General features: G+C 63.8%; 89 protein-coding genes, 1 tRNA gene and 1 pseudogene (1 of these 91 running past the window's edge). 59 read left to right on the top strand and 32 right to left on the bottom strand.

Going from position 1 to position 102283, the window contains the following annotated elements:
• The coding region (locus VGN46_RS11880) for an LTA synthase family protein (protein ID WP_331643901.1) at nt 1–1209 on the bottom strand (1209 nt) is incomplete at its 3' end.
• Nucleotides 1210–1387: 178 nt separating this feature from the next.
• Between VGN46_RS11880 and glnE the strand changes: the two genes are divergently transcribed.
• The 4 genes from glnE to VGN46_RS11860 all read left to right on the top strand — a co-directional run bounded on the left by glnE (nt 1388) and on the right by VGN46_RS11860 (nt 7161).
• Nucleotides 1388–4276: a bifunctional [glutamate--ammonia ligase]-adenylyl-L-tyrosine phosphorylase/[glutamate--ammonia-ligase] adenylyltransferase gene (gene glnE, locus VGN46_RS11875; protein ID WP_331643899.1), complete on the top strand. Its 2889-nt coding sequence runs from the start codon at nt 1388–1390 to the stop codon at nt 4274–4276.
• Nucleotides 4277–4327: 51 nt separating this feature from the next.
• Nucleotides 4328–5257: a nucleoside hydrolase gene (locus VGN46_RS11870; protein ID WP_331643898.1), complete on the top strand. Its 930-nt coding sequence runs from the start codon at nt 4328–4330 to the stop codon at nt 5255–5257.
• Between the two features lie 117 nt (nt 5258–5374).
• Nucleotides 5375–5620 carry a type B 50S ribosomal protein L31 gene (locus tag VGN46_RS11865; protein ID WP_072323753.1) on the top strand — a complete coding sequence of 82 codons (246 nt, stop codon included), beginning with the start codon at nt 5375–5377 and terminating at the stop codon, nt 5618–5620.
• A gap of 245 nt (nt 5621–5865) precedes the next feature.
• A complete protein-coding gene (locus VGN46_RS11860) occupies nt 5866–7161 on the top strand; it encodes a citrate synthase (protein ID WP_331643896.1) in 1296 nt (431 codons plus the stop codon).
• 114 nt (nt 7162–7275) lie between these two features.
• On the opposite strand, the gene VGN46_RS11855 is transcribed toward VGN46_RS11860, so the two are convergent.
• A complete protein-coding gene (locus VGN46_RS11855) occupies nt 7276–7926 on the bottom strand; it encodes a hypothetical protein (protein WP_331643895.1) in 651 nt (216 codons plus the stop codon).
• A gap of 63 nt (nt 7927–7989) precedes the next feature.
• Nucleotides 7990–10566 (bottom strand): penicillin-binding protein 1A, encoded by a 2577-nt coding sequence (locus VGN46_RS11850; RefSeq protein ID WP_331643894.1) that lies wholly within the window; start codon nt 10564–10566, stop codon nt 7990–7992.
• Between the two features lie 235 nt (nt 10567–10801).
• On the opposite strand from VGN46_RS11850, the gene VGN46_RS11845 reads away from it, so the two are divergent.
• The 14 genes from VGN46_RS11845 to VGN46_RS11780 all read left to right on the top strand — a co-directional run bounded on the left by VGN46_RS11845 (nt 10802) and on the right by VGN46_RS11780 (nt 28025).
• The gene (locus tag VGN46_RS11845) at nt 10802–11860 is read left to right on the top strand and encodes a pilus assembly protein PilM (RefSeq protein ID WP_331643893.1); all 1059 of its coding nucleotides are present in this window, start codon (nt 10802–10804) and stop codon (nt 11858–11860) included.
• A complete protein-coding gene (locus VGN46_RS11840; protein WP_331643892.1) occupies nt 11860–12606 on the top strand; it encodes a PilN domain-containing protein in 747 nt (248 codons plus the stop codon). The genes VGN46_RS11845 and VGN46_RS11840 overlap by 1 nt, the downstream gene beginning before the upstream one ends.
• Nucleotides 12603–13253, top strand: a complete 651-nt coding sequence (locus tag VGN46_RS11835; RefSeq protein ID WP_331643891.1) for a type 4a pilus biogenesis protein PilO — start codon at nt 12603–12605, stop codon at nt 13251–13253. The genes VGN46_RS11840 and VGN46_RS11835 overlap by 4 nt, the downstream gene beginning before the upstream one ends.
• Nucleotides 13250–13771, top strand: coding sequence for a pilus assembly protein PilP (locus VGN46_RS11830; RefSeq protein WP_331643890.1), 522 nt, complete (start codon nt 13250–13252; stop codon nt 13769–13771). The genes VGN46_RS11835 and VGN46_RS11830 overlap by 4 nt, the downstream gene beginning before the upstream one ends.
• Nucleotides 13772–13790: 19 nt before the next feature.
• Nucleotides 13791–16022 carry a type IV pilus secretin PilQ gene (gene pilQ, locus VGN46_RS11825; RefSeq protein WP_331643889.1) on the top strand — a complete coding sequence of 744 codons (2232 nt, stop codon included), beginning with the start codon at nt 13791–13793 and terminating at the stop codon, nt 16020–16022.
• A 141-nt stretch (nt 16023–16163) separates the two neighbouring features.
• Nucleotides 16164–17159, top strand: coding sequence for a MoxR family ATPase (locus VGN46_RS11820; protein ID WP_331643888.1), 996 nt, complete (start codon nt 16164–16166; stop codon nt 17157–17159).
• Nucleotides 17156–18076, top strand: coding sequence for a DUF58 domain-containing protein (locus VGN46_RS11815; protein WP_331643887.1), 921 nt, complete (start codon nt 17156–17158; stop codon nt 18074–18076). The genes VGN46_RS11820 and VGN46_RS11815 overlap by 4 nt, the downstream gene beginning before the upstream one ends.
• A complete protein-coding gene (locus VGN46_RS11810; RefSeq protein WP_331643886.1) occupies nt 18076–18573 on the top strand; it encodes a DUF4381 domain-containing protein in 498 nt (165 codons plus the stop codon). Before VGN46_RS11815 ends, VGN46_RS11810 begins: the two co-directional genes overlap by 1 nt.
• Nucleotides 18560–19546, top strand: coding sequence for a VWA domain-containing protein (locus tag VGN46_RS11805; RefSeq protein ID WP_331643885.1), 987 nt, complete (start codon nt 18560–18562; stop codon nt 19544–19546). Before VGN46_RS11810 ends, VGN46_RS11805 begins: the two co-directional genes overlap by 14 nt.
• Nucleotides 19543–21429, top strand: a complete 1887-nt coding sequence (locus VGN46_RS11800; RefSeq protein ID WP_331643884.1) for a VWA domain-containing protein — start codon at nt 19543–19545, stop codon at nt 21427–21429. The genes VGN46_RS11805 and VGN46_RS11800 overlap by 4 nt, the downstream gene beginning before the upstream one ends.
• Before the next feature lie 2 nt (nt 21430–21431).
• Nucleotides 21432–23105, top strand: coding sequence for a BatD family protein (locus VGN46_RS11795; RefSeq protein WP_331643883.1), 1674 nt, complete (start codon nt 21432–21434; stop codon nt 23103–23105).
• 89 nt (nt 23106–23194) lie between these two features.
• Entirely contained in the window at nt 23195–23656 is a 462-nt protein-coding gene (locus tag VGN46_RS11790; RefSeq protein ID WP_331643882.1) for a MarR family transcriptional regulator, read from the top strand.
• A 117-nt stretch (nt 23657–23773) separates the two neighbouring features.
• On the top strand, nt 23774–24910 hold the full coding sequence (locus VGN46_RS11785; RefSeq protein ID WP_331643881.1) for an efflux RND transporter periplasmic adaptor subunit: 1137 nt from the start codon (nt 23774–23776) through the stop codon (nt 24908–24910).
• A gap of 13 nt (nt 24911–24923) precedes the next feature.
• Nucleotides 24924–28025 carry an efflux RND transporter permease subunit gene (locus tag VGN46_RS11780; RefSeq protein WP_331643880.1) on the top strand — a complete coding sequence of 1034 codons (3102 nt, stop codon included), beginning with the start codon at nt 24924–24926 and terminating at the stop codon, nt 28023–28025.
• A gap of 125 nt (nt 28026–28150) precedes the next feature.
• Here VGN46_RS11780 and VGN46_RS11775 read toward each other — a convergent pair whose 3' ends face one another.
• The 3 genes from VGN46_RS11775 to VGN46_RS11765 all read right to left on the bottom strand — a co-directional run bounded on the left by VGN46_RS11775 (nt 28151) and on the right by VGN46_RS11765 (nt 31766).
• Nucleotides 28151–29593, bottom strand: coding sequence for a M20/M25/M40 family metallo-hydrolase (locus tag VGN46_RS11775; RefSeq protein ID WP_331643879.1), 1443 nt, complete (start codon nt 29591–29593; stop codon nt 28151–28153).
• A 68-nt stretch (nt 29594–29661) separates the two neighbouring features.
• Nucleotides 29662–31056, bottom strand: a complete 1395-nt coding sequence (locus VGN46_RS11770) for an ATP-binding protein (RefSeq protein ID WP_331643878.1) — start codon at nt 31054–31056, stop codon at nt 29662–29664.
• Nucleotides 31053–31766 carry a response regulator gene (locus tag VGN46_RS11765; protein WP_331643877.1) on the bottom strand — a complete coding sequence of 238 codons (714 nt, stop codon included), beginning with the start codon at nt 31764–31766 and terminating at the stop codon, nt 31053–31055. Before VGN46_RS11765 ends, VGN46_RS11770 begins: the two co-directional genes overlap by 4 nt.
• 148 nt (nt 31767–31914) lie before the next feature.
• Here VGN46_RS11765 and VGN46_RS11760 point away from each other — a divergent pair, with 148 nt between their 5' ends.
• The 3 genes from VGN46_RS11760 to VGN46_RS11750 all read left to right on the top strand — a co-directional run bounded on the left by VGN46_RS11760 (nt 31915) and on the right by VGN46_RS11750 (nt 36410).
• Nucleotides 31915–32244, top strand: a complete 330-nt coding sequence (locus VGN46_RS11760; protein WP_331643876.1) for a hypothetical protein — start codon at nt 31915–31917, stop codon at nt 32242–32244.
• Nucleotides 32245–32255: 11 nt separating this feature from the next.
• On the top strand, nt 32256–33266 hold the full coding sequence (locus VGN46_RS11755; RefSeq protein ID WP_331643875.1) for a helix-turn-helix domain-containing protein: 1011 nt from the start codon (nt 32256–32258) through the stop codon (nt 33264–33266).
• A gap of 135 nt (nt 33267–33401) precedes the next feature.
• The gene (locus tag VGN46_RS11750) at nt 33402–36410 is read left to right on the top strand and encodes a TonB-dependent receptor (protein WP_331643873.1); all 3009 of its coding nucleotides are present in this window, start codon (nt 33402–33404) and stop codon (nt 36408–36410) included.
• A 200-nt stretch (nt 36411–36610) separates the two neighbouring features.
• On the opposite strand, the gene mscL is transcribed toward VGN46_RS11750, so the two are convergent.
• Complete coding sequence (gene mscL, locus VGN46_RS11745; RefSeq protein ID WP_331643871.1) at nt 36611–37012, bottom strand: large-conductance mechanosensitive channel protein MscL; 402 nt, start codon at nt 37010–37012, stop codon at nt 36611–36613.
• 70 nt (nt 37013–37082) lie between these two features.
• Nucleotides 37083–37769, bottom strand: a complete 687-nt coding sequence (locus VGN46_RS11740) for a fumarylacetoacetate hydrolase family protein (RefSeq protein WP_331643870.1) — start codon at nt 37767–37769, stop codon at nt 37083–37085.
• A 133-nt stretch (nt 37770–37902) separates the two neighbouring features.
• Between VGN46_RS11740 and VGN46_RS11735 the strand changes: the two genes are divergently transcribed.
• Genes VGN46_RS11735 through VGN46_RS11720 form a run of 4 tightly spaced genes read left to right on the top strand, consistent with a single transcriptional unit; the run spans nt 37903 to nt 42371 of the window.
• Nucleotides 37903–39150, top strand: coding sequence for an efflux RND transporter periplasmic adaptor subunit (locus tag VGN46_RS11735; RefSeq protein ID WP_331643869.1), 1248 nt, complete (start codon nt 37903–37905; stop codon nt 39148–39150).
• Nucleotides 39151–39173: 23 nt separating this feature from the next.
• Nucleotides 39174–39860 carry an ABC transporter ATP-binding protein gene (locus VGN46_RS11730; RefSeq protein ID WP_331643867.1) on the top strand — a complete coding sequence of 229 codons (687 nt, stop codon included), beginning with the start codon at nt 39174–39176 and terminating at the stop codon, nt 39858–39860.
• 12 nt (nt 39861–39872) lie between these two features.
• Nucleotides 39873–41039 (top strand): ABC transporter permease, encoded by a 1167-nt coding sequence (locus tag VGN46_RS11725; RefSeq protein WP_331643866.1) that lies wholly within the window; start codon nt 39873–39875, stop codon nt 41037–41039.
• Nucleotides 41040–41048: 9 nt separating this feature from the next.
• A complete protein-coding gene (locus VGN46_RS11720) occupies nt 41049–42371 on the top strand; it encodes an ABC transporter permease (RefSeq protein WP_331643865.1) in 1323 nt (440 codons plus the stop codon).
• A gap of 18 nt (nt 42372–42389) precedes the next feature.
• Here VGN46_RS11720 and VGN46_RS11715 read toward each other — a convergent pair whose 3' ends face one another.
• The 4 genes from VGN46_RS11715 to VGN46_RS11700 form a co-directional block, all read right to left on the bottom strand.
• Nucleotides 42390–42656 carry a hypothetical protein gene (locus VGN46_RS11715; protein WP_331643864.1) on the bottom strand — a complete coding sequence of 89 codons (267 nt, stop codon included), beginning with the start codon at nt 42654–42656 and terminating at the stop codon, nt 42390–42392.
• Between the two features lie 118 nt (nt 42657–42774).
• A complete protein-coding gene (gene yedA / locus VGN46_RS11710) occupies nt 42775–43680 on the bottom strand; it encodes a drug/metabolite exporter YedA (protein WP_331643863.1) in 906 nt (301 codons plus the stop codon).
• A gap of 97 nt (nt 43681–43777) precedes the next feature.
• Nucleotides 43778–44653 (bottom strand): methylated-DNA--[protein]-cysteine S-methyltransferase, encoded by an 876-nt coding sequence (locus tag VGN46_RS11705; RefSeq protein ID WP_331643862.1) that lies wholly within the window; start codon nt 44651–44653, stop codon nt 43778–43780.
• Between the two features lie 129 nt (nt 44654–44782).
• Nucleotides 44783–45082, bottom strand: coding sequence for a hypothetical protein (locus VGN46_RS11700; RefSeq protein WP_331643861.1), 300 nt, complete (start codon nt 45080–45082; stop codon nt 44783–44785).
• A gap of 80 nt (nt 45083–45162) precedes the next feature.
• Between VGN46_RS11700 and VGN46_RS11695 the strand changes: the two genes are divergently transcribed.
• On the top strand, nt 45163–45504 hold the full coding sequence (locus VGN46_RS11695; RefSeq protein ID WP_331643860.1) for a Rieske (2Fe-2S) protein: 342 nt from the start codon (nt 45163–45165) through the stop codon (nt 45502–45504).
• Nucleotides 45505–45584: 80 nt separating this feature from the next.
• On the opposite strand, the gene VGN46_RS11690 is transcribed toward VGN46_RS11695, so the two are convergent.
• The 6 genes from VGN46_RS11690 to VGN46_RS11665 form a co-directional block, all read right to left on the bottom strand.
• Nucleotides 45585–47402: an SLC13 family permease gene (locus tag VGN46_RS11690; RefSeq protein ID WP_331643906.1), complete on the bottom strand. Its 1818-nt coding sequence runs from the start codon at nt 47400–47402 to the stop codon at nt 45585–45587.
• A gap of 219 nt (nt 47403–47621) precedes the next feature.
• The gene (gene poxB, locus VGN46_RS11685; RefSeq protein WP_331643905.1) at nt 47622–49340 is read right to left on the bottom strand and encodes a ubiquinone-dependent pyruvate dehydrogenase; all 1719 of its coding nucleotides are present in this window, start codon (nt 49338–49340) and stop codon (nt 47622–47624) included.
• Between the two features lie 74 nt (nt 49341–49414).
• Nucleotides 49415–50125, bottom strand: coding sequence for a tRNA (guanosine(46)-N7)-methyltransferase TrmB (trmB, locus tag VGN46_RS11680; RefSeq protein WP_331643859.1), 711 nt, complete (start codon nt 50123–50125; stop codon nt 49415–49417).
• Between the two features lie 2 nt (nt 50126–50127).
• A complete protein-coding gene (locus tag VGN46_RS11675; RefSeq protein WP_331643858.1) occupies nt 50128–50928 on the bottom strand; it encodes a thiazole synthase in 801 nt (266 codons plus the stop codon).
• A gap of 28 nt (nt 50929–50956) precedes the next feature.
• Nucleotides 50957–51157: a sulfur carrier protein ThiS gene (gene thiS, locus VGN46_RS11670; protein ID WP_331643857.1), complete on the bottom strand. Its 201-nt coding sequence runs from the start codon at nt 51155–51157 to the stop codon at nt 50957–50959.
• 47 nt (nt 51158–51204) lie between these two features.
• The gene (locus VGN46_RS11665; RefSeq protein WP_331643856.1) at nt 51205–51933 is read right to left on the bottom strand and encodes a hypothetical protein; all 729 of its coding nucleotides are present in this window, start codon (nt 51931–51933) and stop codon (nt 51205–51207) included.
• Nucleotides 51934–52069: 136 nt separating this feature from the next.
• On the opposite strand from VGN46_RS11665, the gene VGN46_RS11660 reads away from it, so the two are divergent.
• The 4 genes and pseudogenes from VGN46_RS11660 to VGN46_RS11650 all read left to right on the top strand — a co-directional run bounded on the left by VGN46_RS11660 (nt 52070) and on the right by VGN46_RS11650 (nt 54215).
• A tRNA-Gly gene (locus tag VGN46_RS11660) sits at nt 52070–52143 on the top strand.
• Nucleotides 52144–52154: 11 nt separating this feature from the next.
• A pseudogene (locus tag VGN46_RS20355) lies at nt 52155–52427 on the top strand (DUF6538 domain-containing protein); the annotation flags it as partial.
• Nucleotides 52428–52448: 21 nt separating this feature from the next.
• Complete coding sequence (locus tag VGN46_RS11655) at nt 52449–53699, top strand: site-specific integrase (RefSeq protein WP_331643855.1); 1251 nt, start codon at nt 52449–52451, stop codon at nt 53697–53699.
• A gap of 12 nt (nt 53700–53711) precedes the next feature.
• On the top strand, nt 53712–54215 hold the full coding sequence (locus tag VGN46_RS11650; RefSeq protein WP_331643854.1) for a hypothetical protein: 504 nt from the start codon (nt 53712–53714) through the stop codon (nt 54213–54215).
• Here VGN46_RS11650 and VGN46_RS11645 read toward each other — a convergent pair.
• Nucleotides 54199–54354 (bottom strand): hypothetical protein, encoded by a 156-nt coding sequence (locus VGN46_RS11645; RefSeq protein WP_331643853.1) that lies wholly within the window; start codon nt 54352–54354, stop codon nt 54199–54201. The genes VGN46_RS11650 and VGN46_RS11645 overlap by 17 nt on opposite strands.
• A 245-nt stretch (nt 54355–54599) precedes the next feature.
• Here VGN46_RS11645 and VGN46_RS11640 point away from each other — a divergent pair, with 245 nt between their 5' ends.
• The 6 genes from VGN46_RS11640 (at nt 54600) to VGN46_RS11615 (ending at nt 60556) form a co-directional block, all read left to right on the top strand.
• Nucleotides 54600–55088 (top strand): hypothetical protein, encoded by a 489-nt coding sequence (locus VGN46_RS11640; protein ID WP_331643852.1) that lies wholly within the window; start codon nt 54600–54602, stop codon nt 55086–55088.
• Between the two features lie 155 nt (nt 55089–55243).
• Nucleotides 55244–55891, top strand: coding sequence for a hypothetical protein (locus VGN46_RS11635; protein WP_331643851.1), 648 nt, complete (start codon nt 55244–55246; stop codon nt 55889–55891).
• 148 nt (nt 55892–56039) lie between these two features.
• Nucleotides 56040–57833 (top strand): MobA/MobL family protein, encoded by a 1794-nt coding sequence (locus VGN46_RS11630; RefSeq protein ID WP_331643850.1) that lies wholly within the window; start codon nt 56040–56042, stop codon nt 57831–57833.
• Nucleotides 57834–57942: 109 nt separating this feature from the next.
• The gene (locus VGN46_RS11625; protein WP_331643849.1) at nt 57943–59196 is read left to right on the top strand and encodes an SIR2 family protein; all 1254 of its coding nucleotides are present in this window, start codon (nt 57943–57945) and stop codon (nt 59194–59196) included.
• Nucleotides 59193–60272 carry an ATP-binding protein gene (locus VGN46_RS11620; protein ID WP_331643848.1) on the top strand — a complete coding sequence of 360 codons (1080 nt, stop codon included), beginning with the start codon at nt 59193–59195 and terminating at the stop codon, nt 60270–60272. Before VGN46_RS11625 ends, VGN46_RS11620 begins: the two co-directional genes overlap by 4 nt.
• Before the next feature lie 53 nt (nt 60273–60325).
• Nucleotides 60326–60556 carry a DUF6119 family protein gene (locus VGN46_RS11615; RefSeq protein ID WP_331643847.1) on the top strand — a complete coding sequence of 77 codons (231 nt, stop codon included), beginning with the start codon at nt 60326–60328 and terminating at the stop codon, nt 60554–60556.
• A 16-nt stretch (nt 60557–60572) separates the two neighbouring features.
• Here VGN46_RS11615 and VGN46_RS11610 read toward each other — a convergent pair whose 3' ends face one another.
• Nucleotides 60573–61109: a hypothetical protein gene (locus tag VGN46_RS11610; protein ID WP_331643846.1), complete on the bottom strand. Its 537-nt coding sequence runs from the start codon at nt 61107–61109 to the stop codon at nt 60573–60575.
• A gap of 80 nt (nt 61110–61189) precedes the next feature.
• The gene (bamE, locus tag VGN46_RS11605) at nt 61190–61537 is read right to left on the bottom strand and encodes an outer membrane protein assembly factor BamE domain-containing protein (protein ID WP_331643845.1); all 348 of its coding nucleotides are present in this window, start codon (nt 61535–61537) and stop codon (nt 61190–61192) included.
• 166 nt (nt 61538–61703) lie between these two features.
• Here bamE and VGN46_RS11600 point away from each other — a divergent pair, with 166 nt between their 5' ends.
• The 9 genes from VGN46_RS11600 to VGN46_RS11565 all read left to right on the top strand — a co-directional run bounded on the left by VGN46_RS11600 (nt 61704) and on the right by VGN46_RS11565 (nt 69369).
• Nucleotides 61704–62045, top strand: a complete 342-nt coding sequence (locus tag VGN46_RS11600; RefSeq protein ID WP_331643844.1) for a helix-turn-helix transcriptional regulator — start codon at nt 61704–61706, stop codon at nt 62043–62045.
• A complete protein-coding gene (locus VGN46_RS11595) occupies nt 62042–63073 on the top strand; it encodes a DUF2971 domain-containing protein (RefSeq protein ID WP_331643843.1) in 1032 nt (343 codons plus the stop codon). The genes VGN46_RS11600 and VGN46_RS11595 overlap by 4 nt, the downstream gene beginning before the upstream one ends.
• Before the next feature lie 190 nt (nt 63074–63263).
• Nucleotides 63264–63998, top strand: coding sequence for a hypothetical protein (locus tag VGN46_RS11590; protein WP_331643842.1), 735 nt, complete (start codon nt 63264–63266; stop codon nt 63996–63998).
• Nucleotides 63988–64524: a hypothetical protein gene (locus tag VGN46_RS11585; protein ID WP_331643841.1), complete on the top strand. Its 537-nt coding sequence runs from the start codon at nt 63988–63990 to the stop codon at nt 64522–64524. Before VGN46_RS11590 ends, VGN46_RS11585 begins: the two co-directional genes overlap by 11 nt.
• Nucleotides 64525–65154: 630 nt before the next feature.
• The gene (locus VGN46_RS11580; protein ID WP_331643840.1) at nt 65155–66264 is read left to right on the top strand and encodes a hypothetical protein; all 1110 of its coding nucleotides are present in this window, start codon (nt 65155–65157) and stop codon (nt 66262–66264) included.
• 130 nt (nt 66265–66394) lie between these two features.
• Nucleotides 66395–67051: a hypothetical protein gene (locus VGN46_RS11575; RefSeq protein ID WP_331643839.1), complete on the top strand. Its 657-nt coding sequence runs from the start codon at nt 66395–66397 to the stop codon at nt 67049–67051.
• Nucleotides 67052–67102: 51 nt separating this feature from the next.
• On the top strand, nt 67103–67564 hold the full coding sequence (locus tag VGN46_RS11570) for a YccF domain-containing protein (RefSeq protein WP_331643837.1): 462 nt from the start codon (nt 67103–67105) through the stop codon (nt 67562–67564).
• Between the two features lie 198 nt (nt 67565–67762).
• Nucleotides 67763–68089 (top strand): helix-turn-helix domain-containing protein, encoded by a 327-nt coding sequence (locus VGN46_RS20350; protein WP_414675252.1) that lies wholly within the window; start codon nt 67763–67765, stop codon nt 68087–68089.
• A complete protein-coding gene (locus VGN46_RS11565; RefSeq protein ID WP_331643836.1) occupies nt 68089–69369 on the top strand; it encodes a HipA domain-containing protein in 1281 nt (426 codons plus the stop codon). Before VGN46_RS20350 ends, VGN46_RS11565 begins: the two co-directional genes overlap by 1 nt.
• 125 nt (nt 69370–69494) lie before the next feature.
• On the opposite strand, the gene VGN46_RS11560 is transcribed toward VGN46_RS11565, so the two are convergent.
• Nucleotides 69495–71285, bottom strand: coding sequence for a peptide-N4-asparagine amidase (locus VGN46_RS11560; RefSeq protein WP_331643834.1), 1791 nt, complete (start codon nt 71283–71285; stop codon nt 69495–69497).
• A 212-nt stretch (nt 71286–71497) separates the two neighbouring features.
• Between VGN46_RS11560 and VGN46_RS11555 the strand changes: the two genes are divergently transcribed.
• The 6 genes from VGN46_RS11555 (at nt 71498) to VGN46_RS11530 (ending at nt 77094) form a co-directional block, all read left to right on the top strand.
• Nucleotides 71498–72559 (top strand): hypothetical protein, encoded by a 1062-nt coding sequence (locus tag VGN46_RS11555; protein ID WP_331643904.1) that lies wholly within the window; start codon nt 71498–71500, stop codon nt 72557–72559.
• A 125-nt stretch (nt 72560–72684) separates the two neighbouring features.
• A complete protein-coding gene (locus VGN46_RS11550; RefSeq protein WP_331643833.1) occupies nt 72685–73050 on the top strand; it encodes a BlaI/MecI/CopY family transcriptional regulator in 366 nt (121 codons plus the stop codon).
• Nucleotides 73047–74153 carry a M56 family metallopeptidase gene (locus VGN46_RS11545; RefSeq protein WP_331643832.1) on the top strand — a complete coding sequence of 369 codons (1107 nt, stop codon included), beginning with the start codon at nt 73047–73049 and terminating at the stop codon, nt 74151–74153. The genes VGN46_RS11550 and VGN46_RS11545 overlap by 4 nt, the downstream gene beginning before the upstream one ends.
• Nucleotides 74154–74226: 73 nt before the next feature.
• Nucleotides 74227–74991, top strand: coding sequence for a TlpA disulfide reductase family protein (locus tag VGN46_RS11540; protein WP_331643831.1), 765 nt, complete (start codon nt 74227–74229; stop codon nt 74989–74991).
• Between the two features lie 58 nt (nt 74992–75049).
• On the top strand, nt 75050–75742 hold the full coding sequence (locus tag VGN46_RS11535; RefSeq protein WP_331643830.1) for an alpha/beta hydrolase: 693 nt from the start codon (nt 75050–75052) through the stop codon (nt 75740–75742).
• A gap of 182 nt (nt 75743–75924) precedes the next feature.
• Nucleotides 75925–77094, top strand: coding sequence for a lactonase family protein (locus tag VGN46_RS11530; RefSeq protein WP_331643829.1), 1170 nt, complete (start codon nt 75925–75927; stop codon nt 77092–77094).
• A gap of 358 nt (nt 77095–77452) precedes the next feature.
• Here VGN46_RS11530 and VGN46_RS11525 read toward each other — a convergent pair whose 3' ends face one another.
• Nucleotides 77453–77719, bottom strand: coding sequence for a hypothetical protein (locus VGN46_RS11525; RefSeq protein ID WP_331643828.1), 267 nt, complete (start codon nt 77717–77719; stop codon nt 77453–77455).
• A 529-nt stretch (nt 77720–78248) separates the two neighbouring features.
• Between VGN46_RS11525 and alkB the strand changes: the two genes are divergently transcribed.
• Entirely contained in the window at nt 78249–78935 is a 687-nt protein-coding gene (alkB, locus tag VGN46_RS11520) for a DNA oxidative demethylase AlkB (RefSeq protein ID WP_331643827.1), read from the top strand.
• 64 nt (nt 78936–78999) lie between these two features.
• On the opposite strand, the gene VGN46_RS11515 is transcribed toward alkB, so the two are convergent.
• The 3 genes from VGN46_RS11515 to VGN46_RS11505 all read right to left on the bottom strand — a co-directional run bounded on the left by VGN46_RS11515 (nt 79000) and on the right by VGN46_RS11505 (nt 83932).
• Nucleotides 79000–82254, bottom strand: a complete 3255-nt coding sequence (locus tag VGN46_RS11515) for a protease pro-enzyme activation domain-containing protein (RefSeq protein ID WP_331643826.1) — start codon at nt 82252–82254, stop codon at nt 79000–79002.
• Between the two features lie 192 nt (nt 82255–82446).
• Nucleotides 82447–83163, bottom strand: a complete 717-nt coding sequence (locus VGN46_RS11510; RefSeq protein ID WP_331643825.1) for a response regulator transcription factor — start codon at nt 83161–83163, stop codon at nt 82447–82449.
• Between the two features lie 172 nt (nt 83164–83335).
• Complete coding sequence (locus tag VGN46_RS11505) at nt 83336–83932, bottom strand: TetR/AcrR family transcriptional regulator (protein ID WP_331643824.1); 597 nt, start codon at nt 83930–83932, stop codon at nt 83336–83338.
• Between the two features lie 159 nt (nt 83933–84091).
• Here VGN46_RS11505 and VGN46_RS11500 point away from each other — a divergent pair, with 159 nt between their 5' ends.
• From VGN46_RS11500 to VGN46_RS11470, 7 genes are all read left to right on the top strand, one after another.
• The gene (locus tag VGN46_RS11500) at nt 84092–85522 is read left to right on the top strand and encodes an alpha/beta fold hydrolase (protein WP_331643823.1); all 1431 of its coding nucleotides are present in this window, start codon (nt 84092–84094) and stop codon (nt 85520–85522) included.
• Entirely contained in the window at nt 85519–86289 is a 771-nt protein-coding gene (locus tag VGN46_RS11495) for an SDR family oxidoreductase (protein WP_331643822.1), read from the top strand. The genes VGN46_RS11500 and VGN46_RS11495 overlap by 4 nt, the downstream gene beginning before the upstream one ends.
• A gap of 201 nt (nt 86290–86490) precedes the next feature.
• Entirely contained in the window at nt 86491–87633 is a 1143-nt protein-coding gene (locus VGN46_RS11490) for a hypothetical protein (protein ID WP_331643821.1), read from the top strand.
• Nucleotides 87630–88835: an efflux RND transporter periplasmic adaptor subunit gene (locus tag VGN46_RS11485; RefSeq protein ID WP_331643820.1), complete on the top strand. Its 1206-nt coding sequence runs from the start codon at nt 87630–87632 to the stop codon at nt 88833–88835. The genes VGN46_RS11490 and VGN46_RS11485 overlap by 4 nt, the downstream gene beginning before the upstream one ends.
• Nucleotides 88832–91939, top strand: coding sequence for an efflux RND transporter permease subunit (locus tag VGN46_RS11480; RefSeq protein ID WP_331643819.1), 3108 nt, complete (start codon nt 88832–88834; stop codon nt 91937–91939). The genes VGN46_RS11485 and VGN46_RS11480 overlap by 4 nt, the downstream gene beginning before the upstream one ends.
• Nucleotides 91936–95052 carry an efflux RND transporter permease subunit gene (locus tag VGN46_RS11475; RefSeq protein ID WP_331643818.1) on the top strand — a complete coding sequence of 1039 codons (3117 nt, stop codon included), beginning with the start codon at nt 91936–91938 and terminating at the stop codon, nt 95050–95052. The genes VGN46_RS11480 and VGN46_RS11475 overlap by 4 nt, the downstream gene beginning before the upstream one ends.
• Nucleotides 95049–96425: an efflux transporter outer membrane subunit gene (locus VGN46_RS11470; RefSeq protein WP_331643817.1), complete on the top strand. Its 1377-nt coding sequence runs from the start codon at nt 95049–95051 to the stop codon at nt 96423–96425. Before VGN46_RS11475 ends, VGN46_RS11470 begins: the two co-directional genes overlap by 4 nt.
• Here VGN46_RS11470 and VGN46_RS11465 read toward each other — a convergent pair.
• The 6 genes in view from VGN46_RS11465 to VGN46_RS11440 are tightly spaced (at most 28 nt apart) and all read right to left on the bottom strand, a layout consistent with a single transcriptional unit that may run on beyond the window.
• Nucleotides 96422–97261 carry a hypothetical protein gene (locus VGN46_RS11465; protein ID WP_331643816.1) on the bottom strand — a complete coding sequence of 280 codons (840 nt, stop codon included), beginning with the start codon at nt 97259–97261 and terminating at the stop codon, nt 96422–96424. The genes VGN46_RS11470 and VGN46_RS11465 overlap by 4 nt on opposite strands.
• Nucleotides 97258–98595, bottom strand: coding sequence for a lipopolysaccharide biosynthesis protein (locus tag VGN46_RS11460; RefSeq protein ID WP_331643815.1), 1338 nt, complete (start codon nt 98593–98595; stop codon nt 97258–97260). The genes VGN46_RS11465 and VGN46_RS11460 overlap by 4 nt, the downstream gene beginning before the upstream one ends.
• A 28-nt stretch (nt 98596–98623) precedes the next feature.
• Entirely contained in the window at nt 98624–99808 is a 1185-nt protein-coding gene (gene spt, locus VGN46_RS11455) for a serine palmitoyltransferase (protein WP_331643814.1), read from the bottom strand.
• Nucleotides 99805–100059, bottom strand: a complete 255-nt coding sequence (locus VGN46_RS11450) for an acyl carrier protein (RefSeq protein WP_331643813.1) — start codon at nt 100057–100059, stop codon at nt 99805–99807. Before VGN46_RS11450 ends, spt begins: the two co-directional genes overlap by 4 nt.
• Entirely contained in the window at nt 100056–101036 is a 981-nt protein-coding gene (locus VGN46_RS11445) for an NAD-dependent epimerase/dehydratase family protein (protein ID WP_331643812.1), read from the bottom strand. The genes VGN46_RS11450 and VGN46_RS11445 overlap by 4 nt, the downstream gene beginning before the upstream one ends.
• Nucleotides 101033–102283, bottom strand: partial view of a fatty acyl-AMP ligase gene (locus VGN46_RS11440; RefSeq protein ID WP_331643810.1) — the 3' portion only. It continues 513 nt past the right edge of the window; only the last 1251 of its 1764 coding nucleotides appear in the window; its start codon lies off the right edge, out of view — the gene reads right to left on this strand; its stop codon occupies nt 101033–101035. Before VGN46_RS11440 ends, VGN46_RS11445 begins: the two co-directional genes overlap by 4 nt.

Raw genomic sequence — 102283 nt, 5'->3', positions numbered from 1 at the left:
CAGCTGCGCCATGATCTGGTCGGTCATCGCGCTATCCGGCATTAGTTCGCCGTGCTTCCGCGCGTCGGCGGGGAACGCCGTCTGCGAAACGAAGCGGTCGAAGCCGAGCGACTTGAACGCCGACGTGCGGTTCCAGAAGCCCGGATCGTTGCCATGCACCGCGATGGTCTCGTAGCCGTGTGAGCGCAGCGCGCGGACCATGCCGGGCATGACGCCGCTATGCATCTCCAGGTACGGGAACTGCATGGTGGGGAAATAGCGCAGCGACAGGCCCGTCAGCACTTCGAACTCGGTGCGGATGGTGCCGCCGCCGTAGGTCGGCACGTGCAACTGACCGGAGCTGGCGTGCTGCGCAAGGCGGTGCAGGTTGGGGGCGAAATTTTCGTCCTGCAAGCCATTGATCACGGAGGGGTCGAAGAACGACTCGCTCTGCACCACGACGATATCGGGAGTCTGTCGCTGATTGGTCGCCGCATTCGCCATGTGCTGGCGCAACGAACTGTCGCTGGCGGCGATGAACTGGCCCGCCTCGGCCGGATCGGCCTTGGTCTTCTTGCCTGCATTCTGCAACCGGAACTGCACGAGTGTCGTGACCACGCCGTTATCGCGGGCGTTATCGGAGGCAGACCACGGCTGGATGCTCAGCGCGCCGTTGTTGTACATGTGCGACCACGCGGGAAGGCCAGCGAACAGGGTGCCGACCAGGGCGATCAGCGACACGCCGCTCAGCAGCCGGAGGCCGTGCGTGCGCCGGGCGAACAGCGGCGGTTCGTACTTCGCGAGGGCCACGACCAGGGCGATGGCGGCGGCGATCGCGAGGTAAGGCCAGGGGCTGGCGGGTAGATAGCCACCGAGGAGATGGAGGCCGCCATTCTTGAGCTGCCCGACCATGCGGAAGTCGGCGGGCAGCAGTGGCGACCCCAGGTTTTGCATCTTGATGGCGCTGATCGAGAGCACCAGGCCCTGGGCGACGAAGGCCAGAGCGAAGGAGAGCACCGCCCGGCGTGTCAGCACGAGCAGCAAGGTGGCACACAGCAGGCCGGGCAACGCGTTTGCGAACAGATGCAGCGGCTGCGTGGCCCAGGCGGACGACGCGACACCGGGGTTGCCGTCGAGGAAGCCCGTGTAGAACACGAACACCAGCGCCAGGCTTACCGGAAGAATGACCCGGTCCAGGGTGGCTCGCCAACCTGTTGAATTACCTTTCATAAAATCCCTCGTGTCACGCCCCTGTCGCAGGGGAACCCAAACTGTAACGAAGCGGACATGAACCGGTTGTCAGGCGATAAGCGGCTTTTCTCTACGATTTTTCGTATGTTTGCGGCGGAAAAGTGTGCAAATGGCGCCACAGCGCCCTTACCGCCAAGTCAGGCACAATGACTGCCTCATGAATGAAACTTCAGCTGCTCCGCGCGAAAGCGCCGAACTCCGTGCCCTGATCGACCAGCGTTATGCGGACGTGATGGCGGCGTGCCGTGCCGCACGCATCCCGCTGCACGATGATGCCGGCGTGGCCGAGCGCGTCCGCCGCACGCTGCTCGCCTCTGATTTCGCCTACGACATCCTGCGCAGGCAGCCCGAGCTCCTGGCGCCCGCGGGGCTCGAGAAGCTGCGGGCCAACACCGATGCCTCGACGCGCGGCGCGACGCTGGAATTGCCTGCGGATGAAGACCGCTGCCTGGCCGTCCTTCGCCGTTTCCGGCACGCCGAAGCCGTGCGGCTGGTGTTTCGCGACGTCAACGGGCTCGATGACATCGATGAGACGCTCGCGTCGACCAGCGCGTTGTATGAAACCTTGCTCGCTGTCGGCTTGCGCTGGTCGGAAAATGCGATGCATGCGCGCTACGGCATGCCGCGCGATCCGGGCGGCAAGGAGCAGCGCATGGTCGTCCTTGGCTTTGGCAAGCTCGGGGGTAATGAGCTGAATTTTTCGTCTGACATCGACCTTGTGCTCGCTTACGCGTCCGGCGGCGAAACCGATGGCACGCGCCCGCTCGACAACGGCGAGTATTTCGTGCGCGAAGGGCGGCAGCTCGTGCGCCTGCTCGCCGAGCCCACGGTGGACGGTATCTGTGCGCGCGTCGACCTGCGCCTGCGTCCGTTCGGAAACGCAGGGCGCCTCGCCCTGCCGTTCTCCGCGATGGAACAGTACTACCAGCGCGAGGGTCGCGATTGGGAGCGCTATGCCTGGATCAAGGCGCGCCCTGTTGCGGGCGACCGCACCGCCGGTCGCGAACTGCAGGACATGCTGCGTCCTTTCGTTTACCGGCGATACCTCGATTACACGGCGTTTGCCGGCCTGCGTGAAATGAAGGCGCTGATCGATGCCGAGGTCGCGCGCAAGGATCTTGCCGGCAACCTCAAGCTCGGTCCGGGTGGCATTCGCGAGATCGAGTTCATTGTGCAGCTTACCCAGATGATCCGTGGTGGCCGCGACCCGGCGCTGCGCGTGCGCGGCCTGCTGCCGGCGCTGCGCGCCTGCGAGTCACGTGGATACATACCGAAATCGCGCGCGAAACTACTGCGCGATGCGTACATTTTCCTGCGCCGGCTCGAGAACCGCGTGCAGATGCTGCGCGATGCGCAGACCCACGATATTCCCGATGACGATATCTCGCGGGAACGCCTCGCGCTCGGCCTGGACTACATCTCTTGGGATGCCCTTGCTGTAGAGCTTGCGAAGCACCGCACGGCGGTGTCGGCAGAGTTCGCGGCGGTGCTCGTGCCGCAGGCTGGGCAGACCGCCACCGCGCCGGCGGCTGACGTTGAGCTATGGCAGGCGGCTCGCGATGAGTCGCTCACGGCCGCAATGATGGAGGCCTCCGGTTTCGTCCCGGGCGCCGATGCGGCCGATGAGCTTGGAAAGCTGCCACGCGCAGGCTCGGTTCGCTCCATGTCGGCTCGCTCCGCCGAGCGCCTGGAGCGCCTGATGCCGCAGCTGATTGGCGCCGCGCGGGCCAGCGCTTCGCCGGTGCCGAGCCTGTTGCGCATGGTGCGCCTGGTGCAGGCCGTGGCGCGCCGCTCGTCCTACCTCGCCCTGCTGGACGAGCAACCCAGCGCGCGCCGCCGCGTTGCCGGTGTCTTCGCGGAGAGCGCGTTCCTCGCCGAACGCGTCATCGCACAACCGTTGTTGCTCGATGACGTGCTCGATCCGCGCATCGACCAGATTCCCCTGAAGCGCGCGGATATCTCCGCCGAGATCGTCCGCTCGCTTGGTACGCTGGATGAGCGTGATGCGGAACGCGAACTCGAACGCATCAACGAATTCCGCTCGAGCATCGCCTTCCGGCTTGGCCTTGCCTTCAGCGATGGGCGAGCCGATGCACCTGCGACCGCGCGCCGTCTCGCGGGGCTGGCCGAAGCGGTGATCGGCGCCGTGCTCGCGCTGGCAGCGCGCGAGATGACGGCGCAGCATGGGCGCCTGCCAGGCGATGGCCTTGGCTTCGCCGTGCTCGGATACGGTAGCCTCGGTGGCGAGGAACTGGGCTTCGCTTCCGATCTCGACCTGGTCTTCGTGTATGACGGCAAACGCGCCAACGCGACGAGTGATGGCCCGCGTCCTGTCGATGGCACGCGCTGGTACCAGCGTCTTGCCCAGCGTGTCATGCACTGGCTAGGCGCGCAGACTCATGCCGGGAGCCTGTACGACGTCGATACCCGGCTGAGGCCGGACGGATCGAAGGGCCTGCTGGTCGCCAGCGTTGACGCGTTCGAGGCCTACCAGCGTGACCGTGCATGGACTTGGGAGCACCAGGCGCTCCAGCGTGCCCGCTTCGTCGCCGGCGATGCCGCGGTGGGCGCCATGCTCGACGCGGTGCGCAGGGAGATCCTCGGCGCTCCGCGCGACACGGCGCGCGTGTTCGCCGAGGTCGGGTCCATGCGCTCGCGCTGGCGCGCGGAACGCGACCGATCCGATGCGGTGCATATCGACCTCAAGCAGGGCAGGGGTGCCCTGATCGATATCGAATTCGTGCTGCAGGGCCTGGTGCTCGCGCATGCCGTCGACCTGCCCGGCCTGTTGGAAACGACAGCGAACAGCGTGTTGATCGATGAAATGCGTGCGTCGGGGCTGTTTTCGCAAGCCCAGGCCGACACATTGCACGTGGCGCACGCCGATCTGTTGCAGATGGGCCTGACCTGCACACTCGACCTGCGTCCTCGCGTGGCGGCGCGCACGCCCGAGCTCGAGCAGCTATGCGCGGCGGTCCAGCGGGTTATCGGCGAACTGGGCTTCGATTTCGGGGAAAGCGCCGCGGCAGAAGCCAAGGCTGTCTGAAGCGCCGCGGCAGCGCTATGCTGTCCGGCCGTCAATGGATGCAACCGCAAGATGACACGACTGCCGCTCCTGATTGACACCGACCCCGGTGTCGACGACGCGCTCGCCATCCTCATGGCCCATGCGCATACCGATGTTGCTGCCCTGACCGTCGCCGCCGGCAACGTGGGTCTGAAGCACACGGTGCGAAATGCGCGGACCCTGGTTGACCTGGTTGGTGCCACGACGCCGGTCTTCGCCGGTTGCCCGTCGCCGCTGGTGCGGGCACCGGAAGAAGACGCGGCATTCGTGCATGGCGAGGACGGTTTTGGCGACGTGGGTTTCCCGGAGCCGAAGCACGCGGCTGAGAGCGAGCACGCCGCGCTGGCCCTTATCCGCCTCACCCGTGAGCGCCCGGGTGAGCTGACGCTGGTGGCCCTCGGCCCCCTGACCAACCTTGCGCTGGCCGTGCGCCTCGATCCAAGCTTCCCGCAGCGCGTGAAGCGCCTGGTGGTCATGGGTGGCGCCGTCACCGGCCATGGCAACACGGGCAAGGTCCCGGCCGAATTCAACATCGGTTTCGATCCCGAGGCGGCCCACGTGGTCTTCGAAGCGTTCGAAATGTTCGATCTGGTCGACTGGGAAGCCACGGTGCGCCACGCGTTCCCTGATGACGTCTACGAGGGCTGGGTCGCGAAGGGCGACAAGCGCGCCGCCTTCTTCCACGATGTATTCGGTACGGCTCGCAAGTTCAATGCGGAGCACGAGCGCACCGGCTTTATCGCGGCCGACGCCCTGGCCATGGCCGTGGCGCTGGATCCGGCGATGGTCACCCGGGCGGAGACGCGGCACGTGGCGATCGAGCTGGATGGCCGGCTGACCCGTGGCGCCACGGTGGTGGATTGGCATAAGCGGCTGGGTGGCAAGGCCAATGCGCGGATCGTGCTTGAAGTGGACCAGCGGCGGTTCAATGAGCTGATTGCCGGGGCGCTTGGGGCCTGAGGTCGCGGGGATCGCGCGCAAGCGCGCTCCTACAAGGGCCTTTGGGGCTGGTTGCGGAGTGACCAGCCCCGGGCTACAATGCCGCTCTTTTCACCCCGCCATTCAAGAATCAAGACCATGAAAGAGAACATCCATCCGAAGTACCAGCCGGTGGTTTTCCAGGACCTGTCGTCCGATTTCGCGTTCCTGACGCGTTCGACCATGTCCTCGAAGGAAACCGTGAAGTGGGAAGACGGTAACGAATACCCGGTCATCAAGCTGGATATCTCCAGCCACTCGCACCCGTTCTACACGGGTAAGCAGAAGACCCTCGACGTGGGTGGCCGCGTCGACAAGTTCCGCCAGCGCTACGGCAAGAAGTAAGCCGGCGCTTTCCGCGCGCCGCCTGCGGGGTGGCGTTTCGCGAGGATAGACGGACACGGGGCGAGCCCACAGCTTGCCCCGTGTCTTTTTGCGTGCGTGGTTTTCATGGCTTTCGAACGGACGTTCGAGCGGGCGATGTGCGATAATGGGGAACTTCGGCCGCGTAGCGCGGCCGGTATGGTGGCTTCCCCAGGCCACTGTTTCCAACCCCCTAAGCGCCACCCAAAGTTAAAGAGGAGCTCGCCGTGTCCGACGCCAAAACCGTCAAATTGGTCGATGAATCCAACAAGCCCGTGAGTGAACTGCCGGTCATTGGCGGCACCCTGGGCGCCGAGTGCGTCGACATCGGCACCTTGTACAAGGACACCGGCTACTTCACGTATGACCCGGGTTACGGCAGCACCGCCAGCACCAAGAGCGCCATCACCTACATCGATGGCGACAAGGGTGTCCTGCTGTACCGCGGCTACCCGATCGAGCAGCTGGCTGAGAAGTCCACCTTCCTCGAAACCTCGTACCTGCTGCTCAACGGCGAGCTGCCGACCAAGCCGCAGTTCGAGAAGTTCTCCAGCGAAATCACGCATCACTCGATGATGCACGAGAACCTTAAGGACTTCCTGAAGGGCTTCCACCACAACGCGCACCCCATGGCGATGCTCGCCGCCTCGGTCGCCTCGCTCTCGGCGTTCTACCACGACGATCTCAACGTCGAGAACCCGGAAGACCGCAAACTGGCCGCCATCCGCCTCATCGCGAAGATGCCGACCATCGCTTCGGCCATCTATCGCCACTCCATCGGCTGGCCGAACCGCTACCCGCGCAACAATCTTGAATACGTCACCCGCTTCCTGCACACCATGTTCGAAGTGCCGAGCGAGTCGTACCATGTGAACCCTGTCGTCGCCCGGGCACTCGACCTGCTGTTCATCCTGCACGCTGACCACGAGCAGAACGCGTCGACCTCCACGGTCCGCCTGGTCGGTTCCACCGGTGCCAACCCGTACGCGTCCGTTGCCGCCGGCATCACCGCGCTCTGGGGTCCGGCTCATGGCGGCGCGAACGAAGCGGTGTTGCTGCAGCTCGAAGAGATCGGTACGGCCGACAAGGTCGAGACCGCCGTCAAGCGTGCGAAGGACAAGAACGATTCGTTCCGTCTCATGGGCTTCGGCCACCGCGTGTACAAGAACTTCGACCCGCGCGCCAAGATCATCCGCGAGGCGTGCCACAACGTGCTCAACGAGCTGGGCGTGAACGATCCCCTCCTCGAAGTCGCGATGAAGCTGGAAGAAGCCGCACTGAAGGACGACTACTTCGTCGAGCGCAAGCTCTATCCGAACGTCGACTTCTACTCGGGCATCATCTACAAGGCCCTGGGCATCCCGACCGAGATGTTCACCGTCATGTTCGCGATCGCCCGTACCTCCGGCTGGATCTCGCACTGGATCGAGCAGCACGAAACCCCGGGGTCGCGCATCGGCCGTCCGCGCCAGATCTACACCGGGGCCGACGTTCGCGATTACGTCCCCGGCGACAAGCGCTAAGAAAAAAAGCCCGCGAAAGCGGGCTTTTTTTGGTTCTTTGTAGGAGCGCGCTTGCGCGCGATGGGTGCCCGCCGCAAGACCCGTCGCGCGCAAGCGCGCTCCTACAGGGGCTTTCTAGCTGTTGAAGGCAGCGATGTCTTCTTCGGCCAGTAGTTCCTGGACCATCGCGCGCGTCGCGCGTCGCATCGGCCGTTCGTCGACTCGGTCGAGTGGGGCCTGGCGCAACGCATCCAGTGGAAGCACCGTGATATCGAACGGAATACCATCCGCGCCGAACAGCAGCACGGTGTGTTCACTCTGTTCGTTCCCCGGCCAGCGCAGGCGACGGGTCTGGGTTTCTAGCGGGATGCCTTGTTCCTGCAGGAATAGCCCCGGTGCTTCAGGATCATCGCTGTAGACATGCAGGCATACAGCGGAGTGTTCATCGGCCGTGCCTTCCAGCACCGCACCGACCAACCTCGAATCAAAACTGCGTAGGAAGCGCATGGCCTCGATCGCGGCCTCGCGGCGTGCGCGCAGCAAGTGTGGCTGCGTGTCGCCGTGGAAGATGCGCTGGTGTTCACGCAGCGCCTCTTCGATTTCCTGGTTGCGGGGCAGGGCCTGCGTGTCGACGATGCCAAGCCGCTCGGCGGCTTTCACTTTCGCGTGGTGGAAGTCACGAATCCCATGCTCGCTCATCAGGCGCGCCGCCTCCTGGGCGACAAGGACGCGGTTACGCTGCGTCCGGTCCTGGGCATGGATCCTGTGGTGTTCGCCTCGTGCCATGACTCACCCCCGTATGGTGATAAGAGTTGCCAATGGACGCACGGCGTACTGCCGTGCCGCGCGTCAGAAGATGTCGTAGGCGTGGTCCTGCTGTTCCTCCTGTTGTTTCTGCTGTGCCTGTTCGCGGAGGCGGTCGACATCCTCCACCTTCATGATCTCGTTCATGCCGCCGGGTGAGGGCAGGCCTGATGCCGGGTCGATCTGTACGGTGGCGATACCCGGCGGCATGGCCAGGGTATGTGATGGCTTGTCCTTCAGCACGGCGCCCATGTAGTCCATCCAGATGGGCAGCGCCGCCTTGGCGCCAAACTCGCCGCGGCCGAGCGAACTGAAGTCGTCGAAGCCGACCCACACGGCCGTCGATACATCACCGTTGAAGCCCACGAACCAGGCATCGCGGTGGTCATTGGTCGAGCCGGTCTTGCCAGCGAGGTCGTCGCGGCCAAGGGCGCGTGCCGCCGAGCCGGTACCGCGCTTGATCACGTCTTGCATCAGCGAGGTGACGAGGTAGTCGTTGCGTACGTCGATGACATGCGGTGCGAGCTTGGGTGCCTGCGACGTGTTGTCGTGCGCATCCGCCGGGAGTACGGCATCCCCTGTGGCTGCGATGCCCGCGCTTGCCGAAGAAGCCGGCTTCGCCGGGATCGCGGCGGTGCTGGGCTGGTTCGGCACACCGGGTGGCGTCGGGTTGAGCAGGCGCTCCTGGCAATCCGCGCAGGCGCGTTCCGGGTTGGCGACGTAAACGGGGTTGCCGTCGCGGTCGTCGATGCGCGAGATGAAGTACGGCGTGATCAGGTAGCCGCCGTTGGCGAACACGGCATAGCCGCGCGCCATGCTCATGGGTGATACCGACGCGGTGCCCAGGGCGAGCGACAGGTTCTGCGGCAGCGCATCGGGCGTGAAGCCGAAGCGCGTCATGTATTCACGCGCGTAGCGAACGCCGATCGCATCGAGCAGGCGTACCGATACCAGGTTCTTCGACTGGACCAACGCTTCGCGCAGGCGCATCGGGCCGCTGAACTTGTTGTCGTCATTCGCCGGGGTCCAGACGCCATCGGGGCGGCTCGGATCCGGGAAGGCGACGGGCGCGTCGTTGACGATGGATGCCGGTGTGAAGCCGCGCTCGAACGCCGATGAATACAAGTAAGGCTTGAAGCTGGAGCCGGGCTGGCGCGCGGCCATGACGGCGCGGTTGAACTTGGAGCGCGCGAAGCTGAAGCCGCCCACCAGGGCGCGTACCGCGCCATCTTCCGGATCGACCGAGACCAGTGCGGCCTGCACCGCCGGGATCTGGGTAAGACGCCAGGGGCCCTTGTTCGACTCTGGCTTGCCCTCGGTCGTGGTCGCGGCGGTATCCGAGGCTTTCGCATCCTCGGAGATATCGTCCTTTTCACTACGGATCATGCGGATGACGTCGCCGCGCTTGAGCACCGCGTCCACGCGCGTGGGCGTGGCACCGGCGTGGCCCTCGTTGACGTAGGGGCGGGCCCACGCGATGGACTCAAGGCTGAGCGTCGCCGATTCCTTCGCGTTGAGGTACACCGTGGCCTCCTTGGCACCGGTCGCCGTGACGATGGCGGGCATCATGCCCGCGACCGGCGTGTAGCCGGCGAGAACGCGATCGAAATCTTCGGGGCCCGCGCCCGCCGGCAGTTCCTCATGGCCCTCGGGGCCACGGTAGCCATGGCGGCGGTCGTAAGCAGAGAGGCGGCCGCGCAGCGCATCGTTCGCGGCGGCCTGGCTCTCGCTCGGCACCGTGGTATGGACGACATAGCCTTCAGTGAGAGCATCGTTGCCCAGCTTCTCGAGGGTCTGCTGACGCACCATTTCGGCCAGGTACGGCGCATCCACTTCGATCTGCTGTTCATGCGGGAAGGCGTCGTTCGGCTCCTTCACTGCCTCGTCGTGCTCCGCCTGCGTGATGAAGCGATTGGCAAGCATCTGGCCCAGCACCCAGTCACGTCGCGCGATCATGCGCTTTGGGTTATTCAGCGGGTTAACCACCGATGGCAGCTGGAACGTCGAGGCGATAGTGGCGCACTGGGCCACGGTGAGCTGGTCAAGGGTCTTGCCGTAGTAATACGAGGCGGCGGCTGCGACACCGTACGAACGGTGGCCCAGGAACATCTTGTTGAGGTAAAGCTCCAGGATCTGGTCCTTGGTCAGCTCATTCTCCATCCTCAGAGCGATGAACATTTCCGTCAGTTTGCGCGAATACAGCTTCTCCGGACTGAGGAAGAAGTTGCGGGCGACCTGCTGCGTAATGGTTGAACCGCCCGGTCCCTTGTCGCCGCCGGAGACAATGACGTGGATACCGGCGCGGGCGATACCGTGCCAGTCGATGCCGGGGTGGCTATAGAAATCGCCATCCTCTGCCGATAAGACAGCATTCTTGAGGCGTGCGGGCACGTCGGCGATGCGCACCGGCATGCGTCGGGTCTCGCCGAACGACGCGATCAGCTTGTCGTCGGCGCTCATGACGCGTAGGGGAACCTGCATATGGTAGTCGCGCAGGACCGCCACCGAAGGCAGGCGGGGGGCCAATAGCCAGTAGGCGACGCCAATGGCGCCCGCGACGAACAGGATGCCGGCCAGGGCAAGGTACAGCGCGTAACGCAGCAGACGCTTGAGGATTCGCATGAAGGGGAGGGGTCACCGCCATCTAGGTCGAGGCGGAGTATAGAGCCTACCCATCCCCGGGGAGGGGTAGGCGGGGTTCGACCCGGTCTGAAGGGGTGGCGCTAACCCAGCGTCAGGATTTGTGAAATAGTGCCGATAAGGGCCCGGATAGGCCGTTGCTTATCCGTTAAGTTTTAGATCTAATGCCTTCGCGCCGAAGACCAAATTCCGACAAGGCGCGGGGAAGGGGGACACAGTGGGGCTCTTTACACCCAAGGCGGCGCCGTTGATCGGTGTCGACATCAGTTCGACCGCAGTAAAGCTGCTGCAGCTCAGCGAGGCAGGTGGGCGCTATCGCGTCGAACACTATGCCGTGGAGCCGTTGCCGCCCAATGCCGTCGTCGAAAAGAACATCGTCGAGGTCGAGGCGGTTGGCGAAGCTATACGCCGCGCCCTGGCCCGTTCCGGAGCCAAGGTAAAGCACGCCGCCGCGGCAGTCGCAGGGTCGGCGGTTATTACCCGGATCATACCCATGTCGGCCGACCTCTCCGAGGACGATCTCGAGGGTCAGATCCAGGTCGAGGCCAACCAGTACATTCCCTACCCGATCGAGGAAGTTAGTCTCGATTTCGAGGTGATGGGCGCTGTTCGCGATAACCCGGAGATGAATAACATCCTCCTGGCCGCCTCGCGCACGGAAAATGTCGATATGCGCATTGCCGCACTTGACCTGGGTGGCCTGACGGCCCGGGTCATCGACGTCGAAGCGTTCGCCATGGAAAACGCCTTCGCCATGGTCGCGGACCAGTTGGCGGTCTCCCGCGATGCCCTCGTGGCCGTGGTCGATATCGGCGCTACCATGACGACCCTCGCGGTGTTGAAGAACCAGCGGACGATCTATTCCCGCGAACAGGTCTTCGGCGGCAAGCAGCTCACCGACGAGATCATGCGTCGCTACGGCCTCTCCTACGAGGAAGCCGGTCGGGCCAAGCGCAAGGGTGGCCTGCCCGAGTCCTACGAAATGGAAGCCCTGGAGCCGTTCAAGGAGTCGCTGGTCCAGCAGGTCAGCCGTCTCCTCCAGTTCTTCTTCGCCGGCAGCGAATACAGCCGCGTCGACCAGGTCGTATTGGCCGGTGGTTGTGCGTCGATCGAAGGCATCACCGAGATCCTCGAGCAGCAGTTGGGCGTGCCCTGTGTGGTCGCCAACCCGCTGGCCCGCATGTCCCTGTCCAGCAAGGTCCAGGCCCAGACCCTCGCCCAGGATGCCCCCGCGCTGATGATCGCCGTCGGCCTGGCCATGCGGAGCTTCGACTGATGGCACGGATTAACCTACTTCCCTGGCGTGCCGAGCGCCGCAAGCAACGTGAGCGCGAGTTCTACATGCAGCTCGGCGTCGCATTTGCGGCAGCCCTGGTGGTGCTGATTGGCTGGTCGTACTGGATGGGTGCGCGCATCGATAACCAGAACGATCGCAATACCTACCTACAAGGCGAGATCAAGCAGCTCGATGACCGCATCGCCAAGATCAAGGATCTGGAAAAGGTTCGCGCCGGCCTGCTCCAGCGCAAGCAGATCATTGAACAGCTGCAGGCGAATCGTTCGCAGATGGTCCACCTGTTCGACGAACTGGTGAAGACCATCCCGGCCAGCGCGCGCCTGGGCTCGATGAAGCAGTCGGGTGATTCCATGTCGCTCGATGGTGTGGCCCAGTCGAACTCCAGCGTGGCCGAGTACATGCGCAACATCGAAGTGTCGCCCTGGATGGGTCACGCCGATCTGCGCAAGACCGAGAACACGCATGACGATTCGCGCATGCCGTATTCGTTCGGCCTCGACGTCAAGCTGAATACGCCCAGCGCCGATGCGCCTGTATCGTCTTCGACGGTGGCGACGCCGCCTGCCACCGCAGGCGCTGCGCCTGCCGTACCGGCACCGCTCGCCCATGCCGCGAACGCCGTGACGGGTGCGCCCGCCGCGACGGCGCAGCCAGGTGCCGCTCCCGCCCCGGCCGCCGCGGCACCGGCGACTGCCGCAGCCGCCCCGGCAGGAGCCAAGCCATGAGTTTCCTTGACGATCTGCGCAACCTCGATCGTAACAACGTCGGTGGCTGGCCAAAGACGGTAAAGATGTTCTTTACCGGCCTGGTGTTCGTCGTCGTCGCGGGTGCGGGTTGGTACTTCGAAATCAGTTCGCAGCAGGATGAGCTGGCTAATGCCGAGTCGAAGGAAGAGTCGCTGAAGGGCGAGTTCTCCCAGAAGCAGGCCAAGTCTGCCAATCTCGAAGCGCTGGAGCAGCAACTATCCGAGATGCAGGATATGTTGCGCCAGCTACTCCGCCAGCTGCCCAGCAAGACGGAAATGCCCGAGCTGCTGATCGATATCTCGCAGACAGCGCTTGCCGCCGGCCTGGAATCCGATCTGTTCCAGCCTGGCCCGGAAACACCGAAAGACTTCTACGCCGAGAAGCCGATCACGCTGCGCATGGTCGGTACGTACCACCAGTTCGGTACGTTCATCAGCGGCGTGGCATCGCTGCCCCGCGTCGTGATCCTGACACTTCACGACGTTTCTCTGAAGCCAAAGGAGGGCGCGAAGGGCGCCAATTCCGGGCAGCTTGTACTGCAGGGAACCGTCAAGACCTACCGCTACCTCGAAGATGACGAGACTGCGGCCCAGCAGAACTCCAAGACCGCAGGGGGTGCCAAGTGACCAGCGCCCGTCATCTCCGCCTCGCGGCGGCCAGCCTCGCGCTTGTCGCGCTGGCCGGCTGCACCAAAGGCCAGTCCGACCTGCGTGAGTGGGTCGACGCCGAGAAGCACAAGAAGGGCGAACCGATCCCGCCGTTGCCGGTGATTCGCACCTTCGAAACGTTCGCTTACCAGGACCAGACCGCCCGCGATCCATTCAGCCCGAGCACGGCGGAAATGGAGAGCTCGGCATCCAACGGCCCACGCCCGGACGAGAATCGCCCGAAGGAACCGCTGGAAATGTTCTCCCTGGATACGTTGAAGATGGTTGGCACGGTAGGTGCTGGATCAAGCCTGGAGGCGCTCGTGAAGGATCCAGGCGGGGTGATCCATCGGGTCCATCGCAATGAGTACATGGGGCAGTCGTACGGCCGCGTCACGGCCGTGGGGGAAGACCGCATCGATCTGGTCGAACTGGTGTCGAATGGCACCGGCGGCTGGATGGAGCGTCCGGCAAGCATCGCGGTCGGCGACAAATAAGAACTCGGGGATGAAGCACATGACGACCAATTCCACTCATCTGCCGGGTAGCGCGCGCCATCGCACGCGACGCTGGACCCTTGCGGTCGCGCTCATCGCGGCCTGCGGGTTCGCCGGTACCGCGGCGGCCGAAACGGCGCTCAAGAACGTCACCTATGACGCCCAGCCTGGCGGCCGCGTCGAGCTGACGCTCGCCTTCTCGGGCCATGCGCCGGAGCCGAAGGTCTTTACGACCACGAACCCCCCGCGCATCGCGATCGACCTGCCGGACACCACCAACGCGTTCTCGACGCGCCACCTGGATGTCGGCAAGGGTTCGACCTCCGGTGTCTCCGTGGTCTCGGCGGGTGCGCGCACCCGCGTCACCGTGGAGCTCTTCCGGGATTCGGCCTACAAGACTCGGGTCGAAGGTAACAACCTGATCGTCACCGTGAACAACGGTCCGACTGGCGCCACCACCACCACGGCGATCGCTTCCGACCCGACCAAGGCACTGCCGTCCTCGGCAGGCACGCCGCTGTCGAACATCGACTTCCGCCGCGGTGACAACGGCCAGGGCCGGGTCATCGTCACGCTTGGTAGCGAAGGCGCTACGCCGGAAATGCGTCGTGAAGCTGACCGCGTCATTGTCAGCTTTACCGGTGCCACCTTGCCCACCAAGCTCGCACAGCGCCTCGATGTCCTCGACTTCGCCACCCCGGTGCAGTCGATCCAGTCATCGTCCGTGCCGGGTGGCACGCGCATGGAAATCCGCACCAAGGGTGAGACCGATGTGTCGGCTTACCAGAGCGGGACCGAATACGTGGTCGAGGTCGCCCCGAAGAAGGCGGCCGTGCTGACGGGCAAGGCAGCGAAGGGTCAGGAACCGACCTATTCGGGTTCGCGCCTCACCTTCAACTTCCAGGACATCCCGGTGCGTTCGGCGCTGCAGCTCATCGCTGACGAAGCCAAGCTCAACCTCGTGGCCTCCGATAGCGTGGGTGGCAGCGTCACCCTCCGCCTTGTGAACACGCCCTGGGACCAGGCGCTCGACGTGATCCTGCGCGCCAAGGGCCTGGATAAGCGTCGCAGCGGCAACGTGATCTGGATCGCTCCTCAGCAGGAGCTGGCGACCTACGAGCAGAGCCTCGCGGATGCACGCCAGAAGGCTGAAGACAATGCGGAACTGGTCGCCGACTACGTCCCGATCAGCTACGGCAAGGCGGAAGACATTGCCAAGCTGCTGACCTCGGGCGCCATGACCAGTACCGGTGGCGGCGGCAACACCGGTGGCGGTTCGCGTGGCTTCCTTTCCACGCGCGGCAGTGTTTCGTTCGATGACCGTACCAACACCCTGCTGATCAACGATACGCCGGACAAGATCCGTGACCTGCGTGAACTGATCGGCACGCTCGATCGCCCCGTCCAGCAGGTGCTGATCGAGTCGCGCATCGTCGTGGCCACCGATACCTTCACCCGCGATCTCGGCGTGCGCTGGGGTGTGCAGGCGAACCGGACCAATCCGAGCGGCCAGGTGATTAGCACCACGCCCGACCTGACCAGCGGCTCCGCGCCGAACCAGGGTACGGCAGGCCTGGCCACGCAGATCTGGAACGCCAACCATTCGACGTCGACGACGCCGACGACGATCACCTACCCGGGTGGTTATAACGTCAACCTGCCGGTGTCCAACCCGGCTGGCAGCCTCGGCCTCGCGATCCTCGGCTCGAACTACCTGGTCGACCTGGAACTCTCGGCCGCCCAGACCGAAGGTCGCAGCGAAGTGATCTCCAGCCCGCGCGTCATCACGGCCAACCAGCAGGAAGCCGTGATCAAGCAGGGTACCGAGATCGGCTACGTCACCTACCAGGCCTCGGGCTCGGGCGGCGGCGCGCAGAACGCCACGGTCCAGTTCAAGGATGCCGTGCTCGAACTCCGCGTGACGCCGACGATTACCGCTGACAGCCGCGTCTACCTGAAGATCAACGTGAAGAAGGACGCCCTCGCCGGCAACACGCCGTCGCCGGGTGGTGGCTTCGTCCCCTCGATCGATACCCGCGAGATCAACACCTCGGTGCTGGTGGATAACGGGCAGACGGTGGTCCTGGGTGGCATCTATGAGATCACCAAGGCCAACACCACCAAGAAGGTGCCGGGCCTCGGCGATATCCCCGGTATCGGTGTCCTATTCCGCAATACCTCGCGGCAGAACGACAAGGCCGAACTGCTGATCTTCGTGACGCCGCGCATCCTGAGCAACACCTTGCAGTAACAGGAAAAAGCGCGACATAAACGGTACCCAGGGGCGGTCCTTTCAGGGCCGCCCTTTTTTTGTCCCCAACTTCCGGCCCTAAACTTTAGGGCGTCGCTGTGGTCTCATCGGGCCTGTCGTCCGCTTTTACGAGCCACCGCCATGCCCGAGACCTTGCCCGCCGCCACGACGCCCTTGCAGGAGGCCTTCGTCCGCCTGCGGGGTGAGCTCACCCGCGGCATCATTGGCCAGCCCCACCTGGTGGAATGCCTGTTGATCGCCCTGCTGGCTGACGGCCACCTGCTGGTGGAGGGCGCCCCGGGCCTCGCCAAGACGACGGCGATCAAGGCCCTGGCGACCCGCGTGGAAGCGGACTTCCACCGCGTACAGTTCACCCCTGACCTGCTCCCGGCCGACCTGACCGGCACCGATATCTTCCGGCCGCAGACCGGCACCTTTGAATTCGAACGTGGCCCGCTGTTCCACAACATCGTGCTAGCCGATGAAATCAACCGCGCACCGGCCAAGGTGCAGTCGGCACTGCTCGAAGCCATGGCGGAGCGGCAGATTACGATCGGCCGGCGCACCTGGCCGTTGCCCGACCTCTTCATGGTCATGGCCACCCAGAACCCGATCGAGCAGGAAGGCACGTTCGCGCTGCCCGAGGCCCAGCTCGATCGGTTCCTCATGCATGTGACCATCGGCTACCCCGATGCGGACGCCGAACTGGCCATCCTCCGCCTTGCCCGTGAGCAGGCGCGCGAATCGATGCACCCGGCACCGCCCCCGGCGCATGTGTTGCGTCCCGCCGATGTCTTCGCCGCACGTGATGCTGTGCTCGCCGTGCATGTCGCGGCACCGCTGGAGCTCTACATCACCCAACTCGTGGTCGCGACGCGCGAGGCGGGTCGCTACGGCCCGGAACTGGCCCGTTGGATCGCGTGGGGGGCGAGCCCGCGCGCCACGATCGCGCTCGATCGTTGCGCGCGTGCCCGGGCGTGGCTGGCTGGCCGTGACTACGCACTGCCGGAAGATGTCCACGCCATCGCGCACGAAGTGCTCCGCCACCGCGTCCTGCCCAGCTATGAGGCGGAAGCCGAAGGCGTGCGCTCGGATACGATCATCGACCGCCTGCTGGATCTCGTGCCGCTGCCGTGAGTGCCGTTCCCCACGTCGTGGATGCCCGCGTAAACGTCGCGTTGCCCGAACTGCTCGCGCTGCGCTCGCGGGTCATGCGCGCGCCGCCCCCACCCGTGGTATCGCGCGCACCGCGTAGCGGCCAGCGACCGGGGCGCTTGCACGGCCGTGGCATGGATTACGCCGAATCGCGTGTATACCAGGCCGGCGATGATGTGCGCCGCATGGATTGGCGCCTGACGGCGCGCAGCGGCGTCGCCCATACCAAACTCTTCCAGGAGGAGCGCGAAGGCCGCTTGCTGGTGTTATTGGACACAAACGCCAGCATGCGCTTCGGTACGCGCACGCGCTTCAAATCCGTACAGGCTGCACGGGTTGCCGCCATGGCTGCCTGGTACGCCATGCGCGGCGGCGATCGTGTCGGTGTGCTTGCCTTTGGCGGCCAGCGTCACCTGCTGCGCCCCCAGGGTGGCCCGCGCGGCGCGCTGGCCGTGTGCGGTGCGCTGGCGACCTGGGATGCCATGTCACCGGGTAGCGATGAAAGCCTCTCCGCGGCACTTCAGCGCGCTGGCCGGCTCATGCACGGCGCATCACGCGTGTTGCTGGTCAGCGATGGATTCGCCGTCGACGATGCGGCGCACGGCCGCATGCTCGGGCTCGTCGGCAAAGCCGAAGTGCGGATCGTGACGGTCGCCGACCCGCTGGAAATGGCGGAGCCGCCGCCGGGGCGTTATCCGTTCTCACACCAGGGCGTCCATTACGACATCGCGCTGCATGGCGAGCGCCAGCGCGTGGAGTTTGCCCGCGCGCTCGGCGATGGGCGGCACCGCCTCGCTGCGCTCGCGAGCCAGTTGGGCCTTCGCCATCGCATGTTGGATACGTCAGCGGATCCACTGGATGCCGTCGTCGATCTGCTCGGTCCATCGAGGGGACGCTGATGCCGCAACCAGGACCCGAACTGCGCGATATTCATGTGCCCCACGTGTCGTGGTGGCCGCTCGCCCCCGGCTGGTGGATCCTGGCCGCCCTGCTCGTCGCGGGGTTGATCGTGCTGCTGTGGTCGTGGCGCCGGCGGGTGCACCGTCGCCGCTACATCGATGGTGTGCTTGCCGGACTGCGGCTGGCACGCACCCGGCATGCCGATGATGGTGATAACGCGGCGTTTGCCGCGAGTGCGCATGAGCTATTGCGCCGTGTGGCGCGGACGCGGGATCCCGGCAGCGTCACGCTTTCCGCGCGGGCCTGGCGCGATGCGCTGGCAGCCATGGCGCCGAAGCGCGATGTATCGCGCCTGGTGGTGCTCGGCGAAGTAATGTATCGCCCGCGGGCTCCGCTGGATGTCGATGCTGTCGCGATGGATGTCGATGGATGGGTCCGTGACGTGCTTTCACGACCCGCCGCGCGCGGCACGGGGAGGGCGCATGTCGCTCCCTGAATTCGCATGGCCCTGGTTGTTTCTCGCGCTACCGCTGCCGTGGGTGATGCGCCGTTTGCTGCCCCCGCTGCGTCCCGCCCAGGCGTTGAACCTGCCACAGCCCGGCATCACGCTGATGCCGGCTTCGGCCAATCGTGCGTCGTTCGCCGCCTCCGCGCTGATGGTGCTCGCCTGGATCTGCCTGGTCACCGCCGCTGCGCGGCCCCAGCACCTGGGACCGCCCGAGCCGCAGAAACGCAGCGGGCGCGCCACGATGCTCGCCGTCGATCTGTCCGGGAGCATGTCGCTCGATGACATGCAGCTCGCGGGCCGCCAGGTCACGCGTTTCGCCGCGGTCGAGGCGATCGCCGGCGACTTCATCGACCGGCGTGCAGGTGACGAGCTCGGCCTTGTCCTGTTCGGGTCGCAGGCTTACCTCGTCACGCCGCTCACGTACGACCTGGATGCCGTGCGTTCGCAGCTTCACGACGCTGTCGTCGGTTTACCCGGTCGCGAGACAGCCATTGGTGATGCCGTCGCCGTTGCGGTCAAGCGACTCGCGGATCTGCCGCAACAGGCGCGCGTGCTCGTCTTGCTGACCGATGGCGTGAACAATGCCGGTTCCATCGCGCCGCGCGAAGCGGCGCGGGCGGCGAAGGCGGCGGGTGTTCGCGTCTACACCATCGGCATTGGCGCCACGGCCATGCGCGTGCCGGATTTCTTCGGCTCGCGCATTGAGAACCCATCCGCCGACCTGGATGTCGGCATGCTCACCGATATCGCGAACCAGACCGGCGGTCGGTTCTTCCGGGCCACCGATACCGATGAGCTGGCCAAGGCCTATCGACAGATCGATGAGCTTGAGCCCGTGCCGCAGCAAGGCGCATCGCTCCGCCCGCGTGACGAATGGTTCCGCTGGCCGCTGCTCGCCGGCCTCATGCTGCTCATCATCGCGCTGGTGCCGCGGTGGCTGCCGACCAGGGCGTCCGCATGAATGCGATGACGGCACATTTCCATTTCCTGCAGCCGCATTGGCTCTGGCTGTTGCTCATCGTACCCCTGCTGGCGTGGGCCATGCTGCGTCGATCGCCCGAGGTACGCGTGCTGTCGCGGCTCGCCGATCCGGCGCTCTTGCCTTACCTGCTCGATGGCACGCCGCGGGCATCGCGCTTGCCGGCATGGGCCGTTACTTCCGCGGCGACGCTTGCCATCCTGGCGCTTGCCGGCCCGTCGTGGGACCACGCCACCGAACAACTCTTCAGCGAGCGCGCCGCGCAAGTCGTGGTGGTGTCGATGTCTCCACACATGCTGGCGCGCGATGTCGTGCCCGACCGGCTTAGCCGCGCGCGCTACAAGGTGCGCGAGCTTTACGCGGCCAACAGCGATGGCCTGAACGCGCTGGTGGCCTACACCGGTGAGTCGTTCACGGTGGCGCCGTTGACGACCGACGCGCACAGCGTCGATGACCTGCTGGCCGCACTTTCGCCGGATACGATGCCCGTCGGAGGCGATGACGCCGGCAAGGCGATCGACCAGGCCGTGCAGCTCATCCGCCACGCCGATGTCCGCGGCGGTTCGATCGTCGTGGTCACTGATCGTGCGGATGCCAGCGCCCAGGCCGCCGCACGCCGCGCGGTGGCCGCGGGGGATCGTGTATCCGTCCTCGGCATCGGGACGCCACGCGGTGGCCCCATTACCACCGACGACGGTGGGTTCCTGAAGGATGAGCAGGGCAGCATTGTCATGGCGCCGCGCAATGATGCGGCACTGCGCGCACTTGCCGCCGCCGGCTCCGGTGCGTATGCCGTTGCCGCCGATGATCGTTCCGATATCACCGCGATGGCGGCGGCGCTGCACGACGCGGGCAAGGCGCGTGCGGAAGACGGTACCGGCACGGCGCGCTGGGAAGATCGTGGCCCATGGTTGCTCTTGCCGCTATTACCTCTGGTGGCACTCGGCTTCCGCAGGGGCTGGCTCCTGGTGTTGGCGCTTGCGTTGCTTCCCGTCGCACCCTCGCACGCGGCGTCGGCGACGGATGTGTTTCGCACGCGCGATCAGCAGGCCGCCGATGCGCTCGCCAGCGGCGATGCGAAGAAAGCCCAGGCTCTCGCGAAGAGTGCTGGCCTGCGCGGCGCGGCGGCGTATCGCGCCGGAGATTACGGCGCCGCCGAAGCGGCCCTGCGTTCGTCGACCGACAGCGATGGCCAGTACAACCTCGGCAATGCGCTCGCCAAACAGCAGCAGTACGACGAGGCCATCGCGGCTTACGATCGCGCACTGAAGGCAAACCCGGCAAACGCCGACGCGGCCGCGAACCGCAAAGCCGTGGAAGACTTCGTCAAGCAACAGCAGAAGCAGAAAAAGGACGACGACGGCGCAAAGGGCAAGAAGGATGGCCAGCCCGACAAGAAGCCTGGCGACCAGGGTAAGGATCAGCAAGGGCAACAGGGCCAGCAGGATGACGCGTCGAAGGGCCAGCAAGGCGGCCAGTCGGCGGGTGGCAAGGATCAGAACGAGCAGCAAGGTGCGCCAGGCCAGGCGGGCGAGGGTGAAGGCAAGGACCAGGGTAAGGATGCGGGTAAGGCGCAGCCACCCCAGGGTGATGCCAACGCCAAATCAGCCGCGGAGCGGGCGCAGGTCGAACAGGCTCAGCAGGCGCTGAAGCAGAAGATGGACGCGGCACTCGCTAACCCGTCGAAGGGCGACAAGGATGATCAGCATGATCTGGGGCAGTTGTCCGAATCGGAGGCATCCTCGAAGCTGCCCGCCGATGTTCGCCGCCAGCTGATGCGCGTGCCCGATGACCCGGGCGGCTTGCTGCGCCGGAAGTTCATGCTCGAATACCAGCGCCGCCATGGCGCTGAGCCGGAGGAATGATGATGCGCCATGCATGGCTGGCCTTTGCCTTGTTACTGGTCGTGGCAGTTGCGCACGCGCAGGCTGCCGCGCCCGTGGCATCGCTCGACCGCACACGCGTAGGCAGTGGCGAAACGGTGACGCTTAACATCGAGGTGGGCGACGGCAGTCTCGGTAACCCCGATCTCTCGCCGCTGGCCGCGGATTTCATCGTGTTGGGTACCTCCACCAACCATTCGCTAAGCATCATCAATGGCAAGCGCGAGGCGCACACGATCCTCGGCGTGGCGCTCCGTCCGAAACACGAAGGGCAGATCGTCGTCCCGGCGCTCACCATCGGTGGCCAGACGACGCAGCCCGTGACGCTCACGGTGGAGGCAGCCGGCAGCGCGCCCGCCAATGCCGCGAACCGGCCTGTCGTTCTTGAAGGCAAGGTCGATCCGGCACAGGGTTACGTCGGCCAGCAGTTCGACTACACGTTGCGCCTTTACTTCGCGGTGAACCTCGCTGACGGACAGCTCGGTGACCCCTCGGCGGAGGGCGCTGAAATCCGCCGGATCGGGTCGGATGCGAATTACCAGTCGGTCCGTGGCGGCCGTCGCTTCAACGTGGTGGAACGGCACTACGCGATCATCCCGCAGCACCCCGGCACGCTGGAGATCAAACCGCCAGGTTTCCAGGGCACGGCAGTCGATCCGACCGACGTCAACTCCTTCTTCGGTGCGGGCGAGCCGGTGAACGCGGTCGCACAGCCCGAACACGTGGAAGTGCGTGCACGGCCAGCTGCCGCTCCGGAGGGGGCGTGGTTGCCCGCCCGCAGCCTCACCCTTTCGCTCACGGGCTTCCCTGCCGATGGCAAGGCCCGTGTCGGCCAGCCGATCACCCTGGGTATGCGCCTCGATGCCGTTGGTTTGCCGTTCGAGGCATTGCCCGCCTTGTCCCTGCCGAAACTCGATGGCGCCGACGTCTACCCTGACAAGGCCGTGACGGGTAGCAGCACCAACGGACCATGGATCACGGGACGCCGCCAGCAGGGCTTCGCGGTGGTGCCGACACGCGCCGGTACGTTACATATCCCCGAGACCACGCTGCACTGGTGGAACGTCGCGACCGATAAGGCGGAAACGGCAACCATTCCCGCGCGCGACATCGCCGTCTCCGCTGGCGGTTCCGCGACGGTGACGCCGCCGATTCCGGCGGCGGCCCAGTCCGTGCCAAACGCCGCACCGACGGCTGTGCCGGCATCGACGTCGGGCGGCACGCCCTGGCGTTCCATCGCCGCCGGCGTCGCCCTGCTCTGGGTGTTGACCCTGGTCGGGTGGGTCGTCTGGGCGAGGCGGCGTCGTCGGCCGATCGCCGAGGTGCCGAACGAAGCGCCGCAGGCGCGCCTACGCCCGGGCCCGGCCCGTGAGGAATTTCTCAGGGCCGTCGCCAGCGGCGACCTCGCGCTCACCGAGCATCGCTTACTTGGATGGGCGCGCATCCTGCGCCCGGGTGTCCGTAGCCTGGGCGATCTCGCCGCGGCGCTACGGCCTGGTGACCAGCGGGATCTCCTTGTGGCGCTTCAGCGTGCACGCTTTGGCCAGGGCGGCATCGACATGGCTGGCCTGGGTGCCGCGTTCGACAAGGGGTTCGACTGGGCGGCGCCGGAGCGGCCTGTTGATGGTGGGGGGCTGCCGCCGCTTTATCCTCGGTAGGGGGTTGCGCGTTTCTCGCTTGTGACGGGTAGGCACAGGTGGATACGATGCGCTTACCGCCGCAAATACAGCCGACCAGCTACCCATTCATGGCCGATCAGCCCAAAGTCGAAGATATCTCGTTCGGGTACCTCCTCAACGACGTCACCCTGCTTTTCCGGAAGCATTTTGACCGTCGCGCGGTGAAATTCGGGCTGACCCGCGCCCAATGGCGTGCCCTGAAGTGGCTCCACCGCCGCCCCGGCATGCGCCAGAATGAATTGGCTGAGCAACTGGACATGGAGCCGATCGCCGTAGGTCGCGTCATCGACCGCCTTCAGGCTGCCGGCTTCGTCGAGCGCCGCCCGGATCCCAAGGATCGTCGGGCCTGGCGCCTGCACGATACGGAGCAGGCCCGTAGTGTCATCGATGACATGGAAGATATTTCACGTGGCCTGCGTCGCGACTCGACCCAGGGGATCGCCGTGGATGACCTGGAGAAGGCGCTGGCCGTGCTGGAACGGATCAAGGAAAACCTCCAGGCACTGGATGAGCCGTCCGAGGAGAGCTGAGCGGCTGTCAACGTCGCTCCCTGTGCTGCGTTAGCTACATGGATGTCTCGACTAAACCTATGTCCGCGCACTCCCCGGCGCGGCGACCGAACCTAACGGTTTCGGCCGGAGCCCCCCATGCAACGATCCCCAGGGAAGAAACTTCTCCTCATCGCCGGATTGATCGCGCTCGCCGCCATAGCTGTGGGCGTGATGCGCCACGGTGCAGATGGCAAGGATGCACAGCAGCCGGGCAAGGGTCATTCACCCGCTGGCACGCCCGTGACAACCGCTGTCGCGACCCGTGGCGAGATCGATCTTTCACTTAAGGTCATCGGCCGCGCCGAGGCGTACTCCACGGTGAACATCCGTTCGCGTGTGAACGGCCAGCTGGAGAAACTCGCCTTCACACCGGGTGCGCACGTGAAGAAAGGCGACCTGCTGGCGCAGGTGGATCCGCGCCCGCTGAAGGCCGCGCTGGATCAGGCACAGGGCAAGGTCGCGAGTGATCAGGCCCAACTGGTCAAGGCCGAAGCCGATCTGTCCCGCTACCAGAACATGCTAGGCAAGGGCTTCGTCAGCCGCGCCGATTTCGATCTCTATAAAGCCAATCTGGGTGTCGCGCGCGCCGCGCTGGAGAGCGATCGCGCCGCGGCCCGCGCCGCGCAGGTCCAGCTCGATTTCACGACGATCAGCGCGCCGTTCGATGGGATCACGGGCGCACCGCTTGCTTACCCGGGCGCCACGCTCACGGCCGACACCACCGATATCGTGGTATTGAACGAAGTGGACCCGATCCGCGTGGCCTTCTCGATCCCGGAAGATAGCCTCTCGGCCGTACGAGCCAGCCAGCGACTCGGCTCGCTTCCTGTCGAAGCGAAGATTCCTGGCGATACCGGTGGCCCGCTCAAGGGTGAACTGGAATTCGTGGATAACGCGGTGGATGCCACCACGGGTACCATCGTGCTCAAGGGCCGGTTCGCCAACGCCGATGGTCGCCTGACCGCGGGGCAGTTCGCCGAAGTCACCCTGCCTACCACGCGCCTGACCGATGCGGTGAGCATCCCGGTGATCGCACTGCAGAGCTCCACCGCGGGTACGTTCGTGTTCGTGGTCAAGGCCGATCACACCGTTGAACAACGCAGCGTCACCACCGGTGCCGGTACCGCGGCGCGCGTGGTGATCGACAAGGGTCTCGCCCAGGGCGAGCGCGTGGTGACTGAAGGCCAGATGCTCCTGGTGGACGGCGCACTCGTACGCATCGACAAGGGTTGAGGAGGTCTGCGGCGTGAACCTGCCTGAACTGTGTATCCGCCGCCCGGTGATGACCACGCTGCTGATGGCGGCGCTGGTGATCTTCGGTATCGCGGCCTACCCGAAGCTCGCGGTCAACGAGTTACCCAACGTCGATTTCCCGACCATCAACATCAGCGCGAACTTGCCCGGCGCGTCACCGGAAACCATGGCTTCGTCGGTGGCGACGCCACTGGAAGCGCAGCTGTCGACGATCGCCGGCATTGATTCGCTCACGTCATCCAGTTCACTGGGGTCGACGACGATCACGATCACGTTTGCGCTCGATCGCAGCATCGATGGCGCGGCGCAGGATGTCCAGGCGGCGATCTCCGCCGCCCAGCGCCAGCTGCCTCAGGACATGCCGACGCCACCCACGTATCGCAAGGTGAACCCGGCTGACGCGCCCATCCTGTTCCTCACCATGCAATCGTCCACGTTGCCACTTTCCACCGTGGATGATTACGCCGAGACGGAACTAGCCCAACGCCTGTCGATGGTCGAGGGCGTCGCCCAGGTCAATGTCTACGGTTCGCAGAAATACGCCGTACGTATCGCCGTGAATCCGGATCGGCTCGCCGCCACCGGTATCGGTGTCGACCAGATGGCCAGCGCGATTGCCGCCGCCAACGTCAACAAAGCCACGGGTTCGCTCAACGGCAGTCGCCAGTTGCTTTCCATCCGCTCGGATGGCCAGTTGATGCGTGCCGCCGATTACAACCAGGTGGTGCTCGCTTACCGCAACGGCGCGCCGATTCGCCTTTCCGATATCGCCACGCCGCGCGATAGCGTGCAGGATGACCAGAAGGCCAGCTGGTTCAACGGCAAACGCTCGATCACCCTGGCGATCCAGCGCCAGCCGGGCGCCAATACCGTTGAAACAGTAGACCGCATCTTTGCGCTGCTCCCGGGCTTCGAGGCCACGCTGCCGCCCTCGGTCAAGTTGAACGTGCTGTACGACCGCTCGGTGTCGATCCGCGATTCCGTACACGATGTGCAGTTCACCCTGGTCCTCGCCGGCATCCTCGTGGTGCTGGTGATTTACCTGTTCCTGGGGAATGCCTCGGCGACGCTCATCCCCGCCGTGGCGCTGCCGATCTCGGTGCTGGGTACGTTCGGCGCGATGTTCGCGCTGGGATATAGCCTGGATAACTTATCCCTGCTGGCGCTTACCCTCGCCGTGGGTTTCGTCGTCGACGATGCGATCGTCATGCTCGAAAACATCATGCGCCACATCGAAATGGGCGAGAAGCCATTCGATGCCGCTGTGAAGGGTGCTGGCGAAATCGGCTTCACCATCTTCTCGATGACGTTGTCGCTGGTGGCCGTATTTATCCCCGTGATGTTCATGGGTGGCATCGTCGGTCGCCTGTTCCATGAATTCGCGGTCGTGATCAGCGTCTCGATCCTTATCTCGGGCTTCGTCTCGATCACGCTGACGCCGATGCTGTGCAGCCGTTTCGTCAAGGCGCATGCGCATGACAAGCGCAGCCGCATCGTGGTCTGGTTCGATGCCGGCTTCAGCGCCGTCACCAACGGTTATACGCGCACACTGGCATGGTGCATGCGCCATCCGCGCGTGGTCGTGGGTGTGTTTGTGCTGAGTCTCGCCGCGACGGGTCTGCTGTTTGCCGTGGTGCCGAAGGATTTCATCCCCGCTGGCGATAGCGGGCAGTTGCGCGTGACCACGGAAGGCCCGACCGATATCTCGTTTGCCGCGATGTCGGCGCGCCAGCAGGCGCTGGCGGAGATCGCGGGGAAGGATCCAAACATCAGTGGTTACATGTCGAGCGTGGGCGCCGGTGGCGCGCGCGCGACGATCAACTCGGGCTCGATCCTGCTTACCTTGCACCCTGCGGCCAAGCGCGGGCGCACGACGCCGGACGAAATCATCCAGGAGCTGCGGCACAAGTTTGCCCAGGTGCCGGGTATCCGCACCTACATCCAGAACCCGCCCGCCATCCAGGTGGGCGGCCGCCAGTCGAAGGCGCAGTACCAGTACACGGTGCAATCCACCGACCTGCAGGCGCTCTATGCGTGGTCGGGCAAACTGGTCAGTGCATTCCAGCAGTTACCGGGTTTCCAGGACGTCACCACGGACCTGGACCTCAACAGCCCATCCATGGTGGTGCAGGTCAACCGTGACAAACTGGCGCCCATGGGTCTCACCATGGACCAGGTGCAGACCGCGCTTGGTACAGCGTTCGGCGAGAACCAGATTTCCACGATCTACGGCTCGGCCACCCAGTACTGGGTGATCCTGCAGGTGGACCGCAGTATGCAGGATGATCCTGCGGTGCTATCCAAACTGTACGTCACCTCGGATACCGGCAAGCTCATACCGTTGAACACGGTCGCTCGTTTCGAGCGCAAACCGCAGGTGCTCACGGTGAACCACCAGGGCCAGCTGCCGGCGGTGACCGTCTCGTTCAACCTCGCACCGGGCGTGTCGTTGAGCGATGCGGTGGCGAGTATCGATCGCGCGACCACCGAGCTGAAGTTGCCTGCCACGCTGAGCGGTAGCGTGCAGGGCACGGCGCAGGCATTCCAGGATTCGATCAAGGGCATGGGCCTGCTGTTGCTGTTGGCCGTCTTCGTGATCTACCTGGTGCTTGGCATCCTGTACGAGAGCTTCATCCATCCGCTCACGATTCTTTCCGGCCTCCCGGCCGCGGCGGTGGGCGCGCTGCTGACGCTGGTGATCTTCCAGGCGTCGCTGGATCTGTTTGCGTTCGTCGGCATCGTGATGCTCGTGGGCATCGTGAAGAAGAACGCGATCATGATGATCGACTTCGCGCTGGAGCGACAGCGTGATGCGGGGATGACGCCGTTCGATGCGATCTACGAAGCGTGCCGCGTGCGTTTCCGTCCGATCATGATGACCACGATGGCGGCGTTCGCTGGTACCTTGCCGATCGCGCTCGGTATCGGTGCAGGCGCAGAAACCCGTCGTCCGCTGGGCCTGGCCGTTGTCGGTGGCCTGGTGGTATCGCAGATCCTGACGCTCTACCTCACACCGGTGATCTACCTGTACATGAGCCGCCTGCAGGAGCGCGTCGCGCCGAAGCAGATCGGCGAGCCCGTCGCACACCACTAAGGCCACAGCGCACTAAATCTCTGTAGGAGCGCGCTTGCGCGCGATGGGTGCTCGCGGCAGGTCCTATCGCGCGCAAGCGCGCTCCTACAAAAGCCGTGCGCGGCGGGTGCCGCGCACGTAGGCGTTTAGTCGTGCGCGCCGTCTTTCGCGAATGCGCCCGGGGCGGAGCCGAAATTGCCATCGGCCTGCGCTGCCAGGTAGGCAAACGTCGCGTACACCGCTACGTTCTGCGCCAGTGCCTTCGGGTCGATCTTGTCGAGCGTGTCGTTGGCGTTGTGGTGGTAATCGAAGTAGTCGGTACCATCCTGAGTCAGCGACAGCGCAGCCATGCCCTTCGCGTGCATCTGCGAGAGGTCGGAGCCGCCGCCGCCAGGCTTGGTTGGATCGTAGGCGACACCGATCGGCTCGATCACCTTGGCGATCTGCTCGATCGCACCACGCGCTTCCGGCTTCACCGATGCGGTCATGCGCCAGATGCGGCCTGCACCGAAGTCCGACTCCGTACCGAGCTGGAACTTCGCCACATCCTTCGCATGCGCTTCGGCATACGCACGGCCGCCCCACAGGCCCATCTCTTCGTTGGCGAAGGCGATGACACGGATCGTGCGATCCGGGCGCTGCGGCATATCCTTGATCAGCTTCGCGGCAGCTGCCGCGATGGCGACGCCCGCACCGTCATCGATCGCGCCGGTGCCAAGATCCCACGAATCCAGGTGTCCGCCGATGGCGATAACTTCGTTCGGCCGGGTGCGGCCGGTGACTTCGGCGATGACGTTGGCGCCCTCATAGGTCCCCTTGAAGCCGACATCGAGGTCGAGCTTCAGCGTGACCGGCTTGCCTTCCTTCAGCACGCGCTCCAACTGGTCGGCGTCGGGTAGCGAGAGCGCCGCGGCCGGAATGGCGTCCTTCGGGTCAGTGAAACCCGTGACACCCGTGTGCGGCGTGCGGCTGTGCGGGTCGGTGCCGGCGGAACGGAGCAGGTAGGCCGCGGCGCCCATCTGCGCGGCAAGCACCGCGCCGCGCGTACGTGTCGCCGAACCCATGCCGTAGTCGTGGCCGTCCTTCTGCTGGGTCATGTGCGTGCTGACGTAGACGATCTTGCCCTTCACGGTGGCCGGATCGGCCGCCTTCAGCGCATCCAGGGTATCGAAAGCCACCACTTCACCGGTGAGGCCACCCGCCGGCGTACCCGCCGAGTAACCGAGCGCGGTCACGTAGAGCGGTTGGGGGAACGGGGCCACGATCGCGGCGTGCTCGCTACGGCGCTCCCACAGCGGGTAGCTCACTTTCTCGGTGTAGACCTTGTCGAAACCCATGGCCTTGAACTTCGCGATGGTCCACTCGACGCCACGCTTATCGGCCGCGCTGCCAGCCAGGCGCGGGCCCACTTCGGTGGTGAGGGCGGAGACGAACTCGTAGCCGGTGTTGTCGGCCATGGCCTTGTCGCGTAATGCGGTGGCCGCGGCGACAGCCTTGGCCGGGATGGTCGTCGCCTTGTCGGCGGCATGGGCCGAGCAGGCAAGCGCAATGCACGCGGCAAGCGCGTGGAAACGGAAAGCAGGACGCATGGGTGACCCCTGGGGACGGAAACCCCGATTATGGACCCGGCACCCCGTGTGGGCGCCTAGGTAGGAAGTCATGCATGCCGTCGGGCAGGCAGGATCACCGACGCGCGCAGGCCACCCTCGCGGCGGTTGCGGATATCCACGGAGCCCCCGTGCTCAGAGACGATGGCACGCACGCTGGCCAGCCCGAGGCCAATGCCGCCGGTATCGCGGTTACGCGACGCTTCCAGGCGGAAGAACGGCTCGAAGACCTGGCGCTGCATGGCCTCGGGGATGCCAGGGCCATCATCGTCGATCTCCAGTACGCAGTTGTCCCCCTGGAAACGCAGGCGCATGCGCACGCGGTCGCCGTACTTCAGGCCGTTGTCCACCAGGTTCTCGATCGCGCGGCGCAATCCCACCGGGTCGCCATCCACGGTGACCGCCTGGCCGGCCTGGAGTGCGACATCGTGGCCGATGTCGACCAGGTCGTCGGCCACACTTTCCGCAAGCAGGCGGAAATCGAGTGGCTGGCGGTTCAGGCCGAAGGAGCGGTCACGGATGAAGTCGAGCGCCGCGGAGATCATCGTCTTCATCTCGCGGATATCCGCATCGACCTTGTCGCCTAGCGGATCAGGCAAACCATCGAGGCGGAATGACAGGCGCGTGAGTGGCGTGCGCAAGTCGTGCGCGATCGCCGCGATCATCTGCGTGCGCTCCTGCATCATGCGATTCATGCGCGCCTGCATGGCATTGAACGCATCCACGGCCTGACGCATTTCCGTGGGGCCCTCGGAAGGTACCGGCGGTGCGCCGGTATCGCCACCCAGCCGGTGCGCCGCCTCGGCGAAGCGCCGAATAGGCGCGGAAAGGGCGCGGGCAAACAGCGCCGCGAGCGGCAACATGATGAGCACGCCAAGGCCTAGCATCCATAGCAGGCGCGCTACCACGGTATCGGCGAAGGGCGTCGGCGGAACCGTCACCACGCGCCACGATCCGTCATCCAGTTGCAGGCCTACCACCGAGGGGCCTGCAATGGCGCGCATGAAGGAAGGCATCGGCCCGAGACCGTTCTGCGTGGCGAAGACGCGCAGGTGGTCGCGTGGGACCGCCAACGCCACGGCAAGACGGTCCGTGAGGTGTGCGGACGCACCCCTGTCGTACTCGTCGATGGCCTCGGGTGGCGCCTTCTGGGTCGTCACATCGAGGTCGGTGAAACGCGGCGGACCGTAAGCACCCGGCATGCCGCCATCGCGTGGCGGCATGTCCGGCTCGCCGTGCATCCTGCCGCCGTCGAAGAGCCCGCGATCCACGGGCTGCAGGTCGGGTCGCAGGGCGTTGATGAGGTCGAAGAATCCCGCGGACGGCACCGGCTGGGGTGGGCGCAGGGTGAACACCAGGAAGCCGATAGCGGGGGTGATCAGCAGTGCACACGCCATCATCAGGAAGGTGCGCGCGAAGATAGACAGGCGGGGAGGGCGGATCATGGGCGGCTCACCTTGGGTACCAGCATGTATCCCTCGTTGCGCACGGTACGGATCATCTCCATGGCGGCGCGGTCGTTGAGCTTGCGGCGCAGGCGGCTGATCTGTGTATCGATCGCGCGGTCGTAGACTTCGGTGCGGCCGCCGTGCACCAGGTCAAGCAACTGGTCGCGGGTAAGGATGCGTTGCGGGTGGTCGACAAAGGCGCGCAATAGGGCGAACTCCCCATCGGAAAGGTTGATGAAGATGCCCGTCGGGTCGCGTAGGTCGCGCCGCGTGACATCGAAGCGCCAACCCGCGAAGAGGTAAGGGCGCGCATCATCGGACACGGTCGGCTCGCTTGAGTTCACACGGCGAAGCACGGCGCGCACGCGTGCCAGCAGTTCGCGGGGGTTGCATGGCTTCGCCAGATAGTCGTCCGCGCCCACCTCAAGGCCGATGATGCGGTCCATGTCGCCGCCCAGCGCACTGAGGATGATCACCGGCGGCCCTTTCTCGGCTGCCAGCCGGCGAGCCGCGGAAAGCCCGTCCTCACCGGGCATCATCACATCGAGCACGACCAGGTCGGGGCGTTCGCCCGCGATGGCCTGGTCCATCTGCGCGGCGTTCTCCGCCACCTGCACGCGATAGCCATGCCCGCCCAGGAAGCCGGCAATCAGGTCGCGGAGTTCGGGGTCGTCATCGACCACCAGGATGAGGGCATTCGTGTCCATGGCCATGCGCGTTTGATAGCAGAAACCGCGCCAGAACGCGTGTCCTGCACGGCACAGGGCTGACACATGGCAGACACACGGCGACAACGGCAGGTGACGAGCGCCCGGTAGCCTGCAGGCCACTCGTCGCTACGCAGGCCCCTGCCCGATGGCTGTCTTTCCCCGCTGGTCCACCGCGCTATTCGCATTCGCCATGACGGCTGCGGCCGCCGCCTATGCGCAGGATCGTGACCCTCCGCGCCCCCCGCCGCACGATCCGGCGTTTGAAGCGGCCATGGACGATTGCTGGGTGGATTACGGCGGGGAACCCGATGACCCGGTACCGGCGGACACGATGGCCGAGTGCATGGCCTCGAAGGGCTTTCCGCCGCCGCGCCACCTTCGTCCGCCACCGCCACCGCCACCACCGCATGGCGCGCCGCGTGGTGACGATGAAGACGATGACGACCCGATTGCCAATCCGTTTGCCGGCCCGTGAGGAGACACTTCATGCCGTATCCGCAGCCGGCCCTTCGCCCCGTGCCGCCCTTGTCCGCCCCTCGCGAGCACCTGGCCGCGGCGCAGCGTTTCTGGGACACCTTTGGCCAGGGAGCGGCCCGCCAGCCCGGCCAGACCGTGCTACTGGATGGATACGCCGGCCATCGCCTGCGCTTCGCCACGTTGAGCCATACACCACACGTGTTCAGCAGCGACCAGCTGTCTCGCGAGCACCGCCATGCCGCGTTGCTGGTCTTGCAACTCGAAGGTGAAAGCCGCATCGAGCAGCACGGCCGGCGCGGCACGATTTCGCCGGGTAACTTCGGCCTCATCGACCTGTCCCGCCCGTTCCGCGTGGAAACCGGGCGTTCGTTGATCCAGGCAGCCTACCTGCCGCTCGCCGTGTTACGCGATGCCGTGCCGCGGCTTGAGCAGGTGACGGCCCTGCCGCTGAGTGGCCATGTCGTCGCGGCAGCCTTTCTGCGCAGCCTGTTCCGCGACCTGTTTGATCGCGCGGAAGAGATGACCGAAGCGGTAGCCGATCGTCTGGTCGAAGCCATCCCGCACATGCTTGCGGCCGCTACCGTCGCCGTGGGTGAGGTGTCGCCGCCGCCATCGCAGCTTCGCCAGCACCACAAGGAGCAGGTGCGCCGCTTCGTGCGCGAACACCTCGCGGATCCGGCGCTGTGCGCCGAGATGATCGGCAAGGGTGTGGGCCTCTCGACCAGTTACCTGTTCGAGCTGTTTGCCGATGAAGACATCACGCTGATGCGTTGGGTTCGTGCGGAGCGCCTCGCGCGGTGCCAGCGAGAACTTGCGGATGCATCCTTGCGATATCGCAGCATTTCGCACATTGCACAGGCGTGGGGTTTTGGCGACATGACGCACTTTGGTCGCAGCTTTCGCGAAGCTTACGGAATCTCGCCGCGTTCATGGCGACAGACTGCACGTTTGGACGTCCAGCCGTCCAAGGAAACGCCGAGCGATGGTGGAGTTTCCCTCCACGTGGCTACAGGGATTTAACACTACATTGCTAATGCGGTGACCGCGGCGATAACGCGGCAGCCGCAGCCTTACCCCGGTGCAGTGGGGATGGCGCACGCCAGGCGTTGCGCCGGTGGTAGGGCCATCTATTTTAACTTTGGGGAGAGTCCCGTAGTGTCCAATCATTCTTCACGCAAGGTCCGGCTGAGCCGGATCAGCCTTGCGCTCGCCCTGGCCCTCGGGGCCGGTGCCGCGCTCGCCCAGTCCACCACCGGTAGCATCTTCGGCCAGGCGCCGGTTGCCGAGGGTGAAACGGTCGTGGCGCGCAGCGCCAACGGCATTAACCGCGAAGTAGCCGTCGGTGCCGACGGCCGCTACACCATCGGTTCGCTGCCACTGGGTTCCTACACCGTGAGCCTCATGCAGGGCGGCCAGGCCGTCGATGCACGCAACGACGTAAACCTCCGCGTCGGCTCGGGTACCGAGGTCTCGTTTGTTACCGCCGCCTCGTCTGCTGCCGCGACGAGCCTCGGTTCGGTGACGGTATCCGCCAATGCGCTGCCGCCGGTAGATGTCTCGAGCGTCGATTCGCGTACGGTCATCACCTCGGCCCAGCTCGCCAAGCTGCCCCTGGCACGTAGCGCGGAAGCGATCGCGTTGCTGGCGCCGGGTGTGGTGCCTGGTTACAGCGGCTTCACCGGTACGACGAACAGCAATACGCTGGTCTCGATCGGCGGCTCGTCGGTCACGGAGAACGCTTACTATCTCAACGGCTTCAACACCACCGATCCACTCAGCGGCTTCGGTGGTATCACGCTCCCGTACGGCGCCATCGACCAGCAGGAAATCCTGAGCGGCGGTTACGGCGCGGCCTACGGCCGCTCGGATGGTGGCGTCATTAGCCAGAGCGGCAAGCGCGGCACCAACGAGTGGCATTTTGGTGCGCAGCTGCTGTGGCAGCCGGCCTTCGCCAGCGGCACCAGCCCGAACTCGTACTACGTGACCGGCTCGCAGGAAGGCAATATCTATCGCCGTTATTCGCAGAACAATAGCTGGACAGCGACTGAAAGCGCCTATGTGGGCGGCCCGCTGATCAAGGACAAGCTGTTCTTCTTCGCCGCGGTCGAGCAGCAGAAGCAGGATGCTAACTCGGTGACTGCGGTGTCGACGTCGTACAACAACCATTACGAGTACCATGATCCGAAGTGGTACGCGAAGATCGACTGGAACATCAACGACAACAATATCCTTGAGCTGACCGGTGCCAGCAGCAAGACCCAGTACAAGGGCAATTTCTACGACTACGACTATGACACCGGCCAGACGGGCGCCCTGAACAGCCAGGATACGTCGACGAAGAACAGTGCGACGGTCGCGATCGCCAAGTACACCAGCTACATCACTGATGACATCACGCTGACCGCCTTGTATGGCAAGCAGAAGATGACGTACTTCAGTGAGACGCCGGGGTACGACCCGTCGCTCACCTACATCCTGAACCCGGAACTGCAGAATCCGGCGATCACGGGTGGCTCGCAGATCAACAATGCGCAGTCCGCGCTGACCATCGCCAATGAGAACCACCAGGCAACCACGCGCAACCTGCGCATCGACCTTTCGTGGAAGGTCGGCGACCACACGATCACCGGCGGTATCGATAACCTCGATTCGCATGATAAGGATGATGGCGAGCAAGCGTCGGCGTGGCAGTATGGCTTCAGCGATCCCGCGACGGCGATCAGCGATGCACCGTTCGTCGCCGCACCGAACACAGGCGCGGGCGGTGAGACCGGTTACTACGTCAACAAGTACCTCTACAGCACCTCGGCGTCGGTCCGTGTCAAGCAGCGTGCCGAGTACCTGGAAGATAGCTGGCAGGTCGATGATCGCTGGCTGTTGAAGATCGGTATCCGCAACGACCAGTTCACCAACTACAACCCGAACGGCGAGGCCTTCCTGCGCCTGACCAAGCCGCAGTGGGCCCCGCGCCTCGGCGCCGCATGGGATGTGCATGGCGACTCGTCGCTGAAGGTTTACGCCAACGCCGGCCGTTACTACCTCGCCATGCCGGCCTCGGTGGCCCTGCGCGCTGCCGCAGGCTCGACCTTCACCAACGAGTACTACACCTACACCGGTATCGATTCGAACGGCTATCCGACAGGGTTGACCCAGCTCGCATCGGAAACCGGTGGCGCGGTGTCGGCCAACAACGAATACGGCCAGTCGCCCGATGCGAAAACCGTGGCCTCCAGCAACATCAAGTCCGAGTACCAGGACGAGTACCAGCTTGGCTTCGACCAGCAGATCAACACCGACTGGGTCTGGGGCATGAAGGGCCAGGTACGCAAGCTGCGCAACATCCTGGACGATATCTGCGACACCGATACGATTGCCAACAAGGCGGCCTCGCTCGGCTACGACATCGATACCAGTGCCATGAATGGCTGCTACCTGTCCAACCCGGGTGTCACCAATACATACCGTATCCCGAATGGCGCGGGTGGTTACGATAGCGTGGATGTCTCGGCCGCCGACTTCGGCATGCCCAAGGCAAAGCGTAGTTATTACGCCCTCGAGACCTACCTTGAGCATCCGTTCGATGGCGTGTGGACCGGCAAGATCGACTACCTGTACTCGAAGAGCTACGGCAACACGGAAGGCCAGGTGCGTTCGGATATCGGCCAGACCGACGTATCGGCCACGGTGGACTGGGACTACGGCAAACTGATGGAGTACTCCAACGGGTTGCTCTCCAACGACCGCAAGCATCAGCTGAAGGCGTACGGTTCGTGGCAGGTCGCGCCGGAGTGGATGCTCTCGGGCAATATCCTGGTCATGTCCGGTACCCCGAAGACCTGCCTGGGTTACTACGGCTCGGACCAGAGCAACCCGGTTGGTTACGGTAGTTACTATCACTACTGCGGTGGCCTTCCGTCGCCCCCGGGTGCCGCTGGTCGCCAGCCGTGGCAGCACATTGTTTCGCTTTCGGCGGAATATCGCCCGATGTGGGCTGACCAGAAACTTGCGTTCAATGTCATGGTCTATAACGTGCTGAACGAATCGAAGGCCACGGCCAACTACGTTCTGTACGGCACCACCGCTTCGCCGAACACCAACTACGGCCGCGTTACGTACTACAGCACGCCGCGTTACGTCCGTTTCGGTATCACGTACGACTTCTAAGCAACTGCTTTAAACGCATACCAACAATAAGGCGCCCGAGCCGTGAGGCTCATCTCCCGGGCGCCCATCTCCCCAGATAGGCCGCTGGCTCTTCCCGACCAGCGGCCCTTTTTTTGCCCGGCTCTTGTAGGAGCGCGCGTGCGCGCGATGGGTGCTTGCGGGAAGGGTCATCGCGCGCAAGCGCGCTCCTACAAAGGTGGTTAGCGGTTCTGCTGCTTGAGCAGGTCGCGGATTTCCTCGAGCACGACCACGTCCGGCGGCGTCGCGGCAGGTGCATCTTCGTGGCGGGTGAGCTTGTTGATGCCCTTCACGACCAGGAAGATCGCGAACGCGATGATGATGAACTGGATCAGCACGTTGATGAAGACGCCGTACTGGATCGCCACTTCGGCGGTCTTGGCCGCGGCGTCGGCGGGCTTGAGCACCCACTTCCAGTCAGAGAAATCGATACCGCCGATCAACATGCCGATGGGCGGCATGATGATGTTGTCCACGAGGGACGTCACGATCTTCCCGAACGCTGCGCCGATCACCACACCCACGGCCAGGTCGATCACGTTGCCGCGCAGGGCGAATTTCTTGAATTCCGCCATCACACTCATTGCATGCACTCCTCGTTGCGTCGTGTCGAACGGTCGAACCTAGCGATCCTGGTGTAAGGATCGCGCGAAATCACGAAATACGTCCCTCGAACGCCGCGATGCCTTCCAGCGTGGCACGGAACGTATCGCCCCGTTGCAGCGCAGACACACCGGCCGGCGTGCCGGTGAAGACGAGGTCACCCGCCTTCAGCTCGAACAGGGTAGATAGTGCCGCGAGGATCTCGCCGACGTCGAGCACCATGTCGCCGAGAGTGGCGTGCTGGCGCACCTCGCCGTTGACCTCCAGGGTGATCTGCGTGCTGGCGGAGGGCGCCACTTCGCTGGCGGGAACCAGGGCCGATACCGGCGCAGAATGGTCGAAGCCCTTGGCGACATCCCAGGGCGCACCCTTGGCTTTGGCCTGGGCCTGAAGGTCGCGGCGGGTCAGATCGAGGCCGACGCCATAGCCCCAGACGAGCTTGCGCGCCTCATCAGCGCTAAGGTTAGCGCCGCCGCCGCCCAACGCCACGACCATTTCGACCTCGTGGTGCAGATCGTGGGTGGCACTCGGGTAGGGCACGTCCGCGCCATCGGTGACGACGGCGTCGGCCGGCTTGGTGAAGAACATCGGGTTCGCCTTGTCCACGCTGGCGCCCATTTCCTTCGCGTGGTCCGCGTAATTGCGGCCAATGCAGAAAATGCGGCGGACGGGGAAGCGGCCGGGCTGGCCGGCGACGGGGAGGCTCGGCTGGGCCGGCAGGGGGATGACGGTATTCATGCGGCCAAGCCTAGCAGGTGACACCTGTCACGGCAGATGACTGATGGGTCCAAATGGCGCACGGTCCGCCGAGTTCGCATGATCTTGGTCGACGACGGTCTTGTACGAACACCGCTAGGGGACGCGAGGGGACATGAATTCGAACACCGAGCTGCTGAAGCAGCTGAAGATCGACAAATCGCATAAAGAGGCGCCCGGTGGCCGGCCGCCCTGGGGCCGCATCGCCGCTATCGGCGGCATCGTGCTCGTCCTGCTCGCCGCCGGCGTGGGTGCCTGGGCCTTCCTCGGGAAGCGCCCGATCGAGGTGCAGGCCGCGACCGCCGTGGCGCCGGCATCGGCGGGCGATGCCGGCGCGGTGCTGCAAGCCACGGGCTATGTGACAGCGCGCCGGCAGGCCACCGTCTCCGCGCAGATTACCGGCGCACTCACCGAAGTACTGATCGAAGAAGGCGATCGCGTGGCCAAGGGCCAGGTGCTTGCCCGCCTGGATGACAACGCTCTTCGCGCCGGCCTGGCATCCGCGCAGGCCAGCGCCGCGGCGGCGCATGCCAACGTCACCCAGAATGAAGCGCAGCTCGAACAGGCTCTGCGCGATGCGACCCGCCAGGAAGCGCTGGTGGGCAGGGGCCTGGTCTCGAAGCAGATCGCCGAGCAGACCCGGACCCAGGCCAACACCTACCGCGCACAGGTCAACACCTCGCGGCGTCAGGCGCAGGCGGCGGATTCACAGGTAGGCGTGGCCCAGGTCAATCTCGACTACACCGTGGTGCGCGCCCCGTTCGATGGCGTGATCACCGACAAGGCAGCACAGGTCGGCGAAATCGTTTCGCCCCTGTCCGCGGGCGGCGGCTTCACCCGTACCGGCGTGGGCACCATCGTCGACATGGATTCGCTGGAGATCGACGTGGATGTCAACGAGGCCTACATCGGCCGCGTGCAACCCGCCATGGCCGCGGAAGCCGTGCTCGATGCCTACCCCGACTGGCACATCCCCGCGCACGTGATCGCCATCGTTCCCGCGGCCGATCGTGGCAAGGCCACCGTCAAGGTTCGCGTCGCGCTGGAACAGAAGGATGCGCGCATCGTGCCGGATATGGGGGTGCGCGTCTCGTTCCTGGAGCATCGCACCGAGGCCCGCGCGGCGGCGCCGAAGGGCGTGATGGTCCCGTCCAGCGCGATCGTCCAGCGCGAGGGCCACGAGGTCGCCTTCGTCGTCGCCGATGAAAAAGCGCATCGCCGTGAGGTTACCGCGGCAAAGCCCGTAAACAACGATATGCGCCTCGTCACCGCCGGCCTTGCCGCTGGCGATACCGTGATCACCACGCCACCCGACAGCGTCGGCGATGGCACGCCCGTCCACATCACTCAACCCGCCCCCTGACCGCGTTTAAGGAGATAAACAGCATGGCAACCCTGATCGATATCCAGGATCTGTCCAAGGTGTACGAGCGCGGCCGGCAGAAGGTCGAGGTTTTGCACGGCGTGGACCTGAAAATCGAGGAAGGCGACTTCCTCGCACTGATGGGCCCTTCGGGCTCGGGCAAGACCACCTTGTTGAACCTCATCGGTGGCCTCGATACGCCGACCGGTGGCAGCATCACCGTGGCCGGCGAACGCATTGATACGCTCGGCGCGGGCCAGCTCGCCCGCTGGCGTGCCGCCCATGTGGGCTTCGTGTTCCAGTTCTACAACCTCATGCCCATGCTCACCGCGCAGCGCAACGTAGAGCTGCCGCTCCTGTTGACCAAGCTCTCGAGCAAGCAGCGCGCGCAGAATGCGGCTATCGCCCTGCAACTGGTCGGCCTGGCCGATCGCGCGACGCACAAGCCATCGGAGCTTTCCGGTGGCCAGCAGCAGCGCGTCGCGATTGCCCGTGCCATTGTCTCGGACCCCACGCTGCTGGTCTGCGATGAGCCCACCGGCGACCTCGACCGCCAGTCGGCCGAGGAGATCCTCGGTCTGTTGCGCGAGCTGAACCGTGAACACGGCAAGACCATCGTCATGGTGACCCATGATCCGAAGGCTGCCGACTACGCCAACCACACGCTGCATCTCGACAAGGGCACCCTTGTCGAGCAGGCCGCGGCGTAACGGAGCGCCGCGATGAAATACTTCCATCTCATATGGGCCGCGCTATTCCGGCGGAAAGCGCGCACGTTCTTCACCCTGGTATCCATCCTCGCCGCGTTCCTGCTCTTCGGCATGCTGGATGCCACGCGTTCGGCGTTCGATTCGGGCGGTAGCGTCATCGGCGTCGATCGTCTGATCACGACCTCGCGCTACTCGATCATCCAGTCGCTGCCCGTGAGCCTGGGCACGCAGATCAAGGCGATCCCCGGTGTGAAGGATGTCGGCGCCTCCAACTGGTTTGGCGGCATCTACCAGGATCCGAAGAACTTCGTGCTGAGTTTCGCCGTCAGCGATAACTACTTCGATATCTACCACGAGATCCAGCTGGCACCTGAGCAGCGCAAAGCCTACGAGAACACGCGCACCGGTGCGATCGTGGGCGAGGCACTGGCCAAGCGCTTTGGCTGGAAGCTGGGGGACAAGATCCCACTGCAGTCCACGATCTTCCCGCAGCGCAACGGTGACAAGACCTGGCCGTTCGACATCGTGGGAATTTACACGGCCGCGCCTGGTGCGGCCAATGGCACCGACCAGCAGTTCTTCTTCCACCACAAGTATTTCGAAGATGCCAACGCGTTCCAGAGCATCGGCACCACGGTGGGCTGGTACGTCATACGTCTGAACTCCGCCAACGACGCCGACCGCGTGGCCAAGGCGGTGGATGCCCTCTCGGCCAACTCCGACCACGAGACCAAGACCCAGACCGAACAGGCCTTCAATGCCTCGTTCGCCAAGCAGATCGGTGATATCGGCTTGATCGTCACCGCGATCATGGGTGCGGTGTTCTTTACCCTGATCCTGCTGACGGGCAACACGATGGCGCAGGCGGTGCGCGAGCGGACCAGTGAGCTTGCCGTGCTGAAGACCATCGGGTTTTCCAGCCACAGCGTGCTTTACATGGTGCTTGCCGAGAGCGTGCTGCTGCTGGTGATCGGTGGCGTGATTGGCCTTGCGCTGGCGGGTGTGATCGTGCCGATCGTGGCCAAGGGCAGCGGTGGCATGCTCAACCTGCCGCCGGTCGGTACGCAGACCTGGTTGCTCGGCCTTGTGCTGATGCTGGTGATCGGCGCCATCGTCGGTGCACTTCCCGCGCTGCGCGCGATGCGCCTCAACATTGTCGACGCCCTTGCCGGGCGCTGAGGAACGGCCATGAAGACCTTCAAGAAATTCCTCGGCGGCTTGCTGCTGCTCGCAATCATCGTGCTGTTTCTCGTCGTCTGGACCGCGCTGCCGTGGCAAGGTGTGGTGGGTCTCGCCATCGCGCTTGCCGTATGGATGGTCGCGACACGGCGTGGCCGGCAGACCTGGCAGGTGACGCGGGTGGGCCTCTCCACCCTGGCACAACGGCTGGGTTCGTCATCGGTCGTGGTGGTCGGTATCGCGGGTGTCGTCGGCGTGTTGGTGGCGATGCTGGCCATGAGCGAAGGCTTTGCCGAAACCCTGCGCGCCTCGGGTAACGACCACACCGCGATCGTCCTGCGCGGTGGTTCGCAGGCGGAGCTCAACTCCGTCCTCGATCGCGATAGCGCCAATGTCGTGATGCAGGCGCCGGGTGTAAAGAAAGGTGCCTCAGGCCGGCCGATCGCGTCGGGCGAACTGGTGGTGGTGGCCGACTTGCCGCGTAAGGGTGACCCGAACAGCGATTCCAACGTGCCGATCCGGGGCGTCAGTGACGATGTGTGGGCCCTGCGCGATAACGTGAAGATCATCGCCGGCCGCAAGTTCACGCCTGGCCTGCGTGAGCTGATTGTCGGCAAGGGTGCCGCAGGTCAGTTCGCGGGGCTGGAGGTCGGCAAGTCGCTGCGCCTCGCAGGGCAGACCTGGACGGTGGTCGGCGAATTCGAGTCGCACGATTCGCTGGAGTCCGAGTTGTGGGGTGACACCCAGAGCGTCGCATCGGCCTACCGCCGCGGCAGCAGCGTGCAATCGGTGACGGTGCTGCTTGAATCATCCAAGGCGTTTGATGCGTTCAAGGCGAGCCTTGCCGCGGATCCTCGACTGAAGGTCGATGTCAGCACGACCCAGGCGTATTTCAGCAAGCAATCGGAGGCGTTGACCAAGACGCTGCGCATCGTCGGCATCACCGTCGGCATCATCATGGCGATCGGCGCGGTGTTTGGCGCACTGAACACCATGTTCGCGGCGATCCAGGCGCGTGCCCGGGAGATCGCCACGCTGCGTGCCATCGGCTTCCGTGGGATACCCGTCGTGGTATCGGTGATGCTGGAAACCATGTTGCTCGCCTTGCTGGGCGGCATCATTGGCGCGGGTATCGTGTGGCTCATCTTCCACAACTACACGGCGTCCACGCTCGGCGCGAACTTCAGCCAGGTGGTCTTTCAGTTCCAGGTCGGGCCTGCGTTGTTGTGGACCGGGTTGAAGTGGGCGCTCGCGATCGGGTTTATCGGTGGCCTCTTCCCCGCGCTACGCGCCGCGCGGGTTCCGGTGACGACGGCCTTGCGGGAGCTATAAGGCCCACGCAAACGATGATCAGGGTGGTGCCGGTGCCATGTCGCCGGCACCACCTTGCGCGGACCCTTCCATGCAACGGTGCGCATGCGTGAGCCAGCGGCCACCCCGGTCGAGGCATAGGTCGTAATCAGCGAAATCGGTGAGCGGCGCCGAGAATACGGCGTCGTCCTCGCGAAAGGGTTGGCAGGACGCCAGCGCCGCCACGGCGAGGCTAAGGAGCATGGCAAGACGTGCGCCGCAAAGGCGCAGGTGTCGCGAGCGGGGGAGTGGGGCAAGGCCGTCCATGGGGTGCTCCAGCGAGTGAAGCTGGAAAGCCTAGGATGCGGCTATGGGCCCGAACATAAGACGATTCTGAAAAAAGGCGTGATGTCGCCGAAATGCGACGCGCATCACATCATGTCGCTCAGGCCTTTCGCTGGCGCATCAGGGTGATGATGCCGACGCCCACCAGGATGATGGCCATGCCGGCCATGTCGAAGGGGCCGACGTGCTCACCGGCGAGCAGCACACCAAACAACACGGCCACGGGCGGGTTCACGTAGGCGTAGCTCGTGGCCACCGCGGGCCGCACCGTCTTCAGCACATACAGATAGGCGCTAAACGCGATAAGCGAACCGAACACCACGAGATAGAGCAGGGCGGCCGTCGCGGATGCCTGCGGGTGTGCTGGCAGCCGCTCGCCATGCAGCAGGGCGATGATGCCCAGCGCCACGCTGGCGCACAGCATCTGCGCCGCCACGTTCATGGGGCCCTTCGGCATATCCTGGCGTTTGGACCAGACCGAGCCGAAAGCCCACGACGAAGCCGCCACGATGAGCGCGATGGCACCGAGCGGTGACCCGGAAAGGCCGGTGCCGAGGTTGAGCACGATGACGCCGACAAAGCCCAGCAGCAGGCCAACGGTCTCGCCGCGTGACGGCCACTCCCCGTACAAACCACCAAAGACCGCGGCGAACAACGGCATGCTCGCGACCGCGACCGCGGCGATACCCGAACTCACCGATTGTTCGGCGTAGCAAACCAGGCCGTTGCCTCCAGCCAGCAACAAGGTGCCGACGATAGCTGCGTTCCGCCACTGCCGTGCCGTGGGTAGCGCGGCGCCACGCAGGCGCAGCACTGCGAACAACAAGACGCCCGCGATGGCGAAGCGCAGTGCCGCCAGCAGGAAAGGCGGGTAGCTCACCAGCGCGTAGCGGATGCCGAGGTAGGTAGAGCCCCAGATCACGTACAGGGCGAATAACGACAGCGGTACGAGCCAGCGCGAATCCGCACCGGTGGCGGGGGCAGAAGTACAGGCGGCGTCAGACATGGCAGGGCAAACCAGGGCAAGGCGCGTCACGGGGATATGACGCCAAAGCGGAACGATATCGCCGCCGCGCTGCAGGTACTAGCGAAACCTTCGCGGGTCAGCCTTGAGCGGCGTTCACGGCGCGCTCGGTCGCCAACAACTGGCGCTTGATCTCCAGCCCCCAGCGCCAGCCGCCCAGGCTGCCATCTTCGCGGATGATCCGGTGGCAGGGCACCAGCAGCGCCAGCTTGTTGCTGCCGCAGGCGCGGCCAATGGCCCGGGCTGCCTTGGGTACGCCGAGCTTCGCGGCGAGCTCGCCATAGCTCAGCGTTTCGCCCAGCGGAATACGGGTGAGCGCATCCCACACGCGCCACTGGAAGGCGGTCGCCGCCACGTCCAGCGGAGGCATGGCCGGGGCATCGCGGTCACTCCAGCCTAGTTCGTGGGCGACGCGCGCGATGACCGCATCCAGCCATTCCTCACGGCCCGCATCCACGCGCTGGCGCTCAGCCTTCGGAAATTCCTCGGCCAGGCGTGTTTCCAGTTCCGCATCATCGCTGCCCAGGGTGACCGAGCAAATGCCGCGCGCCGTCGTCGCGACGAGTAGTTGGCCGAGCGGCGTGGATGTGGTGGTGTAGCGAATGTCCGCACCTGCACCGCCGGCACGATAGCTGGCCGGGGTCATGCCAAGGCGGCGATCGCTTTCTTCATAGACGCGGCTGCCCGAGCCGAAGCCTGCCTCGTAGACCGCATCGGTGACGGCAGCGCCGCTGCGCAGTGATTGGCGCAGCTGGCCAAAGCGGCGCACACGCGCGTATTCCGCGGGACTCACGCCGTAGCGGCGGCGGAAGACCCGCTGCAGGTGGGTCGGGCTAAGGCCGGCGATGGCTGCCAGGCTGGCCAGATCGGCCGGTGCGTCGTCCTCTTCCAGGGCGAGGCGCACGCGTTCCAGGGCATCGTCGGTGCGGGTCATGGCGAGGGCAGATCGGTTCATGGTGGCCTCCTTCATAGGAGACCAGCGTAGGTGGGCCAGGCAAAGGCGGCTATCCGGACCTTGCGCCCCGCCTGTAGGAGCCCACCCTGTGGGCGACGCCGTTCGCGGGAACGCAACAGGCACTCTGCCTCAGTGGTGATGCACCGGCCGGTTCTGCTCGATCACGACAAACTCGCCCTCAAGCACAGCCGGCTCGTTCGGCCGCGCCGTGGCAGCCTGCGGCTGCGCCGCCGCGGTGCCATTAGCGCGGGCGGCAGCGAGCTTCCACTGGCGCACGGCGAGGAACACGATGCCGCCAGCCATCAGTACGCCGAGCACGACCACACCGAAGACGAGCAGCACCCCGAGCACAGCCAGGCCCGCCACGAGGGACAGGGCGCGGACCAGCGGGTTACGCGAGCGGCGGATGGGCGGAAAAACGAAGCGCATGGGTTAAAAATCCGTATGGCACAATGACATGCATGTGAGCCTCTTTACCTTGGGGCATCCCACCCTCATAGACAAGTGCCATGACGACCACCGCCGACACCGCGCCCCTCTGCCAGCTCGAAGACATTCCCGACGGTAACGCGATCGAGGTCGAGGCGGTGGTCGCGGGTGAACCCGAATCGCTGCTGGTCTACCGCCACGGGAGCCAGGTGAGCGCGTTTTATAACGTCTGCCCCCATGCCGGCCGGCGGCTGGACTACGCCCCGGGGCGCTTCCTGGTCCGTAACGGCCTGATCATCTGCGCCGCCCACGGCGCCACCTTCACCGGCGGCGATGGACATTGCCAGAGCGGTCCGTGCAAGGGCGACCGCCTGCGCGCCGTGCCGGTGACCGTGCTCAACGGCACCGTCCACCTAGCCTGAGATTTTTCTGTAGGAGCGCGCTTGCGCGCGATGGGTGCTCGCGGCAAGGCCCATCGCGCGCAAGCGCGCTCCTACAGGGCTTAGCGGTACATCAGGTTGATGGTGACCAGGGTGACCGTGAGCATCAGGATCGTCAGGGGGATACCGGCGCGGAGGAAATCCTTGGCGCGGTAGCCACCGGGGCCCGCGACCATCATCAGGGCAGGATGACCGGACGAGAGCAGGAAGGTATTCGACGACGAGACCGCCACGATCAGCGCATAGGCTGACGGATTGCCGCCTGTGGTCACCGCCACGCTGATCGCGATGGGTACCATCATGACCGTGGCGCCCACGTTCGACATCACCTGGGAGAACAGCAGGGTGAGCACGGCGATGGACAGCTGCAGGGTCCACTGCGGCGCGCTACCCAGGACCGCCAGTACTTCCTGGGCGATCCAACTGGCCGTACCCGTCGAATCCATCGACCAGCCCAGCGGGATGAGGCACGCGGTGACGAAAATCGTCTTCCAGTTGATTGCCTTGTAGGCCTCATCCATGTTCAGCACGCCGGTGAGCAACATGCCCACCGCGCCGGTCATCATCGCGACCGACAGATCCAGGTGGGTGAACAGGGCCAGGCACTTCGCCAGCACGAAGAAGCCGACGGCCTGCCAGATCTTGCCGGGGCGCTGCTCTTCCTTCGGTATATCGGTGACTACGACGATGTCGCGGTCTTCCTCGGCGAGCATCAGGTCGCGCCACTTACTGTGAAGCACCAGGGTATCGCCCGCGCGCAGCGTCACCGCACGCACATCTTCGCGGAACACTTCGTCGCCACGGTTCACCGCCAGCACCGAAATGCCGAAGCGCTTGCGCAGGCGAAGTTCGCCGACGCTCTGCTTGATGAAGCGCGAGCTGGGCGGGACCACGGCTTCGGAAATACCCGCCCGTGTGGTGTTGAACTGCTCGCCCAGCTGGCGCATGCGCATGGACACGCGGCACAGCTGGTTGTTGGCGAATGCGTTGATCGCATCCTTCGGTGCCAGCACGCCCAGCACCGTGCCGACCCAGATCATCTGGTCCGAAGGCGGGGCCACGCGGCTCTCGTTGCCGTTCTTGATCGCCAGGATCAGCGGGGCGCCGTGCAACTGCTCGACCTCGCCAATGCTCATGCCGACCAGCGGGCTTTCCGCGGTGACGGTGAGCTCGGCGGTTTCGCCGGCAATGCCGTAGGTATCGGCGAAGTAGCTCTCGGTCCGGCCCGGGGTCACCTTCAGGCGCTCGTCTTCGCGCTCGGGCAGCAGCTTGCGCGAGAACAGCCAGAAGAAGGCGATGCCGATCAGGGCCAGGATGAGGCCGACCGGCGTCACGCTGAAAAGGCCAAACTTCGGGATCGTGTGCGCGCCCGGGGGCAGGTTGCTGTTGGCGCTGGCGATCAGGTCGTTGAGGACGATCAGCGGTGAGTTGGCGATCAGCGTGGTGTTGGTCGCCGTGAGGATGCAGAAGGCCATCGGCAGCAATAGCCGAGACATCGGCACGCCGGTACGTGCCGAGAGGCGCGAGGTCACCGGGATCATCAGGGCGGCCAGGGCCTGGCTTGGGATCACCGCGCTGAACAGGCTGGTGACGCTGTTCACCACCACGCCCAGGCGCGATTCCATGCCGCGGGCCATGCGCATGACGAAGGAAGCGGTGAGGTTGAGCACGCCGGCGCGGTCCAGGCCGGCGCCCATGATCATGATGGCGATGATCGCGATAACGGCATTACCGGCAAAGCCGTTGAACACCTGTTCGCCGGGGATCAGTCCGGTCAGGCCGATGGTGACCACCACCAGCAGGGCCACCATGTCGGCCCGGATCCATTCCAGCACGAGCATGACCATGGTGAAGCCCACCAGGCCAAGCACGAGGATCATTTCAGGCGTGAGTGTGAGTGCCACTAGCCGGCAGTCCCGTTCCGGTCGATGGGGGCATGCGGTGGCATCGTCTCGCCAGGCTGCTGTCGATGGCGGACGAGTATACGCGCTAGGCGTGGCTCCCGGCTGAAGCAAATCCGCCTTTTGTAGGAGCGCGCTTGCGCGCGATGGGGGCTCGCGGCAAGACGCATCGCGCGCAAGCGCACTCCTACACGGGGGTTAGCGGCTGAGGTTTGACACCGCGAGGTCCACGATGCTGTCGCCTCGGCCACTCATCACCGCCTTTAGCGCATACAGGCTGAAGCCCTTCACCTGCTCAGCGCTGATCTTCGGCGGCAGGGAAAGCTCGAGCCGGTTGCTGACCACATCGAGCAGCGCCGGTCCTTCATGCGAGAGCACCTCGGCGATCGCCGCTGGCAGGTCCGACGCCCGGGCCACCCCTCGGCCGTGGATGCCCATGGCATTGGCCATCGCGGCGAAGTCCGGGTTTTGCAGCGCCACCCCGGTCTCGACCAGGCCCGCCGCCTTCATCTCCAGCTCGACGAAACCCAGCGTGCCGTTGTTGAGCACGATGATCTTCACCGGCAGCTTCTCCTGGGCCAGGGTGAGGAAATCACCCATGAGCATGGCGAAGCCACCATCGCCCGAGAGCGAGATCACCTGGCGCCCGGGGTAGGCGGCCTGGATCCCGATCGCCTGTGGCATCGCATTGGCCATGGAGCCATGTACGAAGGAGCCTACCAGCCGGCGCTTGCCATTCATTTTTAGGTAGCGGGCCGCCCAGATCGTCGGCGTGCCCACGTCGCAGGTGAATACCGCATCCTCCTCGGCCAGTTCGCTGACCAGGTGGCTCACCTGTTGCGGGTGGATCAGCTCGTGGCCCACCTTGATCGCAGCAAGCTCATCCAGGCCTTCGCGGGCACGCGCGTAATGGGCCAGGCAGCGATCGAGGTGGCCCCGCACGCGCTTGGGCTCGATCCGCGGAAGCAGGGCGCGCAGGGTCTCGCCCACGTCACCGACGATGCCCAGATCCACGCGACAGCGGCGGCCGATGTTGCCGGGGCGGATATCGACCTGGGCGATCTTCGCCTCCTCCGGGTAGAACTGCCGGTAAGGGAAATCGGTGCCCAACATCAGCAGCGTGTCGCAGTCCTCCATCGCGTGGTACCCCGAGCTGAAGCCGATCAGCCCGGTCATGCCCACGTCGAAGGGGTTGTCGTATTCCACGAATTCCTTGCCACCGAGCGCATGCACAATCGGCGACTTCAACGCATCGGCCAGGGCGATCAGCTCGCTATGCGCGCCCGCGGTGCCGCGGCCGCAGAGCAGGGTGACGCGCTTGCCCGCGTTGAGCAGGGCAGCCAGCGCATCGAGTTCACGCTCGGCGGGGATCACTTTCGGAGCAGGCGGCAACAGGCCAGTAGCCGGGGTGACCTGCTTCACCAGCGCCTTGCGCATGGCCACATCGCCCGGGATGACCACCACGGCGACCCCACGCTGACCGACCGCGGCGCGGATCGCCGAATCCAGCACGTGTGGCATCTGCGCGGGGTCCGAGACCATCTCGCAGTACACGCTGCACTCGCGGAACAATTCGGTTGGGTGGGTTTCCTGGAAGTAGCCGCTGCCGATTTCCGCACTGGGAATGTGCGCAGCGATCGCCAGCACCGGCGTGCGGCTGCGGTGGCAGTCGAACAGGCCGTTGATCAGGTGCAGGTTGCCGGGGCCGCAGCTGCCTGCGCAGACCGCGAGCTGGCCGGTGATCTGGGCTTCGCCGCCTGCCGCGAAGGCCGCGGCCTCCTCGTGGCGCATATGCACCCAGTCGATGCGCTGGCGCTCGCGCAGGGCTTCGGTGATGGCGTTGAGGCTATCGCCGACCAGGCCGTAAATGCGCTTGACGCCGGCCTGTTCCAGGGTTTCCGCGAACAGGTCGGCCAGGGTGGAAATGGACATGCGGAACTCCGTGGGGACACGAAAGCCCAAGTGTGCCCATTCCGGGGTCTACGGCTTGTCTAACCGTGCCATTCGTAGAGGAAATCCCAGACGCCATGGCCAAGACGCAGGCCGCGGCGCTCGAAATGGGTCTCGATGCGCCACTCGGGGCGCTCGGCAGTTGCGCCTGGCCCGACGCGGTTACGCCAGCCCTCGGCCGCTTCCATCACCTCGCGCATGTGCTCGGCATACGCTTCCCAGTCGGTGGCCAGGTGAAGCAGGCCGCCTGGCGCCATACGCGAGGCCAGCAGCTCGACGAAGGCCGGCTGCACGATGCGGCGCTTGTTGTGGCGCTTCTTATGCCATGGATCCGGGAACCAGATGCGTACCTCGGAGAGGCTGCCCGGCGGGATCTCGTTTTCCAGCACTTCCACGGCATCGTGCTTGTAGATGCGCACGTTGCTGGCATCGCGGGCGGCCAGCGCATTCATGAGCCGGCCGACGCCGGGGCCATGCACTTCCACGCCAATGTAATCGCGGGCGAGGTCGTGTTCCGACGCCCAGGCCAGGGCCTCGCCATTGCCGAAGCCGATCTCGAGCACACGCGGTGCCTCACGACCGAAGGTGGCCTGCAGGTCGCGGCTCGCACCCGTGTAATCCAGGCCGAAGCGCGCCCAGTGGTCATCGAACGCGCGCTGCTGCGCGGGCGTCATCCGGCCTTCGCGCAGCACGAAGCTGCGGATGCGGCGCTGGAACGGGCCTTCGCCCGAGGTGTCTTCGTCGTGCGCCATGCTTAACCTACCAATCCTTCCACCGGGCTCGAGGCCGAGGCAAAACGCTTGCGCGGGATGCGACCGGCACGGAATGCGGCGCGGCCGGCTTCGACAGCCAGCTTCATCGCGTGTGCCATCAGCACCGGATCTTTCGCGCCGGCAATCGCGGTGTTCATGAGCACACCGTGGCAACCGAGCTCCATCGCGATCGCGGCATCCGAGGCGGTGCCCACGCCGGCATCGACGATCACCGGCACCTTCGCGTTCTCGACGATTTCGAGCAGGTTGTAGCGGTTCTGGATGCCCAGGCCCGAGCCGATGGGCGCGGCCAGCGGCATGATCGCCGCGCAGCCGATCTCTTCCAGGCGGCGAGCCAGGATCGGGTCATCCGAGGTGTAGACCATGACGTCGAAGCCATCGGCGACGAGCTTTTCTGCGGCCGCGAGCGTCTGCACCACATCGGGGTAGAGCGTGCGCTCGTCACCGAGCACCTCGAGCTTGACCAGGTTGTGGCCGTCGAGCAGTTCGCGCGCCAGGCGGCAGGTGCGCACGGCATCGTCGGCCGTGTAGCAGCCGGCGGTATTCGGCAGCAGGGTGAAACGATCCGGCGGCAGCGCATCCAGCAGGTTCGGCTGGCTGGCATCCTGGCCAATGTTCACCCGGCGGATGGCCAGGGTGACGATCTGCGCGCCGGCCGCGTCCGTGGCGCGGCGGGTCTCGTCGAAATCCTTGTACTTGCCTGTGCCGGTGAGCAGCCGTGAATGGAAGGTGCGGCCTGCGACGATCAGCGGGTCGTCGCCAGCGGGGGAGAAGTGGTTCATGCGGGGTCTTCCGTCGATGGGCGGGGCCTCAGCCGCCGCCGATGGCATGGACGATCTCCACCTTGTCGCCCTCGGCGAGCAGGTGGGTGGGGTGCGCGCTGCGCGGCACGATCTCGAGATTCACTTCCACGGCCACGCGCTTGCCGGCATAGCCAGCGGCATCGAGCAGGGACGTGACCGAGGTGCCGGGCGCGCAATCGCGCGCTTCGCCGTTAAGGGTGATGTGCATTCGCCCATTGTAGCCGCAGGGGGCGGCCGCCTCCCACGGCGTTCGGGTCAGCGGCTGCGGGTCGGGGTGCTGGCGCCGCGGGGGATCTGCGGCGGCGGGCCGGACCCGGGCTGCTGGTAGAGGGGGACACTGCTCTGGCCGGCGCCAGGGTTGTACGGGCGCGGCGGGGGCTCATTGATGCTGGGGCGCGGGCCGTTGGGGTTGTTGAAGCCGTTGTTGTAGCCGTTATTCCAGCCGCCGCCGTGGTCGTGGTCGTGACGGTTGTCGTTGTTGTCGCGGACCGGGGCGTTGTTGAAGAGGGTGTTGTCGCGGTTGGGGTTGGATGTGCCGCCGACGACGACGGTGTTGCCGGGGTTGGGGCGGTCGGGGCGGCCGCCGTAGTTGCCGTTGCCGCCGTGGTCGTGGTCGCCATCGTGCCAGCCGCTGCCGGGGTGGTTGTTGCCGGGGTAACCGTTGCCCGGGTAGTTCCCGGGGTAGTTGCCTCCGTAGTAACCGCCGCCGCCCGCGTAGTACCCGCCGTCGACATAGGCCCCGCCGACCTGCGAGCTGGAGGACTCATAGCTGCCGGTCGTTACCTGGCCGCCTACATAGAGCTTCGCCGGTGTTGGGAGGGTGCCCGTGCTCACGGTCTCCTGGCGCTCCGGCGCGCCCGGGCCTGAGATGTAGCTCACGCCCGGCTTCGGCATGTTGGCCGTGGAGACTGTGCGCGACTGCCCGAGCGCCGAGCCGGCACCTAGCGTGAGCACGACGGCGATGGACAACGTGGCAAAGCGCATGGCGGCGGTCCTCACAGGCATTCCCCGGCAAGATTATGCGCCGCTGCCCGGCCGCCCGCAGGGGACGAATACGGCCCGTTCAGGTAGGCGCGACCTTTCCCCTGACCGGCCGGACGTATTAACATCCCGGCCTGACGCGGGTGTAGCTCAATGGTAGAGCTGTAGCTTCCCAAGCTACTGACGAGGGTTCGATTCCCTTCACCCGCTCCACAACTAGCTCGATGCCTCGTAAGTCCTTGGCACGAAACGGTTCTGGACGAAACAGCGAGACCAAGACGCCCCTCCGCCGAGGTATCGTTTTAGGTATCGTTTTCATGCCACGCCCCCTCTTGATGGACCGCCCCTCCGGGCTCTACGTCCGCTTCCGTGTCCCGACCGACCTACGCCCTCGCGTGGGGTCGCGGTTCCTTGTGCGTCCACTTCGCCAGGCTCCAGGTGAGGCGGCCCGACTGGCCGCAGCCGTTCTGGATATGGCACTCTCGGATGCGTTCAGACGAATGCGCCGGGGGGACGTCATGGTCGACATCAATAAGCTCTTGCAGGACATGCAAGGCCGTATGGACCTCACCATCGGTGGGGTGACTCTTCCCAACGGCGTCCAGCTTCAGAATGTCTACATCGAGACGCCCGATGACGAGCGTCAGTTTCGTGAGTTGATGGCGGCATCGGCCGCACCGGTTGCAACGCCCCAGGCTCGCGTGGCGGTTAAGGCCCAGCCCAGCGTCGACGACTTACTTTCGGCTCATGGGAACGTGCACTTGGACGACCTTAAACGGGCCGGACGTGATGCGAAGACCATCATGGAAAGTCGGCACAGCCTGTATCTATTGGAAGGAATTATCGGCAACAAGCCGGTGGCGGGACTGACGGGGGACGACTGCCGCACGTTCTTCGACGAGGTAGCGTATTGGCCACGTCACGCAACGAAGCGCGCGGAGTTTGTGGGGTTGAGCGTGCGTGAGGTCTTGCACAAAGCGAAGACCATGAATGAGCCGCCCCCCGCGCAGGCGACGGTCAATAAGCACCATCAGAGGTTGTCCACGTTTTTCAACTGGCTGAAGAAGAACAAGCGCATCACGGACAACCCATTACTCGGGTTGGTGCGTCAGGACAAAGACGATGCGCAAGAGGAAACGGGTAGGGCGTTCACCCAGGCCGAGCTTGATGCGATTTTTGAGCCGGTCGCGTTCCGCGCTTGGGCCGAACACCACGCTCATCGGTGGTGGGTGCCGATGCTGGCGCTGTATTCGGGAGCGCGAGTCACGGAGCTGAGCCAGCTGTATTTGGCTGACGTCGAGGTCATCGACGGCATTCCTGGCGTCCACATCAACCGGCGCTTTCCAGGCCAAAAGCTCAAGAACAAGCAGTCGCGTCGGTTTGTTCCGCTGGCCCAGCCTGTATTGGATGCCGGGTTTATGGCCTTTGTCGACGACGTAAGGACCGCAGGGAACAAACGGTTATTTCCCCAGTTGCCCAACAACGATGGCAATGGCTTTGGGCGACAGATGAGCAAGCAGTTCGCTGACTACATCAAAAAGCGCGGTGTTACCGAAGCAGGGATGGGCATGCACGCGTTCCGGCACACCTTGGCGACTCGGTTGGCACGCGCCAAAGTCCCGCTTGAGACAATTAGCAAAATCACAGGCCACAAGGGCAGCGAAGGAACGTTGGGAAAATTCTATGTCGATGAGCCGACGCTCGCGGAGCGTGTGGCAGCCCTGGCAGCTTTTTCGTCAAACGTCACGCTACCAAACTACATTCAATAGAGGACGTGACAAATGAATGATTCGGACAGGGGATACTCCGCGTCAATCGACGGCATCGGTCCAGTGAAGAGGGCAGGTGTCGTTGCGGTGCAACGCGTTTTTGATGGCCCGTGCGAGTACATAGTCGTTGTCTTTCTAAGCGGCGAGTGCGTGGTAGCTCCTTATAGCGAGGAGCGCGATGGTGCTCTTGCGGAACTAGGTTGCAAGCCTGTCAAAATTCATTTGCAGCGTCGCCCCCCAAGCTCAGCCTCGGCTGAACGCGTGATTGCTCGTAGTCCGCCAGTCGTTGTAATGAAGGCGAGCGACGCTTCAGGCACGGAGATGCTCATAGTCGTTCAGGCGCCCATCACTGGTGTAACCGTCAACAACGTCGATGCAGCCGAATCGCTCTCCGAAGATATCGTCGTGGTCAACGTGCGTGACTGGAGCAATAAGGCCGTTCCTGTGGGTGAGAATTCCGTTGCGCTAGATTCTGCTGGCCTTGAAAATAAATCAGCGTCTACGCATCTAAAATAGCTTTCTCATACCGATTGCGAAGTTCAAGCAGTCGGATGGCACCGCCGTAGTCCTCCAGTCGCAGCAGCTCGCTTATGACGACACTCAGTTCTGCCAGCAGCCGGTGCGTAAGTTTCCTTGTAATATCGATGTCAGTCATAGCGATTTCATCCACGCTTAGTTGGGTTGGGGATGCGGCGGCGAGCAGCATTTCCTAAACTTAAAGTGACGTGGAAAATTGTCAACGTGTCTTCCGAGACGGTTACATGTAATGGCGGGACTTCTGTTAAATGAGCGGATTCGACACAACGTGAACTTGATGCCACTTAGTGATTTGGCATCAATGTCCACGGTCCGGCCGTGTTGCCATAGCGAATATCGGGATGCTGCGTTGTTGAGAGCGCTATGAACCACCTAGAACAGCTCGTGGCCGAATGGTATGAGTTTCGCGGCTATTTCGTTCGCCGCAATGTCCAAGTCGGCCGGCGGCCCAACGGGGGTTACGACTGCGAGCTGGATGTCGTCGCCTTCTGCCCTACACGTCAGCACTTGGTTCACCTCGAGCCGTCCATGGATGCCCACACTTGGGCGGTGCGAGAGTTGCGTTACGCCAAGAAGTTTGAAGCAGGCCGGCGGCACATTCCTTCGCTGTTCGGTTCCCTGGTGTTGCCGGAGTCCATTGAGCAGATTGCTGTGCTGGGGTTCGCCAGCAACGCCAACATCAAAACGCTGGCCGGTGGCCGCATTCAGACCACAGCCGAGTTGTTGGCGGAAATTACCCACGAGATTGGGTCTCGGAAAATCGCATCGGCGGCAGTGCCTGAGCAATACCCACTATTGCGCACCATCCAGTTCGCCTATCAGCATCGGAAACCTGCCGGATGGTGTGCGTAGGTCTGCGTTCGGAAACGTGGGTGCGAAACTGTTGCGGAGCCAGCGAGCAAGGGCGCGTCTCAATGTTGTTCCAACATGCCGCTCAAAGCCGAGCCAATGCTAACGCAACGGCTACGCGCCAACGCTATGCTGTCACCCCTTTTCTGGAGTTGGTGATGCGTAGTCCCGAGTTGCCCGACCGCGACATGTTCGCCAAAGACCCCGGTGGCTACAGCCGCTCGGGATGGATGCGCTGGGCCATGCTGTCTGCGCTCCACGGCGCTGACGTCGACCCCATGGCGCCGCCCAGCAGCGACGACCTAAAGTCCCCGATTTTGTGGCTAACCCAAGCCCAGGCAATGACGCAGGCGGCGATTACCCTGACGGAAAATAAGCCGCCCTTCGACACAATGCCCCCGGCCATGCGTGGCATTTGCGACACGCAATACTGCGGGGTTGCGCTGATGCTCGTCGGATTTAGCCTCGAGGTCAGCCTGAAGGCCATGCTTATTCTTCGCCAGGGCGTTGCGGCCTACACAGAGGCGGAGAAAAAGCATCATCACCACAAGCTGCATGAATTGGCCGATTTCATTCCTGGGCTCACAGAAAAAGAGTTGGGCACCCTCAAGATGCTCGCGCACTTCGTTGCGTGGGCAGGCCGTTACCCGGACCCTGGCCCAAAGCAAATCGACAAACACGAGGACATCTTTGCATTGTCCGAGCAGCACGAGATTTGTGCCCGTGACGTCTTCCAGGTTGCTGCGAGAGTGATGCAACATGTGGGGGCTGTGCTCGATGCGCACGAAAATTCGCCTCAACTGTGACGTAAGTCATGTAAAGCATGGTTGACATGTCACCGCTATATGGTTGGATGAAATAAGAGGGCGGGCGACGGTGCCCCCTCGCTGCATTGCTCTAGGGCATGACGCCCGCGCCATGACGCCTCGTCATGGTTCATTACAAGGATGACCGATGACGCACGCCCGCCCTCATCTTGAAACCCACGCCCGCGGCAAAGGTCATTCCGCCCTGGCCGGCGTGGCTTACCGTCTCGGCCTTCGTCTGGTGGACCAGCGCACCGGGGTCATTCACGACTTTCGACGTCGCCAACTCGGCGAGGAAATTGTGGCCGCCCTGACCTTGGCACCGAAGGGCGCGCCCGATTGGGCCCGCGACCCCGAGCTGGTCTGGAATGCTGTGGAAGCGGCGGAAAAGCGGAAAGATTCGCAGGTAGGACATGACTTCCGTATTCCTATCCCGCTGGGCCTATCCGACCACCAAGCGACGGCTCTCGCCACGGGCATGGCGCAATACATTGTCGACCAGCTGCACACGGTGGTGTCAGTGGGCCTGCACCGCGATGCCGACCGCGACGCCCTGGGCGAGGTGAAGTCGCTCGACAAACAGGGCTTTCATGCACATCTGTATTTTCCCACGCGCCGCCTCGACTTCGATGAAGACCTGGACGGTGCCGGCAGCGAGGGGCAGAGCGGCAATGCGGGCTGGAGCTTTACGAAGAAGCTAACCGTGCTCGCGCATAAGAAAACCGCGTCGGCGTGCATCGAAGCCATGAACGAACGGTGGGCAGCCCTAGCGAACGAGCACGCGGCGGCGCAGGGTCTGGTCGCCGACTACACGCATTTGAGCTACAAGCGCTTGGGCCTCGATACGAAAGCCCAGCCAAAGCTCGGCGCGGCCGCCACGGCCATGGAACGGCGTGGGGTGCAGACGCACAAGGGCGACGGCGTGCGCTATCTACTGCTGACGCGGGAGGCGTTGGCTGCGACCCGCGAGGCCGCCATGGCGCAGCGCCGTGCGTCGCTATCAGAGTCGACCCACGGTGCCGGCGCGGCAGCACTGGTGTCGCCAGCGCTTGGGCCGGCCTTCTTCTCGGATGAGCCCAACAACAGCATCGCGGTGGCGGCCATCCGGCATCACTCCCCTGCCGACCTCGCGCCAGACCCTGCGCCTGCTCCCGCTCCATCGCCGACGGTGGTCCCGTATTTCAGCTACCGCAAATATGGGGTCGCTGCGGATGCCCCCACGCCCCCTCGCGCTGATGCGGATGATTTGCTCACGCGGTTCATCAAGGCGTCACCACGTTCCACGGGCACGGCACCAGCGAACGAAGAAGCCCAACAAGAAGCCCGCACTTGGGTCATGGCGATTGCACGCGCGCTAACGGAGCTATTTGCCGTGGCGAAAAAACTGTTGAGCTTGGGCGATTACAAGGCGCGCGAGCGCACGGCGCACGCGGACATGTCCACCGAGCTGCACGCGCACGAGCGGGAGGCGCGCGTCGCCGGTCAGCGTGTCGAGATGTGGACGAGGGCGCACACGATACGGTTGTCGGTCGCCAAAGTTTTGCGGGTCAAGGAAGCGGGGCCCGCTGCTTGGCGGGCATTGCTTGCGGATGCAGCAGCGTGCGAAGACCGGGTCCGCACGCTCAAGCGCGTTGTGGCGGGACACGAGCGCAATTTGTCTGCCATCGCCAAGGACGAGGCGCCACTGTTGTCGCGTCAGGCAAGGCAACAGCAAACATTGACCGAAGCTTCGGAAGGCCTGGGCGACCTCGGGCCCATCTATGTGCCGCAGTTACTGGCCGCAGCCACGGAAGCGGAACGGAAGTGGTTGGCGGCTGCGGTATCAAGGGCGGACGTGGACAGTCCGCCAGAGCACCAACTGCCCGCCGCGTCGGGGACCCCCTCCCTTGTGCTTGAGCCAGCGACGGCCAAGCGTGCCGAGCCAACCTCGCCTCGGCTCTAGTGTTGGCGCCGGCCTGGGCTTACCATCGGTCGGCAGTCCTAACATCGCCTTCCAGTGCATCATCGGAAGCCAATAAGGACATATTCGGCAAAAGCAGGGGTGCTTGGACATGGAAACGTTTCACAACCCGGACCGTTTCATGTCCGATTTTCGCCAGGTGCTGTCGCAAGGCCGCAAGCGGATTGGCCTCTTGGTCGGGGCCGGAGCCCCCTTGGCCATCAGGGTGAACGCAGACAATGTTCTCGACCCGAGTGGCAGCCCACTAATCCCCGGGGTGGAGGACCTGACCAAGTTGGCGACCGCGGGACTCGACGCGGCCCAGGCCAAAGCGGTAGACGGTATTCGAACCAGCTTGGGTCCTGACGCTAACATTGAATCCATCCTTTCGCGCGTTCGCCTTATGAATCAGGCAATCGGCAGTGCGGAAGTGTTGGGCCTCGATGCGGATGGCTACAAAACGCTGGGCTCGGCCATCTGCGAGCGCATTGGCAAAGTGGTAGCGCCGAAACTTCCGAAGAGTCCGAACGCTTACACAGAATTGGTCGGTTGGATAACCGGCACCATGCGAAGCCACGCTGTGGAAGTGTTTACGACGAACTACGACCTCCTTTTCGAGGACGCCTTTGAGCGGGCTAGAAACCCTTACTTCGATGGCTTTTCAGGAGGCAGTGCTCCCTTTTTTGACCCTGTTTCCGTCGCTAGCGATGACCTGCCGCCTCGGTGGGCAAAGCTGTGGAAGATGCATGGGTCCATCGGTTGGGCGCTGGAGGACGGCGTGGTTGTCCGGGGTAAGGGCCGCACTGCAACCGAGTTGGTCTATCCCGACCATCTCAAATATGACCTGACGCAGAAACAACCCTACTCGGCCCTATTTGAACGCCTTAAAAGCTTTTTGCTCACTCCGGATACGCTGCTCATAGCGGTGGGCTTTTCCTTTCGTGATGCACACATCTGTGCCGTGCTCGACGAGAGCCTGGCCATGAACGCCAATAGCGCCGTGCTGGCATTTCAGTATCAGACGCTGGACAAGGAAGCGGCCGCCATGAAGCTGGCGAGTGACCGCCCCAACTTGAGCGTTTATGCAGCGGACGGCGCAATGATTGGTGGCGTTCCCGGAAAATGGCGTCCAGGGGAGCTGCCGAAAAACTGGGGCAGCATTCGGCGGAGTTTCTGGGCGCCAAGAGGGTCTGATAAGTCCTATGTTTTCTTGCTGGGGGACTTTGTATCGTTTGCGAGATTTTGCGCGCTCGCACAGTCCAATGACATGTCAATGACTCCTGTTGTTACTGCGGCCGCGTCAGAGTCCGAGACCGAAACGACAACCGAGTCACCGGCCGATACATCCGGAACTGCCACGCCATGAGCGGCAGCGACCCGACGTATCTAGGCGTTGTAAGCGCAGTCTCCGGCGCCAGTCTTACCGTCAAGCTTGCCGAATCGTTGGATTCCGGGTTCGCCGTCATCAAAGGCCATACCTATCGGGTCGGTCAAGTCGGTAGTTTCGTGCGTATTCCGCAGGGCTATCAAGACTTGTTCGGTATCGTTTCCGAAGTTGGCGCGACCGCTGCGCCGGCGACAACGGCTGTGGCGGAGGTGGACTCTGGTCGGTGGATGACGGTGCAGTTGGCCGGTGAAACGATGGGAGGGCATTTCGAGAGGGGCCTTAGCCAGCATCCCAACATCAACGACTCCGTGCATCTAGTGACCGAGGCAGATCTCCGTCGCATCTACGGGTCGACCGGCGACGACCAAATCGTTGTCGGTCATCTGTCGAGCGCCGAGAACATTATGGTGCGGCTGTCGTTGGATGCATTGGTCACTCGTCATTCCGCCATTCTCGGTTCAACGGGTGCAGGCAAGTCGACAACGGTCGCGAGTTTGCTTCGTTCGATTGTGCGTAAGGACGAGGCCGTGGGGTCGCCCGGTGCACGCATCCTGATGCTCGACATCCATGGCGAATACACGAGCGCGCTGTCGGACCTGTCCAAAGTGTTCAGCGCTACGCCCGCGGCGGGCGAAAGCCCGCTTCTTGTTCCCTACTGGGCGCTAGAGGCCGGCGAACTCTTGGAGTTTGTCGCAGGAGCGCTGTCCGATAATCACGAGACCGCCTTCACCGATAAGATTTCCGAGCTGAAAGAGAAAAGTTTGGCGGCCACGCCTCGCGCAGGACTGGACCCGAAGTCATTAACCGTCGACAGTCCTGTCCCATTTAGCTTGAAACAGCTTTGGTATGAGTTGGTAGATTTTGAAAGCATGACCTTTGTCGGCAAAGAGCGCGACGAACCAGCGCTTCAGGAAGAGGGCGATGCCGACACATTGACGCCCCCAAAATATCAACCTCACGCGATGGGCTCCGTCGGTCCCTTCATCAACAATGCGGCAAAGGGAGTTAAGCGGCCGCTCAACTTACTTCGTTCGCGTTTGCTTGACCGCCGCTAGGGGCGGCCCACCAACTCGCGGTCGCCGGGGCACCAACAGACGTTCCGCGGGACGTGAGCGGTTACACAGTCGTCTTTGCCATCATCAGCGAGTCGCAAAAACCTGGCCTGCATCTGCCGTTCTTCGCCAAGGTGGTCTTAAAGAGCGTTTACGCGCGTCTGCGCGAGTGGGGCTATGGCAATGTCATGCTGGCAAAAATCGAGTGTGACCCGATGGTGGCGTTGACCAAAAAGGTCAAGCCGAAGAAGCCACGCAAAAAACGCGTAATTAAGAAGGCGGCTTAAGCCGCCTTCAACGATGTTATCGGAGCAACGCTGACAACCTTGCATGCCATTCCTCGGCCTCCCTGGCGTTATGCGGCGCCCCCCATAATGTGTCCGGGTGCCGGTCAAACAGCGCGGTGACCATTGGTCGGTCTACCGAATTTGTCCGAACTTCAATCTTGTTGCGCGCTCGAAATTTCCCGTTGGCGATGTAACGATGCGTCCACTGCTGGACATCTGAACGCGCAAGAATGACCTCTTCGCCGTTCATGTCGCGCACCCATACGCGGCCGGCGCTGTCGACGGCAATATTGTCGTGGCGATGCGTGGCTTCGAACGAGAGGGTTGGCTCGGGTTTGTGAATACGAGCAAATGCAAACGCAGTGCCGACCACCGCACCCACTGCTGCCGCGTTGAGGATGCCTTCCCAGCCCCAACCCGAGGTAACGCCGAGAAATCCGGCGAGCAGCCAGAGGGCTAGGCCGAGCGCGGCGCCCATGGCCCATTGCCAGCGAGGCCTCCGGGTCACAATGAGGGCGCCGAGGGTGAGTAGTAGCAAAACCATTCCAATCATGAGGCAGCTCCGTGACCTAAATGCGAGGGCGCGTCGCCCACCAGAGGTCGACGGCGCACGCAAAAGAGATAGTTGGCGGGTCAGCGCGACTGCATGGCCGTGTGGGATTCCAATACTCCGCGCCGGTCAAAAACCAAGGTCAGCGCCTGCATCCTCGTGTTGTTGGCGACACCGGCGAACGGGATGTAGTCGCGCACCGAGGCTTTACTCTCGCTGCTTGAGTAGACCCACATCGTTGTGCCGTCGCCCCTGTCCTGCACGGTTTCGGGCTCGCCTAGGGCAGAGCGGACCTGCGCTTGTGTGGTCTTTCCATCACTGAATTGGCTGGCGGCTTCGGTGTTGAAGGGTCGGCCAGTGGTCGTAGCGCAGCCGGCAAGAGTTAGCGTCAAAAGCGCAGAGATGAGAAGCGAGGACAGACGAGCGCGCATAAGGGTTCCCCTGGATTAATGGCGCCGGGCGCAGTTGCCCGCCTGCCGTGGTGGGGAACGCTAACGTATTCGCAGCCAAAATACCAAAACATTTGGTAAATAACGAAAGATTTAGATTATAAGGAACGCACGTAGTTTGGAGGGCTCCTGGTTTGTTGACCTTGCCATGCCCGCGAAATCCCCGCCGCCCAAGGCCTCGAATGCCTCCGCACAGCGGCGGAAGTCGCTTTATCGCCCCGAGAATGCGGCCCTCCTGGCCAGCTTTAGGGAGCTACGCGTGGCCGCAAAGCTGTCTCAGCAGGACTTCGCCGACCGGCTGGGCAGCAATCAAAGCTTTGTGTCGGCGGTCGAACAGGGTGTGGTGCGGTTAGATGCCGTGCAAATCCGAGACTGGTGCGCTGCGGCCGGGGCGTCTATGCAAGCTTGGCTCAAGGTCTTCGAGGCCCTATTAGAGGCGCGTGAGGCGCTGCGCGATGACCATGCCGCCCGGGGTCAGGACAAAACATGACCGTGCCGGAAAAGCTGTATCGGTATCGCCCCTGCGACGACCAAACCGTAGAGCGCGAAATCGAAGCACTTTCGCAAAGTTATCTATTCGCGCCACCCTTTTCAGCCATGAATGACCCGATGGAGGCTTTCATGGAAGTCGGGGACGAGGTCGACCAGGTGTTCGTCCAGCTCGCCCCGCAGGCGGCCGATTCGCTCGCTAACTTTTACGGGTTGGTCACACGCTTTGTTGAGAAGTCTGCGCTCATCTCGTTTTCCCAAACGCACGAGGCATTGCCGTTATGGGCCTATTACGCGAGCAACTTTGCGGGATTTTGCTTGGAGTTTGATACGCGAGCACTGCACTACGGAGCTTTGCAAGGCGAACAGTTGCACCAGGTGACCTATGCGGGAGCTGCCCTACCAGCCCTTTCTATCCAAGAGATGTTTCGGTCAGGAGACGAAGTCGGCCCGGTAGTGACCTCACGCCTCACGCGCAAACGTCAAGAATGGGCCCATGAGCAAGAGTGGCGGTATATCACCGGCGTGGTTGGACCTAAACATTACCTCGATTCGGCCCTCACCCGCGTGTTCTTGGGTCCCCGTATGGCGCCAACGCACATCGAGCGCATTTGTGCCGCACTGGAAGGGCACCCCGTCGACGTCATGCAGGGCGCTATCAAAGGATTCGACTTGCGCTATGAACTACTGCAGGCAGCGACGCCTCCGGCACACTGCCCGAGAGTCGGGAAAGGACGGTTCCGTCGGGGCGTGGATTTGGCCGCAGAACCGGAATTGACGGCTTTTTTGGAGGTCCCCTTTGATGACCTGGTGCGAGAATGTGAGCGCCTCGACGCTGACCCCAATATGGATGGCTTCACCGGCGTCGGCCTGTCGCCCGAACATGCTGACCGATTGTTCATTTGGACCCGCTACGCATTGAGAAACGGTCGGGCGATTAATTGGCGCCGGTGGTATGACTCTCGTATGCGCCAGGTTGGTTCCAACGAGCGTCATGGCCAGCGCATAGGAATGCATGGCACTCAGTAGGGGCAGCCTCGATATTCTTGCCATTCTGGAAATGGGCTAGCCGCCGGCCCGTGAGATATGCGGCTACATCCTCCCCATTCCTTGCCTCATCGGTGATGTATCGCTTCGGGTAGACCGCGGTCCTGATGCCGACGTGCTTTCCCGACTCCCGTAAACTACTTTCGGAGTGTTGGCTGCTTGGGGGAAGCAAATGGAATTCGAGCGTGCTCGAGACATACTGCAAAGGGCGGAGCGGCTGGTGGCGCGTGAGCGGCCGCCCTCGCGGCCCGAGAGTCGCTGGACCCTCTTTGTTGACACCCTCTTTGGTGGGCCGGGGCTGGTTGGTGCCGGTGTGCGTATTTTGGGCCGGCGACTGGGGCTGACGCTTCTCGTCGCCGCCGTGATGTTTACCTACTTTTGCGTAATGGACCACGCCCGGTGGGCGCAGTCGTTCCTGCCTGCCATCTGTTTCGCGGCTGCGGTCGTCTACTTTGGGTTGCCCAGTCGCACGGTATCCGCCGGCGTGACAGCGCAGAACATCGACAAATTGGCCGACGCGATGGTGCAATCGGTTCAGTCCGCAGATGAACTGGAGCGCTTGGGTGCCGGCTTGGCCATTTTTCGCACCCAGAAGTTAGACCGACTTTCTCGGTTTAGCGTGCTTGCCGGCATTGGCTGGGCCGTCTTGTTTTGGTATGTCACTTCCCACGTCCTAGCGCCGGGACTGGCAACCGCCGTGGTGGGCACGGGGGTGCTCTACACCGGCATGGCGGCCATTGTGTTCCTTATCGTTCTGGGCCTCGCGTCAGCTCATGCGACGGCGGTGCGTGCGGTGCATCAGACCGTCGAATTCGCTCTACTAGAAGCAAAGCGTCTCCAGGCGTCGGTCGTCCGAGCGCTGCCAACAGGCCCAGCCGACGCTGTCGAGTCATTTCTTGCCCTATAACGAGGTTTGCACTGTGCACCCCACCCCTGACGCGGTGACGCCCGCCGACCCGCTGCTAGAAACCTATAACTGGATTGAAGCGCAGGGGCTTGAGAATTTACGATTCCACCTGGCGGCCACCGACGACCTAAAAAAAGAGTCCATCACGACGTTCAATGTCCTTTTGGCTCTCGCGGGTGCGCTCGTTGCCTACGCGGTGAAGTCGCTTACCAAAGATGGCTGGAACAGCCTAAACACGCCCGCGCTGGTGTCAGGTATTTACCTGGCCGCGCTTTGCGCTTTGGTCGTCTGGAAGTGCCTTCTCATAGGCACCGTGCCTGCTCCAACCAACTCGCCGAAAAACCTTCTCACCTACATTGACTACCCACTAGCGGTGGCCAAATCGCTCGAACTCCTTAATGTCGACGAGCGAATCGACCAGGCCATGAAGCGGAATAACGGTCTGGCTGGATGGATTAATGGAATTCGCCTGGCGGCCTTGGGCGCATTTTTACTGGCTGCCATCACGCATTTCTTGGGAGCCTAGGCGCGTCTTTTCGCACCGGCTGCGGCTGAGGTGCGCGCTGGGGTGCTGGAGTGGGGGTGTGTGGTCGTGCCGGCGTCGAAGGTTGCGAGGGCGTGGCGGCCTGCAATGCGCGTGGACGGCGGCGGCGAACCCCTTCGGGTTGTGGTGCCCGAACCGGAATCTTTCTTTCCCGCTCATCCGCCACCGGCATGGGTGGTGTTTTCGGTTCCTTGGTCATGCTCGCATCCTGCCGTCGAGATGGGACGATTGTGTGGTCGAGTAGGCGGCTCTGACAAGCCGTCAGGTGCCAGCTGACCGAATCCCGGCCCTTGGCGTCGTGGACGCTCCCGGCCTGTTCTGCTACGTTTTGTCGGGTATCGTTTTAGGTATCGCCGTTTCAAGGCGGCCGAACCCAGGGAAATAGCCTGGCGCCGGGCGCTCACGCGGGCCAGAAGTGGACTCGATTCGATTCCCTTCACCCGCTCCAGCCCAGGCCCTGCCGCAAAGCGGCCCCCGTTGCGCTACGACGCACGATGCCAACAGCCCCCATTGCCGCGCTTTTTGGTTCCCCTCGTCTTGCCGGCACCGTCGATTATGGCAAATTATGGCATCTTCCATAATTATGGAGGTCACCATAAACAGGCATAATTCGTGGCCATCACGTTCGATCTTCCCTATTTCCCACGTGACGGGTTGCTCCAGGAGGTCCTACGGGTCTTCGAGAGCGGCTTGAAGCAGGGCGTGACCCTTTTCGCGCCCAGGCGGCAAGGCAAAACCTCATTCGTGAAGCATGAGCTGCTCCCGGCAGCCCATGAGTTCGGCTGGCGAACCTTCTACGTGGATCTGTGGAAACGTCGCGGTGACCCGGAGTTGGGTCTGGTCGAAGCCCTGGAAGCGTTCGTTGAACAACGTCAGGGTGGCCTGCGACGCAAGCTCCGTCTCAAGGAGGTCAAGGGCAAGGCGAAGGCACCGGGTGTCGGGGTGGAGGCGATTCTGGAGCCGACCGCTCGGCGACCCGACGACAGCCTTGAGAACCGTCTCGACGCGGCACTGTCAGCGTTGGTCAAAGACGGAGTAACCCTGCTCGTGCTCGATGAAGTGCAGGCCCTGGCTGGCGCCAGACGGGAAGACTTCGTCGCCGCTTTGCGTACCGCGCTCCAAAAGTTCCAGGGCAAGCTCCTAGTCTTCTACACCGGTTCGTCTCGCGAGCAGTTGAATGCCATGTTTCGCAAGCAGAAGGCTCCGCTCTTCGCTTCGGCCATGCCCGTGCAGCTGCCCGAGCTGCACGACGATTTTGTTGACGACCGGCTTGCTTTTCTCGCGCAGCGTTCCGCAGTCGCGGTATCGAAGACTGACTTCTTGCAGGCGTTCGATGACCTTGGCCGCACGCCAGAATTCTTCAATGAGCTGGTCCTGCACCTGATCATCGCGGGCGATGGAAACGTAAGCAAAGCACTGGAGGCATGGCAAAGCGCTCACCGCGAAGCCGGCGCGGGCGCCGTGCTGGACGAACTTCGTCCGATCGAATTGGCCGTCATGCACTTGCTGGCGATGCGCGACCATCCCAGTGTGTACAGCGCCGATGGCGTTGCCTTCGTCGAGCAATGGACCAGCGATGCGGGAAAGGTCACGCCAGCCAGGATTCAGACGGTCATCAACAAATTGATGAAGCTCGATCTTGTGGCTCCGACGGGGAAGGTGGCCGGCGACTACGAGATCGAAGACCGCGCCATCCTGATTCAGCTGCGGAAGGCCCAGTAAGCACCGCGTAACCGGCTTTATATCAAGATGCGAGATCCGCCGCCCCTGTGACCAATGGCCCGTGCCCGGCCGTTCGCCCCGGCGTAGCTTGCCCATACCGGCAAGGGGCCGTGCAGCCAAGGATCGACTTATGAAGCATCGAGCGCTTCTCATACTGCTGGCTCTTGTGCCGACAGGCCAGGTGCTGGCGGGCGACGCTTTACTGGACGAGGCGCTTGCGAGACCCGGGCAGCCCAAGGGGGCGGTCAGCGGGTTCATCGTCAACACGAACACCATGATCGGCGGCGCCCAGCCTGAGATCGAGCGCGAAACGTTCGATCTTACGAAAAAGCCGGACGAAGCCTACGGCTCCTACGATCAGCTGAAAGACGTGATCGGCCCGGACGCCAAGCGGGTGGCCACGAACGATGGCCGCATGCTTTATCGCTTCAGGACGCATCGGGTACCTGATGGCAAGGCGACGCCGAAGGGCGTGAAGATCGACAAGGATGATGACATCGAGTTCGACGGCACCGCCGAGATCGTTCGTGATGCGCAGCAGCGGCCCTACGTCAGCCAGATCCAGTTGCATATGCGCAGCGCAACGGGGCCATTAATAGGGCGCCTGAAGACGATGGACCTGGCGTTCGGGTACGCGCCTTCCGCCGATGGCACCGTCGTAGATGCGGTAAACGCCTGGGCCGACGTCAAGGTCCGTGCCCTGTTCTTTATCCACAGAGAGTTCACCCTGGACTCGCGGTGGTCGCCGACCGCCGTTGCCGTCGTGAACGCTCACGTCGCAGAATGAATCGCTTTTCACGGGCTATAACGTGCCCGCTACGATGACAAGGAATGCATGATGAGAACGCTGTTTAACCTGCTGTGGTTTGTGCTGGGCGGCCTGGTCATGGGCATCGGCTGGTGGCTGGCAGGCCTGCTGGCCATGATCACCATCGTCGGCATCCCGTGGGCTCGGGCCTGCTTCGTGATCGGTCAGTTCGCCTTCTTTCCGTTCGGCAAGGAAGCCATCAGTCGCGCGGAGGTTTACGGCCGGCATGACATCGGCACAAGCGGCCTGGGCTTCATCGGCAACGTGATCTGGTTTCTGTTCGCCGGCCTCTGGCTCGCGATCGGCCACGTCATGTCGGCTATCGCCTGCTTTGTGACCATCATCGGTATCCCGTTCGGCATCCAGCATCTGAAACTTGCCGGGATCGCGCTCGCACCGATCGGCAAGACGATCGTAAGCGTGGAGATGGCCGACGCATCGCGCCGCTATAACGCGCAGGCAGCAGTCTCGCGCATGCGTGGTGGCTTCTGACGGATGTCCCGGGGTGACGAGTTGGATCGTCTGTAGCGCCAAGCGTCTGCGGGAATGATTTTTACCAGAAATGGTAAATTAATCCATTTAATATACCTAAAATGGTAAGCATGGTCGTTATGGCCATGCGGCGATCCTTGGAAGGGATGAAATACACCATATTTGATATTTTATCTGCCATAAGATACCATTTATGGTATGAAATCCGCTAGCGAATCCATCATCAGCGCTCGTGGGGCTCGCCTCGCCAAGAGCTGGGGACGTCTGATTCGTGGAGCTCGCCAAGCGCGTGGGTTCACGCGGGCGGAGCTCGCCGAACGCGCGCGCGTTGGCGTTCAAACCCTTGTGCGAATGGAAGCTGGGCAATCGGGCACGGCACTGGGCATGTGGATCAACGTGTTCGAAGTGCTCGGGATGCTTCCCCCTCTCGAGTCCATCACCGACCCCATTACCGAACTAGCCGGGCGCGCAGCGCTCGGTCAACGTGTTCGTCGCTCAAAGCCAAGCGAAGATCTGGACTTCTGATGCCCACGCAGACCCGCTACGTCACGATAGCCTTACCTGGCGAAGTCCAGGCCGTGCCCGCGGGTCTGCTTGAAATGGATGAGATCGGCGCGGAAACGCAGCGATCGACCTTTTCGTACGGCAAACTTTACGTGCAGCGCGCGAACGCGCTTCCTGTTGACCCTTTGAGTCTCCCTTTGACGGGGGAGCGAATGATAGGCCTTGTCCCAACAGGTGGTCTGACTTTGTTTGGCGCGTTACGTGACGCGGCTCCCGACTTTTGGGGGCGGCGGGTTATCGAGAACAAGCTCCGGGCCGCTCCAGGCACTCTTCCTGAGTCGACGTTCCTTGATCATGCGGGGCCCAATCGGATCGGCGCGCTTAACGTGCAGAGGGAGCGCGAAGGCGTTCCCCACGTCGGAAATTTGCCGAAAGAAGTCGACCTCGAGTACTTGCTGGATGCGGCGGGCCGGGTGGAAGACGGCCTGCCCGTGCCTGCACAGATGGAGTACTTCTTTGCCGGCGCCCCCTCATTGGGTGGCGCGCGCCCTAAAGCGTTGGTGGAAGACAGCGGCCGTCAATGGATAGCCAAGTTCCCCGCTCGGGGCGACACGATGGACATGTCGTGGATTGAGTACGGGACGCTGAAATTGGCAGAACGGGCCGGCCTTCGCGTACCTCCGCTTCGGTTGGTCACCCTTCCGGGCCAGCGAAACGTGATGATGATCCAGCGTTTCGATCGCCTCTCTGAGGCAGAAGCGTTCGCCAAGATCCACATGGTCAGCGCGTTGACCATGCTGGGTATTCACGAGAGCGAATCGCATCAAGCTCATTACGCAGACATCGCGCGAGTGATCGAACAATACGGCGCGGTGGGTGCTGTAAAAGCAGATCGGATGGAGCTTTTCAAGCGGATGGTCTTCAATATCCTCGTATCCAATGACGATGACCATTTGCGCAATCATGCGTTCATTTATAGCAGCCAGGATGGTGGCTGGCGCTTGAGCCCCCTGTATGACGTTGTTCCGCGCAACTCCAGTGCTTACGAGCGCTATCTGCATCTGAGCATCGGGCCATCGGGGCGCCTATCCACATTGGAAAACGCTTTGAATGGCTGTGGTCAATTTGGGCTTGATCGACATGAAGCAGCGCTAGCGATCAGCGAGGTCGCAGCGATCACCCGAGGGTGGATGGGACACTTCGAGGAGTTCAATGTCCCGGGCAAGCAGATTGACGCGATCAGGAGCGCATTCAGACGACCGTCTGACATCGGGATGGCCGCGGTTGAGAAATCACTCTAATGGTGGATTTTCCAGGTATTTGTCTATAAGTACCTAGAGAATGCAACATCGCGCACACATGGTGGCTTAGGAGCAATGTCCCCGGGACGCGAACGCCCCGGGGGCCATTCGAAACGCTAAAGCTGTTAGAACGCGCCCGGATCCTCCGTCCGCGATGTATCCGGCGACCCATCCGGGTGCGTAAACCACAGCAACCGATTCCGCCCACCCGAGCAGCCACCGCCATCAGTAGCGGAAGTCAGCGTACCGGTGGTCGTCACCACATCGCGCCCATAGCAGCTGCCCAGGTTATCGCTGAAGCGGAAGGTCTGTGTGCTCGCCTGGCCTGAGTGGCCCGTCACCGCATTGTCTGTAAAGGCCAGCGTGTCGGCAGTGGAAATGTGGTTATCCACATCGCTGCGGTACAACGTTAGCGCCCCCAGCTTCTTCGTGAAATGCCGCGAGAACCCCTGCGTGACCTGACTCGGTGAAGAGGTGATGTTGCCGTCCGCATCAAACGCATAGGCAAACTTCGCTGTTAACGGGAAGTCATACGTCACCGTGTTGGTCGTGCCGATGTTCAGCGGCCCCTGGCGCGTCTTCGTCGTGCTGTTGACCGTGGCGCGCTGGTCGATGTCCTGCACGTATTGCGTGGGGTCGATGGTGAAGTTCTGCGTGTTGGCGAACGCCACCGTCTGCGATACGTCCGTGGTGATCCGGCCATGCGATGTATCGACGTAGCCCGAAGTGCGGAACGTACGCGACGCGTTCGTCGTCACGCCGCCGATCACGACGCCATTCGTGTCCGTCACCGTGTTCCCAATGGTGGCCGTCGGCGCCTGGCCTTGCAGCGTGTTCGCCGTCAGGGCGCCCGTGAGCTTCTTGCGCCCATGGTCCTGGTAAACGAACAGGTTGCCGGTAACGGCGAAGTACCCATGCGCCCCCGTGACGGACACGGTAACCGTATGCGGCGCCCCATCATTGAGCAGCGCAGCGAATGGCGTCAGGTCGACACGGTAGGGCAGGAAGTTAAGTGTCTGCACGCCCGGTGTCGGTCGCCACATGTAGGGATCGATACCACCCGTGAAGATCCACGGATACACAGGCGCCACGCCAGCCGCCTGGCCGTCGATCGACACCTGCGTTTCCCGGTACGAGCCACCACCGCAACTCTGCAGCTGGTCGGCGAATTCATCCGGCACACACGAATACCAGAACTCGTCGCCACTCTGGCCCTGCGCGAAGACATCGAGGTAAGCCCGCTCGACATTCGTCGGAAGGGTAAACGTGCGCGAAAGCGTATCGGTCCCTGTGTTGAGTGTGACGGGACCGCCGGCGGTGCCATCGGAGAGCGGGAATACCGCATCCGGCGCATCGACCTTCGGTGCGAGCACATTGGCGGGATAGAAGACCAGGCGCGCCGAGCCACTGATGACGCCTGTATAAGTGCTATCCACGACATTGCCGAGGATTGCCTGGCCGGTCTGCGGGTTGGCGAGCATGCTGGCGAAGTCGCTGACATCGCGCTCGATATGCCAGCTCGGCGCGACGGTCGACGACGGCTCCTGCGTGGTGCCGAAGTAAAGGTTGGCGCCGCCAAGCCAGAGCGATGCCGTGCGATCGAACTGCCGCCCAGCGGTCACCGAGAAGTCCGCCTCGAGCACCACCTTCGACCACGCACGTCCGCAACCCGTGGGCGGCGCGTAGGTGTACGGGTGATTCGAGAAGTCGACGAACTGGAAAGCGTTGAACAACGGAACGACACACGAGCGGCCCGCAGGCCGCGGCACAACGGGGTCCGCCACGGCGACGTTGGGAGAGCCCGGCGTAAAGCCCGGTGCGGTGGCCGCCGCGGCGGCTACGGTTACGAACGACGGAAGAACGAGTGCAGTCATCATCCGCAAGAACTTGCGGCCCATCCCAAGCGTGACAGCCATAGCCACCCCCTCACGATGCATGATCCCCCTGCGTCGAGGAACGTATCACACGATGCGCTCGACATAAGCCATAACGGCACGATTCATGGTGAAAGATAAAACTGTGAACCCCTTGGTTAACCGCAAGAACATGCGCTGCTATATCCACTGACGGGGCTGGGGGAACGAGTTCGTTCATTCAATCTTGAAGGAAGGGCAGACACATGGCTTCATTGAAGAAGTACGGGCAGAAGTACCTGGTGGGTGCATGCATGCTTGCGGTGGTCGCCAGTTCGGCACCACTGGCATCCGCCGTCGCTGCAGAACAATCGTTCAACATCGCCGCCGCCGCGCAGGCGCAGGCGATGGCTTCATGGCATGAGACACTCAAGCAACAGGCGCCATCCATTGAAGGCTGCTTTACCGCCTCGTACCCGAGTGCGGCTTGGCGGGCCGAGCGCTGCGAAGCGCCGCCTTCCTTCGTCTCGGTGCCACCGGAAACCAATGGCAATGGCCTGACCACGACCGCGCGCAGCGAGAGTGTGTTTACGGTTGGTAACGGCAACGATTTCGCCGCGCGTACGACCAACCTGACCCGCTCAGCGGTAGGTACATTCCCCACCGTCACTGGCGTGACGACGGGTACGGCCGATTATTCGCTGCAGATCAACACCAACATCGGCAGCAACCCCACCACCTGCACGCAGTTCGGCTATTCCTCGTGCCAGACGTGGGAGCAGTTCATCTACTCCACGGATAGCGACGGCGACTCCAGCAATGGCCGCACTCCGGTCGCATTCATCCAGGACTGGTTCTTCGCGGGAAGTCAGTCCCAGTACAATGCCGTGGGTTGCCCCTCGGGCTGGTTTGACTATCCCGACCAGCTAGCTTGCTACCGCAATAGCAATGCGGTGAGTGTGCCGCTGGTGGCTGTCTCCAATATCGGCACCATTCGGCTCACCGGCTCGGCCACCTCGGGTGGCGTCGACACGGTGACCTTCTCGGTCAACGGAACGGCGCATAGCGTGAGCCAGACCGCCACGACCTTGAACATCAACCGCATCTGGAAGCAGTCGGAGTTCAATATCTTCGGTAACGGTAGCGACAACCCGGTGGTCTCGTTCAACCACGGCTCGCACGTCACCGTGAACCTGGCCGTGAACGACGGCAGCACCAATGCCCCGACCTGCCTCGGTAATGCCGGGACAACCTTCGAGCAGAACAACCTGAGCCTGGGCACGTGCACCGCGACGGGTGGTACGACGCCGCATATCAGCTTCGTCGAGAGCAACTAAACCCGTGATTGGCCAGGTGCGGCTTAGGCCGCACCTGCGCCATGGCAGTGACCGCGAGCAAGGCAGGCGGGTCGCGCTACAACTGTAGTACCATCCGTCCAGCCCCTCGGTTCTGGACCCTACCCGTGTTATCCGAAAGCGAAATGGAAGTGTTGAAGGCTCTGTGGGAGCGCGCTCCCCAGAGTGCGCGTGAACTGCACGATGTCCTGGCACCCCGTACCCAGTGGGCAGTATCGACGACCCGCACCGTGCTCGAACGGATGCGTTCGAAAGAGCTGGTTCGGCGAGAGGAGGTTCATGGCCTCGCTGTGTATTCGCCCGTGCGCGGAAAGGTCGAGGTACTTGGCGAATCGTTTGAACACTTGTTTCGCAATGTGCTGGAGGTCTCCGGTAGCTTGCCGGTTTCCGCGTTGACCGGCAGCGCCTTGCTCAATGCGGATGAGTTGGGTCAGTTGGAGCGGCTGCTCAGTCGTCGTAAGCCGAAGTCATGAGCGCCATCACGATCATTACCTCAGGTCTGGCTGCGATATCCATCGGCGCCGTCGTAGTGATCGCACTGTCGCGGGTCGAAGGTCGTTGGCCAGCGACGTGGCGTCACCGGATGGGCTCCGCGGCGTTCTGGGGCGTGGCAATCCTACCCCTCGCTCTTCCGTTCGCACCCGTCATTCATGGTGGGGACGATCTCGCGTGGTCTGCCAGCGTTGCCCATGTCTTGCCCATGGCCTTACCGGCCCAGCATTGGCTGACCCAGGTCGCATGGGGCATCGTCGCGTTGATGCTCTTGTCGGCTTCGACGAGTGGTGCCCGGCTGATCGTGAAGCTCCGATTGGCACTAGGCATGGCCGCCGCACTGCGCGCGGCCCATACAGAGGGGGCGTCTGTCGTCGTAGCAGACGTGCCCGGGACCATGCTCCTTGGTTATCGCCGGCCACTGGTCGTTCTTTCCCGCAGCGCATCTGCCGCTTCGCCTACGGTGCGATACGCCATCGAACGCCACGAGCGGGCTCATGCGGTGCGACATGATAACTGGCGCTTGCTGGCCGAGAACCTGGTCATGGCGGCGCTCCCCTGGTGTCGGCCATTGCGCAGGGTGCACGACATCATCCTCGGCGCGCGCGAAGAGCTTTGCGATGCATTTGCCTTGCAAGGCGCCGATGATGCCACGCGAATTGAATACGCCCGGGCTCTCATGACCACGCTGCGGCGAACGAGCCCTGCCGCGCACGGCGTATCGACGATGACCGGCTCATTGGCAGGCGTGCGGCGCCGAATGCTCGCGATCCTCCAGGACACGGCGGACGACCAGGGCACGATGAAACAAAGGCGCGCCTCTGCCTACGTCGCTATGGCGTCACTTCTGGCGTTTGCGCTGCTGATGCCAGCGTTGGGTTCGAGCGTGGAGACGATCGCCGGGCTTCGCGGTGAGTCGCTGCGGTTTACGCCTTTGGCGGGTGGTCCGGGCAACACTTACCGGATATCAGCCTTAGGGGGGACCACGGCCGCAGGCAGGCTTGAGCCGGGCGACTACCACGTCGTCTTTGCACGTAACGCAGCAGGGAAATGGGTTGTGACCACAAGGCCGGCGACCCGCTAGCGCTGGCTGGACTTGAATCCGCAACGCTACACATGTAGCGTATGAGCTACGTATGTGGCTCTGAGGGTTCATCATGTTTGCAGTGGGTCTTCTGTGGATGAGTGCAGCGCTGGCATCTCCGGCCGTGGCCGGGATCGAAACACATAGCGCCAGTGAAGTCGCATTCCTCAAGCAGGTGGCTATTCCGCCCGAATACAGCGTGGCCTTCGAAAGTCAGACTGGGCGCGTCATCCCATTCGCTCAGTTCCAGGCGGAGATGGCCTTGCGCCCATTCAATATCATCAAAGGTACGGTTCATCATCGGGCGACTCTGAAACTCGAAAGTGATGAAGCCATTGCGCGGAGCAAGCAGGCCGCGCGGCGAGCGAGCGCGCTCCCTATTCAAGGCCAACCTTTTCCCGCATTCCACGCGTCAACCATCGACGGCAAACCCATTTCGCTCGCCGGCCTTCGTGGCAAGCCGTTCGTCGTCAACTTCTTCTTTGCGCTATGCGCCCCGTGCATCGCTGAGACGCCCGTGCTCTCCCAGTTTCATGCGGCCCATCCGCGCATACCGGTTGTGGCATTCACATTTGACGATGCAAAGACCGCTCGTGAATTCGCACGCGCTCAACACTTCAACTGGCCTGTCGTTGCCGATCAGGACGCACTGGCGAAAGACGCCAGGGTCGACGTATATCCCACGCTGATGCTCGTGAACGCTGAAGGCGTTGTGACAAAGGCGGCACATTCCGATTCGCTCAGAACGAATGCTGGGCCTTTAAGTCTTGCTGACCTGGAGCGTTGGGCTTCCCCGGACTCGAGCCTCACCTCGGACGCAGCCGGGCAGCGTCGATAGCAAGTTAATAGGCAGCACCACATATAGCGAGTAAACCCACCAGCGTGAGGAGATGACGATGTCTACGAAGAAGCCAACGATTGTGTTTTGCCACGGTATCTGGGCCGATGGTTCCTGCTTCAGCAAGGTCATTCCGGCGCTGCAGGCGGATGGGCACGAGGTCATTGCGGCCCAGTATGGTCTCGACAGCTTCGAGGAAGATGTCGCCACCGTTAAGCGCACTCTCAATCGTGTAGGGAGCCCGGTCATCCTGGTGGGGCACTCGTACGGTGGCGCAACCATCACCGCGGCGGGCACGGATGACCGGGTCGTCGGCCTCGTCTATATCGCTGCGGTCGCCCCGGATGTCGGTGAGACCGTGCAGGATCAACTCAACAAGTATCCATCGGATATATTTTCACGCGTTGAAGTCGCGGACGGCCGAGCCTGGATGCTCCCTAACGGCGTTGAGTTCTTTGCGGGAGACCTGCCGGAAGCTGAGCAAAAGCTCGTATGGGCCACACACTATGCGCCCGTGGCTGATCTGTTCCTGCAGCAGAAGCTCAAGGACGTCGCGTGGAAGTCGAAGCCCACGTGGTATGTCCTCGCGAAGAAGGATCACACCGTCAATCCCGATCTGCAGCGTTGGGTTTCAGAACGCATGAACGCCGTCGTGACCGAGGTCGACAGTAGCCACGTGCCGATGCTGTCGAAGCCGGAGATTGTCATCGACGTCATTCGCAAGGCCGTGGCGACGATTCAGAACAGCTAGTGACATCCCCTGCAGGCGAGGGGCGGTCGATCGGCCGCCTCTTTCCTTTCGCAGGAATTTACGATGGTGATCCCATTCACATGAGCGGAACGAGACGTTCGGTGGCGGGCATGCCGTTGTAACCAGGAACGAAGTGCAAACGAACCCTCTTAGAGCCCCTTGGCTCGTCACGGAGATGTTCCATGCACGCAAAGCGTCTTATTCCCCTGAGTGCCCTCGTTGCCCTGGTTGCGGCAGGCTCCGCTCACGCGCAAACCGACTTCTCGTTCCCATGGCATCACAGCAGTAACCTCGTATTCGTTATGTCCAACGACATCCACGACAACAAAGTCGCGGTGCTTCGGCGTAACTTCTTTGGTGGCCTGGATAAAGTAGGCACTGCATCGACCGGCGGCAAAGGCGTCGGCGTGGGCACCACCGCGCCGCCACCCGATCCGTTGGGCTCGCAGAATGCCCTGGCAGTGAGCAACGACGGGCGCCTTCTCTTTGCCACCAATGCCGGCAGCAATGAAGTGTCGGTCTTCGCGATCCTGGGTAGCCGTCTCCAACTCGTGGATGTGGTCCCGTCAGGCGGTACCTATCCGGTCAGCGTCGCGCAGCGCGGCAATCGGCTGTATGTGCTCAACAGCGCCGGAACCTCCACGGTCACGGCCTTTGAGATCGCCCCGATCGGTCGGCTGGTCGCGCTGCCGCACGAGACGCGGGTACTCGGTACCAACGCGCCGCTGGTGGGTAACCAGCCGAACGTTGGCATGACCCCGGCACAGGTGCAGCTGACGCCCGATGGCCGCTGGCTTGCCGTCTCGGTCAAGGATGCTTCCGCTAAGGGCTGGTTCGAGCTGTTCGCCATCAATCGTCAGGGCCATCTCGCCAACGACCCGATGGTCTCACCATCCAACGATCCGCAACCGTTCGGCTTCGACTTCGATGGGACGGGTCACCTGGTGACCAGTCAGGCCGCCGGCTCCGCCGCCAGCAGTTACGCGGTTGCATCCGATGGTTCACTCAAGGCGATCTCAGCCGACGTGGCCAACGGCCAGAAAGCAGCATGCTGGCTCACCGTGGCTGGCGGTTACGCCTACACGGCCAACGCAGGCACCGGAACCGTGAGTGCCTATCGCATCGGCCGGGATGGCAGGTTGTCCCTGGAACAGGCGGTGGCCGGCAAGCTCGAAGCAGGTGCGGCACCCACCGACATCAAGGCATCGGACGACGGCGCTTTCGTCTACGTCGGCAACTCACTCGGCGGCAACGTCGATACCTTCCTGGCACTTCCAGGTGGCCATCTGCTGAAGATCGGCCAGACCTCCGTGTTTGCAGGTGCGAGCGGCATGCAGGGGCTGGCACTCTGAGTGATGAAGCGGTCGTGCTCGGCGCATTGCGGCGAGCACGACCCTACGAAGAATATGGCTACCAGAAAGATGCCGCCGAAAATGTCACGGTCTATGTGAGTCCCCCCCCTCAGGATGGTTGGGAGGATAGCGCGAAGAGATGCTGGTGTGACCTGTGAACGAATGCATCGTGATTTGGTGGTTTGTCATCTGGTGTCGCGTTTGTATACTGATCCCCGGACTACGCAGACAGCAGAAAATTTGTCGGTGGAGCTGCGCAGACCCCTCGAGGAGTCACATGAAGGGAAATCGTTAGCGATGGGCTGTTCTCTTTGGTGAGGAAGCTGGCTAACGAGGCCGTCCTTCCTGCGTAGTCTGATTACAACGAGCGAAGCTCGTTATGGCACCACGCCGCATGCGCCTGCCCAATTCGCTGCAACCCCGCCTGCGTCATCGACGCAATAGCGTCTAAAGACAGCGACATCTGCTTGCAGTCGACACGGTCGGCTTCGTGGATAAGATCGGCGAGTGTCGCCGTCACACCTCGTGCGTACTGCAGCCATTCAATCGCTTCATTGAGCAATGCCTGAGCGGACGGCTCGTCATCCGGTGACTGAAAGTGCTCGCTCGCGTTCATATCGTTCATCACGTGCTTCCTGAAAAAACGCCGCACACGCGTTCTAACGTGGCACGACAGGCAAACAGCACCTGCCATGCCACGGACCATAGGATCGCGGGTTCACCGGCGTGTCCGTGACCGGACGCCGGGCGGCTTGATTGATGAAGTGGATGCGGCGATGACCGTCCGTGAGGTGCACCAGGCGTTGCCGCCTGCCTCATTCGATCAAGAATTACCTCAAAACGTCACCACGTCGCGGTTCTTCAACCGTGCCTGCGGATTATGCAGGCGGCCCGTTGGCCGGGGAGGTGTCGCCGGGGGGATCCGGCGGGCGGGTGCGTGCCGTATGATCAGGGGTAGCCACTAGTTGACTCCAGTACAGTTGATTGTGGTTAGCGGGTCAGGGGTGCTGATACACCTCTGGCTCGCGACTCTCACCGCCAAAGGCGGTGGTTGCTCGCGGAGTGCTGAGGGCGTCAGCGCGAGCAACGTGACGACCGTAGCAAAAGCGTTGCGGGTTGTCTGTAGGTGTGGCGAACATCAAGAACGCCACGTGATGCCCGATCTCTTTCTTCTGGTCTTCCTCACTATGAATGCAGGTTTGTTCGACGAGCACATTGGCTGGTCGGAAGAGCGAATCGAACTGGCCGAAGGCGCCGCGGTCTTGCGCGGATTCGCATTGCCGCTTGCCGCGGAACTCGTGACGCACATCGAAGCGATCAGTGCGCAGTCGCCGTTTCGTCACTTGATGACCCCGGGCGGCCAACGGATGTCGGTCGCGATGACCAACTGCGGGGGGCTCGGCTGGACCAGTGGCACCGGTGGCTATCGCTACACCACCGTCGATCCGCTCACGGGGCAGCCGTGGCCCGCTATGCCGCCCATGTTCCTCGATCTCGCCGCACGCGCCGCGGCGGCTGCCGGATTCCCTGGCTTCGTCCCGGACGCCTGCCTGGTCAATCGCTACGAGCCCGGCTCGCGGCTTACGATGCACCAGGATCGCAACGAGCGCAGCGACCAACAGCCGATCGTGTCGGTATCACTGGGTGTGCCCGCGCGTTTTCGCTTCGGTGGCCAGGGCCGTGATGTGCCACCCAAAGAAGTGCCGCTATTCCACGGCGATGTCGTGGTCTGGGGTGGTCCATCGCGCATGAACTACCACGGCATTCTTCCGTTGAAGGAAGCAAGTCACCCGCTGACCGGCAACCTGCGCTACAACCTCACGTTCCGAACGGCGCGCTGAGCTCAAATGAAAGAAGGCGAACGGTTACCCGTCCGCCTTCTTCCATATCGAATGACCCGACGTTTTAGTGCGCGACCACTGAAGCCACCTGCGCGGTCGAAGCCGCCGGTGCCGCAGCATTCACCACACCCTGCAGCCGGTTGAACTGCACCGTGAAGCCTTTCGGCACCACGTAAGCCGTACCCGCGCCATCCGCGACCTGCTGCGAGACGAACGCGTCACCGGTGCCCTGCCACAGCGTGGCCTTGCCCTTGGCATTGGTCCAGAGCAGGTCAGCCAGGCCATCACCATCGAAGTCTTCGATGGTGGCGACGCTGTAACCGGACGGTGCATCCATCGTGTTCTGGCTGGCGATGCTTGTGCCATCCATGTCCCACCAGCGCAGCTTGCCCGTGGCGCTGTTGAACCACACGAGATCGGTCCGCCCGCTACCGGCGACTTCACCGGCACCGACAAGATCGAAGCCAGACGGCGCGAGGTCTGCACCGTTGCTCTTGGCAAACCCACCCTGGCCGTTATTGATCCAGTACTGGATTGCACGCTTCGGCCCGACCCAGACGATGTCCAGGATGCCATCGCCATTGAGGTCAGCGAGGTACGGGGTAAAGCCCGCCGGTGTGGCCACGGAATTACCCACAGCCTGCTCGCAGTCGACCTGATCAAGCCGGCCGAAGGTGATCGTGCCGCTGCAGTTGATCGACCAGAACGCCAGCTTGTTCGTCTTGCTGTTGATCCAGACTTCCTGTGATTTGCCCGAGCCATCGACCACGCCCGCGCCGACCATGCTCCAGCCCGCCGCATACGGGAAACGGAAGTTGAGCCAGCCATAGCTGTAAATGGCGAGGTTAAGCGTGTTGTTGGTCGCGTTATCACTTTCGATCACGTTCTGGCCAACGAGCTTCCCGCCGAAGATGTCGAAGGGAATGGCCTTGACCTGATCGCCGGGCTGCAAGCCATCAAGAATCTGCTCACCTGCGACGACCGGCGTCCACGTGTCGCTGTCGAGCACGGTGCTGCCATTCATGTGTACGAGGGTCGTCACGCCGGTCTTCGTCCCGACCAGCAGAAGTGTGCTCTTGCCATCGAGGATCGAGTTCAGGCCGACGCCGGGATTGCCGCTGTCATTGAAGCCGGCGAGATCCCACGTGCGTGGAATCACCGCGCCACGGGTTTCCTTCGCGGCGAAGGCATGAGCGAGGTTGGTGACATCGACCGAGCCCAGGCCGGTCGCATAGTCGTAGCCCTTATTGGCCTTCCAGGCGGTGACCAGCGAAGCACGGCCACCGTCACTCACCACACCGTACTGCTGCCCCTTCTTGACGAAGCAATCGCCGGTGCCGGCGTAGCAGGGCACATCGATATCGCCCACGGCAACATCGTGGAACACGCACGTAGTGTCCTTGGCCTTGCAACCCGCGGCCGGCGTCGCGCCCGTGCCGTACTGGACGCGCGCGAGACCCCAGAGCGTCGGCGCGACATTGCCAAGCCGATCCGCGCTGGCCTGGTTCACCAGGGCCTGCACGCCTGCCATCGCCGGTGCGGCGAACGACGTGCCGCCCGCGCTGTTGAAGATCGAATCGGTCGGGTCCAGGTAGTTGCACGGCGTGCCGCCCTGGTCCGCATCGGACATGCAGTAGATCAGCGCATGGCCGTAGAGGCCGTTAGCGGCAAACAGCGAAACGTCGGGCGTGGCACGGGTGGCATTCTGGTCCAGCCCGGCGAGACCTTGCTGCCAGGTGGGTTGGCTCCACAGGTAGCTTGGGCCACCGCTGCCGCCCGCGGTATTGAGGAAGTCCTGTCCCTTGGCCGAGTTGCATGCAGTGTTCGGGTTGTTGAAACCGAGCACGGTATCGAGCTTGGCGCTGGCGCAGGAATCGTTCCAGGTCTGCTCGGGGATGTAGCTGATGGCGCTGGCACCCAGTTCACCATTACCTGCCAGCCAGTACTTGCTCGTCTTGTTGAAGTCGTCGAAATCCGTGCCGCCGACCGCGACGTTATACGGCGTGCTGCTCAGTCCGTTGACCGCGATACCGAACGTGGCCGCCGACTCGTTCTGGTCGCAACCCGCGACGCCTGCATCACCCGTCGAGACGAACACCGTGGTGCCTTCAGCGGCGGCGGTGGACCAGAGCACGGTGACGACATCGCTATCGCCCACCGCCGCACTGACCAGCTCGCACTCGCCGTAGCTCAGGCTCAGGATTTGCGGGGGTGCTGCCTGTTCCAGGATGTTCTGTGCTGCGAGGAACGGACCGAAGTCGGCGCCGGTGTCCTGGCATGAGGCAAGGGTCACGTCGGCATCGGGTGCGGCAGCGCCAGCCCATTCGGCATCGAGCGCCGCTTCGCCTTCATCGCCATTCGTGCCCGGATCCGCACAGCCGGCCGATCCCGTCGGGTGGATCTGGCTGAAGATGCCCTTCGAATCTTTCGGGAGGAAGGTGTTACGGAAAGTAGCGACGTCGGCATCGAGCACGTCGGTGCGCTCAAGCACGGTCACGTTCTGGCCGGCACCGCGTACCGCGGTGGCCTGGTTCCACAACGGGCCGACGTTGTAGATGGTGTTGAAATCAGCCGGCACGACATCGAACTGCACCTGGCCCTGAAAGACGAAGTTGAAATCGCTTGACGGGGTACCCGCCGCCACCCAACCGCCCTTCGCATTGCGTCGGACGGGTTGCGCGTTCTTCACCTGCGGTTTCGGGAAAAAGTCGGTCAGGGAGGCGACGCCGCGCACGACAGCCGCGAGGTCGGTCGGCAGCTTCTGTTCGGTGGCATTGGCGAAGTGCGCTTTGCCATCGGCGCGGTAGTGGCGCATCGAGGTACCGAACGCCTGCTGTACCGCGCCCACGGAGCCGGAGAAGCGAATGAGCATGCCATCGGCGGAGACGCTCTTCACGCCGAGTCCCTGGCTACCGAGCCATTGCTTCACCGCGGCGATGTCCTGCTGGTTCGGGCCGTATAGCTGGCCGACCTGGCGCGCGCTGAGCCACTTGTGAAAGTTAGGCGAGGCCGGGTTATCCAGCGAGGCGAGATAAGCGTCGAAATGCTTCTGCTGATCCGCGCTACGCTTCAGGACCAGGGTCATCGAGGGGATGACCTCGGTGGTCGCCATCGGGCCATTATCGGTACTGGTGGCCACCCTGGCCGACACGCTGCCTTGCAACGTGGTCATCGCCCGGGGATTGATCGCTTTGGTGAGTAGCGGCGTGGTGGTCGTGCTGCCTGCGGTGTCGGTTGCGGCCTGCGCCGTACACGCGGCACCGGCGGCGATGAGCACGGCAGTGCCCACTCGCCAGGGACGAGAAATGATGACTGACATAGTACCCCCGAAGGAAAAGAGTCCAGACTGGCCCGTAATTCCTCGCGCCCAGCTCGTAACAAGCTGCCCCTCGGCACGCACCCGCACGGCACACGTTCGTGCGGGCGGACCAGACTAACTTTACGTCCGCAGGAAAGTCACACACGCTCGAATGGCGCGGTTCTCACCGGTTTCTCACGACCGGCGCGCACTTCAGGCTGCAAGGATGTAGCCAGTCCCATGCACCGCGTTGAGCGGAAGGGGCTCGCCGAGCGCAGCTAGTACTTTTCGACGTAAGCGATGCACCATCGAATCCAGCCGGTGTGGATCGAAAGCGTGGACATCGTCGGTGAGCGAGGCGATCAGGGATTCGCGTGAGACGACCTCATCCGCGTGCTGGAGCATGGCTTCGAGGAGTCGGCGTTCGCTCTTGGTCAGCATGACCTGCGCGCCATGGGGCGATAGCAAGAACCACTCGTCGGTACTCAATGCCCAGCGCCCGCGCGGGCGTGGTGCCATCGCGGGGTGCAGGCGGCGGGCGACGCTGTACAAGGTCGCCACCAACACATCGATCTCCACCGGCTTGGCCAGGTACGCATCCGCGCCTTCAAACAAGCAGCGCACACGGTCAGCCGTATCGCCGCGGCCGGTGAGGATGACGATACCAGCGGCTGGCAATGTGGCGCGGAGCGAACGCGCTACCGCGAAGCCATCGCCATCGGGCAAGCCGATGTCCAGTACGAACATATCCGGCGCATCGTGTTTGACCAGTGCGTGAAGTTCGTTCGCACTGCCGGTCGCCGTAACCTCGAAACCGAACTGCGCCAGTTTCGGCGCCAGGATCCGGTCACGCAGCAGCGCGTCATCATCAAGGAGGGCAAGCCGTAAAGGCCGCGCAGGTATACCGGTGTCGGGGTTCAATATCGTCACGGCGTGGCCTCGATATGCACCGGAGCCGCCGCCGCGGCCCCCGAGAAATCTTGACGCTCCGCGCGCACAAAAGCCATGGGTCACACGAACAAAATTCGCAAAGCGTGACGATGATTCAGATCGTGAGATATCGCAAATCCTTGCGATCTTATGGATGGCTAGATGACCCGCGCTAGCGAGTGGCGGAAGGGGCTTTCTTGCCTGCTGACGAGACATCCCTCGCGAGATCCTGCAGTGCATCCATCGCGCGATTGTAGGGACCCACGTCGCCGTTTGCGGCCTGTAGGAGCAGCGCACCCTGCAACCTCGCTACCCAGTCTTCAGCAAATGCACGCGCGTCGCTCGCTGCCTGGCCACTTTCACGCGCCAGTGTCTCGATCGCCTCGATCCATGACGCGAACGCCAGTTGCAGATCGAGACGCGCCGGCGCACCGATCGGGGAGGTCGCGAGGCGCCCTAGCAGGCAACCCGAATGTCCACTGGCATAGATCTGGTCGAGCGTGGTGATGATCTTGCGCACGCGGGTTTTCAGCGTGCCCGTACCGGTCGCGATCGCCCGGACATCGTTGTCGATGATCGAGCGCGCACGTTCCAGCACCGCCTTGGCCATCTGCTCCTTCCCCTCGGGAAAGTAGTGATAAAGGCTCGAGCGGCCGAGTCCCGTGGCGCGAGAAAGGTCCGAAAGCGATGCGCCTTCGAACCCGTGGTCACGAAACACGGAAAACAGTGCATCGAGGATCTCGCTGCTGGGGGCTTGAGCGGGGCGCATGGGTGACCCTTCTTGGAATGGACCGTTCGGTACAGGCCAAGGGTAGGGGCAAGCCAAGCTCGAAACAATGGTTGACAAGCTCAATTAATCGTAGTTAGTGTACCGACCGTTCGGTTCATTAATAGCGAACACCCCCTGTCTTCCTCCGAGGTTTGCCCCATGAGCGCACAGACCACCCATCGCCATATCGCCGTTACCGACCCCGGCACCGGGTCCGTCCTGAACCTGTTTTATCGGGAGGCGGGCCCCAGGCACGCCCCCGCCGTACTGCTGCTCCATGGGTTTCCCACGTCCAGCCACCAGTACCGCGGACTGATCGAGCGTCTCGCGACGAAGTACCGGGTTATCGCGCCTGACTTGCCCGGCTTCGGTTTCTCCGATGCGCCTGATGCGAACAGCTTTGGCTACACCTTCGATCATCTCGCCCAGGTCATGGGGGCGTTCACCGACGCGGTAGGGCTCGAGCGTTACGCGCTTTATCTGTTTGACTACGGCGCACCGGTAGGTTTCCGGCTGGCGGCAGCGCATCCTGCTCGCGTGACGGCGCTGATTTCCCAGAATGGCAACGCCTACGAGGAGGGGCTCAGCGATGGATGGAATCCGATTCGCGCTTACTGGCAGGATCCGAGCGACGCGAATCGCTCTGAGCTACGCAGCTTCCTTCAGTCGGGAACGACACAGTTCCAGTACACGCACGGTGAGGCAGATGTGTCGCTGATCGCGCCAGAGAGCTTCACGCTCGACCAGCATTTCCTCGATCGACCGGGCAACGATGACATCCAGTTGGACCTGTTCCGCGACTATCAGTCCAACGTAGCCGCATATCCGGCTTTCCACGCGTATCTCCGGGCGAACCGTCCGGCGCTGCTCGCCGTATGGGGCAAGAACGATCCGTTCTTCGTGCCCGCTGGTGCTGAGGCGTTCCGCCGCGACTTGCCCGATGCCGAAGTTCATTTCGTAGATGCAGGCCACTTCCCGTTGGAAACGCATCTGGATGAGGTGGCGACTGTGGTGCGCGCGTTCCTCGCGCGCACCATCGATACCGAGCACGGGGCAGCGCTTTTCGGCCCACTGGACGCGGCATCGGTCCCGCCGGAAGGCCACGCACACCTGGATACGATGCGTCAGTTCTTCGGCTTCGTACCTGCACTCGGCTATGCGCTCGCGGCGGATCCCGCGGTCGCAGGCGCCTATCTTGGCTGGCTACAGGCGCTAGGCAACAGTTCGCTTGAGCCGGTGGCACAGCAGGTCGCGATGGCTAGCGCGAGCCACGCGAATGCTGCGCCGTACGGGGTGGCCGTCCATGCGACGCTGGCCGGTGCGTTGGGCGCCTCTGCATCCGTACAGCAAGCACTTCGCAAGGGCACCGCGCTGGATGAGCCGAAGCTCGAGGCTGTCCGCCGCTTCGCCACCGCCGTCGTCGCTAAGCGCACCCAGGTATCGGATGCCGACATTGCCGAGGTGAAAGCGGCTGGCTTCGATCGGGGGGCCATCGTCGCCATCGTCATGGCCGTGGCTGGCAAAACGCTGGCGAACACGGTGGCTCACTTATCACAGGTCGACATTGACGCAGGATTCCAGCCGAAATGAACACACGTATCGCTATCGTCACTGGGGCAAGCAAGGGCATCGGAAAGGCCGCCGCCATTCGCCTGGCGCGAGATTTCGCCGGCGTCGTCGTGGTCGCACGTACGGCTGAAACGCTCACTGATACGGCTGCGGAGGTGGAGCGGCAGGGCGCGGCATCGCTCGTCATCCCCATCGACCTGAAGGAGCCCGGCGCAGCAGCTGCTGTGGTGGCCAGAACCGTGGAGCGTTTTGGCCGTATCGATGCCCTGGTCAATATTGCCGGCGCCGTTCTCCAGGCTGACCTTTTCAGCATGACCGATGCGGAATGGGATGACGGCATGGCGCTCAAGTTCCATGGCGCACGGCGTCTCACGCTCGCCGCATGGGAAAGCCTGCGGCAACACCAGGGGTCGGTCGTGTTGACCTCAGGGGCAACGGCGCTGGCGCCGAAACCAGCGTTTGCCGCGGTGGGCAGCATCAATGCGGCGATCGCGGCGCTGGCGAAAGCCTTTTCCGAACGCGGTATCGACGATGGCGTGCAGGTGAACAGCCTGTTGCCCGGTCCGGTCATGACCGATCGTCGGCGCAGCATGCTGGCTCGTTATGCGCAGGCGCACGCTATAGATGTCGATGAGGCGAAGACGAAATTCGCCTCCGAGGCGCGCATTTCCCGGTACGGCGAGCCTGAGGAAATCGCTGAACTCATTGCTTTCCTGGTGTCGCCCGCCGCCCGCTGGCTGACCGGATCGGCGGTGCGCATGGATGGCGGCGAATCAAAGGCTATCTAGGTCCATGGCGGGCTGGCGCCTCGCTGGCCCGCTTCCTATACCAATGGGTATACCAAATCCTTACGACCCTCATTACACTTCTCTTTCAGAATTTTCGTGGCCGTCCCGCCCACGATGACGGCTGGGTGCTCTGACAGCGTCCTGGCCGTAGCTCATCGTCCGGCGACGACCTTGCTTCGCTCGATCACCGGACCCCAGATCTTGAACACTCCCACCTCGCTGCGCATCGTTCCGCTTGAAAAGAAGGCGGAACTGGGCCGATTCCTCAAGGTGCCCGGCGCCGTCCTGGGATCTGATCCGAACTGGGTCCAGCCGCTGTTCCTGGAACGCCGCCTGCACCTGGGGGCCAAGACCAACCCCTGGTTCGAACACGCGCGCTGGAAGGGCTGGGTGGCTTACCGCGGCGACCGGCCGGTCGGCCGGATCAGCGCACAGATTGATTACCTGCACCTCGAGCGGTACGAAGATGCGACCGGCTTCTTCGGCATGCTGGACGCCGAGGACAACCCGGAAACGTTCGCCGCGCTGATCGGCGCCGCGGAAGACTGGCTGCGCAGCGAAGGCGTCAAGCGTGTGCGCGGCCCGCTGAGCCTCTCGATCAACGATGAAGTGGGCTTGCTGGTCGATGGCTTCGACACGCCGCCGGTGTTCATGATGGGCCACGCCAAGCCGTATTACGGCGAGCACATCGAGCGTGCGGGGTACACGAAGGCCAAGGATATGCTCGCCTACATGATCGCGCCGGATTTCCCCGCGCCGAAGGTCATGAACCGCTTGCTGCGCAGCTCAAAGCAGAAGATCACCGTGCGTCCGCTGGATAACAAGCGCTACGACGAAGAGCTGGCCACGCTGCGCGAGATCTTCAACGACGCCTGGGCGGATAACTGGGGCTTCGTGCCGTTCACCGAGGCCGAGTTCAAGGACCTGGGCCACAGCCTCAAACTGCTCATCGCGCCCGAGCTGATCCAGATCGCCGAGGTCGATGGCAAGCCGGCGGCATTTATCGCCGCGCTGCCCAACGTCAACGAAGTGATCAAGGATTTCAACGGCAAGCTGCTTCCATTCAACTGGATCAAGCTGCTCTGGGGTTTGAAGAAGCGCTTCCCGAAGTCGTCGCGCGTCCCGTTGATGGGCGTGCGCCGCAGCTTCCACAACACCCCGCTGGGTCCCGGCCTGGCCTTCCTTGTCATCGACGCCGTGCGCCATCATCTGGTGGCCCGCGGGGTTGAGCAGGTCGAGTTGTCCTGGATCCTCGAGGACAATGAAGGCATGCGCAACATCGTCGAGACGATCGGCGGCCGTGACTACAAGCGTTATCGCGTTTACGAGAAGACCATTTCATGAGCAAGCCAGCATCCCGGGTCGGTGTCGTCGTAGGGGTCGTCGCCGTCCTGGTGGCGCTGTTGTGGTGGCTTGGCCATCGAAAGGGTGCGGACAATACGGCAGAGGGGCAACCCGTCGCCGTGGTCACCGCCACGGCCCGGCAGGGCAGCTTCGCGGTGTCGCGTTCACAGCCTGGCACGGTCACTCCGGCCAATAGCGTGGTCGTCCGCAGCCGCGTGGATGGCGAACTCACTCGCGTCGCTTTCACCGGCGGGCAGCAGGTGAAGCAAGGCGATCTGCTCGCTGAAGTCGATCCGCGCGCGTTCCAGGCGCAGCTGCAGCTGGCCAACGGTGACCTCGCGCGTAGCCAGGCCCAGCTCGGCAATGCACAGGAAACCCTGAAGCATTACCAGGCCCTACTGACCCAGGATTCGATCTCGCGCCAGCGCGTGGCGGACCAGCAGGCGCTGGTGAACCAGTACGCCGGCGAGGTGAAATCCGAGCAGGGCCGCATCGGCACCGCGAATCTTCAGCTCGCGAGTACGCGCATCACCTCGCCGATCAGCGGCACGGTGGGCCTGCGCCGGGTCGATCCGGGCAACCTCGTCGGTCCCGCCGATGCGCGTGGCATCGCGGTGGTCACCCAGTCCCAGCCCAGCAAGGTCGTGTTCTCGGTGTCCGTGCAGGACGTCCCGCATGTGCTGGCGCGCCTGCGCGCCGGTACCTGTGTCCCGGTCACGGCGTACGGCGACGATACCGAACAGCCGCTGGCCACGGGTCGCTTATTGGCCGCGAACAACGAGGTCGATCCGGCCACCGGTACGGTGAAGCTTGAAGCCCAGTTCGCGAACGCCAACGGCGAGCTCCTGCCGAACCAGTTCGTGACCGCGAAGCTGCCGGTGGATGTGCTTGCGAGCACCATCCTGGTGCCGACGGCAGCCATTCAACAAGGTGCCGACGGTGCCTTCGTGTACGTCATCGGCGATGACAAGAAAGCGGCTGCCGTGCCAGTGGTCCTCGGCCCGGGCGATACCGGCACGACCGTCATCCGCTCCGGCCTGGCGTCGGGTGCCCATGTGGTCGTGCAGGGAGCGGACCGGCTGCGCGCCGGTACGCTCGTCAATGCCGCGGCTGCTCCTGACGCGCCGGCAGCCGCGCCGGCCACCGCGCCGACGTGCCCGGCCGAGGCGCCCGCTACCGTCGCCACGTCAAGCCGCCCGTGAACCCTTCTCGCCTCTTTATCCTGAGGCCAGTCGCGACATCGCTACTGGCCGTGGCGGTGTTGTTGGTGGGCCTGTTCGGCTACCGCTTCCTCTCAGTCTCCGCACTGCCTGAAGTCGATTTCCCGACGATTGAAGTGGTCACGGCCTATCCGGGCGCCGCGCCGCAGGTGGTGGCCTCGTCGATCACCGCGCCACTGGAACGCCAGCTCGGGCAGATGCCGGGCCTGAACCAGATGGCCTCGACCAGTGCCTCGGGTACCTCGACAATCAGCCTGCGCTTCAACCTCTCGTTGCCGCTCGACGTGGCCGAGCAGGAAGTGCAGGCTGCGATCAATGCGGTCGCGCCTTCGCTGCCGGCGGATATGTCGCAGCCACCGTTGTACCGCAAGGTGAATCCCGCGGATGCGCCGGTGATGACCCTGGCACTGACCTCGCACACCTTGCCGTTGCGTACCTTGCGCGAGCTGGCCGATACGCGCCTGGTGCCCAAGCTCTCGCAGGTATCCGGCGTGGGCCTCGTGAGCATCGATGGCGGCCAGCAGCCGGCGATCGTCGTGCAGGCGGATCCTTCCCGGTTACGCTCACATGGCATGACCCTGGACGACCTGCGCGGCGCGATTCGTGACGCGAACTCGAACCAGGCCAAGGGCAGCCTGGAAGGGCCGGAACGCTCGTCGAACGTCGCGCTTAACCATCCGGTCGATAGCGTGGATGGCTTCCGCGACCTGGTCATCAGCCACCGCGATGGTGCCGTCGTGCGCCTCGGAGACGTGGCCCACGTGAACGATGGCGTGGAGAACACGCGCCAGGCCGCCTGGTCGGGTGATGCACCCGCGATCGTGCTGCGCATCCGCCGCCAGCCCGGTGCGAATGTGGTCGAAGTCGTCGACCGGATCCGCCAGGTGCTGCCGCAGCTGCAGACGACCTTGCCCGCTGCGGTCGATGTCACCACCCTGACCGATCGTACCGAGACCGTGCGCGCCGCCGTGCGCGACGTGCAGATCGAACTGTTGTTCGCGGTCGCGCTGGTCGTGCTGGTGATCTTCCTGTTCCTGGGCAGCGGCACGGCGACGGTGATCCCCGGCGTGGTGGTGCCGTTGTCGTTGATCGGTACGTTCGCGGTCATGTACCTGGCCGGCTTCTCGATCAACAACCTCACCCTGATGGCGCTCATCGTTGCGACCGGCTTCATGGTCGACGATGCGATCGTCATGATCGAAAACATCTCGCGCTATATCGAGGCCGGTGAAGAGCCGCTGGCAGCAGCGCTGAAGGGCGCACGCCAGATCGCCTTCACCATCGTGTCGTTGACGGTGTCGCTCGTGGCCGTGCTTATCCCGCTGCTGTTCATGGGTGGCCTGGTGGGGCGCCTGTTCCGCGAGTTCGCGGTCACGCTGGCGGTGGCGATCCTGATCTCGGGTGTGGTCTCGTTGACGCTTACCCCGATGATGTGCGCGCGCATGCTGCGGCGTACGCCTGAAACCCAGCAGGGGCGCATCGCCCGTGACGGCAAGGCATGGCTCGATGGTGTGCTCGCACGCTACGCGCGCGGGCTGGAATGGGTGCTGGCGCGGCAGCGTGGCACGCTGCTCGCGGTCGCCGCCATGGCGATCCTTGCGATCGGCCTCTACGTGGTGATGCCGCGTGGCCTGTTCCCGGTGCAGGACTCCGGCGACATCCAGGGCATCACCGAAGCATCGCCCACGGTCTCGTTCGCAGCGATGACCCGTCGCCAGCAGGCCCTGACCAAGGTGATCCTGCAGGATCCCGCCGTCGCCAGCGTGGCCTCGTTCATCGGTGGCGAAGGTGGCGCCGCGGCGATCAATACGGGGCAGGTGCTTATCCACCTGAAGCCGCTCGCGCATCGCGATCGCGTACCCACGGTCATGGCGCGCATCGCCGACGCCGCGCGTAAGATCGATGGCATCACCGTGCACCTGCAACCCACCCCGGATCTCACCATCGACGACCGGGTGAGTCGGGGTCAGTATCAGTTCTCGATTGAGAACGCGGATGCCGCGCAACTCGCGCAGGCCGTGCCGCGTATCGTCGAGCCATTGCGAAACGTGCGCGGCCTCACCGGCATCGCCACCGATCAGGACGATCTCGGCCTGCAGGCGTACGTCGAAGTCGATCACGATCTGGCCAGCCGCTATGGGATTACCTCGGCGGCCGTGGGCGATGCGCTGTATAACGCGTTCGGCCAGCGCCAGGTCAGCACCTTGCTGTCGCTGGCCAACCCTCGCCGGGTGATTCTGGAGGCACCACCGAGCCCCGACGGTGCTGCCGGGGCGATTCGCGGCATCTATCTCGCTGGCCAAACCGATGCAGGCGACGGCAAGGCCGAGTCGGGTGACCCATCCAGCTCGCTGGTACCGCTATCGTCCATCGCTCGCGTCAGCGAACGGACGGCGCCACTGGTCGTGACTCGCCTGGATCAGCTCCCGGCCGCGACGGTGTCGTTCAATCTGGCGAAAGGCATGGCGCTGGATGGCGCGATGGCTTCGGTCGAAAAACTGCACAAGCGCCTGAACCTCCCGGCAAGCACGCAGATCCGTTGGGAAGGTGCCGCAGAGGCGTTCGAGGTCTCGCGTGAAGGGCAGCCATGGCTGATCCTTGCCACCCTGATCACGGTGTACATCGTGCTTGGCGTGCTCTACGAGAGCTTCATCCATCCGCTGACGATTCTCTCGACCTTGCCATCGGCAGGTATCGGCGCGTTGCTTGCGTTGTTGATCGGCGGGTTCGAGCTGGATGTGATCTCGCTGATCGGCATCATCCTGTTGATCGGCATCGTGCAGAAGAACGCGATCATGCTGATCGACTTCGCGATCGACGCGCAGCGTCAGCAAGGGCTGAGCCCGCGCGATGCGATCGTACAGGCCAGCATGCTGCGCTTCCGCCCGATCATCATGACCACGCTTGCTGCCATGTTCGGCGCCTTGCCGCTGATGCTCGGTGGCGGTATGGGCGCGGAATTGCGCCACCCGCTGGGCGTTGGCATTTTCTGGGGCCTGGTGGTGAGCCAACTGCTGACCCTGTTCACCACGCCGGTGATCTACCTCGCCTTCGAGCGCGTGGTGCGGGTGAGGCGCGCGGCATGAACGTGTCCCGGGTGTTCATCGATCGACCGGTAGCGACGACGCTGCTGTGCCTGGGTCTGGTGATCGCCGGGTTCTTTGCATGGCGCCTGTTGCCGATCGCATCGATGCCTGAAGTGAACGTGCCGACGATCAAGGTCTCGGCGGCGCTTCCGGGGGCTAGCCCGGCTACGATGGTCTCGGCGGTCGCGACACCGCTGGAGCGTTCGCTAGGGCGGATTGCAGGATTGACTGAGATGACCTCGGTGAACACCGAGGGGCAGACCGATATCCGCCTTACCTTCGACCTGTCGCGCGACACCACCGCGGCGGCGCGCGACGTGCAGGGCGCGATCAACGCGGCGCGCAGCGACCTGCCGCCGGACATGCCGGGCAGCCCGAGCTACCGTGAGGTGAGTTCGGCGGATGCGCCCGTGCTGGTGCTGGCGCTGACCTCGCGGCAGGCGACGGCGGGGCAGATGTATGACGTAGCCTCGACCACATTCAGCCAGACCCTGGCCCAGGTGGATGGCGTGGGTGATGTCGAGCTTGTCGGTGGGTCGGTACCGGCCTTCCGCATTGCACTGGATCCGCAGGCGATGAGCCAGCGCGGCGTCGGTTTCGAAGAGGTGCGCCGTGCGCTGGCGGCGTCCGTTTCCAACCAGCCCACGGGCGTGGCGGAAGTGGAAGATCGTGCTTTTCAGGTCGCGACCAACGGCCAGCTCGATTCGGCTCAGGCCTTCCAGTCGCTGGTCGTCGCCCACCGTGACGGCTCGGTGGTTCGCCTCGGCGACATCGGCCGCGCGACCGCCGACGTGCGCGACCCGCACACCACCGCGCTGGCCAACGGCGAGCCTGCCGTGCTGGCGCTGGTCCGGCACAAGCCGGGCTCCAATACCATCTCGGTGATCGATGGGGTGATGGATCGCTTGCCGGTGTTGCGCGCGTCGCTGCCGGGCGATATGCGTGTGAGCGTTATCGTCGATCGCGCCACGACGGTGCGCGCTTCATTGCGCGGCGCGGAACATACGCTCGCCTTGGCGGTGGTACTGGTGGTTGTGGTGATGCTGCTGTTCCTGCGCGACTGGCGTGCGGCGCTCATCGCCAGCGCGGTGGCACCTATCGCGATGCTGGGCGCCATGATCGTGATGAAGGCGCTCGGCTATAGCCTGGATATTCTTTCGCTCATGGCGCTGACCATCGCGGTGGGCTTCGCCGTGGATGACGCGGTGGTGGTGGTTGAGAACATTTCGCGCCACCTCGAGGCCGGGCTGCCGCCGCGCGAGGCGGCACGCGTAGGCGCAGGTGAAGTCGGCCTTACCGTCGTTTCGATGAGCGCGGTGCTGATCGCCGTGTTCATTCCGATGCTATTGATGGGCGGCTACGTGGGCCTGTTCGTCCGCGAGTTCTCGGTCACCCTGGCAACGGTGATCGCGATCTCGCTGGTGGTATCGCTGACCGTGGTCCCGATGTGGTGCGCGCAATGGCTGCGCCCCGCAAGTGCCACCCGCGTGCATGGCCGCATCTACCAGTGGAGCGAGCGCTCGCTGGAGCGCCTGCAGCAAAGCTATGACAAGAGCCTGGTCTGGGCATTGCGCCACGCGCCGCTGACCATGCTCTCGTTGCTGGCGGTGCTCTGCCTCAGCGTCGTGCTCTATATCGTGGTGCCTAAGGGGTTCTTCCCGCGCCAGGATACGGGCGAGCTGACCGGCGACTTCGACGCGGGTGGCAGCACCTCGTTCGCCGTGGCAAAAGCGCGCCTTGGTGAGTTCATCGAGCTGGTGCGCGCGGATCCGGGCGTGGCCTCGGTGGCGGGTTACCTGGAGCAGAACGATGGCTCGCTGTTCATCACGCTGAAGCCACTGGCCGACCGCGATGCGACCGCTGATGAAGTCGCCGCGCGCCTGAACAAACGCCTGGCCAGCAAGTCGGGTGGCATTTACACGGTGACCTCGGTACAGAACATTCGCGTCGGTGGCCGTCGTAGCCGTTCGTCCAACGAATTCACCCTGCAGGCCGATTCGCCGGCGTTGTTGCGCGAATGGACGCCGCGGGTCGTGCAGGCGATGCTCACCCTGCCGCAGCTGACCAACGTGCATGGCAACGCGGGCAATGTCGGTATTGCTGCCTCGCTGGATATCGATCGCGATACGGCCGCGCAGTTTGGCGTGGGCTATGCACGCGTCGATAGCGTGCTGCGCGATGCGTTCGCCGACCGCCGGGTCACCACGGTCTTTACGCCGACGAGCCAGGTGCCGGTGGTGATGGGCGTGGCGCCGGAGCACGCGCAGTCGGCGGAGGCCTTCGGTCGCCTCACCGTCCCGGCGGCGGGTGGTAGCAGCGTGCCGTTGCTGGCGCTCGGTCACGTGCGACAGTTCGATACGCCGCTCGACATCGCCCATTTCGGCCAGTCGGTCGCGGCTACGATTTCGTTCGATCGCATCCCGGGCGTCTCGCTGGCGCAAGCCTCCCAGCTGATCGAAGGCGCGATGCGCAAGCTCGCGGTACCGACCTCGGTGCGCGGCAGCTACCAGGGCTCCGCCGGTGCCGCGCGCCAGGTCGCCGACAGCGAGCCTGCGCTTATCCTCGGCGCGTTCCTGACCTTGTTCATCGTGCTCGGCGTCCTCTACGAAAGCTATGTGCACCCGCTGACGATCCTGAGCACACTGCCTTCCGCCGCGGTGGGTGCGGTATTCGCGCTCATGCTGTTCCGCACGGATCTGGACGTGATCGCCCTGGTCGGCATCTTCTCGCTCGTAGGCATCGTCATGAAGAACGCCATCATGATGGTGGACTTCGCCCTGGCCGTGGGGCGCGAAGGGCGCCTGACGCCGCTGGAGGCGATCCACGAGGCCTGCCGGCTGCGCTTCCGCCCGATCCTCATGACCTCACTCGCGGTGATGGTCGCGGCCGTACCGCTCGCCATCTCGCGCGGCAATGGCTCGGAAATGCAGCAGCCGCTGGGTATCGCCATGGGCGGCGGCCTCATCGTCAGCCAGGTGTTGACCCTGTACACGACGCCGGTTGTGTACCTTTACCTTGATCGTTTCAGCAGGTGGATAAACCCATGGTTGCAGAGCTTCGGGACCCGACACGACACGGGGTGGTCGACCGACGGCAAGGGACCGCTGGCATGACCGCGCTGCCGCTCTCTTCGCTATGGCGGGCTTTCGCCGCCGCGGGCCTCACGGTCGCGCTGGCCGCGTGCACGGTCGGGCCGGATTATGTGCGTCCCTCCGCGCCGACACCGTCGGCGTTCAAGGAAGCCGGTGCCCACGATGCCCAGGCGGGTGCGGTCGCGCTGCAGGCTGACAAGTGGTGGTCGATCTACGGTGACAGCACGCTGGACGCGCTGGTTTCGCAGGTGAAGGTGAGTAACCAGACACTGGCCGCCTCGGCGGCGCGCGTGCGCGAGGCGCAGGCGCTGGTAACCGTCGCCGGTGGTCCCGCGTATCCCGCCATTGGCGTGGGATCGTTCAAGTCGGGTCGCCGCAACGAGAATGATTTTGGTCTCGGCGTCAGCTGGGACCTGGACCTGTGGGGCCGCATCCGCCGCGATGTGGAATCGCACAAGGCCGCCGCGCAGGCGAGCGAAGCCGACCTCGCTGGCGCCACGCTCTCGATGCAGGCACGGGTCGTGCAAAGCTACTTCGCGCTGCGCGAAGACGATGCGTCGATCGCTTTGCTTGAGCGCGCCGCGGAGGTCGGCACCCGCTGGCACACGATGGTGCAGAACCAGTACACGCAGGGCCAGGCCTCCAGCGCCAACGTCGCGGATGCGCTCGTGCGCGCAAGCTCGGCGCAGCTCCAGCTCGCCGATACGAAGAGTGCCCGTGCCCAGCTCGAACACGCGATCGCCGTGATGCTTGGCAAGACACCGGCGGAGTTCTCGATCGCGCCGGCGCCGTTCGCTGTGAACGTGCCGGCCGTGCCCACCGGCGTCCCCGCGACGCTGCTGGCGCGCCGTCCCGACGTGGTGGCGAGCGAACGGCGCATGGCCGCCGCGAATGCGCGGATCGGTGTCGCCAAGGCAGAGACCTTGCCGTCAATCAGCCTTGCCGCAGGCGTCGGTGTGCGTCGTGGACCGACCGGTACGGTCGATGCCCACGCGCCTCTGTTCGCGGGTGGCAGGCTGGCGGCGGGCGTCGATAACGCTAACGCGGGCTACAGCGAAGCGGTGGCGAACTACCAGCAGACCGTGCTCGATGCGTACCGTGAGGTCGAAGACGGTCTGGTCGTGACCAGCGCGCTGGCCGGTGCGGCACCGCTGCACGCAGAGGCTGCGAAAGCGGCTACGGAATCCGACCGGGTAATGCAGAACCAATACCGCGAAGGTGTCGCTGATTACCCGGCGGTGGTCGATGCGGCGAATGCGGCACTCAACGCCGTGCGTGGTGACCTCGACCTGCGCCGTCGCCGGCTCGATGCCAGCGTGGATCTGATCGTGGCGCTGGGTGGTGGCTGGCAGCCCAAGGCCGAGCCCGCGAAGGACGCAACCGCTGCCCGCTAAAGCGGGTAGTGGGCGATCAGCGATTCCAGCCGGGTGCGCGTCTGCGTCGCGAGCGGCGTAGGCGTGCGGTAGTTGCGGCGGCCGGAGAACGAATCCGCCACCATCTCGTCGTGGCGCGCTCCCATCAGGCCGTTGATCGCGGCCAGGAATCGCGACATCCGGAACGCATGTTCATTCGGCTCAATCGAGCGCACGGTGTCGTAATAAGAGACCTGCATGCTGACGATCTTGCGCACCGTATGGAACTGGTGCCCGGCGAACATCGTGCGACCCATCACTTTCTTCAGGCGGCCGAGCTCAGCACGCTGGTGGCCGACGAAACCGGCTTCGTTATCGAGCTCAATATCGATCAAACCACGGCGAACCATCCGCCATACAGGGCGCGACAGCAGCAGCTTCAGCTTGAGGCCGTGGCGCACGACAGCCCCGCGCTTGCCACCGCGGAACGCATCCTGCAGGTGGCCCATCACGCGCGTCGTCAGGTCGAACACGAAGCCCGAACGGTGCCGCTTGCCATACAGGCGCTGGGCGAAGCGCAGGTGCTTGTAGCGCGCGCGGATGTTCTTGTACTGGATCCGCTCGTCGGCACTGAGGCCCTCGTTGCGGAGCAGCTTCTCGACCAGCAGCAGCATCTCGCCGCGCTTGACGCCGTCTTCCCAGAACTGCAGGCAGAGTGCATAGCAGCGCTCGATCCACTCATCAGGACACGCGAGCACGATGGGATCGGGCAGCTCGACGTGGGCATCGACGACATCGTCGGTATCCACGGCATCGAACAATCGCCGAAGGGTTTCCTTCGGGAATCGCTGCCAGCGCAGGCCGCTGATGCCGTTCATGAGCTTGCTTCCTCAGGCGCGTAAAACGTAAGCGTGTGTCGGTTTTTGTAGGCAGTGAGCGTGGGGACCAGCTGGAACAAGGCCTCAAGGCACGTTCCGCCGAAGTAAGCTACCGCCGCGCCCATGATGCCGTAGGCATGGCTGAGCCCGATGAGCAGCCCCACGTAGACCAGCGCCGCGAGGGCCTGGGCGACCAGTGCGGCGCGCTGGCGGCTGGCGATGTAGAGCAGGGATTCCAGCGGGAAGCCGGCCATGGAGACGACCAGCGCGGCGCACATCACCTGCAGCAGGTCGTACGCCTCCAGATACTGCTGGCCAAACACCGAGTCAATGAGTGGCTTGCCGACGGCGATCACCAGCAGGGCGACCAGCACGCCCAGGCCACCGGCAAGCAGGGCCGAACGCAGGCCGAGCTTCCACGGCTGTACGCTGGCCGGGTCGAGCCGGCGGATCTCCGGGTAGAAGCTCTTTTGCATCAGCGAGGCAGGCGTGCCTGCGGCGTCAAAGAACGTCAACGCGACCTTGAACAGACCGGCGGCGGCGGGCCCCAGCACGATGCCGACCAGCACGTTGCTGCCGGCGTTACGTGCCGACCAGATCGAGTGGGCGAAGTTGGTGGTCCAGACAAAATCCCAGGCACCCTTGATCCGCCGGGCAGCGCTGCCCAGGCGTGGGCGGAAGGCCCCTTCGATCTTCTGGTTGCGCATTTCGCGCACCGCGAACCACCACAAGGTCAGGTCGCCGACCAGGCTGGAGACGTACCAGGTGGCGATGAAGCCGGGGAAGCCGAGGTGGCCGAAATAAGCGATGACGCTGCCGACCGCACGAAGGAACGGCGTGATCGCCTGCTGTACCGCGATGAGGTCGAAACGATCGATCGCACGCAGGATGCCGGTAGGCGTCGCGGCGGTCATCGTCGGGATCAGCGTGCAATAACCCAGCGCCCACCAGAAGTCGCCCGGCGGGATGCCCACCGCGTGGCTGAGGAACGGCAACAGGATCATGCCGCCGATCAGCGCGATGGCGCCGCTGGCCAGGTCCAGGCCAAACGAGAAGCCGACGACGTCGCGGAAGCGGTCGACGTCGTGATGCGCCAGGGCCGGCGTGCCGAACTGGACGACGAACTGCCAGGTCTGGAACTTGACGAAGTCGCTGACGCTCTTGCCGTACGCCTGGACGATGACCAGCACACCGAACAGGGCAGGGTGCATGGCACGGCCCGCGCAGGCGAGCGCAAGCAGGCCGAGCAACGCGCCAACCACGTTACTCGAACCCAGGTAAGCCGCGTTGCGCACGATGGCGCGGAACGCGCCGTCGGAAAACCAGTGCTTCATCGTCGGCGAGCGCTGTGGGCCATGGCCATTACGCCTTGGCGCCCGGCCAGCTGGCGAACGCCGCGCAAATGGCGTCGATCTGCTCGGGCGTATGGGCCGCGCTGACGCTGCAGCGAAGCAGGGACTCATTGCCCGGGGTGGCCGGCGGGACCATCACGTTCACATACACGCCCTGCTTGAGCAGGTGGTGCCAGAAGCGCAGCGCCTCGACCTTGTCGCCCGCGAGCACGGCGACGACGGCGTTGGCCGGCGCGCCAAGGCGGAAGCCCAGACCGGAAAGGCCGGCATGCAGGCGCGCCGAGTTATCACGGATACGCTGGCGCAGGACATCGGCAGCCGCGAGCTTGCGCAGCGCCATGCGCGTGGCCGCGATCGTTGCCGGCGGCAGCGAGGCGGTGAACACGTACGGGCGGCTGGCGTAGCGCAGCACTTCCATCTCGTCCGCATCGCCGACGCAGAAGCCGCCGGTGTTACCCAGGCTCTTGCTGAACGTGCCGACGACGTAGTCGATCTCGGCGAGCGTGCCGGTCTCTTCGCAGAGGCCCTGGCCCTTCTGGCCGAGCACGCCCATGGAATGGGCCTCATCGACGAGCAGCGTGGCACCGAACTGCGTCTTCACATCGACGAACTCGCGCAGCGGGGCGCGATCACCCAGCATGCTGTAAACGCCTTCGATGACGACCACGGCGTTGGCCGCTTCATCCCCCAGGCGGCGCATGCGCTTGGCCAGGTCTTCCGGATCGTTGTGGCGGAAACGGATCGTGTTCGCGCCGCTGAGGTTGCAGCCGTCGTAGATGCTCGCGTGGCTGTCGGCATCGATCAGCACGGTGTCGCCGGGGCCGGCCAGGGCGGAAATCATGCCGAGGTTGGCCTGGTAGCCGGTGGAGAACACGATGGCGTCGCGCTTCTCGTAGAAGCGCGCCAGCTCAAGTTCCAGCTCACGGTGCGCGGCATAGCTGCCGTTGGCCATGCGCGAGCCCGTGGTACCCGTACCGGCGCCCTCAAGGGCCTCCCGCGCGGCGGCGATGCAGTCCGGGTCGAAGGTCAGGCCGAGATAGTTGTTGGTGCCGGCGAGGATCGTCTTGCGACCCTGGATCAGGCCTTCCGTCGGCGAAAGGATCTCGTCGATCTGGATACCGAACGGGTCGATGCCAAGGGTCGCCAGTTCCTGGCGGACAGCCTGCACCGCCAGGAGGCGGGCGTTCTCTTTCATGCGTGCTTGCCCACGATCTTTTCGATCAGCGTGGCGAGCTCCCCTACCGTCTTGATATCGGCCAGTTCATTCACCGGCACGGAGATATCGAAGTGGTCTTCCACCAGCACCACGAGATCCATGACCTTGAGCGAATCGAGGGCCAGGTCGCCGGTGAGGCCGGTTTTTTCGGTGATGTGCGCGGGGAGACGCATGTCCGGCAGTTGCGTGATCAATTCGATCACCTGCGCAACGATGTTCTGGTGGGTCATTCGGGCAGTCCGGTCAAAGCAGGGGTTTTGCCAAGGGTCTGGGCAAGGCCGTCGCGAAAGCTTACGACAGGCCGCCAGCCGGTGGCTTGTACAAAGGCCGTGCTGTCGGACACCCAGTCAGTGTGCGTGATTTCACGCACCTTGCCGGGGGTCAGCATCGGCGCATAGCCAAACAGGCGCGCACCCAGCCGGTTCACACCGGCCACGGTGCGCAGGATGGCGACAGGAATCTTCAGTCGGCGGATGGGCGCGCCATCACGCAGCACCTGTGCCGCCGTGCCAAGCACGGTATCCCAGTCGTAGCCACGCTCGTGGCCGTCATCCAGCTCGTAGATCGCGCCGCTTTCGGTGCCTGCGCCAAGCCAGGTAATCACGGCCGACGCCAGGTCGGCGACGTGGATGAGCGAGAAACGGCCGCTACCCGAACCCGGGATCGCAGCGACACCGCGTGCCATGCCCTGGAAAAGCGGGAGCATCTCGCGGTCGCCGGGGCCGTAGACGGCCGGCGGGCGGATCGCTGCCCAGCTAAGCCGCCCCGCGCGCGCGGCGAGGGCGCGTTCGCCCCGACGTTTGCTGCCCGCGTAGTCGGAAAGCTCAGGCTCACGCGCGGCCAGCGATGAGATCAGCAGGAACCGGCGGCATGCTGGCTCACGCAAGGCGGCCTCAACGGCGTTGATGACACCTTGCTCATTGACCCGGTCAAAATCGGCGCGGTTCGCACCGCGAACGCTGCCCGCACAATGGATGAGTGTTTCAGCGCCGCGCATCAGCTCGGCCAGTGCTTCGGGATCATCGAGATCGCCGGCGATCCACTTGAGACCATCGGCGCAGGGCATGACCCTTCCACGTCGTGGCCGGTACAAGGCCCGCACGCGGTAGCCTGCTTGCATCAGATGCTCACTCAACGCGGCGCCAATGAAGCCAGTGGCACCGGTCAATGCAACGACCGGCCTGCCGTCGTCGAGCTCTTCGTTCATCGCGAACTCGCGACCCGAAGGACCTGCTCCTGTGCCTGGCGTTCCAGATAACCCTTGCGCGTGGCCGAGCGCGAGAGCTTGCCCGACGAGGTACGCGGCAGCGTGTGGCGCGGGACCAGCTCGATGAGGCAATCGACGCCCAGTTCTTCCAGCAGTTCACGGCGGATGCGCTGCACCAGCGCGACGCGGACGGCGGTCTCATCGGTATTGCACTGGACGACAACGACAGCGATCTCCGCGCCGGTCGGGCCCGGTACGCTGAACGCCGAGGCGTCCTGCGAACGCAGCTCAGGCTGCCGCTCGACGATGCGCTCGATCTCCTGCGGCCAGATGTTGCGGCCGTTGACGATGATCATGTCCTTGTGGCGACCCGTGATCACGACCTCGCCGTCGATCAGGTAACCGATATCACCCGTGTCCAGCCAACCGTCGCTACCCAGCACATCGGCGCTGAGTGCGGGCTGCTGGTAGTAGCCCGACATCACGCTCGGCCCACGGACGAGGATCTTGCCGATATGGCGATCGGCGAGCGAATAGCCGGCCTCATCGCGAATCTCGAGTTCGTGCGCCGGCAGCACCGGGCCGCAACGGACGAACGGAGTACCTTCGCCTTTGGCGACCGGCGTGGCACGCAGGTGGTCCGAAAGCTCGGTCGGGTCGATCCAGTCGACCTGCATGCCTTCGCCCAGCGGTGCGAAGCTGACCGCCAGCGCGGCTTCGGCCATGCCGTAAGACGGCACGAACGCGCGCGCATCAAAGCCGGCCGGCGCGAGCAGTTCGGCAAACTTCATGGCTACATCCGGGTGGATCGGCTCCGCGCCGATGCCGGCGATGCGCCAGTGCGACAGGTCGTACGACGCGATATCGCCTGGGCGGACGCGACGTGCACACATGTCGTAGCCAAACGGCGGGCTGTAAGCGATGGTCGCCTTCGACTCGCTCATGAGCTCCAGCCAGCGGCGGGGGCGCATCGCGAATTCGCGGGTGTCCAGGTAATCGATCGAGCGCTGGCCGCCCATGACGGTCAGCAGGCAGCCGACCAGGCCCATGTCGTGATAGAACGGCAGCCACGAGACGAAGCGATCGTCTTCGCGCAGCACCAGCCCGTGATTGATCGAGCCGTACAGGTTGGCGAGCAGGGCACGCTCGGTGATCACCGCCGCCTTGGGCGTGCCCGTGCTGCCCGAGGTGAACTGCAGGTACGCGACCTCGTCGGGGCCAATCGGCTCCAGCGCAATGGACTGCGC

Origin of the sequence: Luteibacter sp., assembly GCF_036500425.1 — a bacterium.
Lineage (GTDB): Bacteria > Pseudomonadota > Gammaproteobacteria > Xanthomonadales > Rhodanobacteraceae > Luteibacter.
The sequence above is the reverse complement of the archived record's forward strand: the minus strand, read 5'-3'. Positions and strand labels throughout refer to the sequence as shown.

Bases quoted from the DNA above. Each gene is read 5' to 3' on its own strand.
- VGN46_RS11850 (WP_331643894.1), bottom strand. From the start codon at position 10,566: ATGCGAATCCTCAAGCGTCTGCTGCGTTACGCGCTGTACCTTGCCCTG.
- bamE (WP_331643845.1), bottom strand. From the start codon at position 61,537: ATGCGCGCTCGTCTGTCCTCGCTTCTCATCTCTGCGCTTTTGACGCTA.
- VGN46_RS11675 (WP_331643858.1), bottom strand. From the start codon at position 50,928: ATGAACCACTTCTCCCCCGCTGGCGACGACCCGCTGATCGTCGCAGGC.
- VGN46_RS11450 (WP_331643813.1), bottom strand. From the start codon at position 100,059: ATGACCCACCAGAACATCGTTGCGCAGGTGATCGAATTGATCACGCAA.
- VGN46_RS11540 (WP_331643831.1), top strand. From the start codon at position 74,227: ATGTTTGCAGTGGGTCTTCTGTGGATGAGTGCAGCGCTGGCATCTCCG.
- VGN46_RS11655 (WP_331643855.1), top strand. From the start codon at position 52,449: ATGGTCGACATCAATAAGCTCTTGCAGGACATGCAAGGCCGTATGGAC.
- VGN46_RS11690 (WP_331643906.1), bottom strand. From the start codon at position 47,402: ATGATCCTCGTGCTTGGCCTGGTGGGCTTCACCATGGTCATGCTCGTG.
- spt (WP_331643814.1), bottom strand. From the start codon at position 99,808: ATGAAAGAGAACGCCCGCCTCCTGGCGGTGCAGGCTGTCCGCCAGGAA.
- VGN46_RS11765 (WP_331643877.1), bottom strand. From the start codon at position 31,766: ATGGACACGAATGCCCTCATCCTGGTGGTCGATGACGACCCCGAACTC.
- VGN46_RS11545 (WP_331643832.1), top strand. From the start codon at position 73,047: ATGAGCGCCATCACGATCATTACCTCAGGTCTGGCTGCGATATCCATC.
- VGN46_RS11495 (WP_331643822.1), top strand. From the start codon at position 85,519: ATGAACACACGTATCGCTATCGTCACTGGGGCAAGCAAGGGCATCGGA.
- VGN46_RS11500 (WP_331643823.1), top strand. From the start codon at position 84,092: ATGAGCGCACAGACCACCCATCGCCATATCGCCGTTACCGACCCCGGC.
- VGN46_RS11630 (WP_331643850.1), top strand. From the start codon at position 56,040: ATGACGCACGCCCGCCCTCATCTTGAAACCCACGCCCGCGGCAAAGGT.
- VGN46_RS11650 (WP_331643854.1), top strand. From the start codon at position 53,712: ATGAATGATTCGGACAGGGGATACTCCGCGTCAATCGACGGCATCGGT.
- VGN46_RS11535 (WP_331643830.1), top strand. From the start codon at position 75,050: ATGTCTACGAAGAAGCCAACGATTGTGTTTTGCCACGGTATCTGGGCC.
- pilQ (WP_331643889.1), top strand. From the start codon at position 13,791: ATGACGACCAATTCCACTCATCTGCCGGGTAGCGCGCGCCATCGCACG.
- VGN46_RS11870 (WP_331643898.1), top strand. From the start codon at position 4,328: ATGACACGACTGCCGCTCCTGATTGACACCGACCCCGGTGTCGACGAC.
- yedA (WP_331643863.1), bottom strand. From the start codon at position 43,680: ATGTCTGACGCCGCCTGTACTTCTGCCCCCGCCACCGGTGCGGATTCG.
- VGN46_RS11790 (WP_331643882.1), top strand. From the start codon at position 23,195: ATGGCCGATCAGCCCAAAGTCGAAGATATCTCGTTCGGGTACCTCCTC.
- alkB (WP_331643827.1), top strand. From the start codon at position 78,249: ATGCCCGATCTCTTTCTTCTGGTCTTCCTCACTATGAATGCAGGTTTG.
- VGN46_RS11590 (WP_331643842.1), top strand. From the start codon at position 63,264: ATGGAATTCGAGCGTGCTCGAGACATACTGCAAAGGGCGGAGCGGCTG.
- VGN46_RS11485 (WP_331643820.1), top strand. From the start codon at position 87,630: ATGAGCAAGCCAGCATCCCGGGTCGGTGTCGTCGTAGGGGTCGTCGCC.
- VGN46_RS20350 (WP_414675252.1), top strand. From the start codon at position 67,763: ATGAAATCCGCTAGCGAATCCATCATCAGCGCTCGTGGGGCTCGCCTC.
- VGN46_RS11595 (WP_331643843.1), top strand. From the start codon at position 62,042: ATGACCGTGCCGGAAAAGCTGTATCGGTATCGCCCCTGCGACGACCAA.
- VGN46_RS11775 (WP_331643879.1), bottom strand. From the start codon at position 29,593: ATGCGTCCTGCTTTCCGTTTCCACGCGCTTGCCGCGTGCATTGCGCTT.
- VGN46_RS11805 (WP_331643885.1), top strand. From the start codon at position 18,560: ATGTCGCTCCCTGAATTCGCATGGCCCTGGTTGTTTCTCGCGCTACCG.
- VGN46_RS11865 (WP_072323753.1), top strand. From the start codon at position 5,375: ATGAAAGAGAACATCCATCCGAAGTACCAGCCGGTGGTTTTCCAGGAC.
- VGN46_RS11715 (WP_331643864.1), bottom strand. From the start codon at position 42,656: ATGGACGGCCTTGCCCCACTCCCCCGCTCGCGACACCTGCGCCTTTGC.
- VGN46_RS11795 (WP_331643883.1), top strand. From the start codon at position 21,432: ATGCGCCATGCATGGCTGGCCTTTGCCTTGTTACTGGTCGTGGCAGTT.
- VGN46_RS11730 (WP_331643867.1), top strand. From the start codon at position 39,174: ATGGCAACCCTGATCGATATCCAGGATCTGTCCAAGGTGTACGAGCGC.
- VGN46_RS11505 (WP_331643824.1), bottom strand. From the start codon at position 83,932: ATGCGCCCCGCTCAAGCCCCCAGCAGCGAGATCCTCGATGCACTGTTT.
- VGN46_RS11740 (WP_331643870.1), bottom strand. From the start codon at position 37,769: ATGAATACCGTCATCCCCCTGCCGGCCCAGCCGAGCCTCCCCGTCGCC.
- VGN46_RS11645 (WP_331643853.1), bottom strand. From the start codon at position 54,354: ATGACTGACATCGATATTACAAGGAAACTTACGCACCGGCTGCTGGCA.
- VGN46_RS11835 (WP_331643891.1), top strand. From the start codon at position 12,603: ATGAGTTTCCTTGACGATCTGCGCAACCTCGATCGTAACAACGTCGGT.
- mscL (WP_331643871.1), bottom strand. From the start codon at position 37,012: ATGAGTGTGATGGCGGAATTCAAGAAATTCGCCCTGCGCGGCAACGTG.
- VGN46_RS11465 (WP_331643816.1), bottom strand. From the start codon at position 97,261: ATGAACGGCATCAGCGGCCTGCGCTGGCAGCGATTCCCGAAGGAAACC.
- VGN46_RS11470 (WP_331643817.1), top strand. From the start codon at position 95,049: ATGACCGCGCTGCCGCTCTCTTCGCTATGGCGGGCTTTCGCCGCCGCG.
- VGN46_RS11770 (WP_331643878.1), bottom strand. From the start codon at position 31,056: ATGATCCGCCCTCCCCGCCTGTCTATCTTCGCGCGCACCTTCCTGATG.
- VGN46_RS11530 (WP_331643829.1), top strand. From the start codon at position 75,925: ATGCACGCAAAGCGTCTTATTCCCCTGAGTGCCCTCGTTGCCCTGGTT.
- VGN46_RS11475 (WP_331643818.1), top strand. From the start codon at position 91,936: ATGAACGTGTCCCGGGTGTTCATCGATCGACCGGTAGCGACGACGCTG.
- VGN46_RS11570 (WP_331643837.1), top strand. From the start codon at position 67,103: ATGAGAACGCTGTTTAACCTGCTGTGGTTTGTGCTGGGCGGCCTGGTC.
- VGN46_RS11760 (WP_331643876.1), top strand. From the start codon at position 31,915: ATGGCTGTCTTTCCCCGCTGGTCCACCGCGCTATTCGCATTCGCCATG.
- VGN46_RS11575 (WP_331643839.1), top strand. From the start codon at position 66,395: ATGAAGCATCGAGCGCTTCTCATACTGCTGGCTCTTGTGCCGACAGGC.
- VGN46_RS11560 (WP_331643834.1), bottom strand. From the start codon at position 71,285: ATGGCTGTCACGCTTGGGATGGGCCGCAAGTTCTTGCGGATGATGACT.
- VGN46_RS11515 (WP_331643826.1), bottom strand. From the start codon at position 82,254: ATGTCAGTCATCATTTCTCGTCCCTGGCGAGTGGGCACTGCCGTGCTC.
- VGN46_RS11625 (WP_331643849.1), top strand. From the start codon at position 57,943: ATGGAAACGTTTCACAACCCGGACCGTTTCATGTCCGATTTTCGCCAG.
- VGN46_RS11820 (WP_331643888.1), top strand. From the start codon at position 16,164: ATGCCCGAGACCTTGCCCGCCGCCACGACGCCCTTGCAGGAGGCCTTC.
- trmB (WP_331643859.1), bottom strand. From the start codon at position 50,125: ATGGCGCACGACGAAGACACCTCGGGCGAAGGCCCGTTCCAGCGCCGC.
- VGN46_RS11600 (WP_331643844.1), top strand. From the start codon at position 61,704: ATGCCCGCGAAATCCCCGCCGCCCAAGGCCTCGAATGCCTCCGCACAG.
- VGN46_RS11735 (WP_331643869.1), top strand. From the start codon at position 37,903: ATGAATTCGAACACCGAGCTGCTGAAGCAGCTGAAGATCGACAAATCG.
- VGN46_RS11525 (WP_331643828.1), bottom strand. From the start codon at position 77,719: ATGAACGATATGAACGCGAGCGAGCACTTTCAGTCACCGGATGACGAG.
- VGN46_RS11695 (WP_331643860.1), top strand. From the start codon at position 45,163: ATGACGACCACCGCCGACACCGCGCCCCTCTGCCAGCTCGAAGACATT.
- thiS (WP_331643857.1), bottom strand. From the start codon at position 51,157: ATGCACATCACCCTTAACGGCGAAGCGCGCGATTGCGCGCCCGGCACC.
- VGN46_RS11785 (WP_331643881.1), top strand. From the start codon at position 23,774: ATGCAACGATCCCCAGGGAAGAAACTTCTCCTCATCGCCGGATTGATC.
- VGN46_RS11460 (WP_331643815.1), bottom strand. From the start codon at position 98,595: ATGAAGCACTGGTTTTCCGACGGCGCGTTCCGCGCCATCGTGCGCAAC.
- VGN46_RS11720 (WP_331643865.1), top strand. From the start codon at position 41,049: ATGAAGACCTTCAAGAAATTCCTCGGCGGCTTGCTGCTGCTCGCAATC.
- VGN46_RS11855 (WP_331643895.1), bottom strand. From the start codon at position 7,926: ATGGCACGAGGCGAACACCACAGGATCCATGCCCAGGACCGGACGCAG.
- VGN46_RS11610 (WP_331643846.1), bottom strand. From the start codon at position 61,109: ATGATTGGAATGGTTTTGCTACTACTCACCCTCGGCGCCCTCATTGTG.
- VGN46_RS11445 (WP_331643812.1), bottom strand. From the start codon at position 101,036: ATGAACGAAGAGCTCGACGACGGCAGGCCGGTCGTTGCATTGACCGGT.
- VGN46_RS11665 (WP_331643856.1), bottom strand. From the start codon at position 51,933: ATGCGCTTTGCCACGTTGTCCATCGCCGTCGTGCTCACGCTAGGTGCC.
- VGN46_RS11565 (WP_331643836.1), top strand. From the start codon at position 68,089: ATGCCCACGCAGACCCGCTACGTCACGATAGCCTTACCTGGCGAAGTC.
- VGN46_RS11800 (WP_331643884.1), top strand. From the start codon at position 19,543: ATGAATGCGATGACGGCACATTTCCATTTCCTGCAGCCGCATTGGCTC.
- VGN46_RS11620 (WP_331643848.1), top strand. From the start codon at position 59,193: ATGAGCGGCAGCGACCCGACGTATCTAGGCGTTGTAAGCGCAGTCTCC.
- VGN46_RS11705 (WP_331643862.1), bottom strand. From the start codon at position 44,653: ATGAACCGATCTGCCCTCGCCATGACCCGCACCGACGATGCCCTGGAA.
- glnE (WP_331643899.1), top strand. From the start codon at position 1,388: ATGAATGAAACTTCAGCTGCTCCGCGCGAAAGCGCCGAACTCCGTGCC.
- VGN46_RS11700 (WP_331643861.1), bottom strand. From the start codon at position 45,082: ATGCGCTTCGTTTTTCCGCCCATCCGCCGCTCGCGTAACCCGCTGGTC.
- VGN46_RS11755 (WP_331643875.1), top strand. From the start codon at position 32,256: ATGCCGTATCCGCAGCCGGCCCTTCGCCCCGTGCCGCCCTTGTCCGCC.
- VGN46_RS11640 (WP_331643852.1), top strand. From the start codon at position 54,600: ATGAACCACCTAGAACAGCTCGTGGCCGAATGGTATGAGTTTCGCGGC.
- VGN46_RS11725 (WP_331643866.1), top strand. From the start codon at position 39,873: ATGAAATACTTCCATCTCATATGGGCCGCGCTATTCCGGCGGAAAGCG.
- VGN46_RS11810 (WP_331643886.1), top strand. From the start codon at position 18,076: ATGCCGCAACCAGGACCCGAACTGCGCGATATTCATGTGCCCCACGTG.
- VGN46_RS11635 (WP_331643851.1), top strand. From the start codon at position 55,244: ATGCGTAGTCCCGAGTTGCCCGACCGCGACATGTTCGCCAAAGACCCC.
- VGN46_RS11840 (WP_331643892.1), top strand. From the start codon at position 11,860: ATGGCACGGATTAACCTACTTCCCTGGCGTGCCGAGCGCCGCAAGCAA.